Origin of the sequence: Pseudomonas sp. BF-RE-22 (assembly GCF_019956155.1) — a bacterium.
In the GTDB taxonomy this organism is placed as follows: Bacteria; Pseudomonadota; Gammaproteobacteria; order Pseudomonadales; family Pseudomonadaceae; genus Aquipseudomonas; species Aquipseudomonas migulae.
In genome coordinates, this window is the sequence record NZ_JAHBDD010000001.1 from 114,243 (window position 1) to 204,150 (window position 89,908).

The following is an 89,908-nucleotide window of genomic DNA, read 5'->3' on the forward strand; positions in this document are numbered from 1 at the left end:
TGTCGCAGCAGCGAGTCGTGCAGCCGTGGGTCGAGCAGCACCTGTTTGTACCAGTCGGCGCCGACGAAGTAGCGGCTGGACTGGTCGAAGATGTCCTGCACCGAATAGTTGACCACGGTCATCATCGGGATCACCGCACTGAACGCCACCAGCAAAAACACCGGCAGCACCAGCCACCAGGCCTTGTTGTTCTGCACCTTGTTCATGGCAGCACCTCCAGCAGGTAATCGTCGGCATAGACCATCAACCATTGCGCCGGAAAGCTGATGTACGCCGTGCCCTCCGGCACCGGTTTGTCTTCCGCCAACCGCACTTTCAACGTCACGCCGTCGAGGTTCAGGGTCATGATCTTGTAGGTGCCGAGGTCTTCGACGTGTACGACCTTTGCCTGCATCGCGTCGTCAAACGGTTCGTCCCACACGTGTACGAACTCGGGTCGGATGCCAACCTTCAGGGTTTTCCATTCGGACGCGGCGATGCGTTGCAGTTGCGCCTCGGACAACGGCAAATACGTCGAGGCAAAACCGACACCGCCCGGTTGCGGCTGCACGTCGATCAGGTTCATCCCCGGGCTGCCGATGAAATAACCGACAAAGGTATGGCTCGGCCGTTCGAACAATTCCCGTGGCGTGCCGAATTGCACGATCTGCCCGCCGTACATCACCGCGATCTTGTCGGCGAAGGTCGAGGCTTCAAGTTGATCGTGGGTAACGTAGACCATGGTGATGTTGAATTGCTCGTGGATCTGTTTGAGCTTGCGCCGCAGCTTCCACTTCAGGTGCGGGTCGATCACCGTCAGCGGTTCATCGAAGAGGATGGCGGAGACGTCATCGCGCACCAGCCCACGGCCCATCGAGACTTTCTGTTTTTCGTCAGCGGTGAGGTTGCGCGCCTTCTTGCTCAGCAACGCCTGGAGGTCGAGGACCTCGGCAATTTCCTGCACCTTGCTGTGAATTTTCGCTTCGGCCATGCCCTGATTGCGCAGCGGAAAGGCCAGGTTGTCGAACACCGTCATGGTGTCGTAGACCACCGGGAACTGGAAAACCTGAGCGATGTTGCGCTTCTCCGGGGTCAGGTCGTTGACCGCTTTGCCATCGAACAGGACATGGCCCTGGGACGGGCTGAGCAACCCGGAAATGATGTTGAGCAAGGTCGACTTGCCGCAACCCGAAGGCCCGAGCAAGGCGTAGGCACCGCCCTGCTCCCAGATGTGATCCATCTCGCGGATCGCGTAATCCTCGGGGCCGCTCGGCGTGCGCGTGTAACTGTGGGCGAGGTTCTGCAAACGGATTTCGGCCATCAGGCAACCCTCGATATACGGCGACCGGGCGCCTGGACTAGCCGCCCCTGCGCATCGAACACAAACAGTTTATGGGTCGGGATGTAGATGCGGATCGGCGCATCGACGTCGTATTCGTGAACCCCGGGCAAATGCAGCACCAGCAGGAAATGCTCGTTGCGCACGTGGAGGAAGGTTTCCGAGCCGCTGATCTCGGCGACCTCGACGGTCACTGCCAGTTCGAGGTCATCGTCGTTGCTTGGCACCAGCGAGATGTGGCTCGGACGCACACCGAAGCGGAACTCGCCCTCGCCCACCGGGCGCAAATCGACGTTCAACGGGAAGTGCACGAAATTGGCGAAGCTGACTTCGTTGCCGGCGATGCGCCCGGGCATCAGGTTGATCGGCGGTTCGGAGAACAGCTCGGCGGCCAGCACCGATTGCGGCTGGTGATAGACCTCGGAGGACTTGCCGCTCTGGATCACCCGGCCTTCGTGAAGAATGGTCGTGGTGCCACCGAGCGCCAGCGCTTCGTTGGGTTCGGTGGTGGCGTAGATGGCGATGGTGTGCCGCGCCTTGAACAGCTCGCGCATTTCCTGGCGCAGTTCTTCGCGCAACTTGTAGTCGAGGTTGACCAGCGGCTCGTCGAACAGGATCAGCTCGGCGTCCTTGACCAGCGCCCGGGCCATCGCGGTGCGCTGTTGCTGACCGCCGGAGAGCTCGAGCGGATAGCGCTGGAGAAACTTCTCGATGCGCAGCATCTTCGCGGTTTCCAGCACTTTGCTCTGGATCAGTTCGTTGGACACGCCGGCCTGACGCAGCGGCGAGGCGATGTTCTCGAACACCGTCATGGTCGGGTAGTTGATGAACTGCTGATACACCATCGACACGTTGCGCAAACGCACCGGGCGTTGGGTGACGTCGACGCCGTTCATCAGGATGCGGCCGCTGTCGGGCTTGTCCAGGCCCGCCATCAGGCGCATGAGACTGGTTTTGCCGGACAGCGTGCGGCCAAGCAAAACGTTGAAAGATCCAGGTTCGAAACTCAGGCACGCATCGTCGATCCAGGTCTGGCCCTCGACGGTGCGGCTGACGTGCTCCAGAGTGAGTGACATGGCTCGGCCTTTTTATTATTGGAGTCAAGCGACCGGAGCAGTAGAGCGAGTTTCATGCCAGAAATTGCAAGTGGTTGATCTGGTTTGGAAATCCTTGAAACAGCAGTGGAAGCGCTTTCGTTGCTGAACAGAAATGAACAACGACGGCTGAACAATTGAACAATCGAACCGTTGACAATGAACAATAGTGAACAACACTCTACGGACTGTTCACGGTCCCTGTAGGAGCCAGGCTTGCCGGCGAAGGCGTCTTTGAAATCGCCTTCGCCGGCAAGCCTGGCTCCTACAGGTCAGTGGTGTGTCAGTACCATCACGCGAGAGATTCGACGTGATGTGCAAACCCCATAAAAACAATAAAAGCTTGCTCAGAGATCGACTGCCATGGCCGCACCTGCCTCGCCGCTCTCCCACGACGCCATCATCCAGGACTCCTGGTCACGTTGCCGCGCGTTCGGGCTCGATCATCAGAGTGCCCCGGCATTCGACCAGCTACCGGCAGCGGACATCGCGCAGTTGCTGGAAAGCCAGCATTCATTGGTGCAGACCACCCATCAGGAGGTCCTGCCCTATTACGAAAACATCCTCAGCAACTCCAATTGCCTGATCATGCTCGCCGACAATCAGGGCCAGGTCCTGACCTCCTGGGGCACCCAGCGCTTCATCGAGCCGAGCCTGACCCGCGGCTTCAGCGCCGGCGCCAGCTGGATGGAGCGCTGCAGCGGCACCAATGCGATCGGCACCGCACTGGCCTGTGAGCAGGCGGTGCACATCGAGCACGATGAACACTTCCTCAAGGCCAACCGCTTCATGACCGGTTCCGCCGCGCCGATTTTCGATGCCGAACGCAAGGTCATCGCGGTGCTGGACGTGTCCAGCGACAGTTACCTGCCGCCGTCCCACACCCTCGGCATGGTCAAGATGATGAGCCAGACCGTGGAGAACCGGCTGATCCTCAACCTGTTCCATGGCCAGCACTTTCAACTGACGTTCAATACCGGGTTGAACAATCTCGACAGCCAATGGGCGGGATTGTTGATTTTCGATGAGACCGGCCAGGTGCTCTCAGCCAATCGCCGCGCCGACAATCTGCTGGGCATCAGCCTGTCGCGGGTCAGTGTCGAGAGCCTGTTCAAGGTCTCGTTGCTGGAACTGCTGAATCAGCCGGACGGCCTGCCCTTCTCCCTCCAGGCGTCCGGGCGCAACCGCTTCCAGTGCCTGTTGAAGCGGCCGAAGCAGGCACCGATCCAGGCAAGAATGTTCGCCGAGCCCGCCGTGGCGGCACCCGCACCCGCCGCGATCAGCCTCAATACCCTGCACTTCGGCGACAGCCGTGTGGAAAAAGCCGTGCGCCAGGCCGAGCGCCTGCTGGAGAAAGACATTCCGCTGTTGATCCACGGCGAAACCGGGGTCGGCAAGGAAGTGTTCGTCAAGGCGCTGCATCAGGCCAGTTCTCGCAGCAAACAACCATTCATTGCCGTCAACTGTGCAGCGATCCCCGCCGAACTGGTGGAGTCCGAGCTGTTTGGCTACGAGAAAGGCGCGTTTACGGGTGCCAATCAGAAAGGCAGCATCGGGCTGATTCGCAAGGCCGACAAAGGCACGCTGTTTCTCGATGAAATCGGCGACATGCCATTGCCGACCCAAGCCCGGCTATTAAGGGTTTTGCAGGAACGCTGCGTGCAGCCGGTGGGCAGCAGCGAGCTGTTCCCGGTGGATATCCGCATTATCTCGGCGACTAACCGTTCGTTGCGCGAGCAGGTTCAGTTGGGACGGTTTCGCGAAGACCTGTATTACCGGATCGGCGGCTTGACCCTGGAATTGCCGCCGCTCAGGGAACGCAGCGACAAGCAGGCGCTGTTCAAACGCTTGTGGGAACAACACCGTGAACCGTCGCAGTGGGCCGGGCTGAGCCGTGAGGTGATGGAATTGTTCGGCCGTCATCCGTGGCCGGGGAATTTAAGGCAGGTCAGCAGCGTGATGCAGGTGGCGCTGGCCATGGCGGAAGAGCAACCGGTGCGGCCGGAGCATTTGCCGGATGATTTTTTTGTCGATCTGGAGATGGAACCCGTGGAGGTGGATGAGCCGTTGGCGGTTGATTTGAATGATGTGGAGGATTTGAATCGGCAGTTGCAGGCGGCTGGGGGGAATATCTCCCATCTGGCGCGGCGGTTGGGTGTTAGTCGCAATACCCTTTACAAGCGGTTGCGCCAGTCGGAATGACGGGACATCCGCAGCGGCGGCGCCCGGTTTGAGACCATTCGCGGGCAAGCCTCGCTCCTACAGGGACCGCGCCGTTCGCCAACACCGTGAACGACGCGGTCCCTGTAGGAGCGAGGCTTGCCCGCGAAGACGTCAGCCCTGTAACCGCTGAATCAATCCCACCCCAAAAACAAAAACCCGCACAAGGCGGGTTTTGTTTGTAACAAACGCAGCAATCAGTCAGCCAGACGCCAGGTCGTGCCACCCTTGCCATCTTCCAGCACCACACCCATCGCGGTCAGTTGATCGCGAATACGGTCGGATTCAGCCCAGTCCTTACCCGCACGTGCCGCCAGACGCGCAGCAATCAGCGCATCAACCTCAGCCGCATCAACCCGCCCTTCGGCACCGGCCTGCAGGAAGTCATCGGCCTCAAGCTGCAACACACCCAGCACGCTCGCCAGCTCTTTCAGGCGCGCCGCCAGACCTGCCGCCGCATCAAGATCGCTCTCGCGCAGACGGTTGATCTCGCGAACCATCTCGAACAGCACCGCGCAGGCTTCCGGCGTGCCGAAGTCGTCGTTCATCACCTGAGTGAAGCGCTCGACAAAAGCTTCGCCGCCAGCAGGCGCGACAGTCGGCAGGCCTTTCAACGCATGGTAGAAACGCTCGAGTGCGCCTTTGGCGTCCTTGAGGTTGTCTTCCGAATAGTTGATCGCGCTGCGGTAGTGGCTCGACACCAGCAGGTAACGCACGACTTCCGGGTGGTACTTTTCCAGCACGTCGCGAATGGTGAAGAAGTTGTTCAAGGACTTGGACATCTTCTCGCCATTGATGCGAATCATGCCGCAATGCATCCACGCGTTGGCGTAGGTCTTGCCGGTGGCCGCTTCGCTCTGGGCGATTTCGTTTTCATGGTGCGGGAACTCAAGGTCGCTGCCGCCGCCATGAATGTCGAAGGTCTCGCCCAGGCAGCAGGTCGACATCACCGAGCATTCGATGTGCCAGCCCGGACGACCGTCGCCCCACGGCGATGGCCAGCTCGGTTCACCCGGCTTGGCGCCTTTCCACAGCACGAAGTCCAGCGGGTCCTGCTTGGACTCGTCGACTTCGATCCGCGCGCCGATGCGCAGGTCTTCGATCTTCTTGCGCGACAGCTTGCCGTAGCCCATGAACTTGGCGACGCGGTAGTACACGTCGCCATTGCCCGGTGCGTAGGCGTAACCCTTGTCGATCAGGGTCTGGATCATGGTCTGCATGCCAGCGATGTGATCGGTGGCCCGCGGTTCCATGTCCGGCTTGAGGATGTTGAGGCGCGCCTCGTCCTCGTGCATCGCGGTGATCATGCGCTCGGTCAGCACGTCGAACGGTTCGCCGTTCTCCTTGGCCCGATTGATGATCTTGTCTTCAATGTCGGTGATATTGCGCACATACGTCAGGTTATAACCGCTGAACCGCAACCAGCGGGTCACCAGGTCAAACGCGACCATGCTGCGGCCGTGGCCAATGTGGCAGTAGTCGTACACGGTCATCCCGCAGACGTACATGCGCACATTGTTGCCATCCAGCGGCTTGAATACTTCTTTGCTCTTGGTGAGCGTGTTGTAGATCGAAAGCACGTTAGAGGTTCCTTGAATCACTGGCCCCACGAATCACGCAAGGTCACGGTACGGTTGAATACCGGAGCACCTGGTTTCGAGTCCTTGATATCCGCGCAGAAGTAACCTTCGCGCTCGAACTGGAAACGGTCTTCCGGCTGTGCATTGCCCAGGGAGGGTTCAGCACGACAACCAGTGAGTACTTGCAGCGAATCAGGGTTGATGTTGTCCAGGAAACTGGCGCTGTCTTCGGCCTTTTCAGGGTTCGGCGAGCGGAACAGGCGATCGTACAGACGCACTTCGCACTCGACGCTGGCCGCGGCCGGCACCCAGTGAATCACGCCTTTGACCTTGCGGCCTTCAGGGTTCTTGCCCAGGGTTTCCGGGTCGTACGAGCAACGCAGTTCGACGATGTTGCCATCGGCGTCCTTGATCGCTTCGTCGGCACGGATCACATAGCTGCCACGCAGACGCACTTCACCAGCCGGTTCCAGGCGCTTGTAGCCTTTTGGCGGCTCTTCCATGAAGTCATCGCGGTCGATGTAGATTTCACGGGCGAACGGCAGCTTGCGCACGCCGAGTTCTTCTTTCTGCGGGTGACGAGGCAGTTCGAGGTGATCGACCTTGTCTTCCGGGTAGTTGGTGATCACGACTTTCAACGGACGAAGCACGCACATGGCGCGCGGGGCGTTCGCGTCGAGGTCCTGACGGATGCTGAACTCAAGCATGCCGAAATCGACCACGCCGTCGGAACGGTTGGTGCCGATCATGTCGCAGAAATTGCGGATCGACGCCGGGGTGTAGCCACGGCGGCGGAAGCCGGACAGCGTGGACATGCGCGGATCGTCCCAGCCATTGACGTGCTTCTCATCGACCAACTGCTTGAGCTTGCGCTTGCTGGTGATGGTGTAGTTCAGGTTCAGGCGGCTGAACTCGTACTGGCGCGGGTTCGCCGGCACCGGCAGGTTCTCGAGGAACCACTCGTACAGCGGACGGTGGCTTTCGAATTCCAGGGTGCAGATCGAGTGGGTGATGCCTTCGATGGCGTCCGACTGACCGTGGGTGAAGTCGTAGTTCGGGTAGATGCACCACTTGTCACCGGTCTGGTGGTGATGCGCATGACGGATGCGATACATGATCGGATCGCGCAGGTTCATGTTCGGCGAAGCCATGTCGATCTTGGCCCGCAGCACACGTGCGCCGTCCGGGAACTCGCCGGCACGCATGCGGGCAAACCAGTCGAGGTTTTCTTCGACGCTGCGATCACGGAACGGGCTGTTGCGACCCGGCTCGGTCAGAGTGCCACGGTATTCCTTGGCCTGTTCAGGGCTCAGGTCGTCAACATAGGCCTTGCCGGCCTTGATCAGTTCAACGGCCCAGTCGTGCAACTGGTCGAAATACTGCGAGGCATAGCGCACTTCGCCGGACCATTCGAAACCCAGCCATTTGACGTCGCTTTCGATGGCGTCGATGTATTCCTGGTCTTCCTTGGCCGGGTTGGTGTCGTCGAAACGCAGGTGGGTGACGCCGCCAAACTCCTGGGCCAGACCGAAGTTCACACAGATCGACTTGGCGTGACCGATGTGCAGGTAGCCGTTGGGCTCAGGCGGGAAACGGGTGACGATCTGCGTGTGCTTACCCGAGTCCAGGTCCGCCTGGATGATCGGGCGCAGGAAATTGACCGGCACGGCAGGGCCGGTCTTGGAATTCGAGGTAGGGTCGACAGTGGGCTTGCTCATAGGATCCTTGAACGTACAAGTGCGCGGCCGGAACACGGGCCTGATAAAACAAAGCCGCTATCATAGCCGAAGCCGTCAAGTCGCTGACAGTACAGGCCCGAAAACGGCTGCATTTAATCGGATGCAAATGAAAAACAACCTCGAAATTGGCGTCTGTCGCGCTAAACTGCGCACCTTGGCCGACATCGGCCGGACCGGTTGAGGGCTCGACAGCCCTGAAACCCACGAATTCCCAGAAAACGCATTTCCAAAAAAGAGTCTCTGATCATGACCCAAGTCAAACTGACCACCAACCACGGCGACATCGTCCTGGAACTGAACGCCGAGAAAGCCCCGATCACCGTGGCCAACTTCATCGAGTACGTTAAAGCCGGTCACTACGAAAACACTGTTTTCCACCGCGTCATCGGTAACTTCATGATCCAGGGCGGCGGTTTCGAGCCAGGCATGAAAGAAAAGAAAGACAAGCGCCCAAGCATCCAGAACGAAGCCGACAACGGTCTTTCCAACGACAAATACACCGTCGCCATGGCCCGCACCATGGAGCCGCATTCGGCTTCCGCCCAGTTCTTCATCAACGTCGCTGACAACAGCTTCCTGAACCACAGCGGCAAGAACGTTCAGGGCTGGGGCTACGCAGTGTTCGGCAAAGTGACCGCCGGCACCGACGTTGTCGACAAGATCAAAGGCGTGTCCACCACCTCCAAGGCCGGCCACCAGGACGTACCAGCAGACGACGTGATCATCGAGAAAGCCGAGATCATTGAGTGATATTGCTGATTTCAGACTTGCATCTGGAAGAGGAGCGCCCGGACATCACCCGGGCGTTTCTGGATTTGCTCGCCGGACGCGCCCGCTCGGCGAGTGCGTTGTACATCCTCGGCGACTTTTTCGAAGCGTGGATTGGCGACGATGCCATGACGCCCTTCCAGCGTTCCATCTGCCAGGCCCTGCGCGACCTCAGCGACAGCGGCACGGCGATTTTTCTGATGCATGGCAATCGCGACTTCATGCTCGGCCAGGCCTTTTGCAAACAGGCCGGTTGTACGTTGTTGAAGGACCCGAGTGTCGTGCAGTTCAACGGCGAGCCGGTGCTCTTGATGCACGGCGACAGCCTCTGCACCCGCGACGAAGCTTATATGAAGCTGCGTCGTTACCTGCGCAACCCGATCACCCTGTTCATCCTGCGCCACTTGCCGTTGCGCACCCGCCATAAACTGGCGCGCAAACTGCGCAGCGAAAGCCGTGCGCAGACGCGGATGAAGGCCAATGACATTGTCGATGTCACGCCGGACGAAGTGCCACGGGTGATGCAGGCCTATGGCGTGAAAACCCTGATCCACGGGCACACCCATCGCCCGGCCATCCACAAGTTGCAGATTGGCGATCAAGCGGCCAAGCGCATTGTGCTGGGGGATTGGGATCGCCAGGGCTGGGCGTTGCAGGTGGATGAGAGCGGGTTTGCGTTGGCGCCGTTTGATTTCCCGCCGACACCTGGACTTGCAATACAACACCTGTAGGAGCGAGGCTTGCCCGCGAAGGCGTCGTGTCAGTCAACATCAATGCTGAATGATACGACGCTTTCGCGGGCAAGCCTCGCTCCTACAGGGCGTCTGCGGTGGGCCTAGTGGCCGGAGGCCGCGGGCCCGGCCTTTGCCGCGAACGGCGGTTTCGCCAGCCACACCAGCACGATCAACCCCATGAACGCCCACCCCAGCAACGTGAAGTAATCCACGGTGGAGAGCATGTACGCCTGACTGGTCAGCACATGATCGAGCTGCGCATACGCCGGGTTGTTCGCACCGCCCAGCGCATTCAGGGCCTCGCGGGTCGCCGGTTCGTAGGTGCTGATGCTTTCGCTCATGTACGCGTGATGCTGATCCGCCCGACGAATCCAGATCCACGTGGTCAACGACGCTGCAAAACTGCCGCCCAGTGTCCGCAGGAACGTCGCGAGGCCCGCGCCATCGGCGATCTGGCTCGGTGGCAGGTCCGACATCAAAATGCTCAAGGTCGGCATGAAGAACAGCGCCACGCCAATGCCCATGAACAACTGCACCAGGGCGATGTGCTGGAAGTCCACTTCGTTGGTGAACCCGGCGCGCATGAAGCAGCTGAGGCCAATCGCCAGGAACGCCAGGCCTGCCAGTAGCCGCAGGTCGAACTTGTGTGCGTACTTGCCGACAAACGGCGAGAGGATCACCGGCAGAATCCCGATTGGCGCAACCGCCAGCCCGGCCCACGTTGCCGTGTAGCCCATCTGCGTTTGCAGCCATTGCGGCAGGATCAGGTTGATGCCGAAGAACCCGGCGTAACCCAGCACCAGCACAATCGTGCCGATGCGGAAGTTGCGATACGCGAACAAGCGCAGGTTGACCACCGGGTGTTTGTCGGTCATTTCCCAGATCACGAACACCGCCAGCGCAATCGCGGAAATGGCCGCGCCGATGAGGATGAAATTCGATTCAAACCAGTCGAGGTCGTTGCCCTTGTCGAGGATCACCTGCAACGCGCCGACACCGATGATCAACGTGATCAGACCGACGTAATCCATTGGCTGATAACTGGTCACCACCGGCCGCGCCTTGAGCTGCGAACGCACCACCATCACCGCGAAAACCCCGATTGGCACGTTGATGAAGAAGATCCACGGCCAGCTATAACTGTCGGTAATCCAGCCGCCCAGAATCGGCCCGGCAATCGGCGCCACCACCGTGACCATCGCCAGCAACGCCAGGGCCATGCCGCGCCTGGCGGGTGGATAGACCGCGATCAGCAGCGTCTGGGTCATCGGGTACAACGGCCCGGCCACCAGACCTTGCAGCACCCGAAAGCCAATCAGCTCCGGCATCGAGGTGGAGATACCGCAGAGAAACGAAGCCAGCACAAACAGGATCGTCGCCCACAGAAACAGTTTCACTTCGCCAAAGCGCCGACTGAGCCAGCCAGTCAGCGGCAGCGCAATCGCATTGCTCACCGCAAACGAGGTGATCACCCAGGTGCCCTGCTCCGAACTCACCCCCAGGTTGCCGGAAATCGTCGGCAACGCCACGTTGGCGATGGTGGTGTCGAGCACTTGCATGAAAGTCGCCAGCGACAGGCCGATGGTGCTGAGCAGAAGGCTGGGCGGGGTGAAAGACGCGTTATTGCTCATCGCGAATCCTTTGAAACCTGATGGGCGCTACGCCTCTTACAGACGCAGCTGGCCGTGTAGGAGCGAGCTTGCTCGCGATGGTGGTCCAGACAACGCGGGTATCCAGACAGCCGCGCGTTATCGTTGACATCCATCGCGAGCAAGCTCGCTCCCACAGGGTCGGTGTCAGCGTTGCGCGGTTTTGCTGACCGCTGCGCTGTTGTCGTGGATCAACTGCGTGATCATCGCGTCGGCCTCGGCCAACTGACGGTCATAGACGCTGGTGCTGAACGACGCCTTTTGCGGCGTCTGTTGCGCCAGCACCGGGCCGCTCTGGTCGCGCAGGTTCACATCGACCTGAGTCGACAGGCCCACGCGCAACGGGTGCTTGGCCAGTTCTTCGGCGTTGATGTGAATCCGCACCGGCACACGTTGCACGATCTTGATCCAGTTCCCGGTGGCGTTCTGCGCCGGCAGCAGGGCAAACGCGCTGCCGGTGCCAGCGCCGAGGCTGTCGATGGTGCCGCTGAATTTCACGTCGCTGCCGTACAGGTCAGCCTGGATATCCACCGGTTGGCCAATGCGCATGTCGCGCAGTTGGGTTTCCTTGAAGTTGGCGTCGATCCACAACTGATCCAGCGGAATCACCGCCATCAGCGCGGTGCCCGGCTGGACCCGTTGACCGAGTTGTACCGAGCGCTTGGCGACGTAACCGGTCACCGGTGCAATCAGAGTGCTGCGGGAATGGTTCAGGTATGCCTGGCGCAGTTGCGCGGCGGCCGACATCACGTCCGGGTGCGACGACACCACGGTGTCATCCACCAGGGCGCTGGTGGTTTTCAGTTGCTGTTTGGCGTTGGCCAGGGCGTTTTGCGCCGAGGTCAGGTCATCGCGAGCGTGGGACAGTTCTTCCTGGGAAATCGCCCCGCCCGCCGCGAGATTTTTCCGGCGATTGAAGTTGTCCTGGGCCTTCTGCACTTCCGCCTGCTGGGCGTTGACCTGGGCTTTCATGCCGTCGACATTGCTGTACAAGCCGCGCACCTGACGCACGGTGCGCGCCAGGTTGGCCTGGGCACTTTGCAGACCGACTTCGGCGTCGTTCGGGTCGAAATTCACCAGCACCTGGCCTTCATGGACCAGGTCGCCGTCATCAGCGCCAATGCTCACGACGGTGCCGGTGACCAGCGGCGTGATTTCCACCACGTTGCCGTTCACATAGGCGTCGTCGGTGCTTTCGTTCCAGCGCCCGTAGAATTCGTGATAACCCCAGACGCCGACACCGGCGAGGACCACCACGATGGCCAGGACCACCAGCATGACTTTGCGTTTGCGCGGGTTGCTGGTGTCCTGCGGGTTGCCGGAGGTTTGTGTGTTTTGTGCAGTGGCCATGACCATTACCTTGAATTAGTTGTGCTGCGTGGCTGGGGTTGCGTTGGCCGCGGTCAGGGTTTCGCCCTGAAAACCGCCGCCCAGCGCCTGCATCAGTTGGATCGACAGGTCGATCTGCTCGGCATTCAGGTTGGCCAGCTGACGCTGGGCCTGGAGCAATTGCTGCTCGATGCTGAGCACGTCCAGGTAGTTGCCGATGCCGGAACCGTACCGCTGGACCACGGTGTTGTAAGAATCCTGGGCAATGTCGGTGGCGTGCTGCTGAGCGCCGATCTGCCGGCCGATGTCACGCAACTGGTTGATGGTGTCGCTGACATCACCGAGGGCTTTCACCAGGCTTTTGTTGTACTGCGCAACGGCGAGGTCGTAATCGGCGTCGCGGGCATCGAGGTCGGCGCGCAGGCGGCCGCCATCGAAAATCGGCAGGGAAATGGTCGGTGCGATGTTGAAGAATCGACTGGCCGAACCGAACATCGCGTCGCCCAACAACGATTCGGCACCGGCCGCCGCGCTGAGGTTCAGGTTGGGATAGAACCGGGTCTTGCCGGCGTCGATGCTCTTGCTGGCCGCCTCGACCCGCCAGCGCGCGGCCACCAGATCGGGACGACGACCGAGCAACTCGGCAGGCAGGACCGACGGCAATGCGACGGCGCTGGCCTGAAGAATCTTCGGCCGGGCGATTTCATTGCCGCGATCCGGGCCTTTGCCAAGCAAGACCGCCAAGGCGATTTTCGCGCTTTGCAGGCGTTTCTCGGCGTCGATCAGGCTGGCTTCAGACGTGGCTTCCAGGCTTTCGGTTTGCTGAAACTGGTACTGGCTGTCGATCCCGGAACTCAGGCGACGCTGGCTCAGGTCGAGCATTTGTTTGGTGCGCTTGAGGTCTTCGTTGGCCAGGTCATAAACGATGTGCGCCTGCCCCAGATCGCTGTAGGCGCGGGCGACGTCGGCAGACAACGTCAACTGCGCGGCCTGCTGATCGACTTCGGCAGCGCGGGCCTGGCCCAACGCGGCTTCCCAGGCATCACGCTGACCGCCCCAGAGGTCGAAGTTGTAGTTGAAGCTGGCACCGATGTTACGCACGGTGGAGTAGGCATCGCCCTCGCCCCTCGGGTCTTGATCCCGGGCCAGACGCGAACGGCTGACGCCGGCGCTGGCATCGAGGGTCGGCATCCGCGCGGCGTCGGCGGAATACGCGGCGGCGCTGGCCTGATGGGCGCGGGCGTCGGCGATCTGCATGTCGGGGCTGTCGTGCAGGGCTTCGCGGATCAGACCGTCGAGCTGCGGGTCGCCGAGGCTTTTCCACCAGTCGCTTTTCGGCCAGGCCGCAGGCGACAGGGTCACGCCGCTGAGGGATTGCCCGGCCTTGAGGTCTTTCGCATCGAGGCTTTTGCCTTCGGTGGTCAGGCCGCTGTAGCTGGCGCATCCGGCCAGGGTCATGGCCGCGAGCACCAGGCTCAGGCCGGCGCGCAAGGTTTTGCTGCTCATTTGTCACCTACCCGCAGCAGCGTGATCGAGTCACCGGCTGCCACCAAAATTTTCTTCAGGATCTGCTCCAGGGTTTTCAGCTCATCCGGAGTGATCGCACCGGCCAGTTCGTTCATCGCGTCGGCGCCGATCACCGGCAAGCGGTCAGCCAACTGCTGGCCTTGCTCAGTCAACACAAGCTGCACCTGACGGCGGTCCGCTTCGGAGCGTTGGCGGGCGAGGAAACCTTTCTGTTCCAGACGATCGAGCATGCGGGTCATCGAGCCACTGTCGAGCGACAGGTGCCGGCACAGTTCGGCCGGGGTATCGACGCCGTATTGGGCGATGATGATCAGCACTTTGAACTGCGCGGCGGTGATGCCGTGGGGTTCCATGTGCGTGTCGATGATCCGGTCCTTGAGCAGCGCGGCGCGCCCGAGCAGGAGACCGAGATGGCAGTTCTTGAATTCGTCCGGGGTGAAATGTTTCATCTGACCACCAATTAGCTGCCTAGGCAGAGAATGTATGTCGAGATGTTACTGCCTAGGCAGCCAATGTCAACGTAATAGTTAGGTTGCTTTGTATTTGATGGATAAATGGTGTGGATTTTGTGGCGGGCACAATGACGCCTTCGCGGGCAAGCCTCGCTCCTACGGGTTCGGTGTAATCCCTGTAGGAGCGAGCGGTGCGGCGATCCGACTTGCCCGCGAAGAAAGCGACTCGGTTTGGAGAGGACGGGGTTTAGAAATCCCGCTTGTAGAAGATATCCAGCGAACTGGCCACGCCACCCGCCGCTTCGAGGTACACCTTCTTGCTCAGCTTGTAGCGCAGGGCAATGGTGTTGGCCGGTTCAAACACGCCAACGCCATAACGCAGGCTGAGCTTCTCGGAGATATTGCCGCTGGCGACCACACTCGTCGTATTGCCGCTGCCCTCGGTATCGAGCTGGAAATCCTGAATCCCCAGATCGCTGGCCAGTTTGCCGGTCACCCCGGCACTGCCCATCAGGCCCAACCCCAACGCGGCCTGCGCCAGCATGTTGTTGTCTTCACCGGTGGTGCTCAGCGGACGCCCGAGCACCAGATAGGACAAGGCCTGTTCCTGGCTCATCGCCGGTTCGGAGAAGATCTGCGTTGTCGGCTGCTCGGCGCTGCCGCTCAGGCGAATACCGGCGATGACGTCGTCGGTCTGGCGAATCGCCTCGATGTCCAGGTACGGCTGATCGATCGGGCCGGCAAACAGCAAGCGCGCCCGGCGCACCGTCAGCCGCTGGCCGTAGGCCCGATAACGCCCGTCGTTGAGCCACAGCTCGCCGCGGGTGTCCATGTTGTCGCCGATGTGCACGTGCCCTTGCAGGTTGGCGGTCAGGCCAAACCCGGCGAAGCTGAGTTTGTCTTCGCCGACCGCCACGTCGATGTCCATTTTCATCGCCAGCGGCGGTTTGCCCTCTTCGGTCTGCGCGCCAATGATCACCGTGTCATCAGAGATCTTGACCGTCGATGGCGGCAACTCGCGCACGGTGATTTCGCCTTTCGGCACCAGCACTTTGCCAGCGATGGCCAGCTCGTCGCCCTTCATCGAAATCTTCAAGTCCGGCGCCACTTCGAGCTTGGCGTACGGTTCGACAGTGACCGGCAACTGCGTGCCTTTGAGCGCCAGGTCCACCACCAGCGCCTGACCCCAGGCGATGCTGCCGGTCAAGCTGCCCTGCCCGCTCTTGCCGCTTTTCCAGCCACCGTTCAACTGCACGGTTTCGCCGGCGATCAGCGCTTGAAGCTGCAACGCTTCAAGGTCCATCGGCAATTCAGGGCCGGAAATCTCGCCGTCGCTGAGCAACAGATTGCCGTTGACCAAAGGCGCCAGCAGACCACCGGAAATCGTGCCGCTGCCATTCAGGCGTCCGGTGAGCTTCTCGACCATCGGCACAAACGGTCGCGCCACGGACAGGTCAAGGCCATTGAGGCGGAACGCGCCGGTCAGCGGTTTGTTCTTCGGCAATGGATTGATCTGCGCCTGCACACTCAATTCGCCGAGCTTGCCGCCGACGAAGTTGAGGTCGGTGTCGATGCGCTTGGGCGTGAGTTTGCTGGTGAGTTTCAGGGTCTGGTAGGGGAAGTCCAGCCACTGATCCTTTTCCTTGATGCGCAGGGTGCCGCCGCTGGCATCGAGGCTGATCTGGCCGTTCGGGCCGCTGGCCGGCAGGTCCAGTTGCAGATCGGCGTTGAGCCGGCCCCTCCAGGCGAAATCCTTTGGCAGCCATTGCGCAAGGCTTTCAATCGGGAATTGCTTGAGGTGATAACGCAACTTCGGTTCCGGCATCAGGCGCTGGTCTTCACTGCACAGACTGGCCGGGCCGGACATCCAGCAATGGGCGCCGAAGTTGATTTTGCCGTCCGCCAGCCGTTCGAGTTTCGCCGGGTTTTGCAGCTTCCAGTCCTGGCCACCGGCCTGAATATCACCGCTGGCCAAACGTCCGCGCCAGTTGCCTTTGTCCAGATTGCCGTCGAGGCCCAGGGCCAGTTTCAGTTGCGGGCCTTGCAGGTCGAGTGTCAGTTTCTGGTTTTTGATATCGCCGGTGCCGCTGGCGGTCAGTGTGCCCAGGGAGGTATCGCCGGCCTGAATGCCCGAGCCCTTGAAATCGATTTTCGCCCGTTGCGCACTGTCGAGGGTCGCGTCGAGGTTCAGGCTTTGCAGGCGATTGTCTTCGAACGCCAGTTGCGTGCCTTGCAACCCGAGCTTGCCTTGCGGTGCCTTGAGCGTGCCGGCGACATCGACGCGACCATTGAGCTGGCCGCGCAGTTGCGGCCACAGCTGCGCCAGGCGCGACAGCTTGATGTCGATCTGGCCGGCGAGTTTCTGTTGCAGGCTGCCCTTGCCGGTGATGCTGTTGTCACCGAGGCGGATTTGCAGCGCAGTGAGGTTCCATTGCTCGCCGCTACCATCGGCCTTGGCTTGCAGGATGGCCGGCTGGCCACGCAGTTTGCCCTTCAGATCAAGGTCCGCGTTCAGGCTGAGTTTTTCATTCTTCATCTCGCCTTTGCTGCGCAGCGGTCCGGCCAGGGTGCCCGGCAATTCCGCGACCCAATACGCCGGGTTGATCGCCGACAGGTCCAGCGCGGTGTCCCAGGCAATGCCATCGGCAAATTGCAGGTTCAGGTGGCCTTCGGCCTTGCCCTGCCCGGCTTCGAGCTGGATTTGTTGCAGGTAGATTTTCGTCAGGTCGCCAGCGAACGGGCTGCTCAGGCTGAACGCCCCGGCCGGGCCATCCAGTGCAGCCTTGAAGTTGCCGAGGTATTTGCCGTCGGTGTAAGAGACTTCGCCGTTGAAGCTGCGCAACGCCACTTCAGGTTCGTCGATCAGCGGATAGAGCCGGTGCCAGGGGAAATCCAGCCAGTCGATTTTCGCCGTGGCGTTCAGGCCTTTACTCCAGTCCAGAACACCCGTGAGTTTGAGACTTTGCTTGTCGTTGGCGGTCAGGTCCAGCGCGGCGATCTGCGCGCCGTTGGCGTCGACTTTGCCTTGCAGCATCAGTGCAACCGGGCCTTTCTCAGCGGGCAGCGTGGCGTTGCCGCGCAACTGGTAGCCGTTTTTCAGGTCGCCGTCGCCGGTCAGTTCAAGCTGATTGAGTTGCAGGGTGTCTGGCAGGTCCGCACTGGGTTTGAAGCCATCGGCAACGATCCGCACCTTGGCCGGCAGGTTATCCACCAGCGGCTGCAACTCGCCGGTCAGTTGGCCGTTCAGGTAACCGCTGCTGTCGGCGGTGAGCTTCAGGGTTTTCAGCAGGTCGCCGTTGATTTTCAGCGTCAGCGCCCAGGGCTCGGGCGCCGGCAGGGTCAGTTTGCCTTCAGCCTTGAGCGGCCAGTTGCCGTTGGGTTGCAGGAGGCCGGACAGGTTCAGGCTGAGGTCGTCGCGTTGCAGTTGCACGGAGTCGATCTGCATCCCCTGCTCGGTCCAGTGCGCCGCCAGTTGCAGGCCTTTGAGTTCTTCGCTGCCGTTGAACAGCAAGCTGCCGACCTGCACGTCGCCCAGCTCGATGGCCAGTGGCAATTTCAGATCCGGCAAGGTGATCGGTCCGCTGCTCTGCTCTTCAGGGCCCGGTGGAAACTGCAGGCTGACCTGATCGGTTTTCAGTTGCTCGATGCACAGGGCCATGCGCGTCAGGCACAACGGCGACCAGGCGAAAATCACCTTGCTCAGCTCAACCCGGCTGGTGTCCTGCTGCCAGACCAGATGATCGGCGCTCCACTGGCCGCCCAGACGGCCCTGGAAATTCTCGACCACCAAACCCGGCACAAAGCCGAGCGCCCAGCGGCTGCCCGTCGCGGTGCCCAGCACCGTGGTCACGGCCAGCAGCACCAGCATCAACAGCGCCAGAATCGTCAGCAGCGTTACTTTCAAACCACGCTTCACAGCTCAGGCCCCATGGAAAAGTGCAGTCGTATGCCGCCGTCGTCGTCCATCGCGTGGGCCAGGTCGAGGCGAATCGGCCCCACCGGTGACACCCAGCGCACACCGATACCGACGCCGGTCTTGAGATCGGGCAGTTCGAGTTTGTTGAAGGAATTGCCCTGGTCGACGAACGTCGCGACCCGCCATTTTTCGGCGATGGAATATTGATACTCGACGCTGCCGGCAATCATGTAGCGGCCACCGATGCGGTCGCCCTCGGAGTTTTCCGGGGACAGGCTCTGGTAGTCGTAACCGCGCACGCTCTGATCGCCACCGGCGAAGAAGCGCAGCGACGGCGGCACCGATTTGTAGCCATTGGTGGCACTGCCACCCACCTGCACCCGGCCGAGGAAACGGTGTTTATCAAAGACTGTGGTCAGACCTTTGACCAGCGCGGTGCCGTAAAGCAGGTTGTTGTCGGAACCCAAGCCTTCCTTGGCCACTTTGCTTTCGAACTGCAGCCGATAGCCGTTGTGCGGGTCGATGCGGTTGTCGCTTTTCAGATAGGAATAGCTGACGCCGGGCATCAGCAGATTGCTCAGCCCCGAGTCATCGCCGAGTCGATATTCTTCGCGCTGCCATTTCAGCGACACCACTCGCTGCCAGCCGCTGGGCAACTTGCTGTGCCATTCGGGGCCGAGGGTCAGCAGTTTGCTCAGGCTGTCCTTGTCGGCGATTTCTTCGCTCTGATAACCACCGGCGAAGCGCAGTTTGTCGGTCAGCGGCGGGTCCAGCGGAATGTCATAGAACAGCCCGACGTTTTGCCGTGGCGCCGAGACTTCGGTTTCCCAGCCATAGCTGTGGCCTTGAGGGTTGACCCAGTGCCGAGTCCAGTTGGCCTTGACCCGTGGGCCGACGTCTGTGGAATAGCCCAGGCCGAGGCCCATGGTCCGCGGCTTGCGGGTGTCGAGCTTGACGTCCACCGGGATCACATCGTTCTTGGACGCCGTCGGCGCGGCGTCGACGCGCACGCCTTCGAAGTACCCGCTTGCCTGCAGATTCTGATTCAGTTCGGCGATCAGTTCGGAGTCATAGGGCTCACCCGCCTTGAACGGCACCATGCGTTGCAGCAACTCTTCGTCGAACGGCGTATCGCCTTCGAAACTGACTTTACCCAAGGTGTAACGCGGGCCGCTATCGTAGATCAGTTCGATGTCGGCAACGCCGGCTCGCGGGTCGACCGCGAGTTTCTGCCGGGTGAAATAACCGCTGAAGAAACCGTAACGCGAGGCCTGGTTCTGGATCAGCCGCTTGGCGTCTTCGTAGCGGCCATGATTGAGCACCGCGCCGGTTTTCAGCGCATTGCTTTTGGGCACACGAAAGGTTTTGAGGGAGGCCGCAGGGCCGTCGATGCGAATAGTGACATTGCGCAAATGCACAGGCTCGCCGGGATCGATGTTCATGACCAGGCGCGGTGTCTTGCCGCCCTTCACGTCCGTGTCGATCTGTGGCTGGTAATAACCCAAGGCCTGGGCGGCCTTGCGCGCCTGTTCTTCGGCGCCACGACTGAAGCGCAACAAGGCCTCCTCGTCACGATCGCCGAGGCTGCCGATATAGCCCTCTATATTGGCCTTCAGTTCATCGTTGGACGGTTTGATCCGCACATCCAATTCACTTTGCGCCAGCGCCGCGCAGCTGGTGATCAGCATCAGCACGCCGCTGGTAATTCTTCCTGGAAACTTCATAGGCGCGGATGCTATCACGAGCGTGGGAGCGTGATAGAGCCTCGCGCCCCGCGAAAGTTCTACCGTTTTATGCCGTGGCGGTTTGCAGCACCTGTGGGTTGGCGTGGAAAAACACATGCTCGCGGATCGGTCCTACCGCCACTTCACCGATTTCCTCGTAGCCCTGACGTTTATAGAACTCCAGATAACGCGGGTTCCCGGTATCGAGGACTACACCCTGGGAATGCTCATCGACCGCACACCAGTTATGAACCGCCTGCAACAGTTGTTCGCCGAAGTGCTTGCCCTGAAATTGCGGGTGAACCCCCAGCAAGGGCAGCAGGTGCACCGAATCGGACGGCACGCAGGCCATCACCGCGTCGTGGTATTCGAGGTAGCGGCGGGTGCAGCGAAACCCGGTGCTGAGCACCATCCGCAGGCGCCACGCCCAGCTTTCGGTGATGCCCAGGCGTCGTTGCGGCGGCGCGATCAGCGCGATACCGATCAAGCGGTCGTTGACCAGCAGGCCGATGGCTGGCAAATCCTGAAGAAAGTGTTGTTTGACCAGTTCCCGTACGGTGGCGCGCACCCGCTGTTCATAACCGGGACGTTCGGCTTCGAAGAGGTAACCAAAGGTCGGCTCGTGGCGGTAGGCCTGGTACAACAGGGAGCGGGCTTCGCGGGAATAGCCGCTGTCGAGCATGTGGATATCGGCGATGACGGTCGAGGTTTCGGGCATAACGGTCATTCTCCCCGGCGCGGCTCGGGTGGCTGCGCTCTTATTGGTACGAGCGTGTGGGTGGCTTCACAGTTCCCCAGACAGGTATAGACCAAGTCAGGATCTTCATCGACTGAACTGGCCTCTTCGCGGGCAAGCCTCGCTCCTACAGGTGAATCAATTGGGTGCAACTCAAAACCTGTAGGAGCGAGGCTTGCCCGCGAAGAGGCCGGTACTGCCAATGAAGATCTGACAGAACACAGCGAATCCCCTCACCCCACACTGGCCCCAATCCCACAGGTCAGCTAGCATCGCCCTTTTGCCAGGACTGCCGACCATGAAGATCGTCTCCTTCAACATCAACGGGCTGCGCGCTCGTCCTCATCAGCTGGCGGCGCTGATCGAAAAGCATCAGCCGGACGTGATCGGCCTGCAGGAAACCAAGGTCCACGACGATCAGTTCCCGCTGGCCGAGATCCAGGCGCTGGGCTATCACGTGTATTTCCACGGGCAAAAAGGTCACTACGGCGTTGCCCTGCTCTCGCGCAAGGAACCGCTGGAACTGCACAAAGGTTTCGTCACCGATGAAGAAGACGCCCAGCGTCGCTTCATTTGGGGCACTTTCGCCGACGCCAATGGCGTGCCGGTGACGATCATGAACGGCTATTTCCCACAGGGTGAAAGCCGCGACCATCCAACCAAATTCCCGGCCAAGGAACGTTTCTACAACGATCTGCAGCACTTGCTGGAAAGCCAGTTCAACAACGAACAACCGCTGGTGGTGATGGGCGATGTGAACATTTCCCCGGAAGACTGCGACATCGGCATCGGCCCGGACAACATGAAGCGCTGGCTGAAAACCGGCAAATGCAGCTTCCTGCCGGAAGAACGCGAGTGGATGGCACGCTTGAAGAACTGGGGCCTGGTGGACAGCTTCCGCCACCTGAACCCGGACGTGGCCGACCGATTCAGCTGGTTCGACTACCGCAGCCGTGGCTTTGAGGATGAACCGAAGCGCGGGCTGCGGATTGACGTGATCATGGCGTCCCACGGCTTGTTGCCGCGGGTGAAGGATGCCGGCGTGGATTACGAGTTGCGCGGGATGGAAAAACCGTCGGACCACGCGCCGATCTGGCTTGAGTTGAGCTGATCCCCCGGCTCAACGCAGCTCAACTGTAGGAGCAAGCTTGCTCGCGATGAGGGTCTGACATTCAACATCTATGTTGCCTGACACTCCGCCATCGCCGGCAAGCCGGTCTCGCTCCCACATTAGCAACTGTCATCTTTCAGAAACCTTACTGACTTAATCTCCCGGCACTTTCTTTGTTCTTTAAAGGTGCCGGCATGACGCTGCGCGTTTTCTTCCTGTTAATGCTGTGCGCCGGGCTGCCCATCACCGCGTCGGCCGCTGACTTGCCGACGCCCAAACAGGGACCGGTGCTGCGCATCCAGGGTTCCAACACCATTGGCGCGGCATTGGGCCCGGCGCTGGTCGAGGGCTTGATGCGCGAGCAAGGCTTGCTCAAGGTCCACAGCGAAACCCCGGACAAAGCCAACGAATTGCGCGTGGTCGGCGAAACCGCTCAGGGCCGCCGGGTTATGGTGGACATCGCGGCCCACGGTTCCAGCACCGGTTTCACCGCCCTGAAAAACGCCACGGCGGACCTCGCCGCCTCTTCGCGCCCGATCAAGGACAGCGAACTGCTGGCCCTGCAATCCCTCGGCGACCTGAAGAGTCCTGGCGCCGAGCAGGTCATCGCCATCGACGGCCTGGCAATCATCCTTCATCCGCAAAACCCGCTGAATCAACTCAACACCGAACAACTAGCGCAAATCTTCAGCGGCGAAGTGAAAACCTGGGAAGAACTCGGCGGCAGCGGTGGGAGCATTCACCTGTATGCGCGGGATGACCAATCGGGCACGTACGACACGTTTAAGGAAGTGGTGCTCAGTCGTCGTGGGAAAACGCTGAACAGCGCAGCGAAACGTTTCGAATCCAGCGAGCAGTTGTCCGACGCGGTCAGCCTCGATCCGCAGGGCATCGGTTTTATCGGCCTGCCCTACGTGCGTCAGGCCAAAGCCGTGGCGATCGTCGATGGCCAATCCCAGGCCATGCCGCCGCTTAACAGCCTGATCGCCACGGAAGACTATCCATTGTCGCGGCGGTTGTTCTTTTACCTGCCGCCCAACGCCAAAAACCCCTGGGCCGAAGCGTTGGTGGCGTTTGCGCAAAGCAGCAACGGCCAGGCCATCGTCGCGGCCAACGGGTTTATTGCCCAGACCGTCCAGGCGATGGCCGTTACGCCCAACGCATTGATGCCCGAGGGTTATCAGGCGCTCAGTCGCCACGCCCAGCGCTTGACTGTGAATTTTCGTTTCGAGGAAGGCAGCGCAACGCTGGACAACAAGGCCCGACAGGACCTGACGCGGGTGCTTGATTACCTTCAGCAGAACCAGAAAACCAACCGGCAGGTGACGTTGGTGGGGTTTGGCGATGCCAAGAGCGATCCGGCGCGGGCTGACCTGCTGTCGAAATTGCGGGCCATGGCGGTGCGGCGGGAGTTGGTGAAAAGCGGCGTGGTGTTTCGCGAGATTCGCGGTTTTGGCGCCGAGATGCCGGTGGCGGCCAATAGTGCGGATGAGGGGCGGATCAAGAATCGGCGGGTTGAGGTTTGGGTGTATTGATTGGGTTTTGTGTGTATATCCGTTGCTGCGGTAACGGCTTCTATTGGTTTCGCCCTTACGGCGAGTCACTTGGAGAAGCGCCAAGTAACCAAGCGCTCTTGCCCCTTTCGTTCGGTGCCTCGCCTAGGCTCGGCATACCCTCGCTCCGGTCCTGCTCCGTGGGCCCGCCGCCATCGGCCATCCATGGCCGGGGGCGGCTAACCCGGCATCCATGCCGGGTTGCCCACTGCGCAGAACCTCCACTCGGCCTCTCGAGGGGGCGTGCACCTCAAGATCAAAAGCTGAAGGCGAGCTAACGCTCGGCCTGATGAGTGGTGAAGATCAAAGGCGTACGCGCGCCCTGTAGGAGCCGGCTTGCCGGCGAAAATCGTCTGGGCACCGCGTTCATTCAGACAGCCCGCGTTATCGTTGACGTCCATCGCCAGCAAGCTGGCTCCTACAAGGGAAATGCATATGCATTTGGATAAATACGATCAACTGTAGGAGCCGGCTTGCTGCGGGCGGCGTTCCGACGATGGCGGTGGGTCAGTCCCCCTCCTTTTCGACTGGACGGACGCCATCGCCAGCAAGCTGGCTCCTACGGGGAAATGCATATGTGTTCGGAATGTACACGATCAACTGTAGGAGCCGGCTTGCTGGCGATGGCGGTGGGTCAGTCGACGTATGTATTGGCTGGACGGACGCCATCGCCAGCAAGCCGGCTCCTACAGGGGAGCGGTGTACATGTCGGGAATGAGTGAACGCATCAAAGAAGGACAACGCGTACAACTGAAGAGCCAGGTCGGCTTTCAGGCCGCCTCGGCGGCCGTGGCGGTAGTCGCCCCCTCGAGAGGCCGAGTGGAGGTTCTGCGCAGTGGGCAACCCGGCATGGATGCCGGGTTAGCCGCGCACGGCCAGGGATGGCCGATCGCGGCGGGCCCACGGAGCAGGACCGGAGCGAGGGCATGCCGAGCCTAGGCGAGGCACCGAACGAAAGGGGCAAAAGCGCTTGGTTACTTGGCGCTTTTCCAAGTGACCCGCTGTAAGAGCGGAACCAATAGCCGCCGCTACCGCAGAAATGGATATGTACTCCGACAAAAAAAATGATCGACTATCAGGCCGCCATCGCCAGCAAGCCGGCTCCTACAGGGGTTCCGGGGCCTTCCGCTCAATCAGCCCAACAGTTTCTCCAATTGCGCAACGGTATCCACCGCACCCAACGTTTTCGCAGCATCCAACGCCGAAACCCCATTGGCATCCTTGGCCTTAGGATCCGCCCCTTTGCTAATCAGGTAATCAACGATTTCCACGCGATTGAACATCGCCGCCATCATCAACGCCGTGCGACCGTCAAACGATGCACCTTCCACCAGCGCACCGCCCTCGACCAACGCCTTGACCACCGCCAGGTCCCCTTTGAACGCCGCGCCAGCAATCGGGCTCTGGCCATTGTCGTTGCGGATTTCCGGATCAGCCTTGTGCTCAAGCAGCACTTTCACCGTGTCCACATGGCCGTGGTAAGCGGCCAGCATCAGCAACGTGTCACCCTTGTGGTTGCGCAGGTTCGGCGGCAGGCCTTTGGTCAGCAGCGCAGCCATCATCGCCGCATCACCCTCGCGCGCCTTGTTGAAAACCTGTTCGGCAAATTCGGCGGCTTCTTCGGGGGTCATCTGGCGGCTTTGATCGGACATTGGAAACTCCACTTACAGTTATTCGCAAAGCCGACAGTTTCCCGAGCGCCCCCGACACTGTCACTTGTTTTTTCTCAAGGCACGCCATAGCCACAATCAATAGCGGTACTTGCCGCCGTGAATATCCGCCAGCAATTGTTCGTCGACCTGCACGTAAGTGTCGGTTCCCGGCAACCAGGCATAGATCGGGTCGTCGCCGGTTTTGCCAGGGTCGAAGGCTTCGTCCTTGAGCCGGGTCTTCTGGTATTTGAAGGTGCCGGTAGTCTCCATCTTCACTTTCACCCGCAGGAACAGCGGCACCGCATACGCCGGCATTTGCTCACGGGCGAAGGCCAGCAGCTCGCTGAAATCCAGGGTCGCCAGGGACTCGGCGGGCGTGATCGCCGCCATCCCGGCGCGCCCGTTGGTGTTGCGGACCTCCACGCCATAAGCCACGGCTTCGGAAATGTTCGGGTGTTGCAGCAGGATGTTTTCGACCTCGGTGGTCGAGACGTTTTCACCCTTCCAGCGATAAGTGTCCCCCAGGCGGTCGACGAACTGCGCGTGACCAAAACCGATGTTGCGCAGCAGGTCACCGGTGTTGAAGTAACGGTCACCCTTCTCGAACACGTCGTGCAGCACGACTTTTTCAGTCTTCTGCGGATCGGTGTAGCCATCCAGCGGCGCCTTGTCGTCGATCTTCGCCAGCAACAGCCCCTGCTCACCCTTGGCCACCTTGCGCATGAAGCCGTTGGCGTCACGCGTCGGCGCCCCGCTGTCATGGTCGTAGGCCGCAAGCTCCCAAGACATCAGGGAAAACCCGACGGTGTTGTCGAAGTTGAGGATGTTGGTGAAACCGATATTGCCGTCGCTGGCCGCGTACAACTCGCAGATGTGGTTCACGCCAAAGCGTGTCTTGAATTCGTGCCATGCGCCGGGGCGCAGGCCGTTGCCGATCATCTTCGTCACGCCGTGCTGGTTGTCCTCGGCGCTGGGCGGTTGATCCACGAGGTAGCGGCACAATTCGCCGACATAACCGAGGGTGGTCGCGCGGTAATTGCGCACGTCGCTCCAGAACTGGCTGGCGCTGAACTTGCGGCGGATGGCAAACCCCGAGGCGCCGCTGATGGCCGAGCCCCAGCACACGCACAACCCGGTGGCGTGATACAGCGGCAAGGTGCAATAGACGATGTCCTCGGGGCGCATGTCCAGTGCGATCAAGCCGAAACTGGCCGAGCTGCGCATCCAGCGCCCATGTTTGAACACCCCGGCCTTGGGCAGCCCGGTGGTGCCCGAGGTGTAGATGTAGAAACACGGGTCGTCGAAAAAAACCTGCTGACTGCTCGCAGGGTTGTCGCAGGGGCTGTCGGCAATCGCGGTCATCAGGTTGATGAAACCGTCGGGGGCAACGCCCGGTTGGCGGTAGGTGTCCTGGTCGGCGACGAACCAGGTGCGCGCCGCGTCGATCGAGACCCGTTCGCGCACTGCCGCAAACGCCGGCACCAGCTCCTCACCGACAATGATCGCTGCCGGCGCCACCAGGTTCAGGCTGTGGGCCAGGGTATCGCGGGTTTGAGACGTGTTGAGCAAGGCACTGATCGCCCCGACCTTGGCCACCGCCAATATGTTCACCAACAGTTCCGGACGGTTTTCGATGAACACCGCGACCACATCGCCCTTGCCGATGCCTTGGGCAATCAGGTGATGGGCGATGCGATTGGCCCATTGATTGACTTGCGAGTACGTGAGCACCACCGCGCCCTGGAGCAAGGCCGGGCCGGCGGGATTGCGCAACGTCGCTTGTTCGAAGCTCCAGCCCAGGCCACACGGTTGGGTCGGGTCCTTGACGTTGGCAGCCTTCATGCCTTTCACCACCCGGGGGATGGCTTTGGCAATGGACGGCAGCTTGCGGAGCATCATGCCCCAGGTAATCGTGTCGTTCGTCGTGCGGCTCATGGGTGCTCCCGTTCGATCTTTTTATTGTCGGGCGACGGTGATTGAGCCCGAAAATACGTCAACGGTTCTTGAGCTGTACACGCGGTTTTTGAAATGTTTTGTATCCGCGAAAAACGCGAACCCGGAGGATGTGAATGGTTCCATCGAACCGACATCGACCCCGCAAAATGCAGGATGCACGATGGCCATTCATGCAGATTGCACGAAAGCAAAAAAATGGATTTAAATTAACTTATTGATTTATAACGATTTTTAAAAAATCAGGTGCTGGCACAATCACTGCAACTACCTCTGCATGCTTGCCATTCAAGCGCTTACGGAGCTGATAGACATGAACCTGATCCAGGAAAAATTTTCGTCCCTGTTCTCCAACTTCGAAGTCACCACCCAGCCACGTCCCGATGGTGGCATTCTGCTGACCTTGCGCAGCAGTGAAGGCAGAGTCTTCAAGCGCTCGGTTTCCTACCAGCAGTTGCATGCCGGTGATCAGCTGTCGTGGGTGATCAGTGCGATCCGCCGTGACCTGGCCGAACAGGCCAGCGAATTGCCGCAGATCTCCATGCTGCAAAGCCAACAACGCTTTGCACTGCCGACGTATCACTCGGCATAAACCGTTTCAACGCCGCAAACCAGCCCTTGTAGGAGCGAAGCTTGCTCGCGAAGGCGGCGTATCAGTCAACATTAATATCGCCTGATACGCCGCCTTCGCGAGCAAGCTTCGCTCCTACAGGTTAGCGTCGTGAATTAGTATGCGGAAGGATTGATCCGGGCAAAGCTGTCCACGGTCACATGCCCTGCCAACTCCCCGCCTTCACGTGCCAGTCCGCAGGTTGCCATACCCGCCGTGCGCGCCGCGTCCAGCTCTTCGACGATGTCCGACAGGAACAGAATCTGCGCTGCTTCAAGGCCGATGGCCTGGGTGATGCGCTGGTACGACTGCGCTTCACGCTTGGGTCCCGACGTGGTATCGAAATAGCCGCTGAACAACGGCGACAAATCCCCCGCCTCGGAGCAGCCGAAGATCAGTTTTTGCGCCTGAATCGAACCCGAGGAATAAACAAACAGTTTGAAACCCTGCTGATGCCAGCGCTTGAGCGCTTCAACGGCGTCCGGGTACACATGACCTTTCAACTGCCCGGCCTGATAGCCCTGCTCCCAGACCATGCCTTGCAGCGCCTTGAGCGGCGTGGCTTTGCGGTCTTCGGCGATCCAGCCCAGGAGAATCTCGATGACGCGTTCGACATCGGCGTCCGGCTCATGGCTATCCCGGCGCACGGCGTCCAGTTGCTCCGCCACATCGGCGCGCGCGGCGTGCTGGCGAACGAAGTCCGGCAGGTGTTTGGCGGCGTAGGGAAACAGCACCTCGAACACAAAACTCACCGCGCTGGTGGTGCCTTCGATGTCGGTGAGAATCGCTTTGATCGGCATCGACTCAGTCCTCAAGACGCGGGAAGCGGCTGGCGATGTCTTCGCCGGTGAAATTGGCCACCCAGCCTTCCGGGTTGTTGAACAGCCGGATCGCAACGAAATGCGGATGCTCGCCCATGTCGAACCAGTGCGGCGTGCCGGCCGGTACCGAGATCAGGTCGTTTTTCTCGCAGAGCACGGCGTAGACATAATCGTCGATGTGCAGGGTAAACAAGCCACGGCCGGCGACGAAAAATCGTACTTCGTCTTCGCCATGGCGGTGCTCGTCGAGGAACTTGGCGCGCAATTCGGCTTTTTGCGGATGATCGCTGTTCAGGCTCACCACATCGACGGTGATGTAACCGCGTTCGGTCATCAGCTTGTCGATTTGCTCCTGGTACGCGGCAATCACTTCTTCCTGACTGGCGCCGGGCTGGATTTTCGCCGCCGCTTGCCAGCGGTCGAAGCGCACACCTTGCTCGGCCAGGGTCGAGGCGATGTCTTCGAAATGGGTCAGCACCTTGTTCGGAATGTCAGGGCTTGAGACATGGTAGACGGACAGGCTGCTCATCAGGGCAACTCCTTAACGGTTTAGGATCGAACGCGTCTTCAACTCGCACTCGAACAAAAATTCAAAGGCCTCGATCTGCCGCAACGCATCACTCATGCGGGCGCCCCAGGTGTAGAGGCCGTGACCGCGAATCAGATAGCCGACGCAATCGGGATGGGCTTCCAGCCAAGGCTGCACCTTGGCGGCCAAGCGCGCAATGTCCTGATCGTTGTCGAAAATCGGTACACGCACCCGGGATTCGTGGGTAGAGATGCCGCTGAACGCCTTTTGCAGCTCGTAGTCTTCGAACTCGATGAAATCTTCCGGTGTCAGGCGCGACAGCACCGTGGCGTTCACCGAATGGGTGTGCAGCACCGCGCCGATCTCCGCACGCCAGCTATAGAGCTGGGTGTGCAACAAGGTTTCGGCGGACGGTTTCTTGCCCGGTTCCAGACTGTTGCCCGACAGATCAGTGGCCAGCACATCGTCGATGCCCAACTGGCCTTTGTGCTTGCCGGACACGGTCAGCAAGGCTTCACTCGGCGACAGCCGGGTCGAATAGTTGCTGCTGGTGGCCGGCGACCAGCCGCGGCCATACAAAAAACGCCCGGCGTCGATGATTTCCTGGGCGAGGTGTTCACGGGTCAGGCTCATGGCCGGTCCTCTTGCATACGTGTGGCAATGATAACGGCAGCCGCGAAGGCTGCCAGACTGGCAATACTAAAGGTGAACGAGGCCCCAAGGGCATTCCAGCTGTAGCCGGAGTACAACGCGCCCAGTGCGCCGCCGGTGCCGGCCAATGCCGCGTATAACGCCTGGCCCTGCCCTTGCTGGCGCGCACCGAAGCTACGTTGCACGAACTGGATGGCAGCGGCGTGAAAGCTGCCGAACGTCGCCGCGTGCAATACCTGGGCAAACAGCAGCACCGATAAAAATTCAGCGAGCGACCCGAGCAGCAACCAACGCAGCGCCGCCAGCAGAAAACTCGCCAGCAGCACCCGGCGCACGGAGAAGCGCGCAAGGATCTTGCTCATGGCCAGAAACATCAACACTTCGGCCACCACGCCAACTGCCCAGAGCAGGCCGATCAAGCCACGGCTGTAACCCAATCGCTCAAGGTGCAACGTCAGAAAGGTGTAATACGGGCCGTGGCTCATCTGCATCAGCGCCACGCACGCGTAAAACGCCAGCACACCGGGGCTGCGCAACTGCTTGAGAAACCCGTCAGCCGCCAGCCTTTCACTCTGGACCGGTTGCGCGTTCGGCACCCACAGGCTGCTGACGACGATCCCGGCCATGATCAGCACCAACGCCACCGGGTAGATGTCGAGGCTGAGCCATTCGAACAAGCGGCCGAGCGCGACCACGGTGATGATGAAACCGATGGAACCCCACAAGCGGATCTGGCTGTAACGGGACGTCTGCCCTTTCAGATGCGCCAGGGTGATGACTTCGAACTGCGGCAACACTGCGTGCCAGAAGAACGCATGCAACGCCATGACCATCGCCAGCCAGGCGTAGGTTTTGCTGACGAAAATCAGCGAGAACGTCAGCAGCGTGCAGACCGCGCCGAAGCGCACGATGGCCAGGCGCTGGCCGGTGTAGTCCCCGAGCCAGCCCCAGATGTTCGGCGCGACGCAACGCATCAGCATCGGGATCGCCACCAGCTCGCCGATGCGCGCGGCAGAAAAACCCAAGTGATCGAAGTACAGCGCCAGGAACGGCGCTGTCGAACCGAGCAAGGCGAAATAGAACAGATAGAAACTGGAGAGCCGCCAGTACGGGAGCGCCGCCACGGTCATCAGACCGCAGCGACTGAGAGGTCAGCCATTAAAGCTGACCCAGCACCGGCGTGCTCACGCGCACATCGGCGTTCTGCCCGCGGTGACGCAACAGGTGATCCATCAGCACGATGGCCATCATCGCTTCGGCAATCGGCGTGGCGCGGATGCCGACGCACGGGTCGTGACGGCCCTTGGTGATGACCTCCACCGGGTTGCCATTGATGTCGATGGAACGGCCCGGCGTGGTGATGCTCGATGTTGGCTTCAACGCCAAATGCGCAACGATTGGCTGGCCGGAGGAAATGCCGCCGAGGATGCCGCCAGCGTTGTTGCTGAGGAATCCTTCCGGGGTCATTTCATCGCGATGCTCGGTGCCGCGCTGGGAAACACTGGCGAAACCGGCGCCGATTTCCACGCCTTTGACCGCGTTGATGCTCATCAGCGCGTGGGCCAGTTCGGCGTCGAGACGGTCGAAGATCGGTTCGCCGAGGCCTGGCATCACGCCTTCGGCAACGACGGTGATCTTCGCGCCAACCGAATTCTGGTCGCGGCGCAACTGGTCCATATAGGCTTCCAGTTCTGGCACCTTGTCCGGATCAGGGCTGAAAAACGCGTTTTCTTCCACCGAATCCCAGGTCTTGAACGGGATTTCGATCGGGCCGAGCTGGCTCATGTAACCGCGAATGACGATGCCCTGGGTGGCCAGGTATTTCTTGGCAATCGCGCCAGCCGCCACACGCATGGCGGTTTCCCGCGCCGAGCTGCGGCCACCACCGCGGTAATCGCGTTCGCCGTACTTGTGGTGATAGGTGTAGTCGGCGTGGGCCGGGCGGAACAGGTCCTTGATCGCCGAGTAGTCCTTGGACTTCTGGTCGGTGTTGCGGATCAACAGGCCGATAGAGCAACCCGTGGTGCGGCCTTCGAAAATGCCGGAGAGGATTTCGACTTCGTCGGCTTCCTGGCGTTGGGTGGTGTGGCGGCTGGTGCCGGGTTTGCGGCGATCGAGGTCGCGCTGCAAATCTTCCAGGGAAATTTCCAGCCCCGGCGGGCAGCCGTCGACAATGGCGACCAACGCCGGACCATGGCTTTCGCCCGCGGTGGTGACAGTGAACAGCTTGCCGTAGGTATTGCCGGACATGCAGGACGCTCCGTGAAATGAACCTGAATACGTAATGCGCGCCAGTATACGCAGGCTACCCAACTAGTTCATCCTCGAACCTTATGGGTGCCTGCGAGTCCAACCGGCATCTTGTTCATGATGGCGTGATGATGCTGCGAGTTTTAGCCTTGAGCCTTACCTTGTTTACCGGCTTTGTACAGGCCACCGTCCTGCAACGGCCGATCACATTGGATACCGGCACCGGGGAGCTTTTCGGCTCGTTGTTGCTGCCAAAATCCGACAAACCCGTACCGGTTGTCCTGATCATTTCCGGCTCCGGTCCTACAGACCGTGATGGCAATAACCCCGACGGCGGACGCAACGACAGCCTCAAGCGCCTCGCCTGGGTGCTGGCCAAACACAACATTGCCAGCGTGCGTTACGACAAACGCGGCGTGGCGGCGAGCCTCGCGGCGACCCCGGACGAACGCAATCTGTCGGTGGAAGCCTATGTGGCCGACGCCGAGGCCTGGGGCCACAAGCTCAAAAGCGATCCGCGCTTTGGCCAGTTGATTCTGCTGGGCCACAGCGAAGGCGCATTGATCGCCAGCCTCGCGGCGCCGAGCGTCGATGCCGCCGGGGTGATTTCCCTGTCCGGCAGCGCCCGGCCGATCGATCAGGTGCTGCGTCAGCAACTGAGCAATCGCTTGCCTCCTCCGCTGATGCTGCGCAGCAATGAACTGCTCGACAGCCTCAAGGCCGGTCGCACCGATGACAACGTACCGCCGCAACTTCAGGTGATATTCCGCCCGAGCGTACAGCCGTACCTGATCTCACTGTTCCGCCAGGACCCCGCCGCCGCATTCGCCAAATTGAAAATGCCGGCGCTGATCATTCAAGGCAGCAACGACATCCAGGTCGGTGTCGGCGACGCCAGGTTGTTGCAGGCCGCCAAACCGGACGCCGAACTGGCGTTGATCGAGGGCATGAACCACGTCATGCGCATCGTGCCCAACGACGTCAAACGGCAATTGGCCTCCTACAAAGATCCGCAATTGCCGCTGGCAGCCGAACTGGGCACACGGATCCTCGGGTTTATTGACGGACTTCGCTCCAGTTGAGCGCCTTTTTAAGCGCTTTTTCCCTCCAGTCCTGAAAAAAACGGCCGATAAGCCTTTGTCGCCAGCGTTATGACTGGCGACAAGCTGAGCTTGGACAGGATCTCGCCGTTATGACTGATACCCCGACTTCACCCGACACCACCGCTGAAAAAGACGCACCGCCAGCGGTCGAGCTGCCGTGGGCGGACGTCCACGTCGAGCACCACAAGATGCTCCGCCTGGCACCGTTGCAGACCGACCGCAACACCGGCGGGCGGCCACTGCGCTTTGTCGAATTCGGTTATGCCGAACGCAACGACAAGAAACACAGTCTGTTGCGCATGACCATTTCCCTGCCCGGCCAGCGCGTGCGCAAGGAACAGAACCACCTCGACGTGTGGGTCGACCACACCACAAAACGTGTGCATTTCGGACCGGAAAGCGGTTTGCAGATCGAACCGATGAACCGTGGCATCGGCCGCTACATGGCAGCCCAGGGCATTACCTGGGCGAAAAAGCGCTGGCCCGGCTACACCGTCGACGGCACCGACCTGAACAACAAGGACGCGCTGAACGAAGACACGCGCCTGCGCCGTGATCGCTTTTTGAAAGCGCATGGTTTTGAGGTGGTGTATGCCGACGCCCAGCATTTGAAGGGCAGCGTCAAAGAGGTGCAGGTCGGCGACCTGTTGGCCGACTGGAACACCGAGAAGTTGCAGCAGGTGGAAATTCTCGAAGCGGCGCAGATGCTGCAGCAGGCCGAGCAGAACCTGGCCGAACAGGAAGTGAAGCTGAAGAAACACGAAGAAAAGGTCAGCAAATACAAACGCGAAGACGCGGGGCTGCGGTTCACCATTACGTGCCTGGTGGCGTTTGCGGTGTTTCAGGCGGGGTTGTTGATCTGGATTGCCACACACCGTTAATCGGCGGTGCGGCCATTCGCGGGCAAGTCGGATCGCCGCCCGCTCGCTCCTACAGGTCATGCGCTAATCCTGTAGGAGCGAGGCTTGCCCGCGAAGGCGTCCTCAGGTCAGACGCGGGACGCGAACAACGCCTGATGCTCCCGGCACTGCTGCGCCGTCAACATGAACACGCCATGCCCGCCGCGCTCGAAATCGAGCCAGGCAAAGTCGACTTCCGGGTACAACGCGTCAACGTGAACCTGGCTGTTGCCCACTTCGACAATCAGCAAACCCTTCTCGGTCAGATGATCCGCCGCTTCGGCGAGCATCCGTCGTACCAGGTTCAAGCCATCGTCGCCACAGGCCAGTCCCAGCTCGGGTTCATGCTGATACTCCTGCGGCATGTCGGCGAAATCTTCCGCATCGACGTAAGGCGGGTTCGACACGATCAGGTCGAAACGCTGACCCGGCAAGCCATCGAAACCATCGCCCTGCACGGTGTAGACCCGCTCATCGACACCATGGCGCTCGATGTTCTGATTGGCCACTTCCAGCGCTTCAAACGACAGATCCGCCAGAACGACTTCGGCGTTCTGGAATTCATAGGCGCAGGCGATACCGATGCAACCGGAGCCAGTGCACAGGTCAAGAATCCGCGCAGGCGCGGCGCCCAGCCACGGTGCGAAACCCTTTTCAATCAGCTCACCGATCGGCGAACGCGGAATCAATACACGCTCATCGACGATGAACGACATGCCGCAGAACCACGCCTCACCCAACAGGTAAGCGGTGGGAATGCGTTCTTCGATGCGCCGCTTGAGCAAACGCTGCAGCTTGACCAGCTCATCGTCTTCCAGATTGCAGTCGAGGTAGCTGTCAGCAATTTCCCACGGCAAGTGCAAGGCACCCAACACCAGTTGACGGGCTTCGTCCCAGGCGTTGTCGGTCCCATGGCCGAAAAACAGATCCTCCCCATGGAAGCGGCTGACGGCCCAACGGATATGGTCACGCAGGGTACGAAGTCGGGAAGTGATCACGGGGTAAACTCCAGAAAAAACGACTGGCGATTCTAACAGCCAAAACGCGTTACGACGACGCAGGAAAAACACCGGCTCAGATGTAGGACATATCCATTTTTATCGCTGGCTATTGAACAAAACGAGGATATTGACAAGGCTGCAGGCCAGTAACGACGGCGCCTACGATGGTAGCGATTCACAGAAGCGCTCAGCCAGAGGACAATGTCGCAAAAGCCCCACTCCAAGGAGCCCCAGAATGTCCGTTCCAAAAACGATGTTTCAACTCAGCGGTCGCGGTTATGCCGCCGCCAATCTGAGCCATGCGACCCTTGTCATCATCGATGCCCAGAAAGAATACCTCAGCGGCCCCCTGGCCCTGGTCGGCATGGATGCTGCCGTCGCGAACATCAAGCAGCTGGTGAGCGCTGCCCGCGCAGCCGGCCGTCCTATCGTGCATGTGCGCCACCTCGGCACCGTCGGCGGGCTGTTCGATCCGCAAGGCGAGCGCGGTGAATTCATCCCGGGCCTCGAACCACAGAGCGACGAAACCATCATCGGCAAGTTGCTGCCGAGTGCGTTTCACGGCACCGAACTGCTGGACCGCCTGCAAAATCTCGGCTCCCTGGACCTGATCGTGTGCGGTTTCATGAGTCACTCCAGCGTCAGCACCACCGTGCGCGCCGCGAAAAACCTGGGCTTTCGCTGCACCCTCGTTGAAGACGCCTGTGCAACGCGCGATTTGCCCTACAAGGGTGGCGTGTTGAGCGCTGACCACGTTCAACAGACCGAAATGGCGATCATGGCGGACAACTTCGCCACCCTCGCCCTGACCCACGATCTGATCTGATCGACGCTTGATGAGCGGTTCATGCCGCCGCTCATCCGCAAAAGCCTCTCGTTCGCTGTAAATGTCATAGCCTCAGGAACATCCCGGTCAACTCCCGGTCGAAGGGCCGATACCCATTGAGGAAGGTCGGAATGAAGTTATCCGATGGTTTTGACGCACGCCGCTTGCGGCCCAAAGGCCAAAGCAACTGGCGTTTTCGATTCGGCGCAGCCTTTGCTGCCTTGCTGGCAACGTGCGGTGTGTTGCTGGCGATGGCCGGCGCCGCCAGCCTGCTGGGCCACCCGCCGGCACTCGGCGAGTTGAATGCCAGCCCGCTGGGCTCGGCAATCATTCTGGCGGTCGGTCTGTTCCTGCTCTACCTCGGCGTTTGGCTGTGGCGGCGTTGCCGTCGCCGCGCGCGCCAGTCGCAAGAGCTGAACATGTCCCCGCATCTGATGAAAAAACACGACTGAATTGACGGCCTGACGTTTAGCGGGCCCCAATTGTTATCGGTCGTGTCTCGACTTGGGTAAACTGGCCGCCCTTCGCGGAGGCTGATATGCAAGACAACGATTTTTCCCTGTTCAAAAGCGCGATCCAAGGCGTCAAGCCGATCAAGCACGATCGCGCCGAAACCGGCAAACCCAAGGCTGACCGCGCGCAGATCGCCAAGCTGCGTCAAGCCGCCACCGTGCGCACCGATGCCACTACCGTTGACGGTCTGTCCGATCAGTTCGTGATCGACGTCGGCCCGGAAGACGAGCTGATGTGGGCGCGCGACGGCGTGCAGGAAAGCCAGATGCGCAAGCTCAAGATCGGGCAAATTCCCTTCGAAGGCAGCCTCGACCTGCACGGCATGAGTGTGGAAAAGGCCCGAGAAACCCTCTGGGCGTTCCTGGCGGAAGCGACCAAATTCGAAATCCGCTGCGTGCGCGTCACCCACGGCAAAGCCGTGCGCCTGGACGGCAAGCGGCCGATGATCAAAAGCCACGTCAACACCTGGCTGCGCCAGCATTCACAGGTACTTGGCTTCACCTCGTGCCAGGCGAAACATGGTGGTGCCGGAGCGGTCTATGTGATGCTTAAACGCACCATGATGGAAGGTCGCGACGAGTAAAGTCGTTGCGCCACGCTTGCAGCGTCGTATCCGCCACACCGATCTGGCTACTGACTGACCACTCAGTACAGGTACACCGACTTGCAATGATATGGGAGCTCCCGTAATACTTCGCAGATGGAATTTAAAGAAAGACTCAAAACAGCCCGCCAACACGCCAAGCTCAATCAGACCGAGCTTGCCGAGCGCGCGGGGCTGACTCAAACCTCAATCTCCGACCTCGAGCGCGGGAAATCGAAAGCGACAGCCTTTGTTGCCCAGATCGCTTCAGTGTGTGGCGTTTCACCGATGTGGCTGGCTGAAGGTGTCGGTGACATGCTTAAAGGGGTCTCCCCCCCTCCAGACATTTCAATGTCAGACATCCAGCCTTGGGACGACAGCACACCCCTGGATGACGATGAGGTTTATGTCCCCTTCCTGCGTGAAGTTGAGCTGGCGGCGGGTTCAGGCCGATTCGTGATCGCAGAAAACGACAGTGCCAGGCTGCGTTTCTTCAAGAAAGACCTGCGTCACAATAACGTGCAGTTCAACAACGCCAGGTGCGTGCGGGTGAGCGGGAACAGCATGTTCCCGGTACTGCGCGACGGCGCCACCGTTGGCATGAACATTGGCAAGAATTCGCTGGGCGACATTGTCGACGGCGACATGTACGCGATCAACCACAACGGCCAGCTCCGCGTGAAACAAGTCTACCGACTGCCCAGCGGGATCCGTCTACGCAGCTTCAACCGTGACGAGCATCCGGACGAGGACTACACCTTCGCCGAGGTCCAGGAGCAGCAGATTGCGATCCTGGGTCACGTCTTTTGGTGGGCAATGTATTCGCGGTGAACCGAGTTGCGGTGATTCGTGAACGTCCAGTGCCATAACGTGCAATACAGCAAATCGACGCACATCCAAGAGGAGCCCGCCAAGCGCGGGCTTTTTTTTGCACCTGAAATACAGGCACAGAATAAAATATGGGAATACCCGTTTACACAAAATATGGGAACGCCTATATTCGTATTCAAGCCAACGGGAAATCGATCGGAAGCCGCCAACTATCACTTCTGCCCATTCATTGAGTGGGCAGTGGGATGTAGGCCTGCATCAAACGCAAGGCTCACCAGAGCAAAAAGCGACATCAATGGACTGAGGTAAAAACCATGACTGTAGACATCAGCAACTTCACCATCGCTACCCCGCTTCCAATCTCCGACACCAACCCGATTGCGCTTGAGCTCATCGGCTGGCGCGCACTGCTCGAATGCCCCGACGTCATCTCAATGCTTGAAGATGGTTCGCTGCAGATGACGGCGCCGACGCTTGGAGCGTCCAGCAAGAGCACGCTACGAACTCGCTGTGAGTGGAAGGAGCCAGGTTACTGGCTGTTCTCCAGCGCAGCGGACCACTGGAACCGCCAGGAAATGCGACTGACCAAAGTCAACTCGCTGCAGAAAGTCGTGATTGGCCAAATTCATGTGAAGGGTTCAGAACGACCTCCAGTGAAGGTGTTCTGGAACAAAGGAAAAATCACCATGGGGTTCCGGTCAAGCTACCTCCAGGACGACCCGGTCAACTCGACGGTGTTGGAGAATGTACCGCTCGGTGCACTTTTCAAAATCAACATTCACGCCAACTCGAGCGGCGCCGTTTCTGTATCGGCCAGCTGTAACGGCGTCAAATCCACTTCCGCGATCATGCGCCTCGACAACACTTGGGACACGAAGACGCTTGCCTTTCACGGCGGCGTGTACAACCAGATCGATTACTCCGACACCACCGACCCGCTAGACGGTTCTGTCTGCATCATCAGCGATCTGTCGATCACTCACGCCTGATAGACCTGCTCGGCCTGATGAGCAAAACAGGTTTCAGGGGAACATCACTGCTGCAGCCTGGCGACAGGCTGTAGCGGGATGCGGATAAAATCCAGCAGGCCTGCGCGACCGACAAACACTTGCAGGCCGTGATGACCGATTTTGGGCTTCGCGCCCGCTGGCAATACAACTGCCGTCACACATACGCTACCATGTGCCTCATGTCGGGGATGAACCCTGCGTTTTATTGCCACTCGGCTCGGTCGTAGCGTTCAGATGTTGCTATCGACCACGCCCGACGAATCAACTCCGGCATCGACCAGAGTGAACGGGCCGTTTGAAACGAGCTCGATTGGTACAACATTGGTACAGACAGAAACAGTACCCCTCTGAAACCCTTATGGAATCAGCCCCTGTGACACTGGAACAGAATTACACCGCGATTCTCGGCCAATTGGGCGAGGACGTCTCCCGCGAGGGCCTGCTCGACACGCCAAAACGTGCCGCCAAAGCCATGCAGTACCTCTGCCGCGGTTATGAACAGACACTGGAAGAAGTCACCAACGGTGCCTTGTTCAGCTCCGACAACAGCGAAATGGTGCTGGTGAAAGACATCGAGCTCTACTCGTTGTGCGAACATCACCTGCTGCCGTTCATCGGCAAGGCGCATGTCGCCTACATCCCGAGCGGCAAAGTGCTGGGCCTGTCGAAAGTCGCGCGGATCGTCGATATGTACGCCCGCCGCCTGCAGATCCAGGAAAACCTCAGCCGCCAGATCGCCGATGCGGTCCAGCAAGTCACCGGCGCCCTGGGCGTTGCGGTGGTGATCGAGGCCAAGCACATGTGCATGATGATGCGCGGTGTGGAGAAGCAGAATTCGACGATGATCACCTCGGTGATGCTCGGTGAGTTCCGCGAAAACGCGGCGACCCGCAGCGAGTTTCTCAGCCTGATCAAGTAATTCGCAGCAACGAAGAAAACCGGCATTCATCGCCGGTTTTTTTTCGTCTGCGAAAAATCAGGTAAGCTGCGCGCCTTCTTTCGCCCCGTGAGGCTTGTACCGTGTTCGTTAAAGCGCTTCGTGTCGGCCTCGGCCAACTGATCATTTTCATCGACTTCATCACCCGTCCCGGCAAAAAGCAGCGCCCTGCCGCCGCCCAGGCTCAGGTTGAAGCGGCTGCCAAGGACCTGACGCTGTATCAGTTCCACGCCTGCCCGTTTTGCGTGAAAACCCGCCGCACCCTGCGCCGCCTGAATGTGCCGGTGGCGTTGCGTGATGCGAAGAACAACGAGCAGGATCGTCAGGTTCTGCTGGAGCAAGGCGGCAAGATCAAGGTCCCGTGCCTGCGCATTGAAGAGAATGGCCAGACCACCTGGATGTATGAGTCCAAGGTGATCATTGATTATCTGGACAAGCGATTCGCGGCGGCGTGAGGTTTACGGTGTGGCTGATGGCCTCTTCGCGGGCAAGCCTCGCTCCTACAGGTTATGCATCTTCTGTAGGAGCGAGCGGTGCGGCGATCCGACTTGCCCGCGAAGGCGTCGGATCAACCACCACAAATCTCAGACAAAAAAAAACCGGCCCATGAGCCGGTTTTTTTATCTCTGCGATCAGGCCGCTTCCGCTGCCTGCGCCTGTCGCACCACCGCCGCCAATCGCTTCAACCCTTCATCCAGCCGCGCCGGATCGATGTGGCTGAAGTTCAGCCGCAAATGCCCCGGGTGATTGTCCGGCTCCGGAAAAAACGGCTCACCCGGCATGAACGCCACATCCGCCGCCAGTGCAGGCTTGAGCAACGTGCGCGTGTCCAGCGGTTGTTTCAGCGTCAACCAGAAAAACAGCCCGCCCTGCGGCACGTTCCACTCTGCCAAATCAGAAAAATGCGTTTCCAGTGCCAACTGAAACGCATCCCGACGCACCCGGTAAAAATCCCGCAGCTTACTCAGGTGCTGCTGGAATTTCTCGGTGCCGATCCATTGCAGCGCTTGCCACTGGCCGACGCGGTTGGTGTGCAGATCGGCGGATTGCTTGAGTTTCAGCAAATGCGGAAACAGGTCCGGACTGGCGATCAGGTAGCCTACTCGCAGCCCCGGCAACAAGGTTTTCGACACGGTGCCGGTGTAGATCCAACTGGTCTTTTTCAAGCGACTGACGATTGGCCTGGCACTGCCGCCATCAAACGTCAGCTCGCGATACGGCTCATCTTCGATCAGGGTGACGCCGAACTCATCCAGCAACCCGGCGACCGCATCGCGCTTGACCTCGCTGTAGCGCACCGCCGACGGGTTCTGGAACGTCGGGATCAGGTAGATGAACGCAGGCTGGTGTTTTTCCAGACGCGTGCGCAGCTCAAGCAGATTAGGGCCATCGGCCTCCAGCGGCACGGTGATGCAGTCGGCGCCAAACAGTTGAAAGATCTGCAACGCCGCCAAATACGTCGGCGCTTCGAGCAGGATCTCGGTGCCTTTGTCGATGTAGAGCTTGGCCGCCAGATCGAGGGTTTGCTGCGAGCCGCTGACCACCAATACCTGACTCGCCTCACAGGGCACGCCCAGTGCTCGCGCCTCGGCCGCCAAGGCCTCGCGCAATTCCGGTTCGCCTTCGCTCATGCCGTATTGGCCGATGGACAGCGGCATGTCGGCCCATTCGACGGTCGGCAGCATGACTTCGGCCGGCAAGCCACCGGCAAACGACATTACTTGCGGGCGCTGGGCTGCGGCGAGGATTTCACGAATCAAAGAACTTTTAAGGCGCGAGACACGTTCGGAAAAAGCCATGGGGGGTCACCGGTAGCGAGGCCTGAGAAAAATGAGTCAAACTGGTTGACCGAAATTACGACAACCCGAACGGATACGTCAACATGCTTGACCTTAAAAATCCCGCCTCCCAGCAACAGGCCATGGAAGCGTTTTTCTTCGGCTACCAGGCGTTCACCGCCAAGGCCGACGAAATGCTCGAGCGTCGTGGCTTGAGCCGGGTGCATCAACGCATCGTGTTTTTCATCGCCCGATACCCGAATCTCAGCGTCAAGGAGCTGCTGGCATTGCTCGGCGTGAGCAAGCAGGCACTGAACATTCCACTGCGCCAGTTAGTGGAAATGCACCTGGTAGACAGCGTTGCGTCCGAGACCGACAAGCGTAAACGGCTGCTGGAACTGACCGTGGAAGGGGCGCGGTTTGAGCAGTCGTTGCGGCGTGAGCAGGTGAAACTGCTGGAGCGGGTGTTTGCCGAGGCTGGGGAGACGGCGGTGAATGGGTGGTTGGCGGTGAATCTGGCGCTTGGGGAGAACCAGCAAAAAATCTGAATCCTGGAAACCGCCTTCGCGGGCAAGCCTCGCTCCTACAGGATATGCGCCGCTTTTGTAGGAGCGAGGCTTGCCCGCGAAGGCGTCCTTTCTGGCGATATATCCCTATTGCCAAACTTTTCGTCTACAAAATCAAAAACATTATTTGCATTATTTGTATACAAAAGCATAATCCACTGCGTGCGAGTTCCTGACCAAGCGGTCAACAAATTCGCGAATGCCTCAAAGGGCCGCTGCCACCCTCATGGGTCCGGCCCTGGAAATAACAATAAAACTCTTGAGGAGTACTCGCTGTGGAAAGCCGCAAATCCGAAGCCCCGTCGCTGGAACTCTCGCCGCCATTACGCAATGGCTGGCTGGAACGCATCTTCAAACTCAGCTTGCATGGCACCACGGTGAAGACCGAGTTGATTGCCGGTCTGACAACCTTCATCACCATGGCTTACATCATCTTCGTCAACCCCAACATCATGGCCGACGCCGGGATCGATCACGGCGCGGCATTCGTTGCAACGTGCATCGCGGCTGCGCTGGGTTGTCTGTTGATGGGCCTGTACGCCAACTGGCCGGTCGGCCTCGCGCCGGGCATGGGCCTCAACGCCTTCTTCACCTACACCGTGGTCGGCACCATGGGCTACAACTGGGAAACCGCACTCGGTGCAGTGTTCGTGTCCGGTGTGTTGTTCATGATCCTGACCTTCTCCAAGATCCGCGAATGGCTGCTCAACAGCATTCCGGTGAGCCTGCGCTTTGCAATGGGCGCCGGCGTAGGTCTGTTCCTCGGCCTGATCGGCTTGAAAACCGCCGGCATCGTCGTCGATAGCCCGGCGACGCTGATCAAGCTCGGCTCCCTGCGTGAACCCGGCCCGCTGCTCGCCGCGATCTGCTTCCTGATGATCGCCGTGCTCAGCTACCACAAGGTGTTCGGTGCGATTCTCATCAGCATCATCACCGTAACGCTGGCCGGTTGGGGTCTGGGCCTGGTGCATTACGAAGGGATCATGTCGGCGCCGCCGAGCCTGGCACCGACCTGGATGGCCATGAACGTTGCCGGCGTATTCAACGTCAGCATGATCAGCGTGGTGCTGGCCTTCCTCTTCGTGCACATGTTCGACACTGCCGGCACTTTGATGGGCGTCGCCCAACGCGCCAACCTGGTGAACGCGGACGGCCGTATCGAAAACCTCTCCCGCGCAATGAAAGCCGACAGCGCCTCCAGCGTATTCGGCGCCGTGGTGGGTGTTCCTCCCGTCACAAGTTATGTGGAAAGTGCCGCGGGTGTAGCCGCTGGTGGTCGGACTGGTCTTACCGCAGTGACCGTAGGTGTGTTATTTATTGCAGCCATGTTTTTCGCACCGCTGGCTGGCATGATCCCCGCTTATGCAACAGCCGGCGCGCTGATTTACGTGGCGATGCTGATGATGGGCGGCATGGCGCACATCGAATGGGACGAAGCGACCGACAGCATTCCGGCGATCGTCACCGCGATCATGATGCCGCTGACCTTCTCGGTCGCCGACGGTATTGCGCTGGGCTTCATCACCTATGTGGCGTTGAAAGCCGGCACCGGTAAATACAAGGAAATTTCCGTGAGCCTGTGGGTGCTCTGCGCGATCTTCATCGCCAAGTTCATCTTCTTGTAAACACAGGTACTCGCTTGAAAACAGCCTCACCCCGTCGGGTGAGGCTTTTGTGCAAATGGAGGAAAGTGATGAGTCTGGAAACCTGGCTGCTGTTCAGCGGCGCTGCGCTGGTGGTGATCCTGATCCCGGGGCCACTGTCGTTGCTGATGATCAGCAACAGTTTGAATTACGGTTTGCGTCGTTCTTACCCGGCGTTTTTGGGTGGCGTGATTGCGTCGATCTGCTTGCTCAGCGCTTCCGCGTTGGGATTGGGGGCGTTGTTGCTGGCCTCGGAACAGCTGTTCAGTGCATTGAAAATCGTCGGTGCGCTGTACCTGTTCTACCTCGCCTGGCAGAGCTGGCAGCAATCGCGCCAGCCATCGGTCGGCGCCGAAGTGCCCCAGGCTGCGCCGGTGCCACGTTTCCGTGCCCTGTTCGGGCGCGCATTTGTGCTGGGTGCGAGCAATCCGAAAGACATCCTGTTCTTCGCCGCGTTCCTGCCGCAGTTCTTGAGCGCCGGGCAACCGTTCCTGCCGCAGTTGCTGGTGATGATTGCTACGTGGACGGTGTTGGATCTGCTGTGCAAATTGGCTTACGGGTTAGGTGCCCATGGTGCGGCGCGGTATCTGCGCAGTGGTAAGGGGCAGAGTTGGTTTAACCGGGTGAGTGCCGGACTGTTTAGCGGCGCCGGCGCAGCGTCGCTGTTGAGCCGTTAAGAGCTTCGCGGGCAAGCCTCGCTCCTACGAGTTTTATGTCGATCACATTTATCGGGAACGACACAAAACCTGTAGGAGCGAGGCTTGCCCGCGAAGGCGTCGGCACATTCACCACATTCCTCGGGACGAAAAAAAGCCCGCAGTGTGAGCGGGCGAAAGACCAAAGAAGCTATATGCGCAGTCGCTTCTCGGAGGCGACAGCTGCTTGGGGGATCAGCTGCCGCGGTACGTGGAATAGCTATAAGGCGAAATCAGCAGCGGCACATGGTAGTGATCCTGTTCCGCGGAGATGCCAAACCGCAGCACCACCACATCCAGGAACGCAGGCTCCGGCAGCTGAACGCCACGGGCGCGGTAGTAATCGCCCGCATGAAACTGAACCTGATAGACCCCGGTGCGGTAGTCATCGCCCTGCAGCAGCGGGGCATCGACACGGCCGTCGCTGTTGGTGATTGCGCTGGCGACCAATTCCAGCTGCGAGCCTTCAACGCGGTACAACTCGACCTTGATCGAGCTGCCCGGGCAACCGTGTGCAGCGTCCAAAACGTGTGTAGTCAAACGTCCCATTGATTCTGCGCGCCTGCCTGCGTAGAGCAGTCAGACCTCGCGCCTCCCGAAGTCAGTTGAAAAGGAGACCGCACCGATTCGGAGCACGAAAAGCTGCGGCGAGCGACTGATTAAGACACTTTTAATAAAAATTGTACACAATAAAAACGACATTTTTGCAGCCAGCACCGCCGTTCAAGGATTCGCAGTCAATCTGACGCCAAACCATACGAGCAGCGGACCTTCTATCCATTAGCTGACCAACTGGGCAGGTTTCTTGCAGTATCACCCCAAGATGACAGCAGATGAAAAATGCGAAAATTCAGGCTTACAAAGTGGATATAAAGTTGTATACAATCAGCCCATCGCTGTGACGCCAGCCTGTCATCCCATCGCCAGGCCGCCACACAACCTGTCAACGAATAAGAAGGAAGACTGCAGTGAGCGCTGACTACCCACGCGACCTGATCGGTTACGGCAGTAACCCTCCTCACCCACACTGGCCGGGCAATGCGCGCATCGCCCTGTCTTTCGTGCTCAATTACGAAGAAGGCGGCGAGCGCAACATCCTGCACGGCGACAAAGAGTCCGAAGCCTTCCTTTCGGAAATGGTCTCGGCGCAGCCGCTGCAAGGCGCGCGCAACATGAGCATGGAATCCCTTTACGAGTATGGCAGCCGCGCCGGCGTCTGGCGGATTCTGAAACTGTTCAAGGAATTCGACATTCCGCTGACCATCTTCGCCGTGGCCATGGCCGCCCAGCGCCACCCGGACGTGATCCGCGCGATGGTCGATGCCGGTCACGAGATCTGTAGCCACGGCTATCGCTGGATCGACTACCAGTACATGGACGAAGCACAGGAACGCGAGCACATGCTCGAAGCGATCCGCGTCCTCACCGAAATCACCGGTGAGCGCCCACTGGGCTGGTACACCGGCCGCACCGGCCCGAACACCCGTCGACTGGTGATGGAAGAAGGCGGCTTTCTCTACGACTGCGACACCTACGACGACGACCTGCCCTACTGGGAACCGAACAACCCGACCGGCAAGCCGCACCTGGTGATCCCGTACACCCTGGACACCAACGACATGCGCTTCACCCAGGTCCAGGGCTTCAACAAGGGCGACGACTTTTTTGAATACCTGAAAGACGCTTTCGATGTGCTGTACGCCGAAGGTGCCGAAGCGCCGAAAATGCTCTCGATCGGTCTGCACTGCCGGCTGATCGGCCGTCCGGCGCGTCTGGCCTCGCTCAAGCGCTTTATCGAATACGCTAAAAGTCATGAACAGGTGTGGTTCAGCCGCCGCGTCGACATCGCTCGCCACTGGCACGAAACCCACCCGTACCAAGGGGCTGCCCAATGAGCACCTTTCAAACCCTGAAACCCTCGACCCTGAGCCGCGACGCGTTCGTCGCCGCTTTCGCCGACATCTACGAACATTCGCCATGGGTGGCCGAGAAGGCCTTCGACCTGGGCCAGGACGCTTCGATCGACGAGATCGAAACCCTGCACCAGCGCATGAGCGACATCCTGTTGAGCGCTGATCACGAAAGCCAGTTGGCCCTGATCAACGCTCACCCGGACCTGGCCGGCAAAGCCGCCGTCCAGGGCCAGTTGACCGAAGCCAGCACCAATGAACAGGCTGGCGCCGGTATTCACCAATGCACGGCCGAAGAGTTTTCTCGCTTCACCGAGCTGAACGACGCCTACAAAGCCAAGTTCAAGTTTCCCTTCATCATGGCGGTAAAAGGCAGCAACCGGCATCAGATCCTCGCGGCGTTCGAAACGCGCATTCACAACCCGGCAGAAACCGAGTTCAAGTGCGCGCTGGCGGAGATCAACAAGATCGCCCTGTTCCGATTACTGACCCTATAGCGAGCCTTGCCCGAGCGACATTGGACGCAAACATCGCCCAGGGCACTGCAAGCATCCCAAGCCAACTTATTAAAGGCAGACAAGAAGAATGAAAGCTTACGCCGTACCTTTCGAGAAGTTCGTCAACCTGGCCGACGCCCGCCTGGGCACCAAAATCATTTCGGTCACCGATGACTGGTTCGCAGACGCCAACCGTCTGTTCCAACCGACCCCGGCCGTGTGGAAGGAGGGCGTGTTCGATGACAACGGCAAGTGGATGGACGGCTGGGAATCGCGTCGCAAACGCTTCGAAGGCTACGACAGCGCGGTCATCCGCCTGGGCGTGCCGGGTTCGATCAAAGGCGTAGACATCGACACTTCATTCTTCACCGGCAACTTCCCACCGTCGGCTTCGCTGGAAGCCTGCTTCCTCGCGTCTGGCGAGCCTGACGACAACACCCAGTGGACTGAAGTGCTGTCGGCCGTAGAGCTGCAAGGCAACAGCCACCACTACCACGAAATCAGCAACGACCAGGCCTTCAGCCACCTGCGCTTCAACATCTACCCGGATGGCGGCGTGGCCCGTCTGCGTGTCTACGGCATTCCGTTCCGCGACTGGTCTGCTGTGGGTGACAACGAGCAAGTGGACCTGGCCGCAGCCCTGAACGGTGGCCGCGCCCTCGCCTGCTCCGACGAACACTTCGGCCGCATGAGCAACATCCTCAACCCGGGCCGTGGCATCAACATGGGCGACGGCTGGGAAACCGCACGTCGTCGCACGCCGGGCAATGACTGGGTCATCGTCGCGCTGGGTCATGCCGGCGAGATCGAAAAAGTCGTCGTCGACACCCTGCACTTCAAGGGCAACTACCCGGACACCTGCTCGATCCAGGGCGCCTTTGTGAAGGGCGGCACCGACAGCCAGATCGAAACCCAATCGCTGTTCTGGCGCGAACTGTTGCCGGCGCAGAAACTGGAAATGCACGCCGAACACACCTTCGCCGAGCAGATCAAGGCGCTGGGCCCGATCACCCACATCCGCCTGAACGTGTTCCCGGATGGCGGTGTGAGCCGCCTGCGTGTCCTGGGCAAGGTCGCTAAATAAGCGCTGAGGCCTTCGCGGGCAAGCCTCGCTCCTACAGGTTTCTCAAACCGTAGGAGCGAGGCTTGCCCGCGAAGACGACAGAACAAACAACATTGAATTCGGATAAGAAGACCAGCATGCGCACACTGACGATTGAACCGCTGACCAAAGAAGCCTTCGCCCCTTTCGGTGACGTGATCGAAACCGACGGCAGCGATCACTTCATGATCAACAACGGTTCGACCATGCGCTTCCACAAACTGGCGACGGTCGAAACCGCCAAGCCAGAGGACAACGCGATCATCAGCATTTTCCGCGCCGACGCGCAGGACATGCCGCTGACCGTCAGCATGCTGGAGCGTCACCCGCTGGGCAGCCAGGCTTTCATTCCGCTGCTCGGCAACCCCTTTCTGATCGTGGTCGCGCCACTTGGCGATGAACCTGTATCAGGCTTGGTCCGCGCCTTCGTCACCAACGGCAGGCAGGGCATTAATTACCATCGCGGCGTCTGGCACCACCCGGTGCTGACGATCGAAAAGCGGGATGACTTCCTGGTGGTTGATCGCAGTGGCACAGGCAATAACTGCGATGAGCATTTTTTCAAAGAGGATGAGCGTTTGATCCTCGCCCCCCACCAATAAGAGAAGGTCTGATCACTCGACAACAGAGTGACAGGCGAGAGGTAAAGACTGTGGAAGCACATCTGTTGGAATGGCTGAACCTGAGCGTGCGCTGGGTTCACATGATTACTGGCGTGGCCTGGATCGGTGCGTCGTTCTATTTCGTCTGGCTGGAAAACAACCTCAATCGGGTCAACCCGAAAAGTGGTCTGGCCGGTGATTTGTGGGCGATCCACGGCGGCGGTATCTATCACCTGGAAAAATACAAACTGGCTCCACCGACCATGCCGGACAACCTGCACTGGTTCAAATGGGAAGCCTACTTCACCTGGATGTCGGGGATCGCGCTGCTGTGCGTGGTGTTCTACTCCAACCCGACGTTGTACTTGCTGGCACCGGGCAGCAGCCTGACCGGCCCTGAAGGTGTTGCCCTGGGCATCGCTTCTTTGTTCGTTGGCTGGTTCGTCTACTCCTTCCTCTGCGACTCGGCCCTGGGCAAACGCCCTGCCCTGCTCGGCTTCATCCTGTTCGTGCTGATCATCGGCGCGGCCTACGGCTTCAGCAAAGTGTTCAGCGGTCGTGGTGCGTACCTGCACGTCGGCGCGATCATCGGCACCATCATGGTCGGCAACGTGTTCCGCATCATCATGCCGGCGCAGCGCGCACTGGTAGCGGCGATTGCCGAGAACCGCACGCCCGATCCGGCACTGCCGGCCAAAGGCCTGCTGCGTTCGCGTCACAACAACTACTTCACCTTGCCGGTGCTGTTCATCATGATCAGCAACCACTTCCCGAGCACTTATGGCAGCCAGTACAACTGGCTGATCCTGGCCGGGATCGCGGTGCTGGCGGTGTTGGTGCGTCACTATTTCAACACCCGTCATGACAGCCACAAGTTTGCCTGGACCCTGCCCGTCGCAGCCGTGGGCATGATCTGCCTGGCTTACGTGACTGGCCCGGCGCAGATGCCAAGCGCACCTGAAGTGGCCAAGGCTCCTGGCACCATCGAGTACCAGCCGCTGCCGGAAACCGCCCTCGGCGGTGGTGCCAAACCTGCCGCACCGAAACCGGCTGAAGCACCGGTCCAGGCGGCAAACGCCGGCCCGGGTTTCGACAAAGTGCACAGCGTGATCCAAGAACGTTGCGCAGTATGCCACTCGGCCAAGCCGACCAGCCCGTTGTTCAGCGCAGCACCGGCCGGCGTGATGTTCGATACCCCCGAGCAGATCCGCCAGAACGCGGCGCGCATCCAGGCTCAAGCCGTCACCAGCCAGATCATGCCACTGGGCAACATCACCCAGATGACCCAGCAGGAACGTGACCTGATCGGCGCGTGGATTGTTCAGGGAGCTCCGACCAATTAATCGCTAAAAGCTTCGCGAGCAAGCTTCGCTCCTACAGGTTTTGTGTCGTTCACAAATGATGCAAACGGCACAAAACCTGTAGGAGCGAGGCTTGCCCGCGAATGGCCGCGCCGCGGTCTCCCCTGATGCACAAAATCACAAGAATAAAAAAGATCCGAGGTGTTGCATGTCCGAGCTATCCCAAGCGCGCATCCCCGACGCACCCGCCATTCAGCGTTTGCCCCTTTTGCAACTGATCCTGGTCGGTCTGCAACATGTTTTGCTGATGTACGGCGGAGCCATCGCGGTGCCGCTGATCATCGGACAGGCCGCTGGCCTGAGTCGTGAAGAAATCGCCTTCCTGATCAACGCCGACCTGCTGGTGGCCGGCATCGCCACCATCGTCCAGTCGCTGGGCATCGGCCCGATGGGCATTCGCATGCCAGTGATGATGGGCGCCAGCTTCGCTGCCGTCGGCAGCATGGTCGCCATGGCCGGCATGCCCGGTATCGGCCTGCAAGGAATCTTCGGCGCGACCATCGCCGCCGGGTTCTTCGGCATGCTCATCGCACCGTTCATGTCCAAAGTCGTTCGGTTCTTCCCGCCGCTGGTGACCGGCACGGTTATCACCTCGATCGGTTTGTCGCTGTTCCCCGTCGCCGTCAATTGGGCGGGCGGTGGTGCCGGCGCCGCTCAATTCGGCTCCCCGATTTACCTGGCCATCGCCGCGCTGGTGCTGGCAACCATTCTGTTGGTCCATCGTTTCATGCGCGGTTTCTGGGTCAACATTTCCGTGCTGATCGGCATGTGCCTCGGTTACGTGATCTGCGGGTTGATCGGCATGGTCGACCTCAGCGGCATGGCCCAGGCGCCTTGGCTGCAATTCGTCACCCCGCTGCACTTCGGCATGCCGAAGTTTGAACTCGCGCCGATTCTGTCGATGTGCCTGGTGGTGGTGATCATCTTCGTCGAGTCCACCGGGATGTTCCTCGCGCTGGGCAAAATCACCGGCCAGGAAGTCTGCCCACGGATGTTGCGTCGCGGCTTGCTGTGCGATGCCGGCGCGTCGTTCTTCGCCGGTTTCTTCAACACCTTCACCCATTCCTCTTTCGCGCAGAACATCGGCCTGGTGCAGATGACCGGCGTGCGCTGCCGCTCGGTGACCATCGTTGCCGGCGGGTTGCTGATCGTATTGAGCCTGCTGCCGAAAGCCGCGTTCCTGGTCGCCTCGATTCCACCCGCCGTGCTCGGCGGTGCGGCGATTGCGATGTTCGGCATGGTCGCCGCCACCGGGATCAAGATTCTCCAGGAAGCCGACATCGGTGACCGTCGCAACCAATTGCTGGTGGCGGTGAGCATCGGCATGGGCCTGATCCCGGTGGTACGTCCGGAGTTCTTCGCCCACCTGCCGTTGTGGATGAGCCCGATCACCCACAGCGGCATCGCCATGGCAACGTTGAGTGCCTTGGCGCTGAACCTGCTGTTCAACATCCTCGGCGGCAAGGAACGCGCCGCGATCAACGACTGCCACGCCCACTAAGACAGAAACGCACAACCCCTGTAGGAGCCGGCTTGCTGGCGATGGCGGTGTGTCAGACGACATCAATGTTGGATGTTCTGACCTCATCGCCAGCAAGCCGGCTCCTACAGGGGTGGGGTTTCCTGCGCCTTGAAAATAAAAACAAGAGGGAGCAACAGATGATTCGGACACAGACAAACCTGCTGTTAGGCAGCGGTCTTCTGGCTGCCAGCCAAGCCATGGCCGGCGATTTACTGCTGTGGCAGACCAACAGCCTGAGCTATCTGTACGGCAAGGATTTCGCGATCAACCCGTCGATTCAGCAGACGATCACCTTCGAACACGCCGACCGCTGGAAGTACGGCGACAACTTCCTGTTCGTCGACAGCACTTACTACAACGGCGAAAAAGACCGGAACAAAGGCGTTCATGCCTATTACGGCGAATTCAGCCCACGCCTCTCCTTCGGCAAAATCCTCGACCGCCGCTTCGAGTTCGGCCCGATCAAGGACGTGTTGCTGGCCATGACCTACGAGAATGGCGAAGACGACACCGAAGCCTACCTGATCGGCCCCGGCTTCGACCTTGCAGTACCGGGCTTCAACTTTTTCACCTTGAATTTCTACTATCGCCAGACCGAAGGCTCGCGCTCTGGCGATGATGTCTGGCAGATCACACCGGCCTGGTCCTACACCGTCCCGCTGGGCAATTCGAACCTGTTGATCGACGGCTACCTTGACTGGGTCGTGGACAACGACCAGAACTCGCGCGGCACCTATCACGCCAACCTGCATTTCAACCCGCAGATCAAATACGACCTGGGCAAGGCCTTGGGCTGGCGGGAGAAACAGGTGTATGTCGGCGTCGAGTACAGCTACTGGAAAGACAAGTACGGCGTGGAAAACAACGCCCGCCTCGACACCAATGAAAACACCACCAGCCTGCTGGTGAAGGTGCACTTTTAAGATGACCCGCAACAGTGCCCAAAACCTGTCGTCGGTGCGCTGTTGCGGGGCACTTGAGACCCGGCCCTGGAGTCAGTATTCTCCGCGGCCGCCTGAATCCGCTTTAAAAAAAAGCCCGGATTTAATTCCTGACCAGAAAGCCAACTTATCCCGGCCCTGGACGGTATCAAGGCATTCCAACCCCCCTCTCAATCGACGGCTCTTGAGCCGCCGAACGGGAGTTTTTTTGCTTTTCGAAAGCCTTGGCGCAGCTCTTGCTAACAGCACTGAAGCTGACCGATTGGATGATTTTTTACCGCTACGGAAAAAGGCGCCACACCAGAGCGCCGACCTTAAAAAAACAACGTGAAACACCTACTTTTTGGGAGCAACCGAATGAAACGTACGTGCACTAGCCTGATGCTGGCGGGATCCTTGCTGGCCGGGGGCCAGGCCATGGCCGGCGACTTGCTGCAATGGCAGAACAACAGCCTGACCTACCTGTATGGCAAGGACTTCCAGGTCAACCCACGCATTCAGCAGACCGTGACCTTCGAACACGCCGATGGCTGGAAATATGGGGATAACTTCTTCTTCGTCGACAAGATCTTCTACAACGGCGAAAAGGACTTCAACGTCGGCCCGAACACCTATTACGGTGAGTTCAGCCCGCGTATTTCCCTGGGCAAAGTCCTCGACCAGAAAGTCGAATTCGGCCCGGTCAAAGACGTGTTGCTGGCCATGACGTACGAGTTTGGTGAAGGCGATACCGAGTCCTACCTGATCGGCCCGGGTTTCGACCTGGCAATCCCTGGTTTCGATTACTTCCAGCTGAACTTCTACCAGCGCCACACCGAAGGCAGCCGTGCGGGCGACAACGTCTGGCAGATCACCCCGGTCTGGTCCTACACCATCCCGGTCGGCGATTCGAGCATCCTGATCGACGGTTTCATGGACTGGGTAGTCGACAACGACTCCAACTCCAAAGGCGACTACCACGCCAACCTGCACTTCAACCCGCAGGTTAAATATGACTTGGGTAAAGCGCTGAATTTTGGCGAGAAGCAGTTGTATGTGGGTGTGGAGTATGACTATTGGTCGGACAAGTACGGGATTAAGGATAGCCAGTACTTCAAGACTGATCAGAGTACTACGAGCTTTTTGGTGAAATTCCACTTCTGATAAAAATCACCCATCCCGCCTGTGTCGGCGGGATGGGTAGTATTAAGCCACCGAAGCTCTACGTCCTGGCGTCACATCTGCCCAGGCTCCACCACCCGTTGTTCCAGGGCGGTATCCTGAAAAAATCATCTCAGGAAGACTACGCTCAACCGGACTCTCCAACTGCGAAGGTGAGGTATGAAAAAAACGGAAAGGTATAGATAATTCATCGGGGTTCAACTCCGGCCCAATTTCCGGACCACGAACATATTCCAACAGCATTACTGGACCGGACATATGCATCGTCAACTTAAGCCGACTAAATACCCCTACTTCCTCCGAAGCACTTCTCTTTTGTTGCCAGCCAAAATTATCGAAACCATAACGATTAGCAGAACTATCCGAATATTCAAAAACCACTTTATCCAGCAGCGCCTCGCCTATTTCAGAACCAGGCTGCGCTGCAATGACGGCATTCGTCGTATATTCACCTTCAAACAAGGCCAGAAAACCCCGAGACGCACTCAGTACACCAAGAGGTCCCCCGACAGCTACATCGCCGTCCATATAGACTCCTCCCTCAACATATGTCGCAGCCAGCCTGACAATATCACTTGCTGCCGCATAATTATTGTAGGGTCCATTTACCTCTCGATAATATATTGATTCTATTTCTCTGGACTGCGAATAAATCGGCGCAAGCTGATCAAATAGTTCTTGAGGATCTCTTATCAACAACTGGTCACCTTCACGGAACGCCATTTCCCTGCTGACTGGATCCAGACTTTCCCTCATAGCATTTAAAACATCAAATACGCGTGACGACTGAGATGTCCAAAGGCTCACCTCATACTCCGGGTTTAAGTTTTTAAAAACCAGCATGTTTCGAACAAACCCCTCTGAAATCTCACCGCCCTCCCAATAGTAATGTGCATTACTTGGCACCACATTTGTTCCGAACGAATCGATTAAATTCAGGGGATTATTCAACAACATTTTAAATAGATTGAGCCCATCAACAAACCCTGCCGGATCCGGGTTCACCCACCGCTGCAACCACGGTGCGTAATACCGATAGCCGTAACAATAAAGCCCGGTTGCATCCCGTTCTTTACCCGAATAACGAATCGTTTTGTACCTGGCTTCGATCTCGCTGACACCCGCCCACAACGCCGTGCCACCAAACGCGTAATAAACCTCCCGACTCAGAATTCTGCCCCGCTCATCCAACTCCAGGGTGCTGGAATTCAGATGATTGCTCAGGCAAAAACGCAGTTGATCGTTACGAACATCACGAGGCAATCCTGCGACCCAGTGCAAGGCGCGGACCTGACCGCGCCCGGCCTCGACACTGAACACATGCCGCTCTTCTCCAGTGGCCTTGTCACGATGGATTTCCAAGCCCGGCAAGTAGCGCGTTTCAGAACGCAGTGTGCGATGCGCTGCCTGAGTCAGTCGGACTTTTCGCAAGCGATGCCCAGGACTGTCGTAGCAGTAACATTCAGTATCGTCAGGGCCGTCGTCGCGCTTCACCATCGTTACGCTGCTGAGCTGGTTCCGTACATCCCAACTCATCCGCTGGCCGCGTAACAGCTCCAGCTGATTGCCGTTGGCATCGAAGCCGTCGACCAAGTTACCTTTATCCGCAACGCTGCGATTACTGTCCGTAGCCGTAAACATCTCAAAAGTTTCTGCACCGCTGTGATGGCGGGTTTGCAGGTTACCGGCGGCGTCGTAATTGAAAGTCTGGGTGTAATTGCGCAACTGGTTGGGGTCCAGCGGCGTGGTTTGCCAGGCTGGCAAAGCCGGGCCGTAACTGGGTTGACTGACTTCGCTGCCAATGGCTTGGATCAGTTGATAAAGACTGTCATAGCCATAGCAGCAGACCGGATCGATCCGCTGATTATTGAAATAACGCGTCAGTTGAGCCAGGTCTTCGATGAAGGTGATATTGCCGACGGGATCGTAACCGTAGCTAAAATCCTGAAGCGGCTTGCCATCGACATCGCAGGACTGCAATTGCAGGAGGCGCCCGTCTTCACCTGCATACCGGGCAATGGTGGTGACGCCATTGCCAGCCCGTTCGCTGATGCTCCTGCCGAAAGCGTCGTAGCGGATTTCACTGACCAGCAAACGCGGCTCTCCTGAAGAACCGGCCAGCTTCAATCGGGTTTCACGTAGCTGACCGGCCCGGTCGTAAGCGAACGATCTGACGTTATCCATGGCGTCAGTCTGACAATGCATTTCTCCTACAGGACCGTACTGCCACGTCGTCTCGAACACCTCGTCTTCCAGTTCCGCCTCGGCGAATTCAGATGACCAGTCCGGCAGCTCCAGATCGCGCAGGAAACGCGTTTGCTCCGCCAGCAGCGATCCACCCACACCATATTCACAGAGGTTGCGCCTGCCGGCCGGATGGTCATGGCGGATCGGTTGACCACACTGGTTATGGGCCGTCCGCTCATCACTGGCATCGCCATACGTAAAGCGCTCGGAAACACGCGGCAACTCGTACGCCATTTGCTCCGTAACGGCTGTCGGGCGCTGGAGCTCATCAAATTCGCTGTGACGCTGACCACCGCGACCGTCCCAGAACGAGCAGGTCGCATCCGCCTGATTGATCAAGCTCAGCTGCCAACCGGTATCCACGCTCTTCACCAGCAGAGGCCGGCCTTGCAAATCAAAGGTGTTTTCAAGATTGGGTTTCGGCGCCGCTCCCCACAGGCGTGGGTCCCGGGACGCAAAAAGCCGTCCGGCAGGATCGAAGTGGTTACGGGTGATGCGGGTATCAATCGATGAGTTCAGAGGATGGCGGCAGTAGGCGACATTTCGCACAACCAAGCCGCGAGAATCCACCACAGCCAGACTCGGTGTGTGAGCATCAATCCATTGCGTGGCCGCCATGTTCGAACCCTCTGCCTGAGGGCTTTAATCTGATCGAATAAATACTTGAACGTCTACTGTCACAAATGACAGTTCAAGCGGGCTCCGGCACCGAAAGCCCGAGAAACCGACACAGCTCTTCGCGTTTGGCCAACGCATCACGCCGCCCCAGATCAATCAACTCGCTGCAATACCCCGCCTCGAACAGCAGATAACTCAACACCCCCGCCCCACTGGTCTTGGTCGCACCCGGCCCGCGCAAAAACAGACGCAGCGCTGCCGGCAGTTCCTGGCGATGTCGCGCAGCGATCTCATCAATCGGCTGGCTCGGCGAAATCACCAGCACCTCCACCGGCGCTACGCCGAGCGTGCGGGTCGGCGTGCCGGCGGGCATCAGATGGCTGAACTGATTCAAGCGCTGCAGCAGTTCGATGTCACTTTCCAGGCTGTCAATGAACGTACTGTTGAGCATGTGCCCACCGATCTGCGCGAGCGTCGGCTGCTGCCCGGTGTAGGCCCGTTGCAGCGGTCGCTCCGGGTCGACACCGCGCGGGTTGCCGCTGACGCCCACCACCAGCACGCGGCTGGCGCCCAGGTGCAAGGCCGGGCTGATCGGTGCCGATTGGCGCACCGCGCCGTCACCGAAATATTCCTCGCCGATTTTTACCGGGGCGAACAGCAGCGGGATGGCGGAGCTGGCGAGCAGGTGCTCGACGGTCAACTGCGCAGGAACGCCGATGCGTCGATGGCGTAACCAGGCGTCGATGGTGCCGCCGCCCTGATAAAAGGTGACCGCCTGACCCGATTCGTAACCGAACGCGGTGACTGCCACGGCCTTCAACTGCTTCTGCGCGATGGCTTCGGCGATGCCGGTCATGTGCAATTTGTCGTTGAGCAACCGGCGCAGCGGCGAGCTGTTGAGAAGGGCCACCGGCACCTGAGCGCCGATGCCAAGCAGACTGTGGCTGACAAACCGGCTGGCCTGACGGATCACGCCCGGCCAGTCGCTGCGCAAAACCAGATGGCTACGGAACCCTTGCCAGAAAGCGGTCAGGCGTTCGATGGCATTGCGAAAATCCATCGCCCCACTGGCGAGGCTGACCGCATTGATCGCCCCGGCCGAGGTGCCGACGATCACCGGGAACGGATTGTTTGCCCCCACCGGCAGCAATTCGGCAATCGCTGCCAGCACGCCGACCTGATAGGCCGCCCGAGCCCCGCCGCCGGAAAGAATCAACCCTGTAACCGGTTCGCCTGGACTCATGCACAACACTCCATGGTGCTAGTTGGAATTTTCCATTTCCCTGCAGGAGCGAGACCGGCTTGCCGGCGATGGTCGTCAACGATGACGTTGGCTGCCTGACACTCCGCGACGCTCTCGGGTTTTTCGCGAGCAGGCTCGCTCCTACAGGGATTGGGGATTCAGCCGCGTTTTGCGTACAACTTGGGTTCGCCCGGCGGACGACTCTTGAAGCGGCGATGGGCCCAGAGGTATTGCTCCGGGCAGTCGCGCAAGACGCCTTCGATCCATTGGTTGATCCGCAGGCAATCGGCCTCTTCGGTCTCGCCGGGGAAACCTTCGAGCGGCGCATGGATCACCAAGCGATAACCGCTGCCGTCCGCCAGACGCTCTTGGGTGAACGGCACCACCAGCGCCTTGCCCAGCCGCGCAAACTTGCTGGTGGCAGTGACGGTCGCGGCCTGAATCCCGAACAGCGGCACGAAGATGCTTTGCTTGGCGCCGTAGTCCTGATCCGGCGCGTACCAGATCGCCCGGCCGGCCCGCAGCAGTTTGAGCATGCCGCGCACGTCTTCACGCTCCACGGCCAGCGAGTCGAGGTTGTGTCGCTCACGGCCATTGCGCTGGATGTAGTCGAACAACGGGTTCTTGTGCTCGCGGTACATGCCGTCGATGGTGTGTTGCTGGCCGAGCAGCGCCGCGCCGATTTCCAGCGTGGTGAAATGCACGGCCATCAGAATCACGCCTTTGCCTTCGCGCTGGGCCTTTTTCAGATGCTCCAGCCCTTCGACATGCGCCAACCTGGCCAGACGCTCCCGCGACCACCACCAGCTCATGGCCATTTCAAAGAATGCGATGCCGGTGGAGGCAAAGTTTTCCTTGAGCAGGCGCTTGCGCTCGGCAGCGGATTTTTCCGGGAAGCACAGCTCCAGGTTGCGCTTGGCAATGCGCCGTCGGTCGCCCGCCACGCGATACGTCAATGCACCGAGGGCACGACCAATAAACAGCAGCGCCGGGTATGGCAACTGAACGATCAGCCACAACAGCCCCAAGCCGCACCACAGCGGCCAGAAACGCGGCATCAGAAATGTTTTTTGAAAACGCGGGCGATCCATTAAAGGTTCCGGAAAGACAATGGCCGCGCATTCTACATCGTTCGACCCGGCTTGCGGCTCGCGAGCGTTCTCGTTATAAGTCTCGGCACTTTTAGTGACAAGCCGTTGTATGCCGACCATGAGCCAAATCGAACCGCAAGACCAGGATCCCGTGTTCCAGTTGAAGGGCAGCATGCTCGCCATTACCGTGCTGGAGCTGGCCCGCAACGACCTCGAAAGCCTTGATCGGCAATTGGCCGCCAAGGTCGCCCAGGCGCCCGGCTTCTTCAGCAACGCGCCGCTGGTACTGGCGCTGGACAAGCTTCCGGCCAGCGAAGGTGCGGTCGATCTGCCAGGTTTGATGCGCGTCTGCCGCCAGCACGGCCTGCGCACCCTGGCGATCCGTGCCAGTCGCATCGAAGACATCGCCGCCGCCATCGCGGTCGACCTGCCGGTGCTGCCGCCCTCCGGCGCCCGCGAGCGTGCGCTGGACCCGCTTGAAGGCACCGTGGCGAAGAAACCGGAAAAACCCGCTGAACCGACGATCAAACCGACGAAAATCATCACCTCGCCGGTACGCGGCGGCCAGCAGATTTATGCCCAGGGTTGCGACCTCGTCGTGATCTCCTCGGTCAGCCCGGGGGCGGAACTTCTCGCCGACGGCAACATCCATGTATACGGACCGATGCGTGGTCGTGTATTGGCCGGGGTCAAAGGCGACACGAAAGCCAGGATTTTCTGTCAGCAAATGAGCGCTGAACTGGTCTCCATCGCCGGCCATTACAAGGTTTCGGAAGATCTGCGTCGCGACCCTTTGTGGGGCGCGGGTGTACAGGTCAGCCTGTCGGGCGATGTGTTGAACATCATTCGGCTTTAACGGATACTGCCGCATTTTCCAAGCATCTCTAAAACGTAGCGAAAACGGCTCAAACGAAGTAGGAAAAAGGCCTAAAGCAGTGTTTACCGGGGGTAAGCGCGGTTCATGACCGGATTCCAGCCAAGCTGTCCGACTGCAGTCGTTTTTCCAGAGATGTTTTTCAGGGGCTAAATGTCCTTTTTCCTTAGGGGTGAAACACCTTGGCCAAGATTCTCGTGGTTACATCCGGCAAGGGTGGTGTGGGTAAGACCACCACCAGTGCTGCTATCGGTACCGGCCTCGCACTGCGCGGTCACAAAACAGTTATCGTCGACTTCGACGTCGGCTTGCGTAACCTCGACCTGATCATGGGTTGCGAGCGTCGCGTCGTGTATGACTTCGTCAACGTGGTTAACGGCGAAGCCAACCTGCAACAGGCCCTGATCAAAGACAAACGCCTGGAAAACCTCTACGTACTGGCCGCCAGTCAGACCCGCGACAAAGACGCGCTGACTGTCGAAGGCGTGGAAAAAGTCCTGATGGCGTTGAAGGAAGACTTCGAATTCGTGGTCTGCGACTCCCCGGCCGGCATCGAGAAAGGTGCTCACCTGGCCATGTACTTCGCCGATGAAGCGATTGTCGTGACCAACCCGGAAGTCTCCTCGGTTCGTGACTCGGACCGCATGCTGGGCCTGCTGGCCAGCAAATCGCGTCGCGCCGAAAACGGCGAAGACCCGATCAAGGAACACTTGCTGTTGACCCGTTACAACCCGCAACGCGTCAGCGATGGCGAGATGCTCGGCGTTGAAGACGTCAAGGAAATTCTCGCTGTGACCCTGCTGGGTGTGATCCCTGAGTCCCAAGCGGTACTCAAGGCGTCCAACTCCGGCGTGCCGGTGATTCTCGACGATCAAAGCGACGCCGGTCAGGCGTACAGCGATGCGGTCGAACGCCTGCTGGGCAAAACCGTGGAGCATCGGTTTCTCGATGTGACGAAGAAAGGATTCTTTGAGCGTCTGTTTGGAGGCCGGTAATGAACATTTTTGACTTCTTTCGTGCTAACAAGAAGCCAAGTACCGCCTCGGTAGCGAAAGAGCGTCTACAGATCATCGTGGCGCATGAACGCGGCCAACGCAGTACGCCGGATTACTTGCCAGCCTTGCAGAAAGAGCTGGTCGAAGTCATCCGCAAGTACGTCAATATCGGGTCCGATGACGTGCATGTCGCCCTGGAAAACCAGGGTAGCTGCTCGATTCTGGAACTCAATATCACCCTGCCGGATCGCTGAGTCGACCCGTCGGGAGCCACGGCGGCTCAGGCTTTTGCTGCTCCTTGTAGGAGCGAAGCTTGCTCGCGAAGGTGTGTCAGTCGACATTAACGTTGCTGACACACCTTCGCGAGCAAGCTTCGCTCCTACAAGAGCCCTGAAAGCCTGAGTCGCCGTTGGCGTTTGTTACGAGGCTGTTTAATGCCGCTGTCCAACGTCCACATCATCCATCAGGACGCCGCCGTACTGGTGGTGAATAAACCGACCCTGTTGCTTTCCGTCCCTGGCCGGGCCGATGACAACAAGGATTGCCTGATCACCCGCCTGCAAGAAAACGGCTACCCCGAAGCCCGCATCGTCCATCGCTTGGACTGGGAAACCTCCGGCATCATTCTGCTGGCCCGTGACCCGGACACCCATCGCGAATTGTCTCGGCAATTTCACGACCGTGAAACCGAAAAGGCCTACACCGCACTTTGCTGGGGCCAGCCGGAACTGGACAGCGGCAGCATCGACCTGCCCCTGCGTTACGACCCGCCGACCAAGCCGCGCCATGTGGTGGATTTCGAGTTCGGCAAAAACGCCCTGACATTCTGGCGCGTGCTGGAACGATGCGGCGACTGGTGCCGGGTTGAACTGACGCCGATCACCGGCCGCTCCCATCAGTTGCGCGTGCACATGCTCTCCATCGGCCACCCGCTGCTGGGTGACGGGCTCTATGCCCACGAGCAGGCGCTGGCCGCCTGGCCACGCCTGTGCCTGCACGCGAGCATGCTCAGCTTCACTCATCCGCAGACCGGTGAACGCCTGCGTTTCGAGTGCCCGGCACCGTTTTGAGCAGACGCGCCGAGATGAAAAAACGCCCTTCAACTGAAGGGCGTTTTTATTTATTGAAACAAATTATCTGTCGTAAAAATGGCGTTAAATTATTGTCATAAATTTGTAAAGAAACGTAAAATAATGGCATTACGATAGCAGGCAGGACGCCCAGTGCGCAGTTGCAAGACACTTCAGAACGACTACCCAATTACCTTCAGCTTTGCCAACACCACCCTGCACCTCAGCGAACAGCCTTGCGTCGAAGCACGGCAAGCGCTGGAGCAACTGATTGAAAAGCGCAGCGCTCGCAAGCTCACCCGTGCGAGCGCACCGCTCGCCAGTGGTGACACCCCTCTATTTGCCAAGGTTCAGCCGCTGGATACTTTAAAGGCGAAAGTGCGGGTAACCTTTGGCAAACCACAGCGTAACGGTCGCTTCGACTGGCCGCTGGAAGAACTGATCAATACCCATGAAGCGCAGCGCCGCGGCGTCCGGATGCCACCACTTCAAGGATTTGGCTACACCAAGGACCTGCTGGGATTGACCCAGGAGTATTTCATTATCACGCGCCTGCTTGACGACCATCTTGACGGCGTACAGTGGCTTAAACGCAACCCCGGCAACGTGGAGGCATTTATCCAGGATGCTTTCGATCTGCTCCACTCCCTCGCCCTGAAGAACATCACTCACATGGATTTCTGGGCCGGCAACATCTTGATCCCCGAATCGTCGCAGTCACCGCTCAAAGCCATCGATTTTGAAAACTGCTTCGCCAGCCAGACACTCCACCCGAGCGAAACCCTGGGCTTCCAGCTGGGATTTTTCTATCGCCGGGAAATCTACAAACACATTACTGAAGCCGACTATGATCGGCTGGTTGAAACGTACACAGGACAACTCCCAAACATCTCGAAGAAAAAGTTCAACCCGGTGTATGTCGCGAGCAAGCATGAATACGTGGGCCGCAAGCAACGCCGTGAAGTGTTCCTCAGCGGTCTTCTGATCACAGGCTGACGCGCAAATCAGACCCACCGACAAACGTCGCGCGACGGACGGCATTGTGTCTGCAATGCCATGAGCCAATACGGTAAACTTGCGCCATTGCTGTCTGGAGCTACTTATGCGCGAAGAGTTGAACCAAGGCCTGATCGATTTCCTCAAGGCCTCCCCTACCCCGTTTCATGCCACCGCCAGCCTTGTTCAGCGCCTGGAAGCGGCGGGTTATCAGCGTCTCGACGAACGCGAGCCCTGGACCACCGAAGCCAACGGCCGCTACTACGTCACCCGTAACGACTCTTCGATTGTCGCCGTCAAAATGGGCCGTCACTCTCCCCTGCATGGCGGTATCCGCCTGGTCGGCGCCCATACCGACAGCCCGTGCCTGCGAGTCAAACCCCAGCCGGAACTGCAACGCCAGGGTTTCTGGCAACTGGGTGTCGAAGTGTATGGCGGCGCGCTGCTGGCTCCGTGGTTCGACCGCGATCTGTCCCTGGCAGGCCGCGTGACCTTCCGCCGCGACGGCAAGGTCGAGAGCCAGCTGATCGACTTCAAGACGCCGATTGCGATCATTCCCAACCTGGCCATTCACCTCAATCGTGAAGCCAACATGGGCTGGGCGATCAACGCCCAGACCGAATTGCCGCCGATCCTCGCGCAGTTCGCCGGTGACGAGCGCGTGGACTTCCGCGCCGTGCTCACCAATCAACTTGCTCTCGAGCATGGCCTGAACGCCGACGTGGTGCTCGACTACGAGTTGAGCTTCTACGATACCCAGAGCGCTGCGGTCATCGGCCTGCATGGCGACTTCATCGCCGGTGCGCGCCTCGACAACCTGCTGTCCTGCTACGCCGGCCTGCAAGCGTTGCTGACGGCTGAAACTGACGAAACCTGCGTGCTGGTCGCCAATGACCACGAAGAAGTCGGCTCCTGCTCGGCCTGTGGCGCTGACGGCCCGATGCTGGAGCAGACGCTGCGTCGCTTGTTGCCCGAAGGTGATGAATTCGTACGCACCATTCAGAAATCCCTGCTGGTCTCGGCCGACAATGCCCACGGCGTACACCCCAACTACGCCGACAAGCACGACGCCAACCACGGCCCGAAACTCAACGCCGGCCCGGTGATCAAGGTCAACAGCAACCAGCGTTACGCCACCAACAGCGAAACCGCCGGGTTCTTCCGCCATCTGTGCATGGCCGAAGAAGTGCCGGTGCAAAGCTTCGTGGTGCGCAGCGACATGGGCTGCGGCTCGACCATCGGCCCGATCACCGCCAGCCACCTGGGTGTGCGCACCGTGGACATCGGCCTGCCGACATTCGCCATGCACTCGATCCGCGAACTGTGCGGCAGTCATGATCTGGCGCACCTGGTGAAAGTGCTGAGCGCGTTCTACGCCAGCCAAGAGCTGCCGTAATCCCTGTAGGAGCCGGCTTGCTGGCGATGGCGATGGCGATTTCAATGACGCCATCGCCAGCAAGCCGGCTCCTACAAATGCTAAACCCACCTAGACTTTAAATACCCCCATCGACAAGGCAGTCGCTCATGATCTCGATGTCTTCATTTCACGCCATGCTGATCCCGATTCTTGCCGGGATGATCCTGCTGGCGATCGGCTTCAACTTCCGCGACAAGAATGCCGGCGTGTTCGCGATGTGGATCGGCATGCTGACCATCCTCGCTACCGTGGTCTTCAAGATCCTCGCCAAACTCAACGAATAAATCCTCGCCCTCGGCTCGCATTGATTTTGGCGGGCTCGTACACTCGGTCGATCTGCTCTTTTCAAGGTTGACCGCCTAGTGTTCGCTCGTCTTTTTGCCCTGCCCAGCCTTTTCCTCGTCTGCCTGATGGCGCTGCTGCCGATCATGCCGGCCCAGGCCGTCGGTTTACCGAGCTTGCTCAACAGCTCGGCGAAAACCCAGCCCGAGGCGCAAGAACCCCTCGGGCAATCCCTCGACGAAGTCATCAAGTCACTGGAGAACGATCAGCAACGCAGCAAATTGTTGACCGACTTGAAGAAGCTGCGCGACGCCACCAAAAAAGCCCAACCGGCTGCTGAAGAAGGCGTGTTGGGCCTGATTGGCGGCACGCTGGCCAATTTTGAAAAACAATTCTCCGGCGCTGACAGCCCGCTCACACGCTGGTCCGACGAGTTTGATCTGGCCAAGGAAGAACTGGCGGGGTTGGTGTTGCCGGCCAATGAATGGCTGCCGATCATCTTTGGCTTCGCCATGATTCTGATGGTCTGGAGCCTGCTGGCCGCCGCACTGATCTGGCTCGGTCACCGGGTACGGATGCGCTTCGGCCTGACCGAAGAATTACCGCAGCACCCCAAGGCCCTCGACATGTTGCGCTTTGCCCTGCGCAAACTCGGGCCTTGGCTGATCGCCCTGGTGATGACCGTCTACATGACCTACGCCCTGCCCTCGTCATTGGGCAAAAGCCTGGCGATGGTGCTGGCCTATGCGCTGGTGGTCGGCACGTGTTTTTCGGCGATCTGCGTGATTGCCTTTTCCTTGCTCGACGGGCCACACCGCCACCGCGCCTTGTACATCCTGCGGCATCAGGCCTTTCGGCCGTTGTGGCTGATCGGCAGTTTTGCCGCGTTCGGCGAAGCCTTGAACGACCCGCGACTGGTCGCCAGCCTCGGCAGCCATTTGGCGCACACCGCCGCCACCATCGCCAACGTGCTGGCCGCGCTGTCTACCGGGCTGTTCATCCTGCGCTTCCGACGCCCCATCGCCCACTTGATCCGCAACCAACCGCTGTCACGGCGCCTGACCCGCCGCGCACTCAGCGACACCATCGAGATTCTCGGTACTTTCTGGTACATGCCAGCGCTGGTGCTGGTGGCGATTTCGCTGTTCGCCACGTTCGTTTCCGCCGGCGACACCAGCACCGCATTGCGCCAGTCGCTGATCTGCACCGTGCTGCTGGTGTTGTGCATGGTCATCAACGGACTGGTACGCCGGCATGCACTGAAACCGCAACGCGGCGTGAAGCGTCACGCACTGTATTCCGAACGCCTGAAAAGCTTCTTCTATACCCTCGCCCACTTGCTGGTGTGGCTGGCGTTCATCGAACTTGGCCTGCGGGTCTGGGGCATGTCGCTGATTGCGTTCACCGAAGGCGAAGGCCATGAAGTCAGCGTCAAACTGTTCAGCCTCGGCGGCACGCTGATTTTTGCCTGGCTGATCTGGATTCTCAGCGATACGGCGGTGCACCACGCCCTCACCCGCTCGCGTAAAGGCCAGGCCAACGCGCGTGCGCAAACGATGATGCCGCTGATCCGCAACGTGCTGTTCGTGGCGATTTTCATCGTTGCGCTGATCGTCGCCCTGGCGAATATGGGCATGAACGTCACGCCGCTCCTGGCCGGTGCCGGCGTGATCGGCCTGGCCATCGGTTTCGGCGCACAATCGTTGGTCGCGGACCTGATCACCGGGCTGTTCATCATCATCGAAGACTCCCTGGCCATCGACGACTACGTGGATGTTGGCGGCCACCTCGGCACTGTCGAGGGCCTGACCATTCGTACCGTGCGCCTGCGGGACATCGACGGTATCGTCCACACCATCCCGTTCAGTGAAATCAAAAGCATCAAGAACTACTCGCGAGAGTTCGGCTACGCGATCTTTCGCGTGGCGATCCCCTCGAACATGGACATCGATAACGCGATCAAACTGATGCGCGACGTCGGCCAGAAGATGCGCGCCGATCCACTGCAACGACGCAATATCTGGTCGCCGCTGGAGATTCAAGGGGTCGAGAGTTTCGAGTCGGGCAACGCGATTCTGCGGGCCCGCTTCAAGACCGCGCCGATCAAGCAGTGGGAAGTTTCCCGGGCGTTCAACCTGTCCTTGAAACGACACCTGGATGAAGCAGGGCTCGATCTGGCGACACCGCGCATGAGTGTGCAAGTGGTCACGGCGGGTGGCGGCCCAGCAACAGATTAAACCCAACCCTCTGTAGGAGCCGGCTTGCTGGCGATGGGCGTGAACGATTACGTGTGCGGTCTGAATGTACGCGGTGCCTGTGCGTTTATCGCCAGCAAGCCGGCTCCTACAGGGATCGCAGCTAATCGTGAAATCGGCGGTATTTAACAAATCGCAGGCATAAAAAAATCCCCGAACCAGTCGGGGATTTTTTATGTTCGATCAATCAGCCCGGGGGCGGATCAATCTTCGCGATAGCGACGCAGCTTCAACTGCTTACCGGCAACGCGAGTGTCCTTCAGCTTGGTCAGCAGACGCTCCAGACCATCTTCCGGCAGCTCGACGAGGCTGAAGCTGTCACGCACCTGGATGCGACCGATGGCTTCACGCGCCAGACCACCTTCGTTGAGGATGGCGCCCAGCAGGTTTTTAGCCGCGATACCATCACGCGCGCCCAGCGCGGTACGGCAACGGGCACGACCTTCGGCCAATGGAACCGGAGCACGACGCTCACGATCACCACGGTCCGGACGATCACCGGTGCGCTCTGGACGATCGCCACGCGGTGCGTTGTTCGGCACCAGTGGACGTTCTTTCTCGATTGCAGCCAGGGTCAGCGCCTGAGCGTTGGTAGCCTTGCGCAGCAGGGCAGCAGCCAGTGCACGCGGCGTGCAACCGATATCGGCAGTCAGGCGATCCAGCAGATCACCGTGAGTCGATTCGGCATCGCCAACCAGCGGCGACAGGCTGTTGGTCAGTTTCTTGATGCGGGCATCGAGAACAGCCTGAGCGTCCGGCAGGCGAACTTCGGCAACTTTCTGACCGGTTACACGCTCGATCACTTGCAGCATGCGGCGCTCACGCGGAGTCACCAGCAGCAGTGCACGACCTTCGCGACCGGCACGGCCAGTACGGCCGATACGGTGAACGTAGGATTCCGGATCGTACGGCATGTCAACGTTGAACACGTGAGTGATGCGAGGAACGTCCAGGCCACGAGCGGCAACGTCGGTCGCCACAACGATGTCCAGACGGCCATCCTTGAGGGAGTCGATCACGCGCTCACGCTGGTTCTGGGCAATGTCACCGTTCAGCGCAGCGGCTTTGTAGCCTTTGGCTTCCAGGGCGCTGGCCAGGTCCAGGGTCGCTTGCTTGGTGCGAACGAACATGATCAGGGCGTCGAAGTCTTCGACTTCCAGCAGGCTCAATACAGCCGAGGTCTTCTGGTCAGCGTGAACCAACAGGTGAGCCTGTTCGATCGCGGTAACGGTCTGAGTCTTGGTCTGGATCTTCACGTGTTGCGGATCGCGCAGGTGGCGTTCGGCAATGGCACGGATCGACTGTGGCAGGGTGGCCGAGAACAGTACGGTCTGACGGGTAGGAGGCAGCGCCTTGAAGATGACTTCGAGGTCGTCCATGAAACCCAGTTTGAGCATTTCGTCGGCTTCGTCGAGAACCAGGTGGTTCACGGTCGACAGGACTTTTTCGTCGCGACGCAGGTGGTCGCACAGACGGCCCGGAGTGGCGACAACGATCTGTGCGCCATTACGGATTGCTTTCAGTTGTGGACCCATAGGGGCGCCGCCGTAAACGGCCACAACGGTAACGCCTGGCATTTGCTTGGCGTAGGTTTCGAAAGCGGTTGCTACTTGCAGCGCCAACTCACGGGTTGGCGCCAGGATCAGGGCTTGCGGCTCGCGCTTGGCAGGATCGATGCAGTGCAGGATAGGCAGGGCGAACGCAGCGGTTTTACCCGTACCGGTTTGCGCCTGACCAATCATGTCCTGGCCGGCCATGATGATCGGGATCGATTGCTGCTGAATAGCCGAAGGCTCTTCGTAGCCAGTCGCAATGACGGCTGCAAGGATATTCGGATTAAGATTAAAAGCGGCGAAGCCGCCGGTTTCCTGGGTCATGGGTCTGCCTCTAAGTGCATCCGCAAAGACCCATGCTCCAAAGCTGCGCATGCCGTGTAAGACTCAAGAGTCGCCCTGGCTGCTTTGTCGGCGGGGATTTGCGAAAACGAATGAATGAAAAAGATTCGTCAAGGGAGAGTCCGCTGTGCGGACGTGCAGCCGAAGCTGACTTCGGGGAATTGCGCTACCTAAACGCGGCCCGGTTAAAGGCCGGCGCGCACTATACCGGAATTCGCCCAAAAAGGGAGCATTATTTGTCGGAAAACTGACGGATACACCGTTGTGTCACAGGCTTTGCGGATAATCGTGCGACGGTCTATTTTTCAAAGGCCCGGCCCTGCTGGGGATGGCGCTAAAACGGTTCACCGTTGTGACTCGGACCTGCGGCCTCGCCTCCCCCTTCAAACCCCTTCCCATCCGAGGAATTGTTCGATGAATCAACCTGTTACCAGCCGTGTGACCTGCGAAAGGCACGGCCATGTCCTGTTGATCGGCCTGGATCGGGTAGCCAAGCGCAATGCCTTCGACCTCGACCTGCTCAACGCACTCAGCCTGGCCTACGGTGAGTTCGAGGCTGACAGCGAAGCGCGGGTGGCGGTGGTGTTCGGCCATGGCGAGCATTTCACCGCCGGGCTTGATCTGGTCAGCGCCAGTTCGGCCCTGGCCGAGGGCTGGCACGCACCGCCCGGCGGTTGCGATCCGTGGGGCGTGTTCGCGGGTCCGCGAGTCAGCAAACCGGTGATCGTCGCCGCGCAAGGTTATTGCCTGACCATCGGCATTGAGCTGATGCTCGCCGCCGACATCAACCTCTGCGCCAGTAACACCCGGTTTGCCCAGAAAGAAGTGCAGCGCGGGATTTTCCCGTTCGGCGGGGCCACATTGCGCCTGCATCAAGTCGCCGGCTGGGGCAATGCGATGCGCTGGTTGCTGACCGGGGATGAATTCGATGCGCATGACGCGTTGCATCTGGGGTTGGTGCAGGAAGTCATGGCCAGCGAGGATTTGCTGCCCCGGGCAATTGAGCTGGCGGAGCGGATTGCCCGGCAGGCGCCGCTGGGGGTACAGGCGACGTTGATGTCGGCGCGACAGGCGCGTTATGAGGGCGAAACAGCCGCAGCGCTGGGGTTGCCGCCGCTGGTGAAGAGTTTGTTGGCGAGTGAGGATGCGAAGGAAGGCGTGCGGTCGATGGTTGAGAAGCGGCCGGGCATTTTCAAAGGGGTTTGAGGTTTGTGGCGAGGCGGATATTGCCTTCGCGGGCAAGCCTCGCTCCTACAGGGAAATGCGCACCCTTGTAGGAGCGAGGCTTGCCCGCGAAAGGGCCCTAAAGAACAACAAATCAAGTAGCCGGGCGAATCGCCTTGATCAACGACTGCAACGAATACCCCAACCGTGGCGCCAACCCTTCGGCCCGCGCAACCAACCCATCCATGTCCAGTTCCTGATCCAGCTCCGACGGCACAATCAGAATCACATTGCCCTCCTTCACCGGCAGCTCCCAGTAATGCCGGTGATAGAGCCCACGCAACAGCGCCGCGCCCAACGGTTTGCCATCATCGGTGGCCCACTGGTTGATCACCAGCCAGCCGCCCGGATTCAGGCGTTTCTGACAGTTTTCCAGAAAACTCCAGGCCAGATGCCCGACACCCGGCCCGACATCGGTATAAAGGTCGACGAAAATCAGGTCGGCCGGCTCGGCGGTATCGAGCAGTTCCAGCGCATCGCCGACACGGATGTACAGCCGCGGGTCGTCATCCAGCCCCAGGTACTCGATGGCCAGGCGCGGCACGTCGGGCCGCAGCTCGATGGCTTCGACATCTTCCAGCGGCAAGAACTTCAGGCAAGCCTGGGTCAGCGTGCCGGCACCGAGGCCGAGGAACAGCGCGCTTTCCGGTTGCTCGTGGCACAACGCGCCGATCAGCATGGCACGGGTGTAATCGTATTCGAGCCAGCTCGGGTCGGCGGTGAACACGCAGCTCTGTTCGATGGCATCACCGAACTCGAGAAAACGGTAATCGGCCACTTCCAGCACGCGAATCACGCCGAACTCGTCCTGTACCTCGGCGAGCAGATGCTCGACGCGCTCCTCAGTCATTTCGTCTCCAGATCGTCACCGGGCCCGGCAACGCAATGCACCGCAACATCAGGCGGCAAAGGCGCGATTGTCCGCGAAGCGACGGGAACAGGTCACGCACTAATTTGCTGATAACATGAACGTCCGAGCGTAAAACAACCGAGACCGTGATGAGCCAACCCTGGAGCCCTGACAGCTGGCGCGCCCTGCCGATCCAGCAACAACCCCACTACCCCGACGCGGCGCATTTGCTGCACGTCGAGCAAACCCTGGCGAGTTATCCGCCGCTGGTGTTTGCCGGTGAAGCCCGGGAGTTGCGACGTCAGTTTGCCGAAGTGACCCAGGGCCGCGCATTTCTGTTGCAGGGCGGCGATTGCGCCGAAAGCTTCGCCGAGTTCTCTGCCGCGAAAATCCGCGACACCTTTAAAGTGCTGCTGCAAATGGCCATCGTCATGACCTTCGCCGCGGGCTGCCCGGTGGTCAAGGTCGGGCGCATGGCCGGTCAGTTCGCCAAACCGCGTTCGGCCAACGACGAAACCATCGACGGCGTGACCCTGCCCGCCTACCGTGGCGACATCGTCAACGGCATCGGCTTCGACGAAAAAAGCCGTGTGCCGGACCCGGAGCGTCTGCTCCAGTCCTATCACCAGTCCACCGCGACCCTGAACCTGCTGCGCGCCTTCGCCCAAGGCGGCTTTGCCGACCTGCATCAGGTGCACAAATGGAACCTGGACTTCATCGCCAACTCGGCGCTGGCGGAAAAATACAGCCACCTCGCCGATCGCATCGATGAAACCCTGGCGTTCATGCGCGCCTGCGGCATGGACAGCTCGCCACAACTGCGCGAAACCAGTTTCTTCACCGCCCACGAAGCGCTGCTGCTGAACTACGAAGAAGCCTTCGTGCGTCGCGACAGCCTGACCAACGATTACTACGATTGCTCGGCGCACATGTTGTGGATCGGCGACCGCACCCGTCAGCTCGACGGCGCTCATGTCGAATTCCTGCGCGGGGTGAACAACCCGATCGGGGTCAAGGTCGGCCCGAGCATGAACCCGGAAGACTTGATTCGCCTGATCGACGTGCTCAACCCGGACAACGATCCAGGTCGCTTGAACCTGATCGCACGGATGGGCGCGAACAAGGTTGGCGATCATTTGCCGCAACTGATCCGCGCGGTGCAGCGTGAAGGCAAGCAGGTGCTTTGGAGTTCCGATCCGATGCACGGCAACACCATCAAGGCCAGCAGCGGCTACAAGACCCGCGACTTTGCGCAGATTCTTGGCGAGGTGAAGCAGTTCTTCCAGGTGCACGAAGCGGAAGGCACCTATGCCGGCGGCATTCACATCGAGATGACCGGGCAGAATGTCACCGAGTGCATTGGCGGTGCGCGACCGATCACCGAGGACGGGCTGTCGGATCGGTATCACACCCATTGCGATCCGCGGATGAATGCGGATCAGTCGCTGGAGTTGGCGTTCCTTATTGCCGAAACCCTGAAACAAGTCCGTCGGTAAACCGTGTCGCTGCCTTCGCGGGCAAGCCTCGCTCCTACAAGGGATCGCGAACCCCTGTAGGAGCGAGCGGTGCGGCGATCCGACTTGCCCGCGAAGGCGTCAGCTCAGTCACCCTCAATCTGAGCCAATGCCACCCGCAACCGCCCCGCACTCGCCCGCGGGCAATTCAACTGCACCCGCTCCAACCCCAGCCAATCCGCCATCCGCCGCAAATTCACCGCCAACGCCAGCATCCCTTCCTCATCCAGCCCCGGCTCTTCCTCATGCACGGCATGCACCGCCAACCGCCCCAACGCCCGCTCCGCACGCAAATCCACCCGCGCAGCAATCCGCTCGTTGTATAAAAACGGCAACACGTAATAGCCGTAGACCCGCTTGTCCGGCGGCGTATAAATCTCCAACCGATAGCGAAAATCGAACAAACGCTCGGTACGACTGCGCTCCCAGATCAGCGAATCGAAGGGTGACAGCAAGGCACTGGCCTCGACCTTGCGCGGCACTTTCGGCTCTGGCAAACAAAAGCCCGGTTGCCGCCAACCCTGGACCTCACAGGTCAGTAGCTCCCCGGCTTCCACCAGTTCCGCAAGGCGCGGCCGCGCATCACCCGGGCTGAGCCGGAAGTAATCGCGCAGGTCCTTTTCCGTCGCCACACCCAAGGCATTCGCGGCGTGCAACAGCAGCCCGCGCTGGGCCTCGTCCTCCGCGAGCAACGGCTGCTGCAGAATCGCCGAAGGAATCACCCGCTCGGGCAAATCATAGAGCCGCTCGAACCCACGCCGCCCGGCCACGGTCACTTCCCCGGCGGCGAACAACCATTCCAGCGCATGCTTTTCCGCGCTCCAGTCCCACCATGGTCCTGCCCGCTCCTGACGGGTCGAAAGGCTGCCGGCGCCCAGCGCGCCGAGCTCTTCAACCGAGGCCAGCACCCGCCGGACAGTGTCCTGTTGCTCACGCCCGAAACGTGCCAGTTGCTGATAGATATCTTCGCCGCGACTCGCGCGCTGCATGCGCCAGCGCATCAACGGGTACATCGACAGCGGCAGCAACGAGGCTTCATGCCCCCAGTATTCGAACAGCGTGCGTCGCCGGCCCGAACTCCAGGCAGCCTGGTCGAGCAAGTCGGATGAGTAATTGCCGAGGCGGGAAAACAAGGGAAGGTAGTGCGAACGCACCAACGCATTGACCGAATCGATCTGCAAGATGCCCAGCCGCTCGATCAGGCGATTGAGCTGCACCGCTTTGATCGCCGCTGGCGGCTGGCGCCCGTTGAATCCTTGGGCGGCCAGCGCCAGGCGTCGAGCCTGTTTGATGGAAAAGGACAGCGTTGCGGGCATGAGCATCTCCTTGTCTGCTCGCAACCTACCTCACCGGGAGACGGTTTGTGTAGTTGTGGCTTACTCATTTGTGCATCGGGTCATCCCAGAATGGGCGGACGGTTTCGTGCTCGACATCTGCACGACTGAGCCCGATGTCCTTCAACGCTTCGTCGCTCATGCCCGCCAACAACTCGCGTTCACGGTGCAATTCGTACCAGCGACTGATCTTGTGCAGTAAATCCGAGACGACGTGGATGGAATGTTTCTCTACCTCGACATAACCTTTTTGACCTTTCATCTTGTTGCCCTCCGTTTGGGATGGCTCAAGTGTCACGCCAGAGCTAAGATCAATCCAACGAATGTTTCTTATGCAATACATCTCGGAGATTGATGTATGTCCGCCTTCCCAAGTATCGACACCGAAGTGCTGCGCACCTTTGTTGCCATCGCCGATCAGGGCGGTTTCACCCGCGCAGGGGAGCTGGTCAACCGCACGCAATCCGCCGTCAGCATGCAAATGAAGCGGCTGGAAGAGGACGTGTTGCAGCGCCAACTGTTCCAGCGCGACGGCCGCCAGGTGCGGCTGACCGCTGAAGGCCAGGTGCTGCTGGGTTACGCCCGGCGCATCCTCAAGTTGCACAGCGAAGTGTTCAACACCCTGCGCGAACCGCACATGGTCGGCACGGTGCGGATCGGCACGCCGGACGATTACGTGATGCGTTTTCTGCCGGGGATTCTGCGGCGATTCGCCCAGTCATATCCGCTGATCCAGATCGAGGTGCACTGCGAATCATCAAAACAATTGCTGCTACGCCAGGATCTTGATTTGTCCATCGTCACCCGCGAGCCGGGCAACGAGATCGGCCAGTTGCTGCGCAAGGAACGTTTCGTCTGGGCCGAAGCACAATGCTACAGCGCCCACGAGCAGACACCGTTGCCGCTGGCGATGTTCAACAGTGATTGTTTCTGCCGGCTGTGGGCCTGCAATGCGCTGGACGCAATGGGTCGCGACTACCGCGTTGCCTACAACAGCTCGAGCCTGTCGGCGATCATGGCGGTGGTCAGCGCCGGCCTGGCCGTCACCGCACAACTGGAAAGCCTGATCACCCCGGACATGCGCATTCTCGGTGACGCCGAAGACCTGCCCTTGCTGCCTGAAGCAAGCATCATGCTGGTGCGCAACCTGCACAATCCGTCACCGATTACCGAATGCCTGGCCGAGCACATCGTCGACGGCTTCAAACTTTAAACGCGAGCATCACCGCGCACAGCACCAGGAAGCCACAGAATAGCCCGCGCAGGAGGCGCTCCGGCATGGCGTGGGCGATCTTCACGCCCCAGCTGATGCTCAGCAGTCCACCCACGGCCAACGGCACGCCGATCATCCAGTCCACTTGATGATGCACGGCATAGGTGACCAGCGTGACGCCCGTGCTGGGCAATGCCAGTGCCAGCGACAACCCTTGGGCCACCACCTGGCTGGTGCCGAACAGGCTGGTCAGCACCGGTGTTGCCACCACCGCCCCGCCCACGCCAAACAATCCGCCCATGGTTCCGGACGCCGCGCCGAGCACACCCAGCCATGGCCAGGCGTAATTCATCTGCGAAGAAGCCGGCGCATTGGCGTAGAACATTCGCAACAGGTTGTAGGCCGACAGCGCGATCAGGAAGGCGACAAATCCGATGCGCATGGTTTGCGCATCAATGCCCACCGCCCAGATGGAGCCGGCCCAGGCAAAGCAAAACCCCATCGAAGCCAGCGGCAGCGCGTGACGCATTTCGATTTTGTTGCGCTGGTGATAACGCCATAGCGCCAGCATCACGTTAGGGACGACCATCACCAGCGCGGTGCCCTGGGCAATTTGCTGATCGAGACCGAACAACACGCCGAGCAACGGAATCGCGATCAGACCGCCGCCGATGCCAAACAAGCCGCCGAGGGTTCCCAGGGCTGCGCCAAATACCAGGTACATCAAAAACTCGATCACGGCCGATTTCCTTTTATCTCAGGCCATTCATCCTACGCAGTCGGCGCTGGCGGGGAAACGCACAGCAACGCACAATGGCTGTGCCAACTTCGCATAAGCATTGATACACCATGAACCCTAATCAATTGACCGAACAACTCGGGCTGTTCCTCGACGTGCTGGAAACCGGCAGCTTTTCCGCTGCCTCTCGCCGTCATCCACTGACCCCTTCCGCCGTGGCGCGGCGCATCGATAGCCTGGAAAGCGCAGTCGGCAGCCAGTTGTTCATTCGCAGCACCCATGCCGTCCGCGCGACCCCGGCCGGCGTGGCGTTTGCCGAGCGTGCGCGGCGGATCGTGGCGGAATTGCAACTGGCCCGCGCCGAGGCGGTGTCCCTGAGCAGTGCGCCGGAAGGCTTGATCCGGATCGACGCGCCGGCCGCGTTCGGCCGACGGCATCTGGCGCCGGTGATCGCTGATTTTCTGATGCTGTACCCCGGCCTCGACGTGCAACTGCACCTGATCGACAGTTTTGTCGACATGCAGGGTTTGAATCTGGGCAAGGTCGATCTGGTGCTGCGTGCCGGGCAAATGGCCGATACCCGGCTGGTGGCCACGCCGCTGGCGAGCATGGTGCGCATCGCCTGCGCCAGCCCTGCGTACCTTCAACGCCGTGGCGTGCCGACCGACCCGGCGCAGTTGAGTGATCACGACGGCCTCGACTGGGATGGCCTGGCGCCGCCATTTGCCTGGCGTTTCGAGCAAAACGCAGAAATGCATTTGCATCGTCCCGGGCGCATCCGCATGAGCGCCAACAATGCCGAGGCGCTGGTCTGCGGTGCGCTGGCCGGGCTCGGTATCGCACACTTGCCGACCTGGTTGACCAGTGAATACCTGTTGCGCGGCGAACTGCTGCCGCTGTTCTGTGAACACGGCCTGCCACCGCCGGAAACCACCGGCATCTATGCGTTGCGTCTGGAGCAGCAACCCAACCCGAGGAGTCGTTTATTGCTGGAGTACCTGAAAGTCCGCTTCAGCCCTGTACCGCCATGGGATCTGGCGCTGCGAACCAATCTGGACCGGCACTAGGTCAGAATTATCTGGCGCATTAAAGATTCGCCCGCTAGATTCATGAAGATCACTGATCAAGGCTTTGAGATGAACACCGAACGCGACACCACGGATAACTGCGACGACCTGCTGCTGGACAACCAGGCCTGCTTCGCCCTGCATTCCACTTCACTGCTGATGACCAAGGTCTACAAGCCGCTGCTGCAAGCGCTGGGCCTGACCTATCCGCAGTACCTGGCGATGATGGTGTTGTGGGAACGGGACGGTTTGACCGTAGGCGAAATCAGCACGCGCTTGCTGACCGATCCCGGCTCGCTGACCCCGTTGCTCAAGCGCCTGGAAGTCGAAGGCTTGCTCAGCCGCACTCGCAGCCGCGAGGACGAGCGAGTGGTGATTGTCGAGCTGACTGAACAGGGTCGCGCGTTGCGGGACAAGGCGCGCGGCGTGCCCCAGTGCATCCTCGGCGCCAGCGGCATGACGCTTGAGCGGTTGCAAAAACTGCAAGCGGAGCTGCAAGTGCTGCGCAGTAATCTGCAGGACAGCCTTTAAGCGATCACCTGATAGATCGCGTTATCGTTCTTCGCGGGCAAGCCTCGCTCCTACAGGTCATGTGCGGTCTGTAGGAGCGAGGCTTGCCCGCGAAAGCATCCTCGACGCCACAAAAAAATTTCTGCCTGTCACTCCCACACCAAAGCCTCTACATCAAGCCTCTCCCCGCCGAATGCATACCCTGCGCATGCTTTCAGGAAAACTTTTTTAAAAATTTACATTGCGCGCTAAATATTAGCGCGATACATTCATCTCGCACTTACTTAGCGCGCAAACATTTAGCGCAAACCACCCAAACCTGAAACGAGGCCTACATCATGCAAACTCTCTACACCGCAATCGCAACCTCCACTGGCGGCCGTGACGGTCGTGCGGTTTCCAGCGACAACATCCTCGACGTCAAACTCGCGACCCCGAAAGAACTCGGTGGTGCTGGCGGCGCGGCCACTAACCCGGAACAACTGTTCGCTGCCGGTTACTCGGCCTGCTTCATCGGCGCGCTGAAATTCGTTGCCAGCCAGACCAAACGCAGCATCCCGGCCGACGCCTCGATCACTGCCCACGTCGGCATCGGCCAGATTCCTGGCGGCTTCGGTCTGGACATCGACCTGCACATCAGCCTGCCGGGTCTTGAACAAGCCGATGCGCAAACCCTGGTCGACGCGGCCCACCAGGTCTGCCCGTACTCCAACGCCACCCGCGGCAACGTCGAAGTGCGCCTGCACGTAACCGTCTAACCGTCGACTCCAAGACCGAACAGGAAACGAACATGAACACTTTCAGCAAAGTCTTGACCGGCACCCTTCTCGCCCTGTCCATCCACAGCGCATTCGCGGGCGACGGGGTTGAACACAACACCCAGGCGTTCCTCGATGTCCTGAATGCCGGCACCGGCAAACCGATGGAACAGCTTTCACCGAAAGATGCCCGGGCCATTTTGGTCGGCGCGCAAGCCGGGGTGAAACTGACGCTGCCAAAAGCGGACGTCAGCCAGAAGACCATTCAAGTCGACGGCCAACCGCTCAGCCTGACCATCGTCCGGCCGGCCGGGGTCAAAGGCGAGCTGCCGGTGTTCATGTTCTTCCACGGCGGCGGCTGGGTGCTGGGGGACTTCCCGACCCACGAGCGGCTGGTTCGGGATCTGGTCACGGGCTCGGGGGCGGCGGCGGTGTTCGTCAACTACACCCCATCACCGGAAGCGCATTACCCGGTGGCGATCAACCAGGCTTACGCGGCCACTAAATGGGTGGCCGAGCACGGCAAAGAGATCAACGTCGATGGCAAGCGACTGGCCGTGGCCGGTAACAGTGTCGGCGGCAACATGGCGGCCGTGGTTGCGCTGATGGCCAAAGACAAAGGCACCCCGGCGATCAAGTTCCAGGTGCTGTTGTGGCCGGTGACCGATGCGAGCTTTGAAACGGCGTCTTACAACCAGTTTGCCGAGGGACACTTCCTCACTAAAAACATGATGAAGTGGTTCTGGGACAACTACACCACCGACGCCAAGCAACGTAACGAGATCTACGCTTCACCGCTGCGGGCGACCACCGCACAACTCAAGGGCTTGCCACCTGCACTGGTGCAGACGGCCGGGGCTGATGTGCTGCGCGATGAGGGTGAAGCCTATGCGCGCAAACTGGATGAGGCGGGTGTGCCGGTCACGGCGGTGCGTTACAACGGCATGATTCACGATTACGGTTTGCTGAATGTGGTGAGCCAGGTGCCAGCGGTTCGCTCGGCGATGCTGCAAGCGTCCGAAGAACTTAAGCAACACCTGAAGAAATAACACCGCCCTCGCTCCTACAGGGGCTGGTGTGTAGTTTGCAGGCACAAAAAAGCCCGACTCAATGGTCGGGCTTTTTCATTCCTGAAGCAGTGCTTATTTAGCACGGCCTTTGTAGGAACCGCCTTCGCGGGTATCGATCTCGATCATGTCGCCGATTTCGATGAAGTCAGCAACCGACAGTTCGGTACCGTTCTTCAGTTTGGCAGGCTTCATTACCTTGCCGGAAGTGTCGCCGCGAGCGGAACCTTCGGTGTAGTCAACCTGACGCACGATAGTGGTCGGCAGTTCTACGGAAACCAGACGGCCTTCGAAGAAAACGGCTTCGCAAACGTCTTCCATGCCTTCTTCGATGAACGGCAGAACGGCTTCGATATCGTCAGCGTTCAGCTCGTACATGGTGTAGTCGGAAGTGTCCATGAACGTGTAGGTGTCGCCGCTGATGAAGGACAGGGTCGCTTCTTTGCGGTCGAGGATTACGTCGTCCAGTTTGTCGTCAGCGCTGTAAACGATCTCGGTCTTGTAACCGGTCAGCAGGTTTTTCAGCTTGGTCTTCATGATCGCGCTGTTACGACCGGATTTGGTGAATTCAGCTTTCTGAACCAACCATGGATCGTTTTCGAGACGGATCACGGTACCGGGTTTCAGTTCTTTACCAGTTTTCATTGCGAATATCCGAATTTGGATGGGATTTACAAAAATCTAGGCCGCGTATCATATCCAATTTAGGTAAAACTGTACCAGCGCTGCGGCAAGATCAGCCTGCAAAGCCTGTTCCAGACACCACGCTTCGGCGTGTTTTTGCAGTTCTGGCCAGTGTTTACGGGTCGTAGCCCAATGGTCGGACATATCATGCCCGGCATTCCACTCTCGCCAAAGACCGCTGATCGCCTCGCGGGCAGGCGCAGACAGGCCTTTTGTGTAGAGCGCGAGGAAGGCTTCGAGCTTGTCCAGGTGAATGTCTTCGTCCTGCCGATAGATGTGCCAGAGCAGCGGCCGCCCTGCCCATTGCGCGCGGACAAACGAATCTTCGCCGCGCACGGCGTTGAAATCGCAGCACCAAAGCAGGTGATCGTATTGATCCTGTCGGACGAACGGCAGCACTTGCACGGTCAATGACTCGCGCACATGCACCGCGCCAGCCGCCAAACCCTCGACACCGAGCCAACGCTCGACATCACCGAGAATCCGCCCTTCGGGCACCAGCAGATGCGTGGGCACGGAATCTGCGGCCAGGACATCCAGCCAACTGGCCAGGCCGGCATTTTCGTAGGCGAACAGCGAAATCAGCTGCGCGCCTTGCGCCCGATCAATCCCTAAACCTTGCAGGAATGCGCGCTGAGCCTCGGGGTCTTGCTGAAATTGCCGACGCCGTTCCAGCAATCCGCTTTCACGCAGCAAGCCACCGGTGCCCTTTTGGAACCCCGGAAAGAAAAAGAACTTCTGCACGTTTTTGTACTTCACCGACGGCAAGCCGTGGCAGCCAACGACCCAATCCTCAGCGCTCAGGTAGTCGAGGTTCAACCACAGCGGCGGCTTCTCCCGCGCCGCCATGGCCTCCATGTAAGCACTCGGCAACTGGCAGGCGAACGCGGCGATCACCACATCGGCCGCGTCAGTCGGCTGCCAGTCGGCTGTCCACTGACGCACCTCGACCCCCTCCTGCCACTGCTGTGAAAGGTTGAGATCAATGGCTGGGCACAAACGCTCGAAGGCCCGCAAATCATCGACCCACAAACGCACGTCCATCGCATGTTCGGCCACCAATTGGCGGGCCAGGCGCCAGGTCACACCGATGTCGCCAAAGTTATCGACCACGGTGCAAAAAATATCCCAGCGCCTGCGGTTTTTCATTTGAGGCATTTCAGGCATTCCAGGCTCCCGTTGGCAAAGGCGCCGATTGTCCGCATAAATTACCCCGTGCAGAAGAGCCGACGGCGATTAATCTTCATGCGACAATCGCCACTCGCCCGCGACCACCCGCCAGGAGGCAGTCATGCCCTACCGTCCCAATCCGCGCCGCCGCTTGCCGATCCAGCTTAATGCCCTGCAACTGACGGGCAGTATCGCCCTCGGATTGTGGCTGGGTTTCCTCGCGATCGCACTGACCTGCTGGCTCGCCTCGCGCCTGTTGTTCAGCGAGCAACTGGCGCCCGTCGCGCAAGCGGTGGAGCAATTGGCCAAGCCGCCGGTAGTGGTGCAACCGGTGCCGGACATTCCGCCGCAGAGCCCGATGTTCCAGCAGTACGAAGAGAACCTGCGCAAGAACGAACAGGCACAACGGCTGGATCAGGCGCGCAGCAGCAACCGCAATCTGTCGAACCCCAATTGCCAGTTCTGGCTGCAACAGGACCGCACCGCACCGAGCGAAAAAAGCCGCGCCAATGTCCTGCAATTCTGCGATTGATCATGAATAAGCAAACCGTCCACCAACTGATTATCGACAAGCTGCGGATCGATCTCGACATTGCCGAGCGTGCCGCGCAAACCGCTTACGAAACGGCGACCCACGAAGAAAACATCGCCGAAAACAAGTACGACACCCTGGGCCTGGAGGCGTCATATCTGGCAGCCGGGCAGGCAAAGCGCGTGGAGGAAATCAGGCAGTCACTGACGCTGTGCCAGAACCTGACGCTGCGGCCTTATGACGATCAGCGCGGCATCGAAGTCGGCGCCCTGCTCGGTCTTGAAGACGAAAAGGGACGTGAGCAATGGCTGTTCCTGGCGCCCGACGCGGCGGGTTTGAAGGTCGATCTGGTGGGGCAATGGATTACCGTCATCACCCCTCGCTCGCCGCTGGGCAAAAGCCTGCTGGGCAAGTTCGAGGGGGACGAGGTGGAGATTCTGGTGGCGGGTGCTCGGCAACAGTTTTCTGTTACCGAGGTGGTTTAGCGGGAGATCAATGAACCGGCAGTTCGACGCCGTCGAACAGCTCTTCCAGTTCCTGCTTGTTGTGGCACTGAATGGCTTTGGCCATGACTTCGCGGGTCAGGTGCGGGGCGAACTTCTCGATGAAGTCGCACATGAAGCCACGCAGGAAGGTGCCGCGACGGAAACCGATTTTGGTGATGCTGGATTCGAACAATTCGCTGGCATCGAGCACCACCAGGTCATTATCGAGTTTGGTATCGACCGCCATTTTCGCCACGATGCCCACGCCCAACCCCAGGCGAACGTAAGTCTTGATCACGTCGGCGTCGGCGGCGGTGAACACCACTTTCGGCGTCAGGCCACGATGGCTGAAGGCTTCGTCGAGTTTCGAACGGCCGGTGAAACCGAACACGTAAGTCACGATCGGGTATTCGGCCAGCGCTTCGAGGGTCAGCTTCGACAGCTTGGTCAACGGGTGGCCCTGAGGCACGACCACGCAGCGGTTCCAGCGGTAGCACGGCATCATCACCAGATCACCGAACAGCTCCAGCGCTTCAGTCGCGATGGCGAAATCAACGGTGCCGTCAGCGGCCATTTCGGCGATCTGCATCGGCGAACCCTGGTGCATGTGCAGCGCAACGTCCGGGTATTGCTTGATGAAATTGCTGATCACCGGCGGCAACGCATAACGCGCCTGGGTGTGCGTGGTGGCGATCGACAGGGTGCCTTTCTTCTCGTTGGAGAATTCCTGGGCGATCTGCTTGATGCTTTCAACCTTGCGCAGGATCTCGCCGGCGGTGGTGATGATGCGCTCGCCGGCCGGGGTGACGCGGGTCAGGTGCTTGCCGCTGCGAGCAAAAACCTCGACGCCCAATTCGTCTTCCAGCAGACGGATCTGCTTGCTGATGCCCGGTTGCGAGGTGTAAAGGCTTTGGGCTGTAGCGGAAACGTTGAGGTCGTGGTGCGCCACTTCCCAGATGTAGCGCAATTGTTGAAGCTTCATATGAATCCCTCAAAGCAAGTAGACGCCACGGGCATCAGCGACGGTATATAACTATATTAATGGTTTGAAGAATAAATCTAGAACTTTTTTATCAAACTGCCACTATTCGTGGACTAGCGGTCCCCTTGGCGACGGCGTTCCACCAGCGGCACCAGATAGACCGGGACCCGAGCCAACTGCAACACCCGCGCTGCGGTCCGCCCCAAAGGCGTTTCCGCGCCAGCACCATGGCTATGACTACCTACGATCAACAAATCCACGGAGAGTTTCTGCGCCTGTTCGAGAATCACCTGCGACGGATCGCCCTGAAGCACCCGCACCGCTTGTATCCGCTCCAGATCCTGCTCCCCTTCATCCCCCAGTTCTTCACGAAAACTGTCGAGCACGCGCTGCTCGATATTGGCGATCACGGTATTCAGGCCCTGACTGTGAAACTCGTTCAGCGCCTGCTCATCGAGGTAACTCTGAAGCACCGATTCGGCAAACAGCCCCATGGGTTCAACCGCGTGCACCACATACAGGTCGGCATTGAATGTTCGAGCCAGCTCCAGGGCATGCTGCATCACCAAAGGGGCGTACAGGCCGAGGTCAGTGGCATAGAGCATCGAACGAATCATATGACCTCCTCGAGTGCCAACATGGCGGAGATTGATTCAGCTTAGCAGTGCCTTGGCGAGTGCGACGTCCCGCGTAACGCGTTGAACGGCGGGCTTAAACCTTTTGCTCATTGCTTATGCCATGCGGCACATGGCCGGTAGCGACCACCTCGCGAGCCAACTCGCAATGGCCGGCCTGATCGTCGAAAAACACGTCAGCGGCAAAGGCTTCAAGGAAAGCGGACTTGGTCAAGCCACCCAGAAACAGCGATTCGTCCAGACGAATATCCCACTCGCGCAGGGTCCGAATCACCCGTTCATGAGCCGGTGCGGAACGCGCGGTGACCAGCGCGGTACGGATCGGACAGTCGTCCTCCGGGAACTCGCGCTGCAACAGATTGAGCGCCGCGAGAAAGCCTTTGAACGGCCCACCGCGCAAGGGCTCGCGGGCGCTTTCGCGTTCGCTGGCCTGGAACGCTTCAAGGCCGCCCGCCTGATAAACCCGCTCCGACTCGTCGGAAAACAGCACGGCGTCACCGTCGAAGGCAATCCGCAATTCATCGCTGGCCGCACGGCTGGCGCCGCCCGACAGAATGGTCGCCGCCGCGAACCCGGCATCCAGCGCACTGCGCACGTCTTCGGCATGGGTCGAGAGGAACAGGTCGCAGCCAAACGCCTTGAGGTACGGATAGGGACTGCGCCCGCCGACAAATGCCGCGCGCGAAATCGCCAGCCCGTAATGGTGAATCGAGTTGAACACCCGCAGCCCGGTGTCGGCACTGTTGCGCGACACCAGGATCACCTCGACCCTGGCGCGGCCGAGGCTGGCGTTCAGGTTCAGGAGTTTTTCAACGAGAGGGAATGCGTCGCCGGGCTCGAGGATTTCATCTTCGTGTTCGATCTGATATTGCCGATAGGCCTCGACGCCGCTCGACAGATAAACCTTGTGGCTTTCGCTCAGGTCGAACAGCGCACGCGAAGAAATCGCCAGTACCAGTTTGTCGTCAATCGTCTTTGCCATGCCCTTCCCCCTCGGGTTGATCGACTCAGGTGTTGCGTCGATCGATAAAACTCAAACTGCGATACAACGCGTCGATTCGCGGCAATTCGCACCCGGCAGCCTTGGCCACCGCCAGTGGCCGGGCGTAAATGGCCGCCAGTTCCAGCGGTCGCTTGTGCAAAAAGTCGTGGTGCATGCTCGGCCAGTAGTCCGGCATTTTCTCGGTCATCATGAACAGATAATCGGCATAACCGGCCGGCATGTCGTGACCGCAGGCCTTCGCGCCCCGGACCACTTCGGCCATCAAGGCCTTGATCAGTTCGCGGCTGTCGGCGTCGGCCATCAACGCTGTGGTGCCCGCCCCAAGCAGAACCGAGAGGCCGTTGTAAGGAATATTCCAGACCAGTTTTTGCCAGCGCGCCTGTTGCAGGTTCGCCATGGCCTGGGAATCGATGCCGGCGCTGCGGAACAACCCGGCGCCCTCCTCGACAATCGCCATGCGCGCCTGCTCATCGCCAGCGGGGCCACTGTGGTAGCCGACGTTCACAGCGCCGAGGGCCTGATGAGTGATCGCGCCCGGGCCGGTGCGATGCACGCAGATCAGACAAAGCCCGCCGAGCAGGTGCAGCGTATCGGGAAGCAATGCCCGCAGACTGTCTTCGACGTCCAGGCCGTTTTGCAGCAGCAGTACCTTGGCATTCGGCGCTGCGGCTTGAATGATCGCCGGCGCCAGACCGGCATTGCTGGTGGTCTTGGCGCCGACCAGCAACCAATCGCAGGGCGGCATGTCTTCGGCCGACGAATAGGCCTGAACCGGATTCAACGTCAGTGCGCCGTGTGGTGCACTGTCGACGTGAAGTCCGTGCTCGGCCACCGCCGAAAACTCGCTGCGCAGCAGAAAGTGCACATCGAAGCCGGCACGAGCCAGCATGACCCCGTAAAACCCGCCGATCGCACCGGTTCCGATAATACCGATGGTCGGTTTGGCAACTGCAGCCGTCATGGCAACTCCTCTGCTGTTCTCGTCAACGCCTGACCTATAGCCTCATTCAGCTCGGTAGCGGTCAGGCGTGTTTTTAGTGCCCCGAAGAACTCGCCGTCGCGCACCACAAACAGCGCCGGCAAATGAAAGACCTGATAACGCTCGACCACCCCGCCGTTGTCCCCGGCATCGATCCAGCACAAGCGATCGACATCCAGATCGAGCCTGGGCAATTGCTCTCGGGCAAAACGGCAACTGGCGCAGCCGACGCTGGTAAAAACAACCAGCGAAACGCCGCTCATCGCCAGCAACCGTTGGTCGGCGTCGAAATCGGTCAGTGCCAATTCGACCACTATACTGGGGGAAACAATGTCAGATGGCCGACACATGGAGTCCGTGCTCATGGGACGTTTTATTCCTCATCCTGACGATGTACCCGTCGAATTAACGTTGCTAAAACCTGAGTGTATTTCACGGCAACAGCTGCACACTATCAGCCTCGGGGGCATGGCTTGCAATTACCACCGCGCCTGGCGTCACGGTACCGCGCTGGAAGTACGCATGCCGACCTTGAACCCCGATATGCGTTTTCTGGGCTACGTGGCCTGGTGCTTGCGACGCAAGCGCGGCTACCTGGTAGGCATTGCCTTTGTTGACGAGCAGATGATGTTCAGCGCCCGAATGGGCGAACAGGTGTGTCAGATCGAGCGTTACTGTCGCTTGCATGACGCCCACGACGACCTGCAGGAAACCCAGGCGCTGGCCCTCGAATGGGTCCAGCAGCACGCCGACGAGTTCTCCCACGACACGGTTCGCAAGGCATTTGCGCAGGCGGTGCTGGATTAAGGGACGTCATCAATTCGTTGCGAATGGCCCTTAAACCGCTGTCTGCCCATTGTCGAGCCACGGTGTAACGCGCTAAGGTTCCGCTCCCCGACGCGCTTAATTTGCTGTGCTCCGCCGCGCGGGTTCGCTGGCGGCCGGCACCCGTGACCTGACGAGTAAACGATGGCTGATTTACCGATCAACGACCTAAACGTCGCCTCCAACGAGACGCTGATCACTCCTGACCAGCTCAAGCGTGATATCCCTCTGAGCGACGCTGCCCTGCGCACCGTCACCAAGGGTCGCGAAGTCATTCGCAACATTCTTGATGGCACCGACCACCGCCTGTTTGTCGTCATCGGGCCGTGCTCGATCCACGACATCAAGGCTGCCCACGAATACGCCGAGCGCCTGAAAGTGCTGGCCGCGGAAGTGTCCGATACGCTGTATCTGGTCATGCGCGTGTATTTCGAGAAGCCACGCACCACCGTCGGCTGGAAAGGCTTGATCAACGACCCGTACCTGGACGACTCCTTCAAGATTCAGGACGGTCTGCACATTGGTCGTCAGTTGCTGCTGGACCTGGCCGAAATGGGCCTGCCGACCGCGACCGAAGCCCTTGACCCGATCTCTCCGCAATATTTGCAGGACCTGATCAGCTGGTCGGCCATCGGCGCGCGCACCACCGAATCCCAGACTCACCGTGAGATGGCTTCCGGCCTGTCCTCGGCGGTCGGCTTCAAGAACGGCACCGACGGCGGCCTGACCGTTGCGATCAACGCCCTGCAATCGGTTTCCAGCCCGCATCGTTTCCTGGGGATCAACCAGGAAGGTGGCGTGTCGATCGTTACCACCAAGGGCAATGCCTACGGTCACGTGGTGCTGCGCGGCGGCAACGGCAAGCCGAACTACGATTCGGTCAGCGTCGCACTGTGCGAACAAGCGCTGAACAAAGCGAAGATCAAGCCGAACATCATGGTCGATTGCAGCCACGCCAACTCCAACAAGGACCCGGCCCTGCAACCGCTGGTGATGGAGAACGTCGCCAACCAGATCCTCGAAGGCAACCAGTCGATCATCGGCCTGATGGTCGAAAGTCATCTGAACTGGGGCTGCCAGGCGATCCCGAAAGACCTCGCCGACCTGCAATACGGCGTGTCGATCACCGATGCCTGCATCGACTGGTCCGCCACCGAAAACACGTTGCGCAGCATGCACGCCAAGCTCAAGGATGTGCTGCCTAAACGTGATCGCACCTGATCACTGTTCAGCGCACACAAAAACGCCGGGCTTAACCCGGCGTTTTTTTATGCGTTCGTTTTACTGGCTCAGCTTGGCCGCATGCCGCTGGTGGCGCTCCATGTAGCGCTCCACGTAGGAACACGATGGAATCACGGTGTAGCCCATTTCCTCGGCGTACTCCAGCGCCTTCTCGGTCAAGGCTGCCGCAATGCCGCGACCACGCAATGCATTGGGCACGAAGGTGCGATAGATATCCAGAGTCTGTTTCCCCAGATCCATATAGGTCAGGTAGGCACGATGACCGTCCACATTGGTCTCGAACTGATGACCTGCCTGGTCATGGTTGATGGACAACGCCTCGCTCATCACAACTCCTCTGCGGGTCTTGAATTCTGACCCCTACCTTACCGATGTTTTTCCGGCGAAGGAACATCTACGCCACCCCCGTGCCTGAATGGACACCGAGAAGAGCTGCACCGATCTCGCGCAACCGAGCACGTATCAAATAGTAGGCACCATTGGCAGAAATGCTCAAGGTGCGCTCGTCATCACGCAGGGTTGGGCGGGTGCTGCTCCGGGTTACGCAGGGACGGCTAGACCGAAGCGCTCTGCGGGGTCGATAGCCTGAACATTGCCGGATGTTGAGACTTAAGACGAGCGTCCCTCTATTAAGTCACCTCAACTAGGCGAAAGAGTTTGAGAGGTGCCGCGCAAATTCCGAACAAAAGTGTAGACGAATCCATCTAGACAGACTTTAGCCAAGATGGGAAAAACAGTCCTGCCGCCGGGAACTTTTTCGTGCCAACTCGCTCAGCTCGGGCCTTGCAGCTGGATATTTTTTAATCAATCGCAAGTAAAAGTTGCTCGAAAAAGAATCAACGCCTACAATTTTTTTTGCTTCTTGCTTTACGTCAGTTTACTTACGACAAGTAATGGGTAGTATGTACGCCGGCTATTTCCTCACTCTGAGGAGACAGCTACTTTAATTGAAAGTCCTTGAAGGGGAACACGATGAACAACGTTCTGAAATTCTCTGCTCTGGCTCTGGCCGCAGTTCTGGCTACCGGTTGCAGCAGCGTATCGAAAGAAACCGAAGCACGTCTGACCGCTACTGAAGACGCAGCTGCTCGCTCCCAGGCTCGTGCAGACGAAGCTTACCGTAAAGCTGATGAAGCTCTGGCTGCTGCTCAAAAAGCACAACAGACTGCTGACGAAGCTAACGAGCGTGCTCTGCGCATGCTGGAAAAAGCTAGCCGCAAGTAATAATCCTTCGGGGTTGTTATCAAGCCGACCCATTTTTTGGGTCGGCTTTTTTATTGCCCGGCGTTTGTCCAGGCAATAAAAAACCCGCCGACGCTCTCAGCGCCGGCGGGTTCTGTTCAAGCCTTACTGCAACGGATCGATCGGTGCACTCGTCACCATCGGCGCAGAAGCATTCGGCACTGCGATTTCCACCGGCAGGCCATCTTCAGCGGCAACCACATCACGCACCACATCCCAGTTCATGCGCAGGTTGTTGGTGATGTCTTCGCGCTTGAGCATCGCGTTGATCACAGCCGTGTGCTTGTCGACGACCGACGGGTTGCCCTTGTCGTCCAGCGGCGTGTGCGCTTCCAGATACACCTTGCCGCCACTTACACCGAACTTGTACGGGTCGTTGAGAATGCGCACTGACGTGCCGACCGGCACCATGCCCGCCATTTGCAGCACGTTGTTGTTGAACATGCGGAAGCAGCCGTGGCTGGTGCGCATGCCGATGCCGAACTTCTTGTTCGAACCGTGGATCAGGTAGCCCGGTGTGCCCAGGGTGAACTTGAACGGGCCCAGCGGGTTGTCCGGGCCGGCCGGCACGACGTTCGGCAGCGGATCGCCGTCAGCGGCGTGCTCGGCCTTGATCGACGCTGGCGGCGTCCAGGTCGGGTTCGGCGTCTTCGCAACGATGCTGGTGTGGGCAATCGGCGAACCCCAGCCTTCACGACCGATACCCAGCGGGAAGGTGTAGACCACGTTCCGGCCTTTCGGGAAGTAGTAGAGGCGGTATTCAGCCAGGTTGATGACGATGCCTTCACGTGGGCCTGGCGGCAGGATGAAGCGCGTCGGCAGCACGATCTCGGTGCCGGCACCCGGCAACCATGGATCGACGCCAGGGTTGGCCGCGACCATTTCCGAGTAGCCCAGATCGTAGGTGGTGCCAAGGTCGGCGAAGGTGTCTTCGTACTTGGCCTTGATCACTTGCACCTGGCCGATGATGTCTTCACCGGGCGGTGGCAGGGGTAGCTCCAATGCTGCTACGGGGCCAGCCACACAAAGGGCGGCAAGAGTCAGGCAGCGGGTGACGGCAGGAAAGCGCGGCAACATCCGGAAAATCCTTCGCATAATCGACTGGGGTTTAAGAACGCAATTGTACACTGGCGCTCTGGTATTCGGGGAGTGACACCGATAGAGCGTGAATTGGCTGCGATATTTTTTCAGGGGGCATATCCGTTTCTGCGGTAACGGCCGCTAATGGTTCCGCTTTTACAGCGGGTCACTTGGAAAAGCCCCAAGTAACCAAGGGCTCTTGCCCCTTTCGTTCGGTGCCTCGCTCCGGTCCTGCTCCGTGGGCCCGCCGCCATCGGCCATCCATGGCCGGGGGCGGCTAACCCGGCATCCATGCCGGGTTGCCCACTGCGCAGAACCTCCACTCGGCCTCTCGAGGGGGCGCTCAGATCAAAAGCTGAAGGCGAGCTAACGCTCGGCCTGATGAGTGGTGAA

At 59.6% G+C, this 89,908-nt stretch carries 85 protein-coding genes (1 of these 85 running past the window's edge); 46 read left to right on the forward strand and 39 right to left on the reverse strand.

Annotated features, from left to right (window positions below):
• The 3 genes in view from KGA82_RS00550 to KGA82_RS00560 are tightly spaced (each overlapping or abutting the next) and all read right to left on the reverse strand, a layout consistent with a single transcriptional unit that may run on beyond the window.
• A protein-coding gene (locus KGA82_RS00550; protein WP_008032762.1) for a carbohydrate ABC transporter permease crosses the window boundary here: on the reverse strand, window positions 1–206 show its 5' end (the start). It extends 661 nt beyond the left edge of the window; 206 of the gene's 867 nt are visible here — the first part of the coding sequence; it begins with the start codon at window positions 204–206; its stop codon lies beyond the left edge, outside the window.
• Entirely contained in the window at window positions 203–1,300 is a 1,098-nt protein-coding gene (locus tag KGA82_RS00555; protein WP_223449320.1) for an ABC transporter ATP-binding protein, read from the reverse strand. Before KGA82_RS00555 ends, KGA82_RS00550 begins: the two co-directional genes overlap by 4 nt.
• On the reverse strand, window positions 1,300–2,394 hold the full coding sequence (locus KGA82_RS00560; RefSeq protein WP_008032765.1) for an ABC transporter ATP-binding protein: 1,095 nt from the start codon (window positions 2,392–2,394) through the stop codon (window positions 1,300–1,302). Before KGA82_RS00560 ends, KGA82_RS00555 begins: the two co-directional genes overlap by 1 nt.
• Before the next feature lie 381 nt (window positions 2,395–2,775).
• Here KGA82_RS00560 and KGA82_RS00565 point away from each other — a divergent pair, with 381 nt between their 5' ends.
• The gene (locus tag KGA82_RS00565; RefSeq protein WP_223449322.1) at window positions 2,776–4,614 is read left to right on the forward strand and encodes a sigma-54-dependent Fis family transcriptional regulator; all 1,839 of its coding nucleotides are present in this window, start codon (window positions 2,776–2,778) and stop codon (window positions 4,612–4,614) included.
• Between the two features lie 215 nt (window positions 4,615–4,829).
• Here the strand turns inward: KGA82_RS00565 and cysS are convergent, their stop codons facing one another.
• Together cysS and KGA82_RS00575 are read right to left on the reverse strand one after the other, a co-directional pair.
• Complete coding sequence (gene cysS / locus KGA82_RS00570) at window positions 4,830–6,212, reverse strand: cysteine--tRNA ligase (protein WP_008032770.1); 1,383 nt, start codon at window positions 6,210–6,212, stop codon at window positions 4,830–4,832.
• 17 nt (window positions 6,213–6,229) lie between these two features.
• Entirely contained in the window at window positions 6,230–7,930 is a 1,701-nt protein-coding gene (locus KGA82_RS00575; RefSeq protein ID WP_192227324.1) for a glutamine--tRNA ligase/YqeY domain fusion protein, read from the reverse strand.
• Window positions 7,931–8,197: 267 nt separating this feature from the next.
• Between KGA82_RS00575 and KGA82_RS00580 the strand changes: the two genes are divergently transcribed.
• Entirely contained in the window at window positions 8,198–8,701 is a 504-nt protein-coding gene (locus KGA82_RS00580) for a peptidylprolyl isomerase (RefSeq protein WP_008032775.1), read from the forward strand.
• Window positions 8,698–9,450, forward strand: coding sequence for a UDP-2,3-diacylglucosamine diphosphatase (gene lpxH, locus KGA82_RS00585; protein ID WP_223449325.1), 753 nt, complete (start codon window positions 8,698–8,700; stop codon window positions 9,448–9,450). The genes KGA82_RS00580 and lpxH overlap by 4 nt, the downstream gene beginning before the upstream one ends.
• Before the next feature lie 104 nt (window positions 9,451–9,554).
• Here the strand turns inward: lpxH and KGA82_RS00590 are convergent, their stop codons facing one another.
• The 7 genes from KGA82_RS00590 to KGA82_RS00620 form a co-directional block, all read right to left on the reverse strand.
• Complete coding sequence (locus KGA82_RS00590) at window positions 9,555–11,084, reverse strand: DHA2 family efflux MFS transporter permease subunit (RefSeq protein WP_008032779.1); 1,530 nt, start codon at window positions 11,082–11,084, stop codon at window positions 9,555–9,557.
• 165 nt (window positions 11,085–11,249) lie between these two features.
• Window positions 11,250–12,452 carry an efflux RND transporter periplasmic adaptor subunit gene (locus tag KGA82_RS00595; protein ID WP_223449327.1) on the reverse strand — a complete coding sequence of 401 codons (1,203 nt, stop codon included), beginning with the start codon at window positions 12,450–12,452 and terminating at the stop codon, window positions 11,250–11,252.
• Window positions 12,453–12,467: 15 nt separating this feature from the next.
• On the reverse strand, window positions 12,468–13,937 hold the full coding sequence (locus KGA82_RS00600) for an efflux transporter outer membrane subunit (RefSeq protein ID WP_223449329.1): 1,470 nt from the start codon (window positions 13,935–13,937) through the stop codon (window positions 12,468–12,470).
• Complete coding sequence (locus tag KGA82_RS00605) at window positions 13,934–14,407, reverse strand: MarR family winged helix-turn-helix transcriptional regulator (RefSeq protein ID WP_008032787.1); 474 nt, start codon at window positions 14,405–14,407, stop codon at window positions 13,934–13,936. Before KGA82_RS00605 ends, KGA82_RS00600 begins: the two co-directional genes overlap by 4 nt.
• Before the next feature lie 250 nt (window positions 14,408–14,657).
• Entirely contained in the window at window positions 14,658–18,326 is a 3,669-nt protein-coding gene (locus KGA82_RS00610) for a translocation/assembly module TamB domain-containing protein (RefSeq protein WP_223449331.1), read from the reverse strand.
• The gene (locus KGA82_RS00615) at window positions 18,323–20,050 is read right to left on the reverse strand and encodes an autotransporter assembly complex protein TamA (protein WP_223449333.1); all 1,728 of its coding nucleotides are present in this window, start codon (window positions 20,048–20,050) and stop codon (window positions 18,323–18,325) included. The genes KGA82_RS00610 and KGA82_RS00615 overlap by 4 nt, the downstream gene beginning before the upstream one ends.
• 67 nt (window positions 20,051–20,117) lie before the next feature.
• Complete coding sequence (locus KGA82_RS00620; protein WP_008032790.1) at window positions 20,118–20,768, reverse strand: GNAT family N-acetyltransferase; 651 nt, start codon at window positions 20,766–20,768, stop codon at window positions 20,118–20,120.
• A gap of 316 nt (window positions 20,769–21,084) precedes the next feature.
• Here KGA82_RS00620 and xthA point away from each other — a divergent pair, with 316 nt between their 5' ends.
• Window positions 21,085–21,897 (forward strand): exodeoxyribonuclease III, encoded by an 813-nt coding sequence (gene xthA, locus KGA82_RS00625; RefSeq protein WP_008032791.1) that lies wholly within the window; start codon window positions 21,085–21,087, stop codon window positions 21,895–21,897.
• Window positions 21,898–22,091: 194 nt separating this feature from the next.
• Window positions 22,092–23,432, forward strand: a complete 1,341-nt coding sequence (locus tag KGA82_RS00630; RefSeq protein ID WP_223449335.1) for a substrate-binding domain-containing protein — start codon at window positions 22,092–22,094, stop codon at window positions 23,430–23,432.
• A gap of 1,151 nt (window positions 23,433–24,583) precedes the next feature.
• On the opposite strand, the gene KGA82_RS00635 is transcribed toward KGA82_RS00630, so the two are convergent.
• Window positions 24,584–25,102, reverse strand: a complete 519-nt coding sequence (locus KGA82_RS00635; protein WP_008031507.1) for an ankyrin repeat domain-containing protein — start codon at window positions 25,100–25,102, stop codon at window positions 24,584–24,586.
• Between the two features lie 96 nt (window positions 25,103–25,198).
• Window positions 25,199–27,037 (reverse strand): long-chain-acyl-CoA synthetase, encoded by a 1,839-nt coding sequence (locus KGA82_RS00640; RefSeq protein ID WP_223449337.1) that lies wholly within the window; start codon window positions 27,035–27,037, stop codon window positions 25,199–25,201.
• 331 nt (window positions 27,038–27,368) lie between these two features.
• Here KGA82_RS00640 and KGA82_RS00645 point away from each other — a divergent pair, with 331 nt between their 5' ends.
• Window positions 27,369–27,647, forward strand: a complete 279-nt coding sequence (locus KGA82_RS00645; protein WP_008031503.1) for a DUF3509 domain-containing protein — start codon at window positions 27,369–27,371, stop codon at window positions 27,645–27,647.
• Between the two features lie 134 nt (window positions 27,648–27,781).
• On the opposite strand, the gene mtnC is transcribed toward KGA82_RS00645, so the two are convergent.
• The 5 genes from mtnC to aroC are packed head-to-tail and all read right to left on the reverse strand — an operon-like array spanning window position 27,782 to window position 31,916.
• Window positions 27,782–28,465 carry an acireductone synthase gene (gene mtnC / locus KGA82_RS00650; RefSeq protein ID WP_223449339.1) on the reverse strand — a complete coding sequence of 228 codons (684 nt, stop codon included), beginning with the start codon at window positions 28,463–28,465 and terminating at the stop codon, window positions 27,782–27,784.
• A gap of 4 nt (window positions 28,466–28,469) precedes the next feature.
• Entirely contained in the window at window positions 28,470–29,015 is a 546-nt protein-coding gene (locus KGA82_RS00655; protein ID WP_008031498.1) for a 1,2-dihydroxy-3-keto-5-methylthiopentene dioxygenase, read from the reverse strand.
• Between the two features lie 12 nt (window positions 29,016–29,027).
• Entirely contained in the window at window positions 29,028–29,648 is a 621-nt protein-coding gene (locus tag KGA82_RS00660) for a methylthioribulose 1-phosphate dehydratase (RefSeq protein ID WP_008031496.1), read from the reverse strand.
• Window positions 29,645–30,796 carry an MFS transporter gene (locus KGA82_RS00665; RefSeq protein WP_223449341.1) on the reverse strand — a complete coding sequence of 384 codons (1,152 nt, stop codon included), beginning with the start codon at window positions 30,794–30,796 and terminating at the stop codon, window positions 29,645–29,647. The genes KGA82_RS00660 and KGA82_RS00665 overlap by 4 nt, the downstream gene beginning before the upstream one ends.
• Window positions 30,797–30,824: 28 nt before the next feature.
• A complete protein-coding gene (aroC, locus tag KGA82_RS00670) occupies window positions 30,825–31,916 on the reverse strand; it encodes a chorismate synthase (protein ID WP_223449344.1) in 1,092 nt (363 codons plus the stop codon).
• Between the two features lie 83 nt (window positions 31,917–31,999).
• Between aroC and KGA82_RS00675 the strand changes: the two genes are divergently transcribed.
• Together KGA82_RS00675 and KGA82_RS00680 are read left to right on the forward strand one after the other, a co-directional pair.
• Window positions 32,000–32,998: an alpha/beta hydrolase gene (locus tag KGA82_RS00675; protein WP_223449346.1), complete on the forward strand. Its 999-nt coding sequence runs from the start codon at window positions 32,000–32,002 to the stop codon at window positions 32,996–32,998.
• 110 nt (window positions 32,999–33,108) lie between these two features.
• The gene (locus KGA82_RS00680) at window positions 33,109–33,900 is read left to right on the forward strand and encodes a hypothetical protein (protein WP_008042791.1); all 792 of its coding nucleotides are present in this window, start codon (window positions 33,109–33,111) and stop codon (window positions 33,898–33,900) included.
• 107 nt (window positions 33,901–34,007) lie between these two features.
• Here KGA82_RS00680 and prmB read toward each other — a convergent pair whose 3' ends face one another.
• Window positions 34,008–34,916, reverse strand: a complete 909-nt coding sequence (prmB, locus tag KGA82_RS00685; protein ID WP_192227315.1) for a 50S ribosomal protein L3 N(5)-glutamine methyltransferase — start codon at window positions 34,914–34,916, stop codon at window positions 34,008–34,010.
• A 238-nt stretch (window positions 34,917–35,154) separates the two neighbouring features.
• Between prmB and KGA82_RS00690 the strand changes: the two genes are divergently transcribed.
• The 7 genes from KGA82_RS00690 to KGA82_RS00725 all read left to right on the forward strand — a co-directional run bounded on the left by KGA82_RS00690 (window position 35,155) and on the right by KGA82_RS00725 (window position 40,074).
• Complete coding sequence (locus tag KGA82_RS00690) at window positions 35,155–35,745, forward strand: cysteine hydrolase family protein (RefSeq protein ID WP_008031485.1); 591 nt, start codon at window positions 35,155–35,157, stop codon at window positions 35,743–35,745.
• 131 nt (window positions 35,746–35,876) lie between these two features.
• On the forward strand, window positions 35,877–36,197 hold the full coding sequence (locus KGA82_RS00695) for a hypothetical protein (protein ID WP_008031483.1): 321 nt from the start codon (window positions 35,877–35,879) through the stop codon (window positions 36,195–36,197).
• Between the two features lie 86 nt (window positions 36,198–36,283).
• Window positions 36,284–36,841, forward strand: coding sequence for a Smr/MutS family protein (locus KGA82_RS00700; protein ID WP_008031481.1), 558 nt, complete (start codon window positions 36,284–36,286; stop codon window positions 36,839–36,841).
• A gap of 117 nt (window positions 36,842–36,958) precedes the next feature.
• Complete coding sequence (locus KGA82_RS00705) at window positions 36,959–37,672, forward strand: XRE family transcriptional regulator (protein ID WP_008042796.1); 714 nt, start codon at window positions 36,959–36,961, stop codon at window positions 37,670–37,672.
• 314 nt (window positions 37,673–37,986) lie between these two features.
• Entirely contained in the window at window positions 37,987–38,661 is a 675-nt protein-coding gene (locus KGA82_RS00710; RefSeq protein ID WP_008042798.1) for a polysaccharide lyase family 7 protein, read from the forward strand.
• Between the two features lie 394 nt (window positions 38,662–39,055).
• Window positions 39,056–39,601 carry a GTP cyclohydrolase I FolE gene (folE, locus tag KGA82_RS00720; protein WP_032832746.1) on the forward strand — a complete coding sequence of 182 codons (546 nt, stop codon included), beginning with the start codon at window positions 39,056–39,058 and terminating at the stop codon, window positions 39,599–39,601.
• A gap of 101 nt (window positions 39,602–39,702) precedes the next feature.
• Complete coding sequence (locus tag KGA82_RS00725; RefSeq protein ID WP_008042800.1) at window positions 39,703–40,074, forward strand: glutathione S-transferase N-terminal domain-containing protein; 372 nt, start codon at window positions 39,703–39,705, stop codon at window positions 40,072–40,074.
• A gap of 177 nt (window positions 40,075–40,251) precedes the next feature.
• Here the strand turns inward: KGA82_RS00725 and KGA82_RS00730 are convergent, their stop codons facing one another.
• Complete coding sequence (locus KGA82_RS00730; protein WP_223449348.1) at window positions 40,252–41,418, reverse strand: PLP-dependent aminotransferase family protein; 1,167 nt, start codon at window positions 41,416–41,418, stop codon at window positions 40,252–40,254.
• Window positions 41,419–41,501: 83 nt separating this feature from the next.
• On the opposite strand from KGA82_RS00730, the gene KGA82_RS00735 reads away from it, so the two are divergent.
• The 3 genes from KGA82_RS00735 (at window position 41,502) to KGA82_RS00745 (ending at window position 44,283) form a co-directional block, all read left to right on the forward strand.
• The gene (locus KGA82_RS00735) at window positions 41,502–41,945 is read left to right on the forward strand and encodes a MarR family winged helix-turn-helix transcriptional regulator (RefSeq protein ID WP_008031465.1); all 444 of its coding nucleotides are present in this window, start codon (window positions 41,502–41,504) and stop codon (window positions 41,943–41,945) included.
• A 293-nt stretch (window positions 41,946–42,238) separates the two neighbouring features.
• Window positions 42,239–43,588 carry an NCS2 family permease gene (locus KGA82_RS00740; protein WP_008031464.1) on the forward strand — a complete coding sequence of 450 codons (1,350 nt, stop codon included), beginning with the start codon at window positions 42,239–42,241 and terminating at the stop codon, window positions 43,586–43,588.
• Window positions 43,589–43,656: 68 nt separating this feature from the next.
• The gene (locus KGA82_RS00745; protein ID WP_008031463.1) at window positions 43,657–44,283 is read left to right on the forward strand and encodes a LysE family translocator; all 627 of its coding nucleotides are present in this window, start codon (window positions 43,657–43,659) and stop codon (window positions 44,281–44,283) included.
• 213 nt (window positions 44,284–44,496) lie between these two features.
• Here KGA82_RS00745 and uraH read toward each other — a convergent pair whose 3' ends face one another.
• The gene (gene uraH, locus KGA82_RS00750) at window positions 44,497–44,850 is read right to left on the reverse strand and encodes a hydroxyisourate hydrolase (protein ID WP_008031462.1); all 354 of its coding nucleotides are present in this window, start codon (window positions 44,848–44,850) and stop codon (window positions 44,497–44,499) included.
• Window positions 44,851–45,269: 419 nt separating this feature from the next.
• Here uraH and puuE point away from each other — a divergent pair, with 419 nt between their 5' ends.
• From puuE to KGA82_RS00790, 8 genes are all read left to right on the forward strand, one after another.
• Window positions 45,270–46,196, forward strand: a complete 927-nt coding sequence (gene puuE / locus KGA82_RS00755; RefSeq protein WP_008031461.1) for an allantoinase PuuE — start codon at window positions 45,270–45,272, stop codon at window positions 46,194–46,196.
• The gene (gene uraD / locus KGA82_RS00760) at window positions 46,193–46,708 is read left to right on the forward strand and encodes a 2-oxo-4-hydroxy-4-carboxy-5-ureidoimidazoline decarboxylase (RefSeq protein ID WP_223414379.1); all 516 of its coding nucleotides are present in this window, start codon (window positions 46,193–46,195) and stop codon (window positions 46,706–46,708) included. The genes puuE and uraD overlap by 4 nt, the downstream gene beginning before the upstream one ends.
• 88 nt (window positions 46,709–46,796) lie before the next feature.
• Window positions 46,797–47,792, forward strand: coding sequence for an allantoicase (gene alc, locus KGA82_RS00765; protein ID WP_008031459.1), 996 nt, complete (start codon window positions 46,797–46,799; stop codon window positions 47,790–47,792).
• A gap of 116 nt (window positions 47,793–47,908) precedes the next feature.
• Window positions 47,909–48,412, forward strand: coding sequence for an ureidoglycolate lyase (locus KGA82_RS00770; RefSeq protein ID WP_008146154.1), 504 nt, complete (start codon window positions 47,909–47,911; stop codon window positions 48,410–48,412).
• A gap of 50 nt (window positions 48,413–48,462) precedes the next feature.
• Window positions 48,463–49,755: a urate hydroxylase PuuD gene (locus KGA82_RS00775; RefSeq protein WP_192227310.1), complete on the forward strand. Its 1,293-nt coding sequence runs from the start codon at window positions 48,463–48,465 to the stop codon at window positions 49,753–49,755.
• A 166-nt stretch (window positions 49,756–49,921) separates the two neighbouring features.
• The gene (locus KGA82_RS00780; protein ID WP_008031456.1) at window positions 49,922–51,274 is read left to right on the forward strand and encodes a nucleobase:cation symporter-2 family protein; all 1,353 of its coding nucleotides are present in this window, start codon (window positions 49,922–49,924) and stop codon (window positions 51,272–51,274) included.
• A 158-nt stretch (window positions 51,275–51,432) separates the two neighbouring features.
• On the forward strand, window positions 51,433–52,218 hold the full coding sequence (locus KGA82_RS00785) for an outer membrane protein OmpK (protein WP_223449350.1): 786 nt from the start codon (window positions 51,433–51,435) through the stop codon (window positions 52,216–52,218).
• A gap of 375 nt (window positions 52,219–52,593) precedes the next feature.
• Window positions 52,594–53,379, forward strand: coding sequence for an outer membrane protein OmpK (locus KGA82_RS00790; protein WP_223449353.1), 786 nt, complete (start codon window positions 52,594–52,596; stop codon window positions 53,377–53,379).
• Window positions 53,380–53,421: 42 nt separating this feature from the next.
• On the opposite strand, the gene KGA82_RS00795 is transcribed toward KGA82_RS00790, so the two are convergent.
• The 3 genes from KGA82_RS00795 to KGA82_RS00810 form a co-directional block, all read right to left on the reverse strand.
• Window positions 53,422–56,262: an RHS repeat-associated core domain-containing protein gene (locus KGA82_RS00795; protein ID WP_223449355.1), complete on the reverse strand. Its 2,841-nt coding sequence runs from the start codon at window positions 56,260–56,262 to the stop codon at window positions 53,422–53,424.
• 73 nt (window positions 56,263–56,335) lie between these two features.
• The gene (locus KGA82_RS00800) at window positions 56,336–57,505 is read right to left on the reverse strand and encodes a patatin-like phospholipase family protein (protein ID WP_223449357.1); all 1,170 of its coding nucleotides are present in this window, start codon (window positions 57,503–57,505) and stop codon (window positions 56,336–56,338) included.
• Between the two features lie 158 nt (window positions 57,506–57,663).
• A complete protein-coding gene (locus KGA82_RS00810) occupies window positions 57,664–58,596 on the reverse strand; it encodes a lipid A biosynthesis lauroyl acyltransferase (protein WP_223449359.1) in 933 nt (310 codons plus the stop codon).
• 118 nt (window positions 58,597–58,714) lie between these two features.
• Between KGA82_RS00810 and minC the strand changes: the two genes are divergently transcribed.
• The 8 genes from minC to KGA82_RS00850 all read left to right on the forward strand — a co-directional run bounded on the left by minC (window position 58,715) and on the right by KGA82_RS00850 (window position 66,467).
• The gene (gene minC, locus KGA82_RS00815) at window positions 58,715–59,452 is read left to right on the forward strand and encodes a septum site-determining protein MinC (RefSeq protein ID WP_032832547.1); all 738 of its coding nucleotides are present in this window, start codon (window positions 58,715–58,717) and stop codon (window positions 59,450–59,452) included.
• Window positions 59,453–59,652: 200 nt separating this feature from the next.
• Window positions 59,653–60,465, forward strand: a complete 813-nt coding sequence (gene minD, locus KGA82_RS00820; RefSeq protein WP_008040547.1) for a septum site-determining protein MinD — start codon at window positions 59,653–59,655, stop codon at window positions 60,463–60,465.
• Complete coding sequence (minE, locus tag KGA82_RS00825; RefSeq protein WP_007944431.1) at window positions 60,465–60,719, forward strand: cell division topological specificity factor MinE; 255 nt, start codon at window positions 60,465–60,467, stop codon at window positions 60,717–60,719. Before minD ends, minE begins: the two co-directional genes overlap by 1 nt.
• A 180-nt stretch (window positions 60,720–60,899) precedes the next feature.
• Window positions 60,900–61,535: an RluA family pseudouridine synthase gene (locus KGA82_RS00830; protein WP_008031443.1), complete on the forward strand. Its 636-nt coding sequence runs from the start codon at window positions 60,900–60,902 to the stop codon at window positions 61,533–61,535.
• Between the two features lie 153 nt (window positions 61,536–61,688).
• The gene (locus KGA82_RS00835) at window positions 61,689–62,531 is read left to right on the forward strand and encodes a lipopolysaccharide kinase InaA family protein (RefSeq protein WP_223449361.1); all 843 of its coding nucleotides are present in this window, start codon (window positions 61,689–61,691) and stop codon (window positions 62,529–62,531) included.
• A gap of 106 nt (window positions 62,532–62,637) precedes the next feature.
• Entirely contained in the window at window positions 62,638–63,927 is a 1,290-nt protein-coding gene (locus KGA82_RS00840) for a M18 family aminopeptidase (RefSeq protein ID WP_008040545.1), read from the forward strand.
• Window positions 63,928–64,064: 137 nt separating this feature from the next.
• The gene (locus tag KGA82_RS00845) at window positions 64,065–64,232 is read left to right on the forward strand and encodes a hypothetical protein (protein ID WP_162130712.1); all 168 of its coding nucleotides are present in this window, start codon (window positions 64,065–64,067) and stop codon (window positions 64,230–64,232) included.
• A gap of 78 nt (window positions 64,233–64,310) precedes the next feature.
• Window positions 64,311–66,467 (forward strand): mechanosensitive ion channel family protein, encoded by a 2,157-nt coding sequence (locus KGA82_RS00850; protein ID WP_223449363.1) that lies wholly within the window; start codon window positions 64,311–64,313, stop codon window positions 66,465–66,467.
• 221 nt (window positions 66,468–66,688) lie between these two features.
• On the opposite strand, the gene KGA82_RS00855 is transcribed toward KGA82_RS00850, so the two are convergent.
• Window positions 66,689–68,362: a DEAD/DEAH box helicase gene (locus tag KGA82_RS00855; RefSeq protein ID WP_008031432.1), complete on the reverse strand. Its 1,674-nt coding sequence runs from the start codon at window positions 68,360–68,362 to the stop codon at window positions 66,689–66,691.
• Between the two features lie 432 nt (window positions 68,363–68,794).
• Between KGA82_RS00855 and KGA82_RS00860 the strand changes: the two genes are divergently transcribed.
• Window positions 68,795–69,586: a crotonase/enoyl-CoA hydratase family protein gene (locus tag KGA82_RS00860; RefSeq protein WP_223449365.1), complete on the forward strand. Its 792-nt coding sequence runs from the start codon at window positions 68,795–68,797 to the stop codon at window positions 69,584–69,586.
• A gap of 112 nt (window positions 69,587–69,698) precedes the next feature.
• Here KGA82_RS00860 and KGA82_RS00865 read toward each other — a convergent pair whose 3' ends face one another.
• Window positions 69,699–70,454 carry a spermidine synthase gene (locus KGA82_RS00865; protein ID WP_123432631.1) on the reverse strand — a complete coding sequence of 252 codons (756 nt, stop codon included), beginning with the start codon at window positions 70,452–70,454 and terminating at the stop codon, window positions 69,699–69,701.
• A 149-nt stretch (window positions 70,455–70,603) separates the two neighbouring features.
• On the opposite strand from KGA82_RS00865, the gene KGA82_RS00870 reads away from it, so the two are divergent.
• The gene (locus KGA82_RS00870) at window positions 70,604–71,950 is read left to right on the forward strand and encodes a class II 3-deoxy-7-phosphoheptulonate synthase (RefSeq protein WP_008031425.1); all 1,347 of its coding nucleotides are present in this window, start codon (window positions 70,604–70,606) and stop codon (window positions 71,948–71,950) included.
• 104 nt (window positions 71,951–72,054) lie between these two features.
• Here KGA82_RS00870 and KGA82_RS00875 read toward each other — a convergent pair whose 3' ends face one another.
• Together KGA82_RS00875 and KGA82_RS00880 are read right to left on the reverse strand one after the other, a co-directional pair.
• Window positions 72,055–73,284 carry a winged helix-turn-helix domain-containing protein gene (locus KGA82_RS00875; RefSeq protein ID WP_223449367.1) on the reverse strand — a complete coding sequence of 410 codons (1,230 nt, stop codon included), beginning with the start codon at window positions 73,282–73,284 and terminating at the stop codon, window positions 72,055–72,057.
• A gap of 64 nt (window positions 73,285–73,348) precedes the next feature.
• A complete protein-coding gene (locus KGA82_RS00880) occupies window positions 73,349–73,564 on the reverse strand; it encodes a DUF1127 domain-containing protein (protein ID WP_008031420.1) in 216 nt (71 codons plus the stop codon).
• A 96-nt stretch (window positions 73,565–73,660) separates the two neighbouring features.
• Between KGA82_RS00880 and KGA82_RS00885 the strand changes: the two genes are divergently transcribed.
• On the forward strand, window positions 73,661–74,515 hold the full coding sequence (locus KGA82_RS00885) for a LysR substrate-binding domain-containing protein (RefSeq protein ID WP_008031417.1): 855 nt from the start codon (window positions 73,661–73,663) through the stop codon (window positions 74,513–74,515).
• Here the strand turns inward: KGA82_RS00885 and KGA82_RS00890 are convergent.
• Window positions 74,505–75,254 carry a sulfite exporter TauE/SafE family protein gene (locus KGA82_RS00890; RefSeq protein ID WP_032832543.1) on the reverse strand — a complete coding sequence of 250 codons (750 nt, stop codon included), beginning with the start codon at window positions 75,252–75,254 and terminating at the stop codon, window positions 74,505–74,507. The two genes, KGA82_RS00885 and KGA82_RS00890, sit on opposite strands and share 11 nt — an antisense overlap.
• Window positions 75,255–75,364: 110 nt before the next feature.
• On the opposite strand from KGA82_RS00890, the gene KGA82_RS00895 reads away from it, so the two are divergent.
• The 4 genes from KGA82_RS00895 to KGA82_RS00910 all read left to right on the forward strand — a co-directional run bounded on the left by KGA82_RS00895 (window position 75,365) and on the right by KGA82_RS00910 (window position 78,638).
• A complete protein-coding gene (locus KGA82_RS00895) occupies window positions 75,365–76,321 on the forward strand; it encodes a LysR family transcriptional regulator (RefSeq protein ID WP_008031414.1) in 957 nt (318 codons plus the stop codon).
• Window positions 76,322–76,390: 69 nt separating this feature from the next.
• Window positions 76,391–76,852: a MarR family winged helix-turn-helix transcriptional regulator gene (locus KGA82_RS00900; protein WP_008031411.1), complete on the forward strand. Its 462-nt coding sequence runs from the start codon at window positions 76,391–76,393 to the stop codon at window positions 76,850–76,852.
• Between the two features lie 317 nt (window positions 76,853–77,169).
• On the forward strand, window positions 77,170–77,589 hold the full coding sequence (locus KGA82_RS00905) for an organic hydroperoxide resistance protein (RefSeq protein ID WP_008031409.1): 420 nt from the start codon (window positions 77,170–77,172) through the stop codon (window positions 77,587–77,589).
• A 32-nt stretch (window positions 77,590–77,621) separates the two neighbouring features.
• Window positions 77,622–78,638: an alpha/beta hydrolase gene (locus tag KGA82_RS00910; protein ID WP_008031407.1), complete on the forward strand. Its 1,017-nt coding sequence runs from the start codon at window positions 77,622–77,624 to the stop codon at window positions 78,636–78,638.
• 93 nt (window positions 78,639–78,731) lie between these two features.
• Here the strand turns inward: KGA82_RS00910 and KGA82_RS00915 are convergent, their stop codons facing one another.
• A complete protein-coding gene (locus KGA82_RS00915; protein ID WP_075949301.1) occupies window positions 78,732–79,301 on the reverse strand; it encodes an elongation factor P in 570 nt (189 codons plus the stop codon).
• Window positions 79,302–79,349: 48 nt separating this feature from the next.
• Window positions 79,350–80,507 carry an elongation factor P maturation arginine rhamnosyltransferase EarP gene (gene earP, locus KGA82_RS00920; protein WP_223449369.1) on the reverse strand — a complete coding sequence of 386 codons (1,158 nt, stop codon included), beginning with the start codon at window positions 80,505–80,507 and terminating at the stop codon, window positions 79,350–79,352.
• A 124-nt stretch (window positions 80,508–80,631) separates the two neighbouring features.
• Here earP and KGA82_RS00925 point away from each other — a divergent pair, with 124 nt between their 5' ends.
• Complete coding sequence (locus tag KGA82_RS00925) at window positions 80,632–81,042, forward strand: hypothetical protein (protein ID WP_008040529.1); 411 nt, start codon at window positions 80,632–80,634, stop codon at window positions 81,040–81,042.
• A gap of 2 nt (window positions 81,043–81,044) precedes the next feature.
• The gene (locus KGA82_RS00930) at window positions 81,045–81,527 is read left to right on the forward strand and encodes a GreA/GreB family elongation factor (RefSeq protein ID WP_008031400.1); all 483 of its coding nucleotides are present in this window, start codon (window positions 81,045–81,047) and stop codon (window positions 81,525–81,527) included.
• Window positions 81,528–81,534: 7 nt separating this feature from the next.
• On the opposite strand, the gene cysB is transcribed toward KGA82_RS00930, so the two are convergent.
• The 5 genes from cysB to KGA82_RS00955 form a co-directional block, all read right to left on the reverse strand.
• On the reverse strand, window positions 81,535–82,509 hold the full coding sequence (cysB, locus tag KGA82_RS00935) for an HTH-type transcriptional regulator CysB (RefSeq protein WP_008031398.1): 975 nt from the start codon (window positions 82,507–82,509) through the stop codon (window positions 81,535–81,537).
• A gap of 113 nt (window positions 82,510–82,622) precedes the next feature.
• Window positions 82,623–83,126, reverse strand: a complete 504-nt coding sequence (locus KGA82_RS00940) for a universal stress protein (protein WP_008031396.1) — start codon at window positions 83,124–83,126, stop codon at window positions 82,623–82,625.
• Window positions 83,127–83,220: 94 nt separating this feature from the next.
• Complete coding sequence (locus KGA82_RS00945) at window positions 83,221–84,126, reverse strand: 5'-nucleotidase (RefSeq protein WP_008031392.1); 906 nt, start codon at window positions 84,124–84,126, stop codon at window positions 83,221–83,223.
• Window positions 84,127–84,151: 25 nt separating this feature from the next.
• The gene (locus KGA82_RS00950; RefSeq protein WP_223449371.1) at window positions 84,152–85,108 is read right to left on the reverse strand and encodes a putative 2-dehydropantoate 2-reductase; all 957 of its coding nucleotides are present in this window, start codon (window positions 85,106–85,108) and stop codon (window positions 84,152–84,154) included.
• Entirely contained in the window at window positions 85,105–85,491 is a 387-nt protein-coding gene (locus KGA82_RS00955) for a thioredoxin family protein (RefSeq protein ID WP_223449373.1), read from the reverse strand. The genes KGA82_RS00950 and KGA82_RS00955 overlap by 4 nt, the downstream gene beginning before the upstream one ends.
• Here KGA82_RS00955 and KGA82_RS00960 point away from each other — a divergent pair.
• Window positions 85,490–85,933, forward strand: coding sequence for a PilZ domain-containing protein (locus KGA82_RS00960; RefSeq protein WP_008031388.1), 444 nt, complete (start codon window positions 85,490–85,492; stop codon window positions 85,931–85,933). The genes KGA82_RS00955 and KGA82_RS00960 overlap by 2 nt on opposite strands.
• 162 nt (window positions 85,934–86,095) lie before the next feature.
• Window positions 86,096–87,172 (forward strand): 3-deoxy-7-phosphoheptulonate synthase, encoded by a 1,077-nt coding sequence (locus KGA82_RS00965; RefSeq protein ID WP_150631053.1) that lies wholly within the window; start codon window positions 86,096–86,098, stop codon window positions 87,170–87,172.
• Window positions 87,173–87,232: 60 nt separating this feature from the next.
• Here KGA82_RS00965 and KGA82_RS00970 read toward each other — a convergent pair whose 3' ends face one another.
• Window positions 87,233–87,520: a GNAT family N-acetyltransferase gene (locus KGA82_RS00970; protein ID WP_008031384.1), complete on the reverse strand. Its 288-nt coding sequence runs from the start codon at window positions 87,518–87,520 to the stop codon at window positions 87,233–87,235.
• 645 nt (window positions 87,521–88,165) lie between these two features.
• Between KGA82_RS00970 and oprI the strand changes: the two genes are divergently transcribed.
• On the forward strand, window positions 88,166–88,417 hold the full coding sequence (gene oprI / locus KGA82_RS00975) for an outer membrane lipoprotei OprI (protein WP_003172710.1): 252 nt from the start codon (window positions 88,166–88,168) through the stop codon (window positions 88,415–88,417).
• 123 nt (window positions 88,418–88,540) lie between these two features.
• Here oprI and KGA82_RS00980 read toward each other — a convergent pair whose 3' ends face one another.
• Window positions 88,541–89,512, reverse strand: coding sequence for a L,D-transpeptidase family protein (locus KGA82_RS00980; protein WP_223449374.1), 972 nt, complete (start codon window positions 89,510–89,512; stop codon window positions 88,541–88,543).
• Between the last annotated feature and the right edge of the window lie 396 nt (window positions 89,513–89,908).

Coding starts and splice junctions, on each gene's coding strand:
- KGA82_RS00555 (WP_223449320.1), bottom strand. CDS start 1,300: ATGGCCGAAATCCGTTTGCAGAACCTCGCCCACAGTTACACGCGCACG.
- KGA82_RS00560 (WP_008032765.1), bottom strand. CDS start 2,394: ATGTCACTCACTCTGGAGCACGTCAGCCGCACCGTCGAGGGCCAGACC.
- KGA82_RS00565 (WP_223449322.1), top strand. CDS start 2,776: ATGGCCGCACCTGCCTCGCCGCTCTCCCACGACGCCATCATCCAGGAC.
- KGA82_RS00575 (WP_192227324.1), bottom strand. CDS start 7,930: ATGAGCAAGCCCACTGTCGACCCTACCTCGAATTCCAAGACCGGCCCT.
- KGA82_RS00580 (WP_008032775.1), top strand. CDS start 8,198: ATGACCCAAGTCAAACTGACCACCAACCACGGCGACATCGTCCTGGAA.
- KGA82_RS00590 (WP_008032779.1), bottom strand. CDS start 11,084: ATGAGCAATAACGCGTCTTTCACCCCGCCCAGCCTTCTGCTCAGCACC.
- KGA82_RS00595 (WP_223449327.1), bottom strand. CDS start 12,452: ATGGCCACTGCACAAAACACACAAACCTCCGGCAACCCGCAGGACACC.
- KGA82_RS00600 (WP_223449329.1), bottom strand. CDS start 13,937: ATGAGCAGCAAAACCTTGCGCGCCGGCCTGAGCCTGGTGCTCGCGGCC.
- KGA82_RS00605 (WP_008032787.1), bottom strand. CDS start 14,407: ATGAAACATTTCACCCCGGACGAATTCAAGAACTGCCATCTCGGTCTC.
- KGA82_RS00615 (WP_223449333.1), bottom strand. CDS start 20,050: ATGAAGTTTCCAGGAAGAATTACCAGCGGCGTGCTGATGCTGATCACC.
- KGA82_RS00620 (WP_008032790.1), bottom strand. CDS start 20,768: ATGCCCGAAACCTCGACCGTCATCGCCGATATCCACATGCTCGACAGC.
- xthA (WP_008032791.1), top strand. CDS start 21,085: ATGAAGATCGTCTCCTTCAACATCAACGGGCTGCGCGCTCGTCCTCAT.
- KGA82_RS00630 (WP_223449335.1), top strand. CDS start 22,092: ATGACGCTGCGCGTTTTCTTCCTGTTAATGCTGTGCGCCGGGCTGCCC.
- KGA82_RS00635 (WP_008031507.1), bottom strand. CDS start 25,102: ATGTCCGATCAAAGCCGCCAGATGACCCCCGAAGAAGCCGCCGAATTT.
- KGA82_RS00640 (WP_223449337.1), bottom strand. CDS start 27,037: ATGAGCCGCACGACGAACGACACGATTACCTGGGGCATGATGCTCCGC.
- KGA82_RS00645 (WP_008031503.1), top strand. CDS start 27,369: ATGAACCTGATCCAGGAAAAATTTTCGTCCCTGTTCTCCAACTTCGAA.
- mtnC (WP_223449339.1), bottom strand. CDS start 28,465: ATGCCGATCAAAGCGATTCTCACCGACATCGAAGGCACCACCAGCGCG.
- KGA82_RS00655 (WP_008031498.1), bottom strand. CDS start 29,015: ATGAGCAGCCTGTCCGTCTACCATGTCTCAAGCCCTGACATTCCGAAC.
- KGA82_RS00660 (WP_008031496.1), bottom strand. CDS start 29,648: ATGAGCCTGACCCGTGAACACCTCGCCCAGGAAATCATCGACGCCGGG.
- KGA82_RS00665 (WP_223449341.1), bottom strand. CDS start 30,796: ATGACCGTGGCGGCGCTCCCGTACTGGCGGCTCTCCAGTTTCTATCTG.
- aroC (WP_223449344.1), bottom strand. CDS start 31,916: ATGTCCGGCAATACCTACGGCAAGCTGTTCACTGTCACCACCGCGGGC.
- KGA82_RS00675 (WP_223449346.1), top strand. CDS start 32,000: ATGGGTGCCTGCGAGTCCAACCGGCATCTTGTTCATGATGGCGTGATG.
- KGA82_RS00680 (WP_008042791.1), top strand. CDS start 33,109: ATGACTGATACCCCGACTTCACCCGACACCACCGCTGAAAAAGACGCA.
- KGA82_RS00690 (WP_008031485.1), top strand. CDS start 35,155: ATGTCCGTTCCAAAAACGATGTTTCAACTCAGCGGTCGCGGTTATGCC.
- KGA82_RS00695 (WP_008031483.1), top strand. CDS start 35,877: ATGAAGTTATCCGATGGTTTTGACGCACGCCGCTTGCGGCCCAAAGGC.
- KGA82_RS00700 (WP_008031481.1), top strand. CDS start 36,284: ATGCAAGACAACGATTTTTCCCTGTTCAAAAGCGCGATCCAAGGCGTC.
- KGA82_RS00705 (WP_008042796.1), top strand. CDS start 36,959: ATGGAATTTAAAGAAAGACTCAAAACAGCCCGCCAACACGCCAAGCTC.
- KGA82_RS00710 (WP_008042798.1), top strand. CDS start 37,987: ATGACTGTAGACATCAGCAACTTCACCATCGCTACCCCGCTTCCAATC.
- KGA82_RS00730 (WP_223449348.1), bottom strand. CDS start 41,418: ATGGCTTTTTCCGAACGTGTCTCGCGCCTTAAAAGTTCTTTGATTCGT.
- KGA82_RS00735 (WP_008031465.1), top strand. CDS start 41,502: ATGCTTGACCTTAAAAATCCCGCCTCCCAGCAACAGGCCATGGAAGCG.
- KGA82_RS00745 (WP_008031463.1), top strand. CDS start 43,657: ATGAGTCTGGAAACCTGGCTGCTGTTCAGCGGCGCTGCGCTGGTGGTG.
- uraH (WP_008031462.1), bottom strand. CDS start 44,850: ATGGGACGTTTGACTACACACGTTTTGGACGCTGCACACGGTTGCCCG.
- uraD (WP_223414379.1), top strand. CDS start 46,193: ATGAGCACCTTTCAAACCCTGAAACCCTCGACCCTGAGCCGCGACGCG.
- alc (WP_008031459.1), top strand. CDS start 46,797: ATGAAAGCTTACGCCGTACCTTTCGAGAAGTTCGTCAACCTGGCCGAC.
- KGA82_RS00770 (WP_008146154.1), top strand. CDS start 47,909: ATGCGCACACTGACGATTGAACCGCTGACCAAAGAAGCCTTCGCCCCT.
- KGA82_RS00780 (WP_008031456.1), top strand. CDS start 49,922: ATGTCCGAGCTATCCCAAGCGCGCATCCCCGACGCACCCGCCATTCAG.
- KGA82_RS00785 (WP_223449350.1), top strand. CDS start 51,433: ATGATTCGGACACAGACAAACCTGCTGTTAGGCAGCGGTCTTCTGGCT.
- KGA82_RS00790 (WP_223449353.1), top strand. CDS start 52,594: ATGAAACGTACGTGCACTAGCCTGATGCTGGCGGGATCCTTGCTGGCC.
- KGA82_RS00795 (WP_223449355.1), bottom strand. CDS start 56,262: ATGGCGGCCACGCAATGGATTGATGCTCACACACCGAGTCTGGCTGTG.
- KGA82_RS00800 (WP_223449357.1), bottom strand. CDS start 57,505: ATGAGTCCAGGCGAACCGGTTACAGGGTTGATTCTTTCCGGCGGCGGG.
- KGA82_RS00810 (WP_223449359.1), bottom strand. CDS start 58,596: ATGGATCGCCCGCGTTTTCAAAAAACATTTCTGATGCCGCGTTTCTGG.
- minC (WP_032832547.1), top strand. CDS start 58,715: ATGAGCCAAATCGAACCGCAAGACCAGGATCCCGTGTTCCAGTTGAAG.
- minE (WP_007944431.1), top strand. CDS start 60,465: ATGAACATTTTTGACTTCTTTCGTGCTAACAAGAAGCCAAGTACCGCC.
- KGA82_RS00830 (WP_008031443.1), top strand. CDS start 60,900: ATGCCGCTGTCCAACGTCCACATCATCCATCAGGACGCCGCCGTACTG.
- KGA82_RS00840 (WP_008040545.1), top strand. CDS start 62,638: ATGCGCGAAGAGTTGAACCAAGGCCTGATCGATTTCCTCAAGGCCTCC.
- KGA82_RS00845 (WP_162130712.1), top strand. CDS start 64,065: ATGTCTTCATTTCACGCCATGCTGATCCCGATTCTTGCCGGGATGATC.
- KGA82_RS00855 (WP_008031432.1), bottom strand. CDS start 68,362: ATGACCCAGGAAACCGGCGGCTTCGCCGCTTTTAATCTTAATCCGAAT.
- KGA82_RS00860 (WP_223449365.1), top strand. CDS start 68,795: ATGAATCAACCTGTTACCAGCCGTGTGACCTGCGAAAGGCACGGCCAT.
- KGA82_RS00865 (WP_123432631.1), bottom strand. CDS start 70,454: ATGACTGAGGAGCGCGTCGAGCATCTGCTCGCCGAGGTACAGGACGAG.
- KGA82_RS00870 (WP_008031425.1), top strand. CDS start 70,604: ATGAGCCAACCCTGGAGCCCTGACAGCTGGCGCGCCCTGCCGATCCAG.
- KGA82_RS00875 (WP_223449367.1), bottom strand. CDS start 73,284: ATGCCCGCAACGCTGTCCTTTTCCATCAAACAGGCTCGACGCCTGGCG.
- KGA82_RS00880 (WP_008031420.1), bottom strand. CDS start 73,564: ATGAAAGGTCAAAAAGGTTATGTCGAGGTAGAGAAACATTCCATCCAC.
- KGA82_RS00885 (WP_008031417.1), top strand. CDS start 73,661: ATGTCCGCCTTCCCAAGTATCGACACCGAAGTGCTGCGCACCTTTGTT.
- KGA82_RS00895 (WP_008031414.1), top strand. CDS start 75,365: ATGAACCCTAATCAATTGACCGAACAACTCGGGCTGTTCCTCGACGTG.
- KGA82_RS00900 (WP_008031411.1), top strand. CDS start 76,391: ATGAACACCGAACGCGACACCACGGATAACTGCGACGACCTGCTGCTG.
- KGA82_RS00905 (WP_008031409.1), top strand. CDS start 77,170: ATGCAAACTCTCTACACCGCAATCGCAACCTCCACTGGCGGCCGTGAC.
- KGA82_RS00910 (WP_008031407.1), top strand. CDS start 77,622: ATGAACACTTTCAGCAAAGTCTTGACCGGCACCCTTCTCGCCCTGTCC.
- KGA82_RS00915 (WP_075949301.1), bottom strand. CDS start 79,301: ATGAAAACTGGTAAAGAACTGAAACCCGGTACCGTGATCCGTCTCGAA.
- earP (WP_223449369.1), bottom strand. CDS start 80,507: ATGCCTGAAATGCCTCAAATGAAAAACCGCAGGCGCTGGGATATTTTT.
- KGA82_RS00925 (WP_008040529.1), top strand. CDS start 80,632: ATGCCCTACCGTCCCAATCCGCGCCGCCGCTTGCCGATCCAGCTTAAT.
- KGA82_RS00930 (WP_008031400.1), top strand. CDS start 81,045: ATGAATAAGCAAACCGTCCACCAACTGATTATCGACAAGCTGCGGATC.
- cysB (WP_008031398.1), bottom strand. CDS start 82,509: ATGAAGCTTCAACAATTGCGCTACATCTGGGAAGTGGCGCACCACGAC.
- KGA82_RS00940 (WP_008031396.1), bottom strand. CDS start 83,126: ATGATTCGTTCGATGCTCTATGCCACTGACCTCGGCCTGTACGCCCCT.
- KGA82_RS00945 (WP_008031392.1), bottom strand. CDS start 84,126: ATGGCAAAGACGATTGACGACAAACTGGTACTGGCGATTTCTTCGCGT.
- KGA82_RS00950 (WP_223449371.1), bottom strand. CDS start 85,108: ATGACGGCTGCAGTTGCCAAACCGACCATCGGTATTATCGGAACCGGT.
- KGA82_RS00960 (WP_008031388.1), top strand. CDS start 85,490: ATGGGACGTTTTATTCCTCATCCTGACGATGTACCCGTCGAATTAACG.
- KGA82_RS00955 (WP_223449373.1), bottom strand. CDS start 85,491: ATGAGCACGGACTCCATGTGTCGGCCATCTGACATTGTTTCCCCCAGT.
- KGA82_RS00965 (WP_150631053.1), top strand. CDS start 86,096: ATGGCTGATTTACCGATCAACGACCTAAACGTCGCCTCCAACGAGACG.
- KGA82_RS00970 (WP_008031384.1), bottom strand. CDS start 87,520: ATGAGCGAGGCGTTGTCCATCAACCATGACCAGGCAGGTCATCAGTTC.
- oprI (WP_003172710.1), top strand. CDS start 88,166: ATGAACAACGTTCTGAAATTCTCTGCTCTGGCTCTGGCCGCAGTTCTG.
- KGA82_RS00980 (WP_223449374.1), bottom strand. CDS start 89,512: ATGTTGCCGCGCTTTCCTGCCGTCACCCGCTGCCTGACTCTTGCCGCC.